The organism is Candidatus Manganitrophus morganii (assembly GCA_021651055.1).
Taxonomy (GTDB): Bacteria; Nitrospirota; Nitrospiria; order SBBL01; family Manganitrophaceae; genus Manganitrophus; species Manganitrophus morganii.
In genome coordinates this window covers 1-115,343 of record JAJHOH010000001.1, presented here as the reverse complement: position 1 = coordinate 115,343, position 115,343 = coordinate 1, and the positions used below count along the sequence as shown (strand labels likewise).

The window sequence follows — 115,343 nt, the reverse complement described above, 5'->3', positions numbered from 1 at the left end:
CTTCCGAGGGCTGCGGCTTGCATTCTCCGCAGCGCTTGCGGTCCTTGGCGGTTGAGAGTGCTGCGTTCGCGATGCTGAACGTAGCGGCACCGGCAATTATTCCGCCTACCGTGGATGCTGCGCCGGCCAGCCTGAGCGCCTCGGACGCGATCTCGATCGAGGCGACTGAAAGCAGCACACCCGCGCCAAGCGACATGACGGCGGCGATGGCCCGGTGCGGAAGGCGCGTTATCAGCCCCAGTACTGCCCCTCCAAGGACGCCGGACGCCGCAGCCAACCCCCAGAAGAAGGCCCACACTCCTCCCATGCTCCCTTCGGACATGGCATGCTCATCGGACGTGTGTGAAGTGAATGGCGAGTGCGCGGTCGACGAGTGCCTCTTCCGGAACGTTGATGATGTGCGCGTTCGTCATGGCAGTGTTCTCCTGTTGATTCAACCGATGTTGCCGTGTGTGATGTGGGAAAGACGGCCACGAACTGCGCACCATCCCCCTTGTTCCAATTAGCGCAATGGTCTGAAGCCCGCGCGCACCTCTTCTGAAAAGAGCTGCGGCTGTTCCCACGCCGCAAAGTGCCCGCCTTTGTCGAGCTTGTTGTAATGGATGAGGTTGGGAAACACGCGCGCTGCCCAACTCCGCGGGACTTGATAGAGCTCGTCTGGAAAGGCGCTCACGGCCACCGGAATTGCAACTCCCATCGGCGCAAAAAAAACCAACTTGTTTTCCCAGTACAGACGCGCCGAAGAGATCGCCGTGTTCGTCAGCCAATAGAGCGTGATGTTGTCGAGGACATCGTCTCGCGTAAGGCCTTCAGGCTGACCGTCAAAAACGCGTGCGATGAGCGCGTAACTACGTGCGTCGTGGTCGAGTATCCAGGCGGCGAGACCGACCGGCGAATCCGCAATCCCGTACAGCGTCTGTGGGCGGTTCTTCATCTCGATGGCATAACCGAGGCCGTTCTTATAAAAAAAGTCCAGCTGGTCGTACGCGTGTCTTTCCTCGGCGGAGAGACCGGACGGCGGCGGGTCGCCGAATTGGAGTGCCCTCGCAACGTCGGCGGGTATGGCGGCGGGCATGTTGGAATGAATGCCGATCAATTCCGGGGGGGCCTGCACCGCCATCTGCTCCGATACGGGATCCCCCCAATCGCCGCCCTGGGCCACAAATCGCGTGTGTCCGAGGCGTTTCATCAGCACGATCCAGGCGCGTGCGATCCGGATGGGATCCCAACCTGGAGTCGTCGGCTTTCCTGAAAATCCGTAACCCGGCAGTGACGGAATCACGATGTCAAAAGCGTCCGATTCACTCCCGCTATGGGCCGTGGGATTCGTCAGCGGATCGATGATCTTCAGCTGCTCGATGACCGAGCCGGGCCATCCGTGCGTGACGATGAGCGGCAAGGCATTTTGATGCTTCGAACGAACGTGGATGAAATGAATCTCCAGCCCATCGATCTCGGTGATGAATTGCGGCAGGGCATTCAGCTTCGCCTCGCACTTGCGCCAATCGTATTCGGTCGCCCAATAGTTCGCGAGCTTGCGCATCGTCGCGAGCTGTACCCCTTGCGAGGCATCGGCGACCGTTTCCCGCTCAGGCCACTTTGTCGCGTTGATGCGCTTGCGCAATTCGGCAAGCTCCGTATCCGGAAAATTCACACGAAACGGGCGAATCGCATCCTTTTCAGCGGCTCGCTCGCTGCTCTGTCGTCTCGGATTGGTTTGGGCCATGGTCTCCTCCTTTTGAGTCGGTTTGGATTTTTAGTGTGTGCGTGCCCAGACTTTGAGTCGGTAGCGCATTGCGCAAAAGGTTCGGCCTTACCCTTCTTTTATTTGAAGGACACATACGCCTCGCATATCGAGCAAGTAGCGACCCCTGATATGCGCGACGCGGATGAGCGCCGCGTCACATCTGTTACAGCGGATGATCGTCCCCATCCCGTGCATGTAGGAGGCGGCCGCACCGATCACATCGTTGGCGCCACAGCCCGCGCAGGTGGCCTGGGCGAGGGTCATTTCAAAGGGGAAGATCTCTTCCAAGTTGCCCGCGGCGGCGTTGCCGTCTAGCTTATTCTCCATCATGTTTTTCTCCTGTCGGTCCAAATCGTTCCGTCTTGATGCGGGCCGGTTCATGTCCAAGCTCCACGAGAATGGCCGCGGCCGTTTCGACGAAGGGGGTCGGGCCGCAGATAAACGTCAGCGGACGCTGCGCCACCGGCCAGGCCACCTCACGCAGCATCTGGAGATCGATCCGGCGGGAATAGCCGGTCCAGCCGGGCGGGTGCGCGCGCGTCAGCGTCTGCGCCACCTCCAGCATCGTGCTGCGCTTCATTAACCGGTCGAGTTCGTCCCGGTAGATCACGTCCTCAAGAGAGCGCGACGAGTAGAGTAACCGGGTCGCAACCGTGCTCTCCGCAGCGGACCGGTGGCGCAACATTGCCATCAGGGGGACGATGCCCGACCCTCCTGCCACCAGCAGGAGAGGGCCGCCCATCTCTGCCTCCCAGACGAAGTAGCCCCCGATCGGGCCGCGCAGCTCCAGTTTGTCGCCGACGCGCAGTTCCTCGGTGAGGTAGGGGGACACCTCGCCGTCATCGAGCCGTTCGACGGTGAGCGTCACCCGTGGCGCCTCCTCGGGTGAAGAGGCGATGGAATAGCTGCGCTGGGCCTGGTAGCCGTCTTCCGCCGTGAGCCGCACGTCGACGTGCTGCCCGGCCCGATGCCCGCTCCAGCCGGGGAGATTCAATGTAATGCTCTTCGTCCGGGCGGTTTCCGGCTGTGTGGCGACCACCTCGCCGAGTTGCCAGATCAGTCGCCCCAGTAGCGTTCTTCTTTCCATGGATCACCGTGATTGTTGTAGCCGAGCGACTCCCAGAAACCGGGCTCATCTTCGTCGATCAGACGCAAGCCGCGCACCCACTTGGCGCTCTTCCAAAAGTAGAGATGGGGAACCAGCAAACGGGCCGGGCCGCCGTGTTCAGGCGCGAGGGGTTCGCCTTCATAGGTATCGACGACCCAAGCCTTCCCTTCCGTCACTTCTTCCAGCGGCAGATTGGTGGTATAGCCCCCATCACAGAAGGCGATCACGTAATTGGCCGCCGTGGCGACCTGCGCGAGCAGGGTCTCCAGGGAGACCCCTTCCCAGCGCGTGTCGAGCTTCGACCACTTGGTCACACAGTGAATGTCCAGGGTGATCGTCTCGCGTGGGAGCGTATGAAATTCATCCCAGGTCCAGCGTTTTGGTTGATCGACCTCCCCGACAATGGAGAAATCCCAGTTCGCGAGAGGCGTCTGCGGGGTCGGCCCTGCCGAAAGGACGGGAAAGTCACGCTCAAGATATTGTCCCGGCGGGAGTCTTTCGCTGAGCTCACTCTTCCGGCGACCGCGAAAACCGCGTGAGAAGAAATTTTCACTCATCTCTTCACCTCCTGTTCTTCCTCGCGTCCACTGTAGCGGGCGGATCGTGAGCAAGCCGATGACCTTGAGAAGCTCGAAGTCCGAACCGGCCGGTTTGCTGCGCGAGCGCGGGGGCGGGAGTTGCCAGAGACACCATTGCTGCGATGAGCACGATGAGGAAGAGCAGGAGCAGGCTAAAGGGACTTGCGGCTGCTGCGGCGGTAAGAGAACGGCGCCGGGTCGGCGCGAACGATACTGCGGCCATAATCATCCCCCTTACGATGAGTTGACGCGAACGAGTAAGTATGTTGATGCCGTAACGCAAATCGAATGCCAATCGTAAGTTATTGGAAATTATTAAGGGCACGAATAATAACGTCGTGAGCCTTCGAGATCGATGATAACGATTCGTCAAAAAAAGTATCAGAGTGTATCGTAAGCAAAGAAAGTCATGAAACAATGTTCTGATAATGCCGGCGGCCCGAACGCTTCTTCTGTGATGGAGCAACATTCCCTCTCCGTTCTCGGGCCAGCGTCGGATGGCGCTTTTCCCGGAACTTGGTCAGGAGGCGGGGGACCTGATGCGCTGCGCCGACCGGGCGATGTATCGGACAAAACAGGCCCGGAGCGGTTATCAAATTTATTAACCGCTGAAGAAATATAGCCGATGTAAGCCTTCCGGACGAATGGTCATCTCATTCCTGAAAAGTTCAAGTAAAACCTGAGGTCGGGATTTAAACGTGGTTTTCCTCCTCCGTCAGGACCCATCCCCATCAACCAACACCCATTTTGAGGGATTGCCCTCCGGCGCCGATTCAATCAACATGAAATAAAAAGGTCAACGATGATGAAAGGGTCCACGGATCAATACCGGGCGCATTGCTACTTGAGGAGGGAATAATGATGATGCTTCCGCTGCAAATGGTCGTACGGAATCTCTCACTTTCAGAAGCAGCCAAGGAGGATATTCGAGAAAAAGCTTCTAAGCTCAGTCGATATTATGATCCAATCGTGAGATGTCGCGTTATTGTAAATGCCCCGCACCGGCATCAGCGGAAGGGGCAATCGTATGATGTTCGGATCGACCTCACCGCGCCCGGCGCGGAGTTGGTTGTGCATCGGTCGTCTGAGGATCTCAACGCGGCGGTCCGAGAGGCCTTTGACGCGGTCCGCCGCCGGTTGGAAGAATTTGCCCGTTGCCGGAGGGGGGAGATCAAGAGACACGCGCCGGCCTCGCTTTAGAAATCATTTTACCGATTACTCTTTAGCGATCCCTGCGGCGACCAAGTCGATCGACGGTTCCCCGGCGTGGCGGACGATCTCGGCCTTGGCAAGATCCCTCAGTCGGACGATCTGCCGCCAGTCCTTTCCCTCGGGGTGGATCGGCTTGCCGATGGTCACCTGGATCGGTCCGCGGCGGGGGATCCAACGGCCGGGCCAAAGAACTTCGCGGGCGCCCCGGATGGCGACGGGGCAGATCGGCCGTCCGGTTTCCGCGGCGACTTTGAACGCCCCCAATCGGAACGGACGGATCCCCCGGAATCGCGAGAAGGTCCCTTCCGGAAAGATCAAAACGGAGTGGTCCTGCCGGAGCGCCTCCTCGATTCGGCGGGTGGTCGTGACGCTTTCGGTAAAGTCGAGCCGATCGACCGTCAAATGGTCCGCCTTTTTAATAAAGGTCCGGATCACCGGCGCCTGCATCAATTCCCGCTTGGCGACAAAGCGAAAACCGGGGGGAAGCGCCGCCATCAAGACGACCGCATCGAGGTAGCCCGAGTGATTGGCGACCAGAACGGACGGGCCGGCCTGCGAGAGATCCGCGCTTCCCTCTACCGTCACGGGACAACCGATCCAGGAGAAGAATCGGCGCGCCCAGGCATGAGAAAGCCGCGCCGGCATCTTCCCCTCCGGGAGAAGGAGCATCGCCGCCCAGACTGGGGGAATGGTCAGAAGCGCGATTAATCCGACATAAACGGTATAGACCAGACGGCCGAACGAGGAGAACGTCTGCTTCAAACGCGCGCCGAGACCGGAGAACCATATCCGGGCGATCTGAAACGCGGGGGGACGGCGCGGCGGACCCATCTCTCCTTTCAGGTAGGCGCTCCGCAATGCGGCGCGGCGGAGTTTGCCGCTGGAGGTCTTCGGGATCGTGTCCGGGGGAACCAGCGAGACAATATCGGGACGGATATCGGTGACGGCGGCCACCTTCTCCATGACCTCGCCGATCAACCGGCGCCGCGCTTCTTCTTTCTCCACCCTTGTCTCCGCAACGACGACCAGCTTTTCCGTTCCGATTTCCGGATCGGTGATGCCGAAGGCGGCCACCCGTCCGCGGCGGATTCCGGGAATCTCTCCGACCGTTTCTTCCACCTCTTGGGGGTAAAGATTGCGGCCCGCCTTGATGATCATGTCTTTGCGGCGGCCGGTCACGAAGAGCTCTCCCTCCGCAAGATAGGCGAAATCACCCGAGTCGCACCAGCCGTCTTGGAAGGTTTTCTCGGTCGCTTCCGGATCACGATAATATTCTCTCATTGTCGACGGTCCGCGAAATTGCAGCGCCCCTTCGGTCCGTTCTCCCACCTCATGACCCGACGCATCGACAATGCGAACCGCATGGCCCGGAAGGGGAGCGCCGCAGGAGACGAATCGAAGCGGAGACGGCTCGGTGGGCGGGGCCGCTACCGCTTTTCGTTCTCGCTCGAAGGTTTCGCGGGTGATCAGATCGATCCGCGGCGGCCGGCCGACGGGGGGGAAGGTCAGCGCGACCGACGACTCGGCCAGCCCGTAAACCGGAAAAAAAGTTTCCTTCCGAAAGCCGTACGGAGCAAACCGCTTCGTAAATCGCTCGAGTGTCTCGGGGCTGACCGGCTCGGCCCCGTTGAAGGCGACCCGCCAGGAGCTCAGATCGAGTCCTTCGATCGCGCGCTCGTCGATCTTGCGGACGCAAAGTTCATAGGCAAAGTTCGGCGCGGCGGAGTGGGTCCCCCGATGATAGTGGATCGCCCAGAGCCATCGCTCCGGGCGGGTCAGAAAGGTCAGCGGCGAGAGGATCGTGATCGGGATGCCGAAGTAGAGGGCGCCGAGCCAGGAGCCGATCAGACCCATGTCGTGATAGAGCGGAAGCCAGCTGACCCCGACATCGCCCGGTCCGATCTGGGCGGCCTGCCCGATGGCGCGGATGTTGGCGAGGACATTCTCATGGGCGAGCAGCACCCCTTTGGGAAGGCCCGTGCTTCCGGAGGTGAATTGAATCAACGCCGGATCTTCCGCCCGGAGATCGACTTTCGGCCGCTCCGAAGAGGCGCGGCGCAACGCTTCAAACGTCGTCACATTGGTTAAATCCGGAACCATCGGCTGGAGAAGACGCCCCAATCCCTCCACCCGGCCGGAGGCGATCAGGAATCGGGCATCGGCTTTCTGCAGGATGGCGATCTGGCGGCGGGCATACTCCTCGATCTGATCCATCCGAACGGGAGGATAAAGCGGAACGGGGATCCCTCCGGCGAAGAGGACGCCGAAGAAGGTGAAGAAGAAGTCGGAGCCGGTCGGGAGCATCAGCGCCACCGTCTCATGGCGGCGGAGCCCTTGCTCCAAAAGTCCCTGCGCCACGGCGCCGGCGGCGTCGACGAGCTGGCCGTAGGTGATCTTCTGCTCGGTCCCGTCTTCCTGCGGAAGGTAGATATGGGGGCGATCGGCCTCTCTCTCCGCCCGGCTCAGAAGGACTTCCGGAAGCGAGGAGGCGGAGGCGGGGGGGGGCGTGGCGGCGCCGATCGTTTGGATTCTTTCCAAGGAGAGGGGGCGGCCGGGGGCCTCGGAACGGAGAACGGCGCCGGCCAGATCGCGCGGGCTTCTCGCATCCGCAACCAGATGCTCCGGAATTCGGACCGAGAACGCTTTTTCGATCCGAAGAATGAGCTCGACCCGCTCCAAGCTTCCCAGACCGAGATCCCGATCGAGGGAGGCGTCTAAAGAAACAGCGTGAGCGGTGTGTTCCATCCCAAGCTCGGCGACAAACTCGCGGAGGATTGAAAGGACTTTTTGTCTGACGGTCTCACTCGGATCGGGAAGGCGCTCAGTGGCCATGTGAATAACTCCATTGCGGAACAAGCTTCAATGGTCGGATAAACTAAAGCTATATAGGGCTTCCTTATAAGGAATAAGGAAAGATCGCTCCTATCATGAGATAATTCTAAAAAAAGGACAATACCTCGAAGGGAGTACGGTCAAGAGAGCGGTTTCACGCCGATTCCTTCTTTTTCCAACCTCCCGCGAAACAAGCAGGATCGATGCGGCCTGCGGCGTATCGCTGTGAACCCGATGAAGGAGACGGATACTTTCCTGCAGAATGTGTTTAAATCATCTCGTCGTTTCATTCCAGAGAGGGGTCGAACCGGAGATTAATTTGACTCGGAGACCGGTTCAATGGCAGAATGGGGACCATGTCGCATCTACAGGATCAAGTCGCCATCATTACCGGGGGAAGCAGCGGAATCGGTTACGCCGTCGCCCAAGCGGCATTGTCCGAAGGAATGCGGGTGACGATTTCCGCCCGGAACAAAAACAAACTTTCCCGCGCCCTGACGGAGTTAAGGAAAGAAGTGAAAGGGGAAGACCGTCTGATCGCCGTCCCGGCCGACGTCTCGGTGGCGGCTCAGGTCGATGAGATGGTCAGGGAGACGATGAATAAATGGGGCCGGGTCGATCTCCTGGTGAACAACGCCGGCGTCGGCCAATGGGGCGCCATCGAAGAGATCAGTGAAGAAGATTGGGATCGGATCCAGGCGATCAATCTGAAGGGGACCTTCCTCTGCACGAAGGCGGTCCTGCCGGTGATGAAGCGGCAACGCTCCGGTTATATCGTCAATATCTCCTCATTGGCCGGGAAGCAGGGGATGGGAGGGGCATCCGCCTACTCCGCGTCCAAATTCGGCGTGATCGGATTTACTGAGAGCCTCTTGGAAGAGGGGGTCGCGCATCAAATCCGGGCGACGGCGATCTGCCCCGGTTTCGTGGCGACGCCGATGGTGGCCGGCGCCTCGGTGCCGCCGGAAGAGATGATCCCGCCGGCCGACATCGGAAAAATCATCATTGATCTCCTCCATCTCGCGCCGGTCACCGTCATCAAAGAGATCGTCGTCCGACGCCGCGGCGCAATCGATTAAATGGCCAACGTCTATCACCTCGATCTTTCCCGGAGCATGTTGAAGGGGGCAACGCTGGCCCTCCTTCCGGGAGATCCGTTTCGCGTCCCCAAAATCGCCGCCCAGATTGAAGAACGGAGCGGGGAGAAAGCGGTGGAGCTGGCCTGGAAGCGGGAGTATCGAAGCTTCTTGGGAACGCTGGCCGGGGAGAAGGTTCTGGTCACCTCCACCGGGATCGGCGGGCCGTCGACCTCTATCGCCGTCGAAGAGCTGGCCAAGCTCGGCGTTCGAATTTTTCTCCGCGTCGGGACCGCCGGCGCGATCCAGCCCGGCATGAACATCGGCGATCTCGTCATCACCACCGCGTCGGTCCGTCTCGACGGCGCCTCCACCCATTATGCCCCGATCGAGTATCCGGCGGTCTCTCACCCGGAGGTTCTCATCGCCCTGATCGATGCGGCGCGGCATCATGAGCGGGAAGGGTTTCGCGCCCATGTCGGGATCACCGCCTCTTCAGATACCTTTTATGCCGGGGAGGAGCGGACCGACGGTTTTTCCCGTTACCTGCTGCGGCGGCTTCGGGGGTTGACCGAGGAGATGAAGCGGCTGCACGTTCTCAACTTCGAAATGGAGTCGGCGACGCTGCTGACGATGTGCGCCGCGCTCGGGCTGAAGGGTGGGGTGATCACCGGCGTGGTCAATCGAAGAAGAAAGAAAGAAGAAAAGATCACGCCGGAGCGGCTGCGGGCGGGCGAGGAGAATGTCATCCGAGTGGCGCTCACCGCCGCCGAACGGCTTTTGGGTTCTTCGAAAGGAGAGTAACGGTCGCCCGGTTCTAAGAAAGGGGGGGTACGTTCATCTCTTCATGATGCTTGATGTACTCAAGCAGTCTCGGATTTTCCCTCCCGATCCGATCAAAGCGGATGTGGATCGCATAGGTGGTTCCATTCTGTAAAGGATTTGTCCAAGCCACCTCTCCCACGATTGATTCGGTTGTTGTCTTTCCTTGATCGGTTCCAAAAATGACCTCGACACGAACGAATTCCCCTTTTTGGAATTTTTCCGGACAAAGGATTCCGATCCCGTGGGAGCAGAGGTCCTGGACCAAAATGTCGCTCGTCGGATGTATCCCGAGCCGGGTGAGGCTCGAAATTGAAATCATTGGGATTCGGAAGCGGCTCTTTCGATTGTACAAAGCGCTTTCGATCGATGGGATTCTGGAGCGATCGAGCTTTTTCTTGCTGTCGATGGCTTGAGCGATTTCGACCATCAATTGTGGAACATTGAACGGTTTGGTGTAATAACTTCTGGCGCCGAGTCGGACCATGTCTGCGGCGCTCCCGTGAATTCCAGCGCCATACCCCGTGATAATCATGACCTCGATATGAGGGTTATATTCTTTGATCGACTTCAATACGGCGACCCCGTCCATCCCCGGCATCCTCAGGTCCAGGGTGACCAGATCGACCTTCCGCTTTCGAATAATTTGCATCGCCCGAAGGCCGCCGTCTGCTTCCTCCACTCTGTAGTGCGCTTTGAGAAGCAACTTCAGCGACTCACGCGGGCCGGTTTCATCATCGACAATTAAAACAGTACTCTTGGAATTCATCGCTGTTCTCCTTTTTTAGTCACTACTTCGAGGTTTGTTGTTGCATCGTTCCCTACCAGAAGGAAGGAGATACTAATAAGATAAGAAGTCTCAGGGTGCAGCAGGGCCGCGCTGTTATGTCGTTCGTGTTATCCCTAGGTGGAAGGGTATCAGAGATTCATCATTCGTCAATAAAGAATACTCGGTATAGGGTCAAATCGATGTGATCCATCCGTCACCTTTGGTAGTGACTGAGTCTGGAATCAATTTCTGGATTGTCATTCCCGCGCAGGCGGGAAAGCGCCTGGAACCGACTTGATGCGCACAGCGCCTCCGATCGCTTCGCGACAGCAATCCAGTGATTTAAAACCTCTGGATGCCCGCTTCCGCGGGCATGACGACTTTGGAATTTCAAAACGAGTCACTACCTCACTTTTATAAGGATTGAGAGTTCCAAAAAGGTTCTGTTATGTTAAGTGAGGTGAATGCAGCGCCGCGATACGGACGCGATACGGAAAGGAGAATGAAATGAAGTTTTTATTTTCAGTGGTATCGGCTTTCATGCTCTTAAATCTTCATCCGCCCTCAATGCACGCTCAGAGCAACCCAATTCAACAGTACGACGGAAACATCATTCTCCCGAGCACCTTTGAAGATCTCATCTGTTTGGGAAATTGGAATGCGGAGTTGGAGCGATGCGAAGGGTCTGCCGTAAGTTCCGGCGCTTTGGCCGCGATTTCGGCCGCGAAATCGGCCGACCGGCTGGAGCAGATCCGTCTGCTTCTGAATTCCATCAACAACAAGCTTTCCGAGAACACGCAAGCGTTGATCGATCTTCGGAAATCGTTTGATCTGCAAGACGCTCCGGCGACGCAGTCGCTGCGCGAAACGATCATCACCCGATTCGATGCGGTCCCAACGAGGATTTTAACCGAGGATTTGGTTAAAGAAGAACTTGATCGGTTAAGGAATGACATCCTCGAGGCGGTGGAGCGGAAAAATCCGGCACCGCCTCGATCTTCCGGTGAGTGAACCGATCGGAGAACAGAAAAGAGGTCGTTTTCTTGCGTGAATTTTACTTCATTCTTCATCCACGAGCTTATACCCTAAAGACGGAACCGTCTCGATGGCATCCGTCAGCATCGGGATCTTCTCTCGCAGCCTTCGGATATGCACATCGACCGTGCGGGTCGTCCCGAAGTAGTCGTACCCCCAGACGGTGTTCAACAGATGGTCACGCGTCAGGACCTTCCCCTTATTTTTCAGCAGATGTTCAAGCAGGGCAAATTCCTTGGCCGTGAGGGTTACCCGCTTCTCCGAGGCTCTCACCTCATGGCGGGGGACATCCATCACCAGATCGCGATAGGCATAACCGGCCGCACTCTCTTTTCGATCCGATCGCCGGAGCAGCGCTTTGACCCGCGCCATGAGCTCTTTGGGGGAGAAGGGCTTGGTGACATAATCGTCGGCCCCGAGCTCCAGCCCGACCACCTTATCACTCTCCTCATCCTTGGCGGTGAGAAAGAGAATCGGAAGGGCGGCGGTCTCCTCCTGGGCCCGCAGCTTTCTGCAGACTTGCAGGCCGTCTTCCCCCGGCATCATGATATCCAGGATCACCAAGGAGAAAGGCTGTTTGGCCAGTGCCTTAAGCGCGTCCGAGCCGTTGGAGACACAAAGCGGCTCGAACCCTTCTTTCCGCAAATGATGCGCGACCAGCTTGCTTAAATCGGCCTCATCATCCACCATCAATATTTTCTGCGACATCGGTTCTCCTTCATTACGGCCATTACGGTGAAATGATTTTTAAACTTTCAAGTAAGCCTTGAACTTTCTGTTCGATCCTGTTTCGTACCTCTCGGAACTGATCGATGGGCCAATATTTCGGATCGGGGATCGCCCAATCCTCGCGGTGTTTTGCCTTCACCATCGGGCACGCGTCTCCGCAGCCCATCGTGACAACCGCGTCGTATTCTATAGCCGGGATCTCACGGAGCGATTTGGAGGTATGCTTCGTCAGGTCGTAACCGACTTCCCACATCGCTTCAACCGTTTTCGGATCGATCTTTCTCGACGGGCGCGATCCGGCGCTATAAACCTCGATCGCTTCTCTTCCATAACGTTGCGCGAATGCTTCGGCCATTTGGCTGCGGCATGCGTTTTCGATGCAGACAAAGAGAATCCGTTTCATCATCCGCCGGTCTCCTCCGGCGGACGGAATTTATAACCGACGCCGCGGACCGTCAAAATGAATTGGGGACGGGAGGGATCGGGCTCCAGATGTTGCCGGATGGAGTGAATATGAACGTCGAGGTTATGCTCTTCGACGAACTGGTTTTCTCCCCACAAGGTCGTGATCAATTCATCCCGCTTGAACACCTTTCCGGGGTTCTGCGCCAGGAATTTTAAAAGTCCGAATTCGGTGCGGGTCAGCCGAATCAATCGCCCGGCCATCCTAATTTCATGACGCTCGGTGTCGATCACAAGCGCGCCGGCGCGGTACGCGCCGCCCGGTTTTTGCTCGGCGGCCATCCGCTTGCGACGGAGGAGCGCCTTGATCCGGGCGATCAGCTCCCGAAGACTCACCGGTTTGGGGAGGTAATCGTCCGCGCCCGACTCCAGACCCAGAATCCGGTTGGCTTCTTCTCCCAGCGCAGTAAGAATAAGAAGGGGAATCGCCTGGGTTTTTAAGTTTTTTCTAAGCAACCGGCAGACCTCCCAGCCGCTTAAGCCGGGGAGCATCAAATCGAGGATAATCAGATCAGGCGGCCGGCGCTGCGCTTCGGAGAGCCCCGTTTCGCCTTCGGCGGCGACCCGGACGTGGTAATGATGCCGGGTCAGCTCTTTTTTGAGGATATCGATCATGTCCGGATGATCCTCGATAATGAGGATCTCTTCAGGCTTTGGAGAAGTGACGCGAAGATGACTTTGCACCATGTAACCGATGTTACCCGAGCGGTGTTTTATGAAGATTACGCCGATGTTAAATTTCTGTTTCTTAACCGGGCATCGAAAGCATCGGGTCCGGGATCACCAGGCTTCTCTCTTGACCCCGGTTTTCGTTCCTCTGAGGACTTGATGAAGCCGGCCTGCGGCGGCGAAAATCTGTTCTCGAACGGAAAGGGGAAGCAGCGGTGTCCAGAGAAGAAGCGCCCCATAGGCGGTCCAGTAAAAGAGGGTGTCAAAGATTAAAGCCGTGAAGGGGGCGATCGAAAGTGTTTGACGGAGGAATACGGCGGGGAGGAAAACGGAAACGGCCAGGAAAAGCGTTCCGGCGAGTTTCCCCCAGGGGAGGAATTCTCCCCAGGAGGTCTCCATCATTTTTCGTATCTTCCAGAGCATCATCCCTTTTCCGAGATACATCACCAAAACGGTGGTGAGGACCGCCCCGGTGAGGCCGGCGATGTGGATGAGGGGGATGATCAGGAGGAGGGTCAGAACGATTTTTGCGGAGGTCGTTAAAAGAATAAATGGGATTCGGGCGTAACATCGGAGCATCCCGTCGGTTAGAAAGACCGCCGGCAGAATTCCCAGGGCGGAAATCTGAAAAAGAGGGATACTTTCCCGATAGGTGTCCGTGAAGAGAAACGCGATCATGTCGGGGGCGATCAAGACGAAGAAAATCCCGACCGGGAAGAAAAAAAGGGCGAGGCGGGCGGTGACATCATGCCACAGGGCGAGCCGTTCTTGATTCGAGCCGTTCTTCAGAAGCGACGACATCCGGACCATCAGAACCTGGGTGGTCGGCGTGTAGATGAAATCGATGATCGGAATCTGCATGATGCCGACTGAGTAGACGGCAAAGGTCGCGACATCGAAGAGGGAAGCGACGGCATACTGGTGAAGATTTTGTTGAAGGACATCGACTACCACGGCGGCGCCGAACGGGAGGGCATAGGCGAGCTGTGTTTTAAGACCCTCCATCCGGATCAACGATATTCGATTTTTACCACGAAGGAGGATTCGGACCGTATAGGCCGCCGTGATCGCCAGCCGCAACGCCGCAAAAGAAAGCAATCCGATGATGACAGCTGAGAGGGAGCGGCCGATCAGAAGAGGGAGAATAATAAAGAGGGCGCGGATCATTTCCGATAGAAAAAGGACCGTTGATCCGGCTGCGATCCGCTCCTGAGCAATCAGCATCGTCTCCAGATGGCATGAGGCGAGCATCAAGACAAGAAAGAAGGCCAACTTGGGAAGATAGGGAACAAGGGAGGGGTTGGAAAACCAGGCGGCGAGCGTTTCTCCCCCCAAGAGAAGGCCGACGCCGGCAAGTACGCCTGCGGCGGTCACAAAAAAAATCGCCTGAAAGATCCAGGACGTTCTGCGGTTTGGATCGTGGGGAATAAAGTAATAAAGGCTCTGAATCATCCCTCCCTGTAAGATCAGATAGAGGGTTGTAAAGATTAAAAAGATCTGCTTGAAAGTTCCATATTCGGCCGGGTCCAACCCGCGCGCCAAAAAGATCGGGATAAAAAAGGTGAGGGTAAAGGAAGCGATCCGTCCGATGATCAGAGTGAGCGCCTGCGAGTGAACCGACTTGGGTTTGACTTCGGATGCGATCTCCATTGAGCCGTTTCTCCTGCCAATTCAGAAAGTGAAGGGAAACCCGATTTTATTGTCACTTCACCAGAGGTCTTTTTTCAGGTTAAGGAGCTCCGGGGAGATGTCGGGCGAGGTGAGCGCTTTCTTTCTTTTCATTTCACTCGGCCTCCGTTTTGCTTTGCCCGACCGGTTCCATCCTTTTAGAAAGGAATCGTTGTAGATGCGAGCCAGGTAAAAGAGAATCATGAAGGTACCTCCTAAATAGAGGGTCCACTCGGCGATGTTTAACTGATTGCGCCATCCGATGAGAGCGGGAATGGTCTGTACGAGAAAATATTGGACGACATAAGTGAATAACGATGTTTTACCGAAGAGGGCGAGCGCCTTTTCGAACCGCCCGAAGTTCTTTTCCATTTCGATCTTCCGAACAAAATAAGCCAGAATCAGAAAGAGAACGCCGATGTAAAACGGAAGCAGAGAGGAGAGTTTTTCAGGGTAGAAGAGCGTTTTCAGCGTGTTTCCGAAGAGGCCCTCCGAGAAGAATTTTCCCGCCGCCCAGAGTCCAACCAGGAATCCGGATAAAAGAATCAACGGGACGATGCTTCTTCGGAGTGTTCTGACGAATTGACCGAGTGTTTCACTGACAATCGACCGGGCGAAGCTGTTTCCGAGGACCGTTCCGATCATAAAGAGGCCGGCCAGAGGAACGATCGGGTAGGTATCTCCCAGAAGAGGGTTGTCGCGAAGAGAGACCCCGAAAGTGAACTCTTTGATAACGAGCAAGATCGGCGAAGTGATCGAGGGGAAGAACGAGAAGAGCTTCCATGAAAGGAGACAGGTTATCCCGATGACAATCCGAGCGGGTCGGTCCAACCGTGGAACCAAGGTTGGGAGAAGCATGAAAAGGACCGCCAGCGCATCGGTGATGTACCAGTAGCGGAGGTAGACCTCGATCAATGAGGTTTCCTGACGGAGCGGATAGGTCGCCAAGGAAATGAGCAGATGGGCAAGGGTCAGAAGCTGGATGCCCCGGATGAAGTATTTCCATCGAATGCGTTGAAAGTGTGAATAAGTCGACTCGAAATAACCGAGCAACATGCCGCTGATCATTGTGAAGCCGGGGGTTCCGAGGTTGGTGACTTTCGTGATCAGAAGGCCCAACCATTTATTCGATTCCGAGTCGTTCAAGAGAATGAGACCGTGACCGACGGTGATCACACACATCAGCAGGCCGCGAGCAACATCAATTGCATCGACACGACGCCTCGGAGCCGAGGTCGGCGCGGGAAGAAGTTCTTGATGGGGCGAGTCGGGGAGCGCTAATACAGTCATCGTACCCATTTATCAGGATGAACGCCGAAAATCTGCGGATCGGGCGAGTGTTTATACAGACCAGAGAATCGTGCGACGGACGTACGATTTTTTCTTGGACGGAGAAAAGTTCGCGCGATTGATCAGGATAATCGGATCGATGATGTCGCCGCAGAGGATACAGCGCCAGATAAAATGTTCCGCGCGTCCGATCTCATCCAGGGCTCGATCTTTTATCATCATCCCGCTACAACGTCTGCAAGGCATTCATCCCATCCTTATTTTTAATTCTTTGTCGGAGCGCCGTTTTTTTTCATCTTCTTTCATCATAAAGGAAGGATATTTCTTCGCGATCAAAGAGATGTTAACGGGTTGTTAAATGTGACGGGGCCGGAGGAGCGAGAGAGAAAGACGGGTTCGTTCTCCCATAAGGCGGAGGGGTTCGTCTCTACTTGTTTTAGCCGACAGCTTTTTGCGGCTCGCGGCGCATCTTTCCCGATCGGTAAACGGTCGGCGTCGACATCAACGCGCGATAGAGGGGACACCAACGATGCAAGCGGGTCGTACAATACTGGTCCAGTTCGAGAGAGCTCGGCTCGAAGATCCATTCCCGCGCGCGGCACTCCGCTTCCCCTTCCGTGCTTTCAGCTTTTCCGAGATAAGGACAATGCATCGTCATTCTCCTTTGTTTTGATCTTCCTCTCCGCTTTGTGGATCGATCATCGCTGTATAGCTGAATCACATCCTACCCTCCGCTTGTTTATGATGAGTTATGTTTCTGTTAAAAGGGTGTTAATTCCACCGTCGGATAGATCAGGGCCTGGATCAAGAATGGTTCCGGGCGCTTTAATGAAGGATTCATCCGCCGAATCCCCTCGGCCTGAAAAAGCGGCGGCCTGGTATACTATATCGAAATATCGGAATGGTTGGAGCTTAGGCGGAAGCGCCGCAACTTAAAACGGAGAAGAAAAATGATTCCGAGAGTGCCCATCAAAAGGGTCATGTGCGAGAAGCTCCTCACCCTCGATCAGACGGAATCGGCCCTGCGGGCCGCAGAAGTGATGACGGAGCACGGGATCGGCTCCGTCCTGGTCTCTCGTGATGGAGAGGTCATGGGGATCGTCACGGAAAGCGATCTGGTACGAAAGGTCCTCGGGCAAGGGATCGATCCGAAAGGGGTCAAACTCGAAACGATCATGAGCTATCCCCCGATCACGATCGACGAAAAGGAGATGCTGGAGCAGGCGTACAAATTGATGGGGGAGAATCAGATCCGCCACCTTGTGGTCACGCGGGGGGGAGCGCCCTGCGGCATCGTTTCCGCCCGCAGCTTCATGGAGTCGATCTATCCGTGACGGCATTCCATTTATCGTACCACCGGTGTTCCTTGCAGCTTTATTGAAAAATTCCTCCGACCTTCGAAAAACCCGCTTTTAAAATATAAAAGGGCTGTCCTAAACAGCCCTTCGGAAAAACATCGGTTCCGTCCTTCGTCATCTTCAGCGCTTGCCGCGTCCGAGATCCTTCATCGTCTTCTCATAGGCGAGCTCGTGATTAAAACCTTCCTTAAGATACTTCCAAAGGAGCGTAATTTTCTCGAGATCCTCCTGAGTAAAGAGCCGCAGTTCTACGTTGCCGATCGGTTTCATTCGGGGAGTGACATAACCCATTTTTTCTAGATAATAGAGCTTGTGACGCGGAATGCCGACCTTTTTCAAAATAATCGCCGTTGTGACTGGAAGCCTCTTCATCTGCACCGCCTAAGAAGGTTTCTATCGGATTTTCTAGGGTAAAAGCAGACTTAAGATTACCAGAACAACGGAAGCTGTCAAGAAACGCATTTATCTTAAGCGTGGTGGAGCGGATAGAAAGTTAAAGGAAAAGTTTATCTCTTTCCGAAAAGACTCGAATCGATCGGGATTGGAGCTCTCCCTAGAGAGGATGAACGGCCGGCCGGAGAAATCGCGCAGGGTAAAATCGGGTATCCTCCCTCCAATGACATCCCTTTCTCTGCGCCCCCGAGGGAGACGCCAGCGGGTCTTGATGACAATCTTCCAGAAGAGTCCCTTCATTTGAGAAAGGATATTCCGCGTGGATCTCCTCATGGCTCATGCTCCATTCCGACCCAAATTTCTTCTCCCCGCACTTCAACCGGGTAGGTCCGCACCTTGTCTTCCGGATTGGCGAGGCAGCTCCCGGTGGCGACGTCCAACGTATTCCCATGCCAGGGACAGAGTAATTTCCCGTCGACCACCTCCCCCTGCACCAGCGGGGCGGCGCGGTGGGCGCAGAAGCGATCGAGGGCGTAGAAGAGCCCGTCGATATTCATCAGGAGGATCTGTCGGTGTCCGACCTTCACCTCCTTTCCCTTCCCCTCCGGGAGATCGGCGGTTTTCCCGATTGGTTGATATTCGATCATGTTGTCTCCTTTTCAATGCGCAAAGGGCTGTCCGATAATGGTTTCCTCGGGAGGAAGCTCCTCCGTGGTTTCGAAAGGAATTTGCAGAGGGTCAAAACGATGCGTGGGCTCTTTCTCCGCCACCTTCCAGCGATGATCAGCCATGGATTCACCCTCCCGTAAGGTCACCTCTCAGTGTGTACGTCATCAAGACCGATAGAGCGGGATGATCTACATCCTCATATTGATGATTTGGATGGAAGATCACAATACCCCCTTTGGGGGGTTGCTCCTTTCTCGGGTTCTGCGTGAGAATGAGACAGAAATTCCGATCATCTCAACGTCGAGAAAAGGCAGCCGATGTCGATGGAAAGCAAACAGCAGACCTTCTCACTATGGTATTTCATCATCGCCAAGACCGCCAGCAAGACGGCTTAAGAGGAAAAGGGTGTTCCTGTCCACCTTTAGGGAGGTGGCATTATCCAAGGAGGATCATATGAAGCTGACTCCGAACACAAAATGGACCGGGTTAAAAAAGTGGTTTTTTAATCTATTCGAGAAGGGAAAATACCCCGCCGTGATGGTACGCGTTGAGGCGTTCTTACGCGAGAACGAAATCCCATACCTAATTCTGAAACATCCGGAAGCATCGAGCGCTTCGGAACTGGCCGAGTCGCTCCATGTTTCCGGAAAACGGGTGGCGAAAGTGGTCATTGTCCGCGCCAAGGGGCGTTACGCGATGGTGGTATTGCCTTCGCATCTGCAGATCAATCTTCAACGTTTGGCGCGTTTGCTGAAGGTAAATCATCTGCGGCTGGCCGCCGAAGGGGAGTTAAAAGCCCTCTTCCCGGACTGCGAGGTCGGGGCGATGCCTCCCTTCGGCAATTTGTACGGGATTCCCGTCTATGTCGACGTCTCGATGCGGCTCGATCCCCTTTTTGTTTTTGCGGTCGGGACGCGCCATGACGCCGTCGAAATCTTCTACCGGGATTTCGAGGAATCGGTCAAGCCGAAGGTTGGAATTTTCGCGGCGGTTCCGATCGAGCGGCTTGCGGTTTGATCGTCTCACAGGAGAAAAGAAAATGAAGCAAAACAAAAGAGGGAAGAACGACGTCTCCCGGATTTTGGTCCCGACCGATTTCTCCGAGTGCTCATCCGATGCGCTTGATTATGCAATGGCCCTGGCCAAGCCGCTTAACGCGGAACTTATTTTGGCCCATGTGATCGAGCCGTTCCCGTATACAGCGGTGAATGCGATCGCTTTCATCAATTATGAGGAGCGCCTGATTCCTGAAGCCCGGTCGCTGCTCGATGAGCTGTCGAAGCGACCTCTCAGAGAAAAGCTTTCGGTGGAAACACATCTGAGCACCGGGATCGCTTCTCGGGAGATCATCAGACTGGCTGAACGTGAAGAGGCCGACCTGATCGTGATGGGAACCCACGGCCGCACCGGAATCGATCATCTCTTTACCGGAAGCGTCGCGGAAAAGGTGGTCCGTCTTTCGCCCTGCCCCGTCCTGACCGTTCACTTCCGGTCGGCGGGCTCCAAACGAAAGACGGCCGTCCCGAAACGAAAAACCGTAACGAAGTCGTAAATGGGACCCTGCGAAAGCAATGGGTTGTCTTGATGGAAAAAAGCGATCGTTTCATCCTGAAATTTTCGAAACGCCGGCTGGCGATGGCGGCCGGGGCGCTCTTTGCCGTTTTTGTATTGTCGGAGGCGCTCCCCCAGGAGCGCGACCCGATCACCGGCCGAGACTATACGGGGGTTTGCGCCAGCTGCCATGGATCGAAGGGGATCAGCACCAATCCGGTGGTTCCCAGTTTGGCGGGTCAAGACCGCTCCTATCTGATCGGGCAGCTTCAGGCCTTGCGGGATAAGCGCCGTAGGCATGCGGCGATGGAAGGAATCATCGCGGAGATGGCCGACGGAGACATCGCGTATATGGCGACTTACTATGAGAAACAGATTCCGATGGCCGGCGAGAAGCAGCTTATTTTTAAAAAGCGGGAGAAAGGGGAGCCCTTTTACAAAAAATGCCGGGAGTGTCATGGCGATCGCGCCGAAGGTCGTGACGGGATTCCTCGCCTGGCCGGTCAGCAAGCGGTTTATCTTGAAAAGACGCTGTTGGCCTATCGGGCAGGAGAGCGGTCTGCTGCCGGAATGAATGAGTCGGTTTTTGCCCTAAGCCCTGAAGAGATCAAAGCGCTCTCACGCTTTCTTTCAACCCTGAGATAAAAGGCCGAACTGATCATCAAAACACCACGTTCGAGGGATTGAGATGAGGAAGGGATCTCTGCAAGATAGAGACAAGGATACAGTTTTAAACCAAGGAGGGAGCCGTGATGACAAGGCGCAATAATCGATGGATCGGCATGGGTTTGATCCTTATTTTTCTCATCGCGGGGTCGGCTTCGGCATTGGTCGAGATTTCCAAGAAGGGGGAGGTGCGGGCCGATCAGGACGACATGAATGCCATCCTGGATACCTTCGATCAGGCGGAGGAGGCACTGCAAGCGAAGAATCTTTCCGTGATTATGTCGGTCTATTCCAACGGCTACCTCAATCGGGGTCTCCGAAAAGAGGAGACCTCTCGAATCTGGCAGGATATCTTCAACCGATATGATCGGCTCTCTTCCCGTCATCTCTTTTCTCGGATCGTCGTAGACCCGAACGGAAAGACGGCGAAAGTGACCTGCACCGGGTCGCTGTTCGGTGTCTCGGTCTTCAAAGGGGGAGCCCGTTCGGAGGCGGTCCAAATCGATACCTGGTTCGAAGCGATCCATCATCTGGCGTTCGAAGAGGGAGAGTGGCGGATTATCGGCCATGACCCTTCCGAAAAAGAACGGGATCTCTTCGGGTCGGCGATTCACCTATTGTTCTGAAAGGAGGGGAAGATGCAGCTTCCGTTAAAAATGACGGTCCGGAACGTCGGTCTTTCGGAAGCAGCCAAAGAGGATATTCGCAAGAAGGCTGCCTTGCTTGATAAAGGTTATGATCGGATCATCCGGTGCCATGTGATTGTTGACACCCCTCATCGTCATCAGAATAAAGGGTTGCTCTATGATGTGCGGATCAACATCACCGTTCCCGACGCGGAATTGGTCATCAAGCGTGAGTCCAATGAGGATCTCTCTGTAGCGATTCGGGATGCTTTCGATGCCGCGCGGCGGCGATTGGAGGATTTCGCCCACCGGCAGAGAGGGGAGGTGAAGAGACATGAAACCCCTCCCCATGGTCGGGTCGTTCAGCTTTTTCACGAAGAAGGGTACGGCTTTCTGGAAACGCCGGATGGCCGGGAGATCTACTTTCACCGAAATAGCGTATTAAACGGCGGCTTCAAGCAGCTGACGATCGGATCGGAGGTCCGCTTTGCCGAGGAGGAAGGAGAGAAGGGACCTCAGGCGAGCACCGTGGTAAGCATATAAAAACTCCTGAAGAGAAGAAACGATGATGTATTTTAGAAATTGTCGGCATGCGGTGGGAGATTTTCTTTCAGGAGTTTTCTCAGGTCACTGATGAAGAGGTAATCGACCTTCTCCGGCAAGGCAGATCCGAATCGGAGAAGACGATATCGATGAGCGAGGTGTTGCCATGACGACAAAAACAAGAGGGAGCGGAATTCGAAGGCCGGGCGGAGAGCGGATTACCCACTGGCTTGGGCTGCAGAAAGAATATTTGCACGATACTTACAAGGCACGCGGCAAACCGGCGTCGCCGACGGTGTGTCCCGAGTGCGGGGCGATCTTCCGCAGGGGCCGGTGGAGCTGGGGGCTGCGTCCCGCCGGTGCTAATGAAGAGAGCTGCCCCGCCTGCCATCGGATCCGGGATCGTTATCCCGCCGGGATCATTCATCTGAGCGGACCGTTTTTCAAGGCTCACAAAGAAGAAATATTAAACCTGGTCCGCCATAAGGAAGCCGAAGCGAAGCGGGAACATCCTCTTTGCCGAATCATCTCGATTGACGAAGAGGAACAAGGGGTGACCGTGACGACGACCGACACCCATCTTCCACGTCGGATCGGCGAGGCGCTCTGGCATGCCTATCACGGGGAGCTCGATCTCCACTATGGGCAGGACCCGAGGTTGATCCAGATGAGTTGGAAGGCGTAGACGAGAGCGGTCCTATTCGTCAGCAGATGCGTGGGAGTTGATTGCCGGCCAACATGTCTACCCTTCGGTCGGTCCCAATCGTGCTTTTCATGACGACGGCGTGGCCGGCATGCTCGGTGACGCGGCCGATGAGGGAGGCATCGATTCCCAAAGGATCGGCGCGCAGAATCGATAATGCGCGCTCGGCATCGCGCGGGGCGACAAAGGCGACGAACCTTCCTTCATTCGCGACATAGAGCGGATCGAGGCCCAATATTTCACACGCCCCCCGGACCGCCTCTTCGGGGGTCTTATCGGGGGGTCAAGTCTGCTCTTGACTCAAGTTACAAACTATAAACCGACAACATATCGGGCTTTGACGCCTGCCTGATATTGAGCCAAGGGCAGACTTGACCCCCGTTGAACTCTTTCGAGATCTCCCGATGTCCACGCTCGGAATGCGGCGTCAACCGGCACAGACTTTTCTTGCCGTATCGTAAAGGCGGATGACCCACCATCCTTCGATTGTTCTTTGCCTCCGAAAAGCGATGAAAGCCAGCTGATTGTGCTGTTTCCTTGTGAATGCCTAACGTCTCGCGATGAGCCGCAGCGATCACTTGGCCGACTGCGCCGACGGCCCCATCGCGGTGTTATCCGGCCCTGCCGATTCCTATTTGGCCTGGCATTCGTCCGTCGCTCATCCGAGCAGACCAAGTTGCTGTAGCATGCCAGCTTGATCCCACTGCTCCCAGCGCTCGATCACGCGATCCCCTGAGACGTGGTCGAGGATCAATCCTTCGATCTGGATGCGCCGCCCCGTCGGCTTGGTGTCGCCGAGGGGTCCGGTATGGGTACCCTCGGCTTTCCAGCGCGTGGCGACCTTGTCGGCGATAATGACCTGATCCTCGATCGTCAACCGAATGTCCGGAAACGCCGCAAGAAGGCCAGCAACCATTTGTTTGAAATCACTCAAGGAGAGATTCGGCGCCGGACTCCCGGCCATGTGAATGACGCAATGTGGTGCGAAGACATTATCGGCAACCGACACATCGCCTCGGTTCAGGCCGTCGATCCACGTTTGTTCGTACTTCGTGAACTGCTTGCTCATGGTGGCTCCTGCGTTGGTTGTCGTCGCTCCTTGTTGGCTCAGCGTGTCGTTGCTTCCGACTCTGTCCGGATGTCCGGCTAACCAGTTATTAGACAGTTATACTACCAGACAATAGCAAAATGCTCATAATCGGTCAAGAAATGAAGTCTCTGTCGGATTTCATTATCCCTTTAAAATGACTAATACGCGATTTTGGATGTTAGTCATCTAGGCTGATATCAATGCTTCCTATCCCTGACGATATTTTGAAAAACAATATGAAACCGTTCTTAAAAACGGGCGATTCCCGTTTCTCGCTACGCCGATTTCCACCTGTGATGAAAATAATCTTTATGCCCTGTATCGATAATACGCCGCGCACGCTCCTTCGGACGAAACCATTGTCGCGCCGAGCGGGTGCTCCGGGGTGCAGCGGCCGCCGAAGGCGGGGCACTCATTCGGCTTCTTCAGTCCTTGGAGAATCAAACCGCTGAGGCATTCCGATGATGTTTCAGCGGTGTAAAATAAATCGATGTAAAATAAATCTGTCCCCTTTCTTTAGTCCCCAAGGGTCGGACCGACGAGCTGGTATCCCGATTGCTTCAGCGAATCAAAACAGCGTTGAAGGTGGCCGGCTTCGAGAATTTCTTTTCGGTTTGGGATCGGTTCCGATGTTTCCATCCTGCTCCATGATGATGGGATTGGTCCGCCGCCGGAAATTGAAGCTCCCCGCCGCAAGCAGCGGGGCATCTTCGACCCGGAAGGAGAAAAATCTATTTGTATGGTTCTCTTTGCGAACGATGTGAGCGGTGGCTTCGCCCATGACAATCTGCACATTCGCGCGTCTAACCCTCGCCCAAGGGGGCGGGGAATGTGCCGATATCCATCAAGCGCGAAGCGCTTCTGCTCACATCGTGAGCGAAGCGAACCATGCGACGCGCGTGCGTGTTTAAGACAGGAAAGGAGGCTTCTCATGAGTCGTCGCGCTTTGTTTTACGCCGAGACGCTAATATCGCTCGATCAGAGCGAGACAATATTGGAGGGCATCGATCTCCGTGAAGATCCCGACCAGCTTGTTGTCGATATCAACGACCGGAAGCGCCCCGATCTTATGTTCAACCATCCGCTTAATGGCGTCGTGGATCGAGGTTTCTTCCCTGACGGAAATCGGATGACGGGACATCAGATCGGAGACGATCTGTTGATCGACATCGCCGAATTCCTTCATCTCTCCTCCGGTGATTTTCCAGTTCTGCCGAATGTCGCGATCCGAAATCATTCCGACCAATCGGTCCCCCTCTACGACGGGGAGATGCCGGATTTCGTGGTCCAACATCAAACCAAGCGCTTTGATCGTCGGCTCTTCCGGTCCGATCGAGATCGGTTTGAGGGTCATCCGATCGTTCATCGTTGGAATTTCATACGGTTTCATATCTCCTCCTCGTCTCTGGGCGAACGGGGATCACCGTTTCGTCGATAGTTGTTTCATTTGTTCCAACGCCGCATCCCGTTCATGATCGTGCGTCATGCAATCTTTTATTTTCATCGATCGTCTTCCCTCTCCATAGGAACCCTCATTCATCTTGAAGCAATCACATGGGAAAGACAACCCCTCGAAAGGGGTGGCTTCAACGCGACATCGCGGCATCAACATAGATAAACACCCCCTTCGGGGGATTGTCTCTTCGATTGAATCATTTCAAAATGATAATCAATCGGATGATCCACTCGCGGGTCATCCAACCTTCCTTTCGGGAAGGGGTGGGGAAAAGGAGAGGGCGGTCTTGAAGGATCAAGAAAGCATACATCATAAAATCATCTCTGCAGCCGTCTATCGTCGTGAGCTCACAAAGCGGGAGATCGACGTCCTAAAATTGGTGGCGCAAGGTTATAAGAACAGAGAAATCTCCAAGCAACTCGGGGTGGCGGTCAAGACGGTGGAGAACCATCGGGTCAACATCATGAACAAGCTCGCTCTTCGAAACACCGTTCAGATGATCCGCTACGCGCTCGAAAAGGGCTTTGTTCCGATTGAGAACAAATAAAGGTGTATCTTGAAACCAAAAAAGGAGAATCAAGATGAGACGATTCATTCAGTTTAGCTCGGTCTGGGTTTTGATTTTTCTGATCGCCACTTCGGCCTTTGGACAGGAGGCCGACCTGATCCGGCAGGCCGGCAATTTCTTCAAGCCGCTTCCGGAGAAACTCTCGGCGCCGGAGAATAACCCGACCACCCCCGAGAAGGTGCTTCTGGGGCAGATGCTTTTTTTCGAGCCGCGCCTCTCGAAGAGCGGCGCGATCAGCTGCAACAGCTGCCATAACCTGATCACCGGCGGAGTCGATAATCTCCCCACCTCTCCCGGACACATGGGCAAGCTGGGGGGAAGAAACTCCCCGACGGTCCTGAACGCCGGGGTGCAGTTCGTCCAATTCTGGGACGGACGCGCCGCCTCGCTGGAAGATCAAGCGAAAGGGCCGATCCTCAATCCAGTGGAGATGGCGATGCCCGATGAAGCGTCGGTCCTGGCGCGACTGCGCTCCATTCCGCAATATGTCGCCCTCTTCAAAAAAGCCTTTCCGGGGGAGAAAGAGCCGCTCACGTACGACAACGTCGCCAAGGCGATCGCCGCCTTCGAGCGGACCCTCTTGACCCCCTCGCGCTTCGACGATTTTTTGAAGGGAAACGCAAAGGCCCTGACCGACGCGGAAAAGAAGGGGCTCCAACTGGTCATCCAGAAGGGGTGTATCGCCTGCCATAACGGGGTTGGCGCCGGAGGAGGCCAGTACCAAAAATTCGGGATTGCCGAGCCCTACGCGACCAGCGACGACCCGGGAAGGTTCAACGTGACGAAGAAGGAGACCGACCGTTTTATCTTCAAAGTTCCTCTCTGGAGAAACGTCACCCGCACCGCCCCTTATTTTCATGACGGCGCGGTCTGGGATCTCCGGGAAGCGGTCCGGACGATGGGAAAGCTTCAGCTGAAGATCAATTTGGCGGAGGAAGAGATCGACCTGATCGTCGCCTTCCTCCACTCCCTGGAGGGAACCGTCCCCGAGGCGGCCTTGAAGCTGCCGGTGCTTCCGACCTCGGCGTCCGCCACTTCGAAACCGGTTCTAAAGTAGAACGGCCCGGTGTGGAGAGGTCTCAGCGGGATCTCTCCACACTCGGCAAGTGAAGTTCTTCAGCAAGAGAGGAGAGGCGATTCCGATCGAGGCGCGGATCACCCGGCGGGTCCTCTCCGCCCGCGGCAGGCGAAGTGAGAGTGAACGGCGACAACATCGAGCCGGGCGAGGGTCTCATCATCGATATCGAGGCGCCCGTCTTTGTCGATGTTTCCTTCGGCCCCTTTCAGGAGGGTGATGCCGCGCCAGGGTGATCCATGTGGTTAACGAAGTTCTTTCTTGAAAATTGTCTCGAGGAATTATTCCTTTTTCTCGCCTGATTCTTAATATTTTTTCTATTTCTTTTCTTTCCTGTCCGGACTTATCGCTTAAGACTTCTTCGAATACAAGAAGGGATTCCACTCCTGAAAGTTAACATCCTTTTAACTTTTCATTGATCATTCTGTTATTGAAAGAGAAGATAATTTCGTTCGGCGACGAAGCTTAATGATCGTTTCCAAGAGACCTTTTTGAACAGAGTCGTAGAGATGAGAGTGAGATCTTCTTTGATATAGAGGCGACAGGGATGGGAAATTGGAATCCACTTTCCCGATAATTCCCTTTGGATCTCATAAAAATCCATTTGATTTGTTCAATTATGGATTTCGTACTGAAGAAATTAAAAATGTTTGTTGCTATCGTAATTAAGAAAATGCTAATACTCCCAATGTGGTAATCATCCTTACATGTGATTACCATCACACTTTAAAATAGTCTCGTGTTTTCACGGTAGTAAGTCGATCGCGTATCAACCTTACTCCAAGATTCAGGTTGTCCGGGTAGGGCTCAAAGTAGGAGGGACATACAAGATGAGAAAGCTGATTATCTCTTTCGCACTGTTGTTGGTAACAGGAGTAGGACCGGCTGTTACAACTGCAGCTGCAGCTGAATTGACGTTTGCCCTCGATCAAATCTTCAACCCCATCCTTATCCCCGATGTCGCCCCCCAGGCAGTGGTCACCTTGACCGATGTTGGAGATGTGGTTCGAGTCGATGTAACCAATATCTCTTCGGGTAATCTCGACTCGCTGTATTTCAACTTTAACGGAGATCCATACGGGAGTGATCCCAGAGATCTACGGTTCAGCAATGTCACCTTAGATGGCGCTGACTTAAATGTAAGCGAATTTAGGACAAGGCTTGCTCGAAACGAGAATCAAAGAAGAGGGAACCTTCTGGCTTCCGGAGGAGGGTTCTATGATGGCGTGTTCGACTTTAGACGAGGATCTTCGCTCGATAGCGGGGAGACGTTGTCTTTTGATCTGGCCATCAACGGAGTGGATCTTTCCATCTCTGACTTTGTGGGTACATCTCTGTCGGACGGGACAGGTCCTACCTTTGTCTTCGCCTCACGGATCTTTGGGCAGGAGGGCGGGTCTGTTTGGGCAGGCGGAATGACCCCGGCTCCAATTCCCGCCTCTTTTCTCCTCTTTGGTTCGAGCTTGATTGGGTTGATCGCAATTTCCCGAATGAATTTGTTCACATAATCATCTTGCTGAGGGCATCCGTCCAACCGGTGCCCTCAGCATCCATGCGTTACCAATCCCGTTGCAAAGAGGCAAGAAAAGGAGTCCTGCATGAAGATTATTCATGTGGTCGGTGCCCGACCGAATTTCATGAAAATTGCTCCAATCTTAGAAGCGATCGAGCGACATAACGAACAGAAAGTTAATCCAAAGTTTGAGTCACTTTTAGTCCATACGGGCCAACATTACGATCAAGCAATGTCGCAATCCTTTTTTGAAGATCTTGGACTTCCTCGTCCGGATCTCAACCTGGAAATCGGGTCGGGGAGCCACGCAGAGCAAACCGGCAAGATTATGATCGCTTTTGAGAAGGTTTTACAAGAAGAGCGTCCCGACATGGTCCTGGTGGTAGGAGATATCAACTCCACCATGGCTTGCACTCTTGCTGCAAAGAAATTGAACATCCCCATCGCCCATGTTGAGGCGGGGCTTCGAAGTGGTGACATGACGATGCCGGAAGAGATCAACCGCAAGGTCACCGATGCCGTCGCCGATCTTCTTTTTACAACCGATCTTGGAGCCAATGCCAATCTCAAGGGGGAAGGCATTCCGGAGCATCAGATTTTTTTTGTTGGTAATGTCATGATCGATACTCTTCTTAAGCATCGTGAGCGCGCGTCCCGGTCTCTGGTTTTGGAGACGCTCGGTTTGAAAGAGGAGCAGCAAGTAAAACCATATGGCGTACTCACCCTCCATCGCCCTTCCAATGTCGATTGCTTCGATACTCTTCACGAAATCCTTCAGGCTGTGAGAACCCTTTCAGATGTTCTTCCGATTATTTTTCCTTGTCACCCTCGCACCGCTGCCCAAATCGAGTCTTTCGGTCTCCAATCCTATGTTGGAACATCTATTAAAGACGGAGACCGAATCGTGCTGGTTCCCCCGTTCGGCTATCTTGACTTCCTTCAACTCCATGCCCATGCAAAGCTTATGTTGACAGACAGCGGCGGAATCCAAGAGGAGGCGACCATCCTCGGTGTTCCCTGTTTGACTCTTCGAGAGAACACGGAACGGCCGATTACGATTTTCCAGGGGACCAACCGCTTGGTGGGAACCCGTCGCGAATCGATCCTGATGGGATTCGAATCGGCGATGGAGGAAAATGGAGACCCGGTCCGAACCCCGGAGAAGTGGGATGGGCGGGCGGCGGAAAGAATTACTGCGGTTTTATCAGAAATTGAAAAAGGGAAAATGGTGGGATTACGTATGACTGAAAAGGGGCAGAATAACGGTAAACCTCACAAAACGTTTGGGTAATACCATCGTGCTGAAGCAGATTCTTGCCTTATCACTTACGTGGATTAGTTTATCACTTATGTAAAGATATTGAGGGAAGGCTTTCGTTCCGGCCGCATCAGCTGAGACGAAAGAATTTTTAGCTTGGAGAATTTTCAGGATGAAGTGCTCGAAATATTTTTGTATGTTCTTCGTATGTTTTTTCATGTTCGTGTTTATTTTAATTTTTCCGGAAGAGTCGTTTTCACTTTTCCCCGACGAAGAGAGAATCATTCTGTATGAGGATTATGAGGCAATATCAGGAAGCGTCGAGCTTTATGGCGCGGTAATCGTTTCAGACCAGGAACGGGGAAGATCTTTACAGTTGACCGCAGAAACGTTTGCCGAGATCAGACCGTCCCAAGCATTGAATGCGAAGGCGGGAACCCTCTCGTTTTGGATGAAGCCGCTTTGGGAACAGGAGAGTGAAAAATCGCATACATTTTTGACCCTTCCATGGGCCGACAGCCAGAAAAGTTATATGGCTGTTTCACACGGATGGTGGGAGCCGCTTGGTTCAAAACGTCTCTACTTTATACTGAGCAACCAAGAATCCATTCATTGTTCTGCCCCCTATGGTTTTGATCTAGAAGCATGGGTCATGATCACTGCCGTTTGGGAAAGTGGCGACCCTGGCTATTGTAAGCTTTATGTCAACGGCGAGAAGATCGCGGAGAACCAAAAAACTTTTTCCGGCGATTATGTGAACGGCGGACCGCTCTATCTCGGTACCGATAAAGGGACGACCAGCCAAAAAGGGCGTGGGGCCGAGTCCCTTTTGGGAAGTCTGATCATCTTTGATCGTCCTTTTTCTTCTCAGGAAGTTTTTCAGTTTTACCAAACACAGGAAAACGATTTGGCGGCGGCTTACGACAGGAAGTGGGAATGGCTCAATGAGGGGCTCGCCGTACCGTTAGTACAGCGAAGAGATCGTCAGGGGCGGCTAATTGAGAATAGGGCCATCTTCGATGAGTCTATGAGTTGGGCTTTCTCGAAGGAGGCCGCCGATAAGATCTTGTCCCGGGTGAAAGCAGCCGGATTTAATATTTACGTCCCGTGTGTCTGGCACGGAAGGGGCACTTACTATCCGTCTCGTATTGCCTCGACGGATCCGAAGGTCGCATCAATGATACCGCTCGGATATGATCCTTTGGCCTACTTGATTCAGAAAGCCCATAGTATGGGCATTGAAGTGCACCCTTGGTTTACTGTTGTAAAAAGAGAGAGCGCCGAATACGCTCAGTTTTTTGATGAAGGTGTTCCGGAGGGCGCTTTTGATATTCATAATATTGAGTTTCGGAAGTTTATCCGTGAATTAATCCTCGATGTGGTTCGTCGTTATGACATCGATGGCCTGAATTTAGATTATATTCGAGCCATGGGTGTTTGTACGTCCGTCGACTGCCAAAACAATTATTATCGGGTGACTGGGTTTCCTTTACTGGAAGATTTAACTCAGAGTTCTGTTGATGAATCCGCCAGGTGGCGCCTTCAAAAGTGGCAGGATCTTGCAGTTACCGATATCGTCAAAAATCTTTCAAAGCAGGCAAGAATTCTAAAGCCCAAACTGATTATCAGCATAGATGGTCAGCCAAAAGCCCCGGGCGGCGAGTTGAGAGCGCTTGAAGGAAGAGATGAATTGGCGTGGGCCAATTACGGCTGGATTGACGTCATTTTTGGTATGGATTACCGCCAACGGATTGATTTCGAGAATGTGGATGCCGTACGAAGTGCGTTAAAGCAACCGGAAAAGATGATTGTGTTGTTTGGTAATTATGACAAAGTGGATGACCAATCGGAGGCAGTTCCGAGGACAGGTGATCTGGTCGCAAAATATGCGGCGTTTGCTCAACGCAGGTGGCCTGGAACCGGAATGGGGCTCTACATCTATAGCAAGCTTACTGATGAACAAGTGAATGCCTTAAGAACGGGACCTTTCTTGGAGAATGCTTTTCCGGTCTGGAAAGCGGCGAATTAAATAATGAGCGGTTCTGCTTGGAGGTATTGAGGATGCACCACACACTGGATGAGTATTTACAAGGGAAAAAACTCTACGGTGATGATTTCTCCCCTGAAGAAATCGAGCAATGGTTTAAGGATGAAGAAGAAGCTTACGCGAACCTAGGCGCGAAGGACCGGCCCCAAAATTACTATGGGGCCCATGCCCTGAACCATGCCCATAGCTTTCGATACTTGCCGCTTCGTCGGTTTCCCTCCGTTTTAAGCCTTGGGGGAGCCACCGGTGAGGAATTGCGCCCGCTTCTCTCTCGCGTGGAGAAAATTACGATTCTCGAACCGTCCCAGGCATTCCCTGTTAAGGCGATTGCGGGTGTGCCCGTTGAATATGTCAAACCCCGATCGAGCGGCATTATGCCATTCCGCGATGAGTCGTTCGATCTGGCCACCTGTTTCGGGTGTCTACACCATGTTCCCAATGTGAGCACAGTGGTCCGCGAGCTCTTTCGGTGTTTGCGACCGTCCGGAATCGCCCTCATTCGTGAACCCATCGTTTCAATGGGAGACTGGAGACGAGAACGGGCGGGTCTCACCAAACGAGAGCGAGGTCTTCCGCTACCGATTTTCCGCGCGATCGTGCGCTCAGCCGGATTTACCATTGTGAAGGAAACGAGGTGCGTTTTTCCGCTCATTTCTCGCCTGCGTTTTATATTCCGAGGTCCGATATACAACTCGGCGGCCGCCGTTTACGCGGACGACATATTGTCCCGTCTGTTCGCATGGAATGACCGTTATCATTGCGTCAATCCATTTCAGAAACTCAAGCCGACGGCCGCGGCCTTCGTGCTGCAGAAACCCGAGAAAGCGGACCCGGTCGAACAACGCTAGAGAGTACCGGAATTCAGTGTAACGATATGGCGTCAGACTTGGAGATTGCAAAGGATGGCTTATATACTGGGCCTGCTCATTCTGGCTCTCCTGCTTAAGGATGCAGCACCCATCGGAGACACCTATGTTCTTCGCGGCCTTTCTGAAGGGCTTGCGTTGATTGTTGGGGCGTATTGGTTCCTAACCCACAGCCGTTTGGAAATCTACAAAAAATATATTTTAATTTTCGGATACCTCATTGCTCTTTCGTTGACGATCCCTTTTTCAAGTCAACCCATTTACGTCGGTTTCCAGGTGATTTCGTTGGCTGCCGTGTTGTTGTTTTTTATCGCTCACTTGGAGGCATCCCCAAATGATGCGGCCAAAAATGAAACCGTGATGAATGTAACGATGACGGCATTTATCATTGTTTGTCTTGTCAGTCTGGTTTTATTGGCATATTCGCCTGGTTTCGCATATGAGGAAACTTTAGAAGGCCGTCGGTTCAAGGGACTCTTCGGCAAACCTGCTAAAATGGCGGCCACTTCCGGTCTTTTATTAGGACTGTGCATTTTTAGCGAACGAAAGGTTTTGCTGCGTGCCGCGGGAATCCTCTCGTCCCTTCCGTGTCTCTATTTGACGGGATCTCGGACTTTCTGGGCTGCTGGAGCGGCAAGTTTATTGATCACCGCAATATTTTATTTAAGACGTAAATTGGAATGGGGCCTTGCGGCTGTCATGATCATCTCTTTTTCCCTTATTGTCACGACGGTGGCGGATATCAACATCTCTTCAAAAGCGCGGTCGCGCATTCTTAGGATTGACTCCCTTGAACGTATGTCCGGACGCACCGTAATATGGGGTCTTGCCTTTGAGAAATTTTGGGATCGTCCCCTTCTGGGATATGGGTTTACACTCGGTTCGGATGCCTTTAAAGAGGGGAAAATTCCTCAGTCTCCTCGTCCAAATTCCCCAACGCTGCTAAACAACGAAACCTTTACGCTGCATAGTGGTTATGTCCAGGCGTTGTTAGATTCCGGTTTTTTGGGAGCGAGCTTATATCTTTCGATTGTGATGTCCGTCTTATGGCGATTGATCAAATATGATACGGGAAGGAAATATGGAGCGGAAATGTATTGCGCCGGTTTTTTGACGATCTCAAATTTTGGGGAGAGCGTTATATTGAGCGCGGCCGTTTTTCATGCGGTATTTTACTGGTATCTTGCAACCTTTGTACTGAGTCTGGACCGGTTTCACGAAAGTGCTCAAGAAACGCTCGCTGCAGAAACGGAAAACACGAAGACGTCAAAGGCCGTTTCTAAGAAAAGGAAATACGAGCTCCTAAAAACGATATAGCGTGGTTCACCTCATCTAATGAATCTGATTTTCAGACGCGAGGATGAGAGGGAGTTAAATTGACCGGCCGGCCCTTTTCACGTCGGAAATTTATTAAATTGACGGCCGCCTTTGCCGCGGGTTCTCTTTTGAAGCCGTGGCTTGCGTTGTCGAGCGGTGTGTCTCTCTTTGAAAGTCGTGCGATCTTTGATGAAGGACTCGCTTGGATTACAAAAGATTCAGCAGAGAAATTGCTAACCCGGATCAAGAAAGCAGGGTTTAATGTTTTCGTTCCATGTGTCTGGCATGGAAGGGGAACGATCTGGCCATCAGATCTCGCACCTTGGGATACCCGCAAAGTTCGTGTTCCCGGCTTTGATCCGCTGGAGAATCTCATTAAGCTGGCAGAGAAGTATGAAATTGAGATTCATCCGTGGTTCACGATTTCTCTCCGGCAAAGAGACTTTTTACCGCAACTCGAATTTTTTGAACAGCGTTTTAAAGAGGGAACCTCTCGACAGGCATTTAATATTCATAGTGAGCGTTTTCGCGAATTCATTTCATCCTTGATTGTCGAAGTCGCAACGAGATATCCCGTTCAAGGAATCAATCTTGATTATGTTCGTTCAGGAGGAATGTGTAAAACGAACTCCTGTATCGAAGATTATAAGAGACACACCGGGAGAAATCTTGTAAAGGATTGGAGTCTCAAAAACCTTCCCGGTGTCGATCTAAGCGCCCTCGCCGCATGGCAAGAGGCCGCCGTTCGAGATATTATTTCGCGTATTTCGGTCGGGGCGCGGAAAACAAGAAAAAATCTCGTGATGAGTGTGGATGCAGTTCCAGGGAGCTCGGACACAAAATTACAAGGGCAGGATAGTATGAAATGGGCTGATGAAGGGTTGGTCGATGTCGTTTACAGCATGGATTACCAGGCCAGCCCGGACTTTGAAAAAATCCGGAACTTGCAATCGAAGATGAAGAGACCCGAAGCGTTGGTCATGTTATGTGGAAATTACGACCGAGATGGTTCTGGAAAAAAAGTCATTCCTAGAGAAGCGCGCAGAGCCGCCGAAATTTTATCGGAAGCCCGGTCGATTAGCCGGGGAAATGGCGTCGGACTCTATCTTTACAACATGCTGAGCGAGGAGCAGATCGATCTATTTCAGAAAACCGTTTTTAAGGCGCCCGCAAAACCTCGATGGTTGCGGGCTGCTCCTCTCCAGTCGTAAGAAAGGTGGATGATTTGGTGCTTCAGAAATATCTCATTGCCAAGGACTGGCTTCATCGTCTGATTGGGAGAAGCTTTCAATGGCGGCTTGCGGTCCTCGCGCAGGGTCTCTGGTCAGCGGCAAGCTTTTTGGTCACAATGTACCTCGTTCGCTCTCTTGCGGTCCATGATTTCGGGATGTTCGCTGTGGGTGTGGCCACTCGATATTTCTTCCTGATGATCCTTTCCGCGCTGGCAATTTCACCCATGCTTGTGATCAGCAGTCGGCGGGTTGTAAATGATCAAAAAGATCCCCTTCTGGCCGCAATTGTCTTTAGTTTTGAGATCATTTTTTTTATATCCGCCTTGATCTCCATCTTTGTTGGCCGCCTCAACGGATGGCCGGCGGTCGAATTCGTCATTTTTATATTCGGTGGTTTAGCGGTTGAGTTGCAAAGAAGGATCAATTTCATTCATCAACGGATTTCTCAGGATTTTGTCGGAGGATTGGTCTCAATTGGTGGAACAATCGGTAGCCTTTTTCTCTTACAGAAATATGGATTCTTCACACTCGCAAACATCTTTCTGGTGTTGGGCTTGGTGAATTTTCTTTGGGCTTGCCAGAGCGGCTGGGGATATTGGCTTCGTCCCTCAGTCCCGTCTGAAATAGCGGGTCTGAACGAAGTGTGGAAAATCGGCCGATGGGGGTTGGGAACGAATCTGGCTGGGTATGCCTACACGCAGATGAGCACCTTCCTGACACTGGGCCTGATCGGCACGGCGGGTGTTGCCGTATTAGAATTGGGACGTCAATTTATATTGCCGATCCAAGTTCTTCTGGTTGGGGCCGCCAATTTATGGCAGACAAAACTTGCAAGAAGTGCCGCCAAGAATTCGCCGGCATATTTTGTTCGAGAGGTCTGGCGGGTGAGTTGGATACAAACCCTTGTCGGCGCGGGGCTTCTGTTGGTGATTCTGTTCTTTCTTCCCTTCCTCATTCCGTGGGTTGTTCCGGGAAAGGAGCAGGCCTACGCGGCGTCTTTACCCGTTGCCTGGATTTTATCCGGCGCCATGATCTGCCAGCTGCTTTGGGCATATCACAGTTTTGGCGTGGTCGCCTTAGGGAAGCCGGAATATGGCTTTTTTACCAAATCGGTGACCTTCCTTCTTTTGATACCGATAGGATATCTCATGACGAAGGAATGGGGCTTGATCGGCGCTTCCTGGAGCCGGTTCTTAGGCGAGTTTCTGGTTTTTGCCCTCTCGGTGGTGATGTTGCGGCGCGCCGCAAGCGATCGTGAAAACGACCCTGAATTGATGGTCGATGGGTTAAAACAGAGACCTTCCATTGCCGATTAATGGGGAAATCAAAAGATCCTGATTTAAGGCAAGGGGAGAGGGGTTGCGAGATCGAGAGATGATAGATCGAATGACAGGGCCGATTCAGAAGGGCGATCCGGAGATATCCATCGTGATGGCGGCTTATAATGCGGCCTCTTTTATTGCCGCCTCCCTCACGGCTGCACTTGCCCAGAATCATCCGAGTTTTGAAGTGATTGTAGTGGATGATGGCTCCAGCGATGCGACGGAGCAGATCTGCGGAAAAATCAATGATCCGCGCCTTCGTTACCTTCGCCGCGACCGGATCGGGTTTCCAAGTGCGTTGAATGAGGGGATCTCTTTGGCAAGGGGGAGGTATATTGCCATCAATGATGCGGATGATTTAAGTCTTCCTCACCGGTTGAGTTATGCCGTCGCTTTTTTTAAGGCGCATCCTGACGTGGCGGTGGTGGCTACGGCATATGCCAAAACATCTAAATTTCATCAGTCTGTTCCAGAGAGTGTTTTCTCGACTGGAGAAGTGGAGAACCCATCACCGGTATGGGTTCCCGCATCGAGGTTGTATCGGGGAAACCCATTCGTTCACTCCACGCTGGTGTTTCCGAAATCGATTTGGGAATCAGCCGGACGATATGACGAGAAGTTGAGTATGTGTGTCGATTATGATTTCGTTCTGCGGGCAGCACGGTTCGGAAGCGTCGTCTTGCTGCCGGGTCGAACGGTCATATGGTATACGAATCCAACCTCCTTTTTTAAGAAGAAGAGTACGCAGGAATACCGGGACACGCTTACAGCCGTTAAGGTGCGGGCACGAAGACTGCTGAATTTGCCCTTTTGGGTCCGGCTCTATGACATGATTCCGATCTATCGGAGATTCTTAAAAATGGCGATGAGGATACAAAGGCAGAGTTGAGGTTCGAGTCAACCGTGCTTTCAATGCGATGAGAGAAAGATGAAACTGGTGGTATTAACGAATATTCTGACCCCGTACCGTATCCCTCTCTTTGAAGCTTTGCAGCACCGCGTGAAGGATTTTACCGTTTTGTTAATGGCACGGCATGAGGAGAATCGTCGGTGGAGGTTGGCGCCGCATTCTTTCAAAATGCAGGTCTTACCGGGGATCCACATTCGGCCGCCCGGGTTCTTAATCTCGGTACATCTCAATTATGGTGTGATCAAGGCCTTGCGCAAATTGGATCCTGATGTCGTTGTGAGTGGAGGTTTTGGGATCGCGAATATTTCAGCATGGATCTACTGCCGTCTCTTCCGGAAGAGATTCATCGGATGGGGAGAGTTGACAATGACTGATTGCGCAACGACCTCGGTCATCCGAAGAGCAATCCGGCAATGCCTGATCCGTTATTCGGACGGCGTCATTGCCTCATCGCGTGTGGCACGAGACGCATTTCTCCATTATGGGGCGCGTGAAGATCGTCTCTTGACCGCAGTCATGCCGATTGAAGTCTCTTATTTTCAAAGGCAGACGGAAGCGTTTAGGCAATCCGAGGAGTGTAAGCGCCTCCGCGGCGAATATTCAGGACCGATTCTTCTGTCGATTGGGCAACTGATCCGCCGGAAGGGATATTTGGAACTTTTTAAGATTTATGAACAGATCGTGAAGCGGAGACCCGACGTTGAATTGCTCATTATAGGGGAAGGACCCGAACGCCCTTTGTATGAAAAGATTGTGCAAGAAAAAGGGTGGGCGAACGTTCATTTTATCGGATATGTGCAGAAAGAAGAGTTGAGTAAGTACTTTGCCGCCGCGGATCTTTTTGTTTTTCACACCCTCTCCGATTCTTTCGGCGCCGTCCTCAGTGAGGCGATGGCGGCGGGGGTTCCCTCCGTGTCATCCGTTCACGCCGCGGCGACGCATGACTTGATTGAGGAGGGCCTCACGGGATTTAAGTTCGACCCAAAGGACATAGAATCATCGGCTGAGGCCATCTTAAAAGCATTGGAGATGAGTGTTGTAGCAAAGAAGGTAATGGTCAAAACAGCCTATGAACGGGTTAAACAATTTGATATTGAAGTCTCTGCAGAGGAAATGATTCGGTTTATAGAAAGAGTATCCGATTCCGGGAGGAGCGGAGCAATGGATCTACGTTCGGATAGAACACTCAATCGAGTAGAAGAGAAAAATGGCTAAAAAAGAGTTGGTCCTGGTGATCGGTCCAACGCCTCCCCCTCATCACGGTGTTGCAGTGGCCATTCAAACGCTTCTCGACTCTAGGGTCAAGGAAGCGTTTGAAATTCGTCATTTGGATCTGGCGGATCGGCGTGGCATCGAATATGTGAACGCGCCGGATCTCCATGATGTCTTCTTATTTATCAAGCAATGGCTTGGTTTCATTCAAATCCTCATTCGCGATCGATGCAAGATTGTTTATGTTCCGATCTCCCAAAAAACGGTCGGGTTCATTCGGGATAGTTTCTTTGTCTGGCCGGCTATTCTCGTGGGAAGTCGGGTCGTAATTCATCTCCATGGCGGAGGACTCAGAACCTGGTACGAAACTCGGGGGCGCGTGTTGAAGTTCTACGTTCGACGTCTCTTCAGCGGAGTGGCTCATGTGATTGTTCTGGGGAACTCTTTTAGAAGCATTTTTGACGGACTCGTTCCTGCCGAGAAAATCTCGGTAATTCCGAATGGGATTCGATGGAACGACAATGACGCGGCATCGATCGGGACCGTTGGGAAGCGCCGCCGATACAGAATTCTACACCTTGGCACATTAAGTCAAGCAAAGGGGACATTGGTATTGCTGGCGGCTGCGGCCATCCTTGTGAAAATCAGACAGGATATCGAGTTTGTATTCGCGGGAGAGTGGTCTCGGCCCCAAGAGAAGGAACAGGCACAGTCTTTTATCACCCAAGAGGGTTTCGCCGACGCGGTTCTCTTCACCGGCTCTGTCGCGGGACAGGCAAAATCGGCATTATTCCGGTCGGCGGACCTATTTGTGTTTGCCGGAGTTCAACAAGAGGGACAGCCGCTTGCTGTAATTGAGGCAATGGCAGCCGGCCTGCCGATTCTCTTTACGGATCGAGGGTGTCTTCGCGAGACGGTCATTGAGGGAGAGAATGGTTTGGAGGTGAGATGCAATGATCCGGAGCATCTCGCCAAGCAAATTTTGTTGTTGTTGGAAAGTCCGGAGAGCTTGAAGAGAATGGGAGTTCGAAGCCGAGCGCGATATGAAGCCCTCTATACCGAAGAGCGATATGCTGAGAAGATCGTCGCGCTTTTTTTAAAAGTAGCAAAAGAGAACACTTAATGGCGTATTCACATTTGTAATCGAGGTGTGCATGAAACAGGTGATTCAAAATTATCGGACCGGCACTTTGAAGGTTGAGGAAGTTCCTGCGCCGACGGTGCGGGAGGGCGGATTGCTTGTGGCGACGCAGGTTTCTTTAATCAGCGCCGGGACGGAACGTTCGACCGTGCAGGTGGCGCAGAAAAGTTTGGCCGGCAAGGCGATGGAGCGGCCCGATCTGGTCCGAAAGGTCCTGAATAAGATCCAAAAAGAAGGGGTCGTCGATACCTTGCGAATGGTCTTCGAGCGGCTCGACACCCCGGCCGCCCTCGGCTACAGCGCCGCGGGCATCGTGCTCGAAGTGGGCAAGCGGGTCGAAGGGTTTTCGGTGGGGGATCGGGTCGCCTGCACCGGTCAAAATTATGCCTCGCATGCCGCGATGATCTCCGTTCCGAAAAACCTTTGCGTGAAGATGCCGGAGGGGATCGATTTCGAAGAAGGGGCCTTTGTCGCGCTCGGGGCCATCGCCCTGCAGGGGGTGAGACAAGCCGAACCTCAACTGGGCGATCGGGTCGCCGTCATCGGACTGGGTCTTCTCGGACAGTTGACCGTTCAGCTGCTGAAGGCGGCCGGCTGCGCGGTCCTTGCCTCTGATTTTGATCCGGCGAAAATCGCCCTTGCAACCGCCCTCGGCGCGGATGTCGCAGCGCCCCCCGACCGGTTGATTGAGGCGGCGGCCGGCTTCACACAGGGCGCTGGGTTGGACGCCATCTTGATCACGGCGAGCACGAAGGAAAACGGCCCGGTCGAGATGGCCGGGGAGATTGCGCGAAAGAAGGGACGGGTCGTGGTGGTCGGCGCGGTGGGGATGGAAATCCCGCGGGAGCCCTATTACAAGAAAGAGCTGGAGCTGCGGCTCTCCACCTCCTATGGCCCGGGCCGGTATGATCCCGAATATGAGGAGAAAGGGCACGACTATCCTTATGGCTATGTCCGATGGACGGAAGGGCGGAACATGGAGGCCTTTCTTGCACTTATCGCGCAGAAGAAGGTCGATGTGAAGCGGCTGATCACCCATCGGTACCCGATCCAAGAGGCGGAGCAGGCTTATCGGTTGATGATGGAAGGGGGCGCCCCTTACTTGGGGATCATGCTCTCTTATCCGGGTCAAGAGAAGGCGAAACCGAATCGCGTCGTGCACCTCCGCAAGGGGAGCCGATCGGGCCGGGTGCAGCTTGGAATTATCGGCGCCGGAAGCCATGTCAAAGACCGGCTTCTACCTGTATTAAGCGGTATCAAGGAAGTCTCTTTGAGAGCCATCTGCACCGCCAGCGGAATCCATGCAAAGGCATTGGCGGAGAAGAGCAGTGCGGTCTATTGCGCGAGCGATTACCGAGAAGTGTTGAAGGATGAAGAGATCAATGCCGTCTTGATCGGAACCCGCCATCGCGACCATGGACAAATGGTGGTCGAATCGCTTCGTGCCGGGAAACATGTCTTTGTCGAGAAGCCGCTCTGTCTTTCGGAAGAAGAGTTGGAGGAAATTACCGCCGTTTACGAAGCCAAGGCGACCGAAGGGATTCAACTGATGGTTGGATTCAACCGACGTTTCTCTCCCCACATGGCTCAAGCCCGCGCCCTGTTCCAAGATCGAAAAAATCCGCTGGTGATGCTCTATCGGGTGAATGCCGGGGCGCTTCCGCCGGACCATTGGGTGCATGATCCGGAGATCGGGGGCGGACGTATTCTGGGGGAAGCCTGTCACTTCATCGATTGCATGCAGGCCCTCTGCGGATCGGTTCCGACGTCGGTGCACGCGCGCCGGATCGATCATCACACCTCCGGCATCACGGAGGATCAGAGCCTCCTCTCCTTTTCTTTCGCCGACGGCTCCATCGGCACGGTGATCTACACGGCCGGCGGCGATACCGCCTTGGCGAAGGAGCGGTTCGAAGCCTTCGGGGAGGGGAAGGCGGTGATCATCAATGATTTTATTAAAACCGAATCTTTCTCCGGCGGAAAAGGAAAGAGCTTTAAGACGAGCAAACAAGACAAAGGATTCCAGACGGAGATGACGCGCTTTGTTGAGGCGATTCAGGGGGGAACCCCGGCAATGTCGTTTGCTGAAATCCAGGCCGTGACAAGGGCCACGCTCCGCGCGGTGGAGAGTGGCCGGACCGGTGCGGTTTACGCGTTGGGAGAGTAGACGGAATGGCCAATCTCAAGTGGATGGTAAAACGGCTTCGCGTCATGGGCCCGACGGAGATCGCACATCGGATCGGAGAGCAGTGGACGTTGAAGATGATGGCGGCCCGTTATCGAATGGGGCGGGGCGGGATCGTTTCGTCGGAGCGGGAGTTTTCCCGTTTCGAATTTTGTAGGGGAACAGCGCCGAAGCTTCCGACGCTCCCCATCAAAATGACCGATCCTGAAGAGATCGATCGTCTCCTCTCCGGAAAAATCAAGATCGGAGACTGGCGCTGGCAGTGGCGCCCCGAAGGGGCCGTCTGGCATGAGGCCCCCGATACGGGGAAGATCTGGCCGAGGCTTTTTTTCGGATCGATTTCATACCGGCCCGGAAATCAATACGGGGATATTCGAATCGCATGGGAGCCTTCCCGGCTCCAGCAGTTGGTCGGATTAGGACTTCTTTCGAAAGAGGCTTCTCCCGAGATCGGCCGGCAGGCGGCCGCCCTTCTTGAAGCGCAATTCCTTTCTTGGATCGAGGCGAATCCGTTTTTGACGGGGATTCATTATATCTCCGCGATGGAGTGCGGCCTTCGCCTCATCGCGGCCTGCCACGCGCTCGATCTGGTTCGCGACCGATTGCGCGATCCTGAATCGGTTTGGTTCGCCCTGATTCGGTTGATCGAGGAACATGCGTCGCTCATCGAGAAGCGGCTTTCGGTCCACTCTTCCGTCGGAAACCATACCCTGTCCGAGGCGGCGGGACTGATCTATGCCGGCGTTCTTTTCCCGGAAATGCGAGGGGCGGATCGATGGCGGGGACTCGGTCTCTCCCTTTTGGAGAAAGAGGCCGATCATCAGATTCTTCCGGATGGGGGCGGGGTGGAGCAGGCCTTTCATTATCTTCGTTTTGGGGTCGATCTCTACCAGTTGGTGGTTGCACTTCTGATCCATCAAGCGCAGCCGATCCCGCCCGCCTTGCGGGAGGCGACGCAACGCGGCCGGCGGTTTCTCGGCGCCGCCGCCGACACGAAGGGACGCGTTCCCTCGATCGGCGACAGCGATGACGGTCATGCGCTCTCACCCTTCCTCCGTTTCGGTTCGGAAGAGGGGATTCGGGAAGGGCTGACCTCTTTTAATGAGGCCGGTTATTCTCAGATTCGAAGCGGCCAAGCCGTTCTTCGTTTTGACCATGGTTCCCTCGGCATGCCGCCGCTCTGCGGGCACGGTCATGCAGATGCCTTGTCGGTGACGCTCCGAATCGGAGAGAACGAATTCTTGATCGATCCGGGGACCTACAGCTATGCCGATCTGAAATGGCGGGCCTATTTCCGAGGGACCGCCGCCCACAATACCGTCGTCGTCGATCGGCAAGATCAAGCCATTCAGGAGGCCCCCTTTATCTGGTCCAATCCGTTTGATGCCAAGGTCGTTCAGCGCGAGGTGTTGGACGAAGGAGGGATACGGCTGTTGGCTTCGCATCCGGGATACGCGCGCTGCGGGGTGACACACTGGCGGGCGGTGTTTTTTGAACCGCCGGGGAGTTGGCTCATCTGGGATTTTCTTGCCGGCGCGGGAAAACATACGCTTGATCTTTATTGGCATCTCGGTGTAGAACCGAATCGAACCGGAGATGTCTTCCTCCTTTCCGATTCGACCCAAATCGTCTCGCTCTCGGCGGAGGGTGGGGCGCTCTCTCTCCATCGGGGGGAAACCGATCCGATCCTCGGATGGAGAGCGCCCGTCTACGGCAGTAAAGAACCGATCACAGCGATCCGCGTCAGGCACGAGGGGACCCTCCCGCATTCGTTCCTAACCCGTATTGCATTGGGACCGGTCCCCACGACCGGCCACTCCCTGAAAGAAGCCCTGGCAGCGTTAAAGGAGTGGATCTCATGAAACCGAGAAGGATCGAAATTCTGGGGGTTCCGACCGACTGTGTCGACATGAGTCAGGCGGTGGCGCGGGTGGAAACGATGATCGAGGGGAGCCGGGGGGAAGCGGTGATCGCGGTCAATCCTGAAAAGGTGATTAAGGCCCAGAACGATCCTTTTTTATTGGATCAATTACGCGGGGCCGGCCTTCTGATTCCGGACGGAATCGGCGTCGTCTTTGCGGCGCGTCTTCTTCGATTGGGCCGGATGAGTCAGGTCCCCGGCTCGGAGTTGATGCCGGCGATTTGTGAGCGGGCGGCCCGGAAGGGGTACCGAATTTTCCTTTTCGGCGGGAGCGCCGAGGTCAACCAACGGGCGGGAGAAGTTCTTCGCACGCGTTACCCAGGTCTGCAGATCGTCGGACAGCAGCATGGCTATTTAAAAGAAGAAGAGATGGGGGAACTGGTTCAACAAATCAATGCCTCCGGGGCGGAAATCCTCTTCGTCGCCCTGGGAAGTCCGAAGCAGGAGCTCTGGATGGCGCGCTACCTTCCGCAACTTTCCATTAAAGTCTGCCAAGGAGTCGGCGGAACGTTTGATGTTCTTTCGGGCCGGGTCAAACGGGCGCCCGCCTTGTTCAGGAAGATGCATCTGGAGTGGTTCTACCGGCTGGCCTCTCAGCCGCGCCGGTTGATTCGACAGACCGCCTTGCCGAAATTTGCTTGGTTGATCTTGAGGGAGAAGATCGTTCGATGAAGTCGATCCGACTTCCATGGAATCCGGAGGGATCACAGCGTCTCTTTTGGTGGGGCGCGGCGCTGCCGGCGCTGTTGCTCGGAATCATTTACAGCAACGGCATCGCCTATATGGTCCATAAGTGGTATGCCGACGAAAATTACGGCCACGGCTTTTTTGTTCCGTTGATCAGTCTCTATCTGATTTGGCAGCAGCGGCATCGTCTCCGGGAAAAAAGGCTTCAAGGGTCGTGGTGGGGGGTTCCCGTTCTCCTCATCGGAGTGGGGCTCTATTTCATCGGGGAGCTGGCCACCATTTACGTGGTGGTTCACCTCTCCCTTTGGGTCGTGCTGATCGGCCTCACCCTCGCCGCCATCGGAGGGGAGGGGATGCGGATCATCACCTTTCCCCTCTTTTATCTTTTGGCGATGATCCCGCTTCCCGATTTTCTCTATCAAGGTCTTTCAGGGTGGCTTCAATTGGTCTCTTCGGCCTTAGGGGTCGGCTGTCTTCAGGTCATCGGGGTGACCGCCTTTCGGGAAGGAAACGTGATCGATCTCGGACCGATCCAGCTTCAGGTGGTGGAGGCGTGCAGCGGGTTGCGTTATCTCTTTCCGTTGGCGGCCCTGGCGCTGATCTGCGCTTACCTTTTCCGTGAAAAGTTATGGAAGCGGGTGCTCCTCTTTCTTTCCAGTTTTCCGATTGCGATTTTCCTGAATGGATTCCGAATCGGAATGACCGGCCTGTTGGTCGACCTTTACGGAACGCAGACGGCGGAAGGATTTTTTCACAGTTTCTCGGGCTGGCTTCTTTTTGTCAGCAGCCTATCGATTCTTTTCGCCGAGATGTGGTTGCTCGCACGGATCGGCGCCGGAAAGCGAAAGGCGTTTCGAGAGTGGTTCGGAACCGGGCTCGATCCGGTCGAGGCGTCGCGCCTTTCCGCGACGGGCTCCCTTCAAACGGCGCTTCGCCCGCCGCCGTCAACGTATCTCTTCTCGGTCGCCTTATTGGTTCCGGTTCTCTTTGTCTCGATGCAGATCAATGCCCGTGAGGAAATCGTCCCTTCGCGCGAATCGTTCACCGAATTCCCGATGCAGGTGGCGGCCTGGAGCGGAAAACCGCTCGTGATGGAGGAAGCCTATCGCGACGCGCTTCGCTTCGATGATTATCTCCTGGCCGACTATCAGTCGCCGGAGCGGGTGCCGATTAATCTCTACGTCGCCTATTACGGCTCGCAGAAGAAGGGGCAGTCGGCCCATTCCCCCCGCACCTGCATCCCGGGAGGGGGATGGGAAATCACCTCGCTTCGGACGATTCGGATCGACGGGGAGGGAGCCGCGATCCCGCCGCTCTGGGCGAATCGGGTTTTGATCCAAAAGGGAGACCAAAAACAGCTCGTCTATTATTGGTTTCAACAGCGGGGGAGAATCTTGACGAACGAATACCTGGTCAAGTTTTATCTTCTCTGGGATGCCGTGACCCTGAATCGAACGGATGGGGCGTTGGTCCGACTGACCGCCGCGATCTCGCCGGGGGAGAGCGAATCAAACGTAGACGATCGTCTGGTCGGTTTTGCGAGAACCGTTCGACCTCACTTAGGCCGGTATATTCCGGATCACATTCAACCGGAAGACGCTTTTTCTCCGTCTCCCATCGTGCGGACAGCAAATGGTGATTAATCTCTTTTTTGTCTTTGTTTCCTCGTTGGTCATTTGTATGGGGCTGATCCCTTTTTTAATTAAAGGAGCGGCCTATTTCAATGTCCTCGACCTGCCGGGAGGAAGGAAGATGCATTCGGCTCCGATCGCCCGAGTCGGAGGAATCGCGTTTGCAGCAGGCGCCCTGGCGTCGATTCTCATTTGGGTGCCGGTCGATCGGATCATCTTTGCTTATTTAGGCGGTGCCGCGATCATTATTTTCTTCGGTGTGATGGATGACCGGATCAATCTTGATTTTAAGCTCAAGCTTTTGGCCCAACTGATCGCGGCGGCATTCGTGATTGGGGTCGGGGAGATCCGTCTGAGCACCCTCCCCTTTTTAGAAGAGATCATCCTGCCGATTTGGCTCGGTTTACCGCTGACGATCCTCCTCTTGGTGGGGGTTACAAATGCAATCAACCTCTCGGATGGATTGGACGGCCTTGCGGGAGGGCTCTCTCTGTTAAGCCTCGGCGGGATGGCCTATCTCGCCTTTCTGTCGGACGATGCCCTTGTCCTTTCGATCTCTTTGTCGGTGATGGGAGGAATTTTGGGATTTTTGCGGTTCAATACCTATCCGGCACGGATTTTCATGGGGGACGGAGGGAGTCAATTTCTTGGTTATTCAGTCGGGGTGGCGGCGATTCTGCTGACCGATCCGGGACGGGGGGGGTATAGCCCGCTGGTGGTGCTGATGATTATCGGATTGCCGATTCTCGATACGATCAGCGTGATGGGGCAGCGGCGGGTAGAGGGCCGCTCCCTTTTCTCGGCCGACCGAAACCACCTCCATCACAAGTTATTGACGATCGGTTTTTTTCACCATGAAGCGGTCACGTTAATCTATGGGTTTCAGGCGGTGATGGTCAGCTTGGCCGTTCTTTTCTACTGGCGCGGGGAGGCGGAGATTGCGATTGCATTGACCCTTTTGACCCTCCTTTTTTTCTCCCTGATCGTTCTGGCCGGACGGGGTCGGCTGAAATTTCGTCGAATCGATCGGGAGGAGCCGTTCGCGGACGCTCCGATTTTGAAAGAACAAGAGAGCCGCCCCTTGAACGACCTTCCGACCCACCTTTTGGGGATCGGTATTTCCCTCTTTTTGATCGTCAGCGTTTTTATTCCAAGGCAAGTGCCGATCGATTTCGGCCTGATGGCGATCGCCCTTTTTGGATTGTTGCTGGTGGGACTTTGGTTTTTTCAGCGATCGGCGCCGCTTTTGGTTCGGCTGGGGCTTTATGTCGGGGGAACCTTCGTCGTTTATTTAAGCGAAGGCGCCCCCCCGTCGGGCAATTGGCCGATCCATACGATTTTAAATCTCTTCTTTGTTTTTGCGGCGGTGCTGGTCTTCGTCAGTATTCAGCTGAACCGGGAGAAACCGTTTCAAACGACCCCGCTCGACTATCTGGTTCTTTTTGTGTCGCTGGTGGCGCCGGCGCTTCCCGGAATGCGAATCGGCGAGGTTCCGATCGGCTTGATGGGGGGGAAATTGATCGTTTTATTTTTTGCTTACGAGCTGTTGTTAAGCCGTCTCTCGGCGCGGCTGACCCAATGGGGTCTGGTGGCCCTTTGGGCGCTTCTGGTGCTGGGGGTTCGGGCCTGGATGGTCTGAACGTGCCATTGAAGATTGAAAATAAAAAAGCGCCTGATCGATCGTCTCAGGAGGAGACTCATGAAGGGCAATAAAATAAGATGGATTTGGGTATTCTCCTTGTTGATTGTCCTGGTCGGCTGCGGCGGACCCGAGGTGAGAAAAGCCAAGTATACAGCGCGGGCGCAGCAGTATATTCAGGAGGAAAATTGGCCGAAGGCGCGGGTGGCCTTACGCAATGTCCTGAAGATCGATCCGAACGACTCCGAGGCGACTTATTTGGTCGCCCTGGTGGAGGAAAAGGAGAAGAATTGGCTCAATGCGTTTCGATATTACCTGAAGGTCGTCGATTTGAATCCGGACCACCGGGCGGCGCTCGTTAAGCTTGGACGGTTTTACATGGAAGGGGGAGCGACCGATCGGGTGGTGGAGATCGCGGAGAGAATTTTGGCAAAACATCCCGGAGACCCTGCGGCGGAGGTTCTTCAGGCCGGTGTACGCATCAAAAAAGGAGAAAAAGCCGAGGCGCTGGCGCAGCTGGAACAGTTGGTTCGTAAATATCCGGGGGAGCCCGACCCGGTCAGCTTTTTGGCCGCCCTCTATATTGATGGAAATCGTTTAGCGGAAGCGGAGAAACTTTTCCGGCAGGCGGTGGAAAAAAATCCGAAAAGCGTTGTCCTGTTGAATAATCTTGGAAATACGCTGGTCCGCTTGGGACGTTCGGAAGAGACGGAGGAGATCCTTCACCGAATTATCGAGATGGAGCCGAAAGTCTTCCAACATCGGCTGAGATTGGCGGCGTTCTACCGCTCCCGGAATGATCTGGATAAAGCGGAGTCCAACTTAAGGGAAGCGGTTCAACTCGACCCGGAGAGTGAAGAGCGGCGGTTGGTTTTGGCGGAGTTCATCACGACCAGTCGAAATCTTCAAGAAGGGGAGAAGGTGTTTCTGGAAGCGAGGAAAGCCTTATCGCGATCGATGAAGATCCGCTTTGCCCTGGGTCGGTTTTACGAAGAAACGGAACAGCCGTCTAAAGCCCGGACGATTTATCAGGAGGTGGTCGATGAAGAGGGAAACCGCCCCGCGGCGTTGGACGCAAAGGTAAAGTTGGCGACGCTCGACTTGGCCGAAGGCAAGAAAGACGCGGCCGAAAAACGCCTGAACGAGGTTCTTAAAGAGAACCCTCGGTCTTCGGAAGCGCTGCTTCTTCGGGGGAAGATGGCGCTGGCGAAGGAAGAGGAAAAAGAGGCGGTGCAGGCATTCCGCAGTGTTCTCAAGGATCAACCGCAGCGCTCGGATATCCAAGCCCTGTTGGGGGAGGCTTATTATCTTGAGGGCGAGTCGACACTGGCGCGCGAGAGTTTGGAGAAGGCGGTTCTGCTGAATCCACAAGAAATCAGCGCTGTCCGGAGATTGGCCCAACTGGATGGGGTCGAAGGTCGCCGTAAGGAGGGACGCCGACGGCTGGAATCGATCGTCGCGAAAACGCCTGACGATCTGGAGTCGCTCCAGCTGTTAATGCACGCTCAGCTGGCCGATCACGATTTTCGTGCGGCCGAATCAACCTTGACGAAGCTCCGGGCGGCAACGGACCATTCATTCATCATTGGAATGGCGGAGGGGGATTTTCACCAGGCGAAGAAGAATTGGGAACCGGCGACCGCTGCATTTGAACGCGCTGCAGCATCCCGGCCCGATTCACTCGATCCCCTCTTAGCTTTGGTTCGGATCGAATTGAGCCGGGGAAATGGGGATCCGGCGTTACGGCGTCTTCAAAAAGTGATCGCGGCGCAACCGGATCATCCTTTTGCTCATGGAATGCTGGGAGAGGTCCTTTTAACGAAAGGCCGGTTCGAAGAAGCGGAAGCGGCTTTCGAGACCGCCAACCGAATCAAGCCCGATTGGGTCGCCCCCTGGCTAAACCGGGCGAGTCTTCAGCGCGCTCAGAAGGATCTTCCCGGAGCGATATCACTTCTAGAGACCGGACAGAAGGCAAATCCGAAATCGACGGAGCTGCGGCTTCTTCTTGCTTCTATTTTGAATGAGACCGGAGAAGTCGATCGGGCGATTCAACTTTATGAATCGGTTTTGAAGGATCAACCGAAATCGGTCGTGGCGGCCAATAACCTGGCGATCCTCTTGGCCGATCACAAAGGGGATCCGAAGAGTCTCGAACGCGCCCTGGCGTTGAGCCGGGATTTTGAAAAGTATGCCTCGAGCAATGAACTGCTCGATACCCTCGGATGGGTCTACACCAAGACGGGACAGTCGAAAGAAGCGGTTCGCTTGCTGCGGCAAGTGGTCGACAGGGCTCCGAATCATCCGCTCTTTCAGTACCATCTCGGGGTCGCTTATTATAAGGTGGGAGAGTCGATGAAGGCGAAAGAGGCATTGACCAGAGCGATTCAATCTGGAAAGCCGTTTCCCGGTTTAGAAGAGGCCAAGTCGATCTTGGCAGAAACGAAGGGGTAGGATGAAAAAACATTCGGTCTGGATGGTTCTTATATTTGTAGGTTTTTTTCGGGTTTTCTCCGTTTCCGCCCAGGAAGGGGTGGCCGGTCCGGGATATCTCATCGGGCCGGAGGATGTGCTCCATATCTCGGTCTGGAGAGACGAAAGCTTGACCCGTCAAGTAGTGGTCCGGCCGGACGGAATGATCTCTTTCCCTTTGGTCGGCGATATTCGAGCGGAAGAGAGAACGGTAGATGAAATAAAAAACGAGCTGATCCGGCGTCTTGCGCCGTTTATGCCGAACGCGACCGTTTCCGTGGCCGTTGAGAAGATCAACAGCTACAAAATCTACGTGCTCGGAAAAGTGAATCGTCCCGGAGAGTATCTGGTGGGGCGTCCGACCGATATCCTTCAGGCGCTCAGCTTGGCGGGGGGATTAACCCCCTATGCCGCGGAAAATAATATCCGACTCGTCCGTCGGGAAAAAGGGGGCCAGAAAAGCGCCATCTTTCGTTATGGCGAGGTTGTGAAAGGGGAGAATTTGGAGCAAAATATCGTCCTGAAACGGGGTGATGTGGTGATTGTGCCGTGACCCGCGCTCCTCGCCGATGGCACGGTAATCGGCCCTTGTCGCAAAGCAGTTCGGATTTCTTTTTACACGGCGGCCGCAGGCTCCTGGCGCTGATCGTTGTGCTCCTTTTACCAGCCCCATTGGAGGCAATGGAATATACGGCTCTTCCGTCTGTGAGCGTCCGAGAGGAGGTCAATGATAATCTCCTGATGACCTCCCAACCGCATGATACGGTTTGGGGGAGCCATCTTATCCCGTCGGTTCGGTTGAGTGCCGCGATGGAGCGGTGGCGTGTGGACGGGACCTTCTGGGCGAACCTCTCCCGATACGTGGGGGAGGAGGGGCTCGATATGAACGAGGCTTTTCTAAAGCTCTCTTCCGAATACCGGACGGAGCGGAATCTTTGGAGATTATTCGGAGAGGGCATCCGGGATGCGGCCTGGAAGAGCGAATTGCTGGAGACTGGGGTGATTCTGGCGATCCAGCGGCGCAACGTCGGGGTCTTCGGCGGAAGCTGGAGCGGCACGCTGACGGAACGGATGACCCTGATGGGAGAGATTGAATATCGCGAGACCCGCTACAGCGATGATCGGGAGGGGGGGCTCTTCGATTATGAAGTCATTCTGGGAACGATCCAGACGATCTATTCCCTTTCGGAGAAAGATCAACTCAGGGCGAGCGTTGAGCTTTTGAACTATCGGGCCACTTCGGTGGGGGTGCAGTCCAAGAATGTGGGGTTTCAGCTTTCATGGGTTCATCCTTTTTCCGAAACGTTCGAGGGGACCTTCTCCGTCGGAGTTCGGGAGTTGTTTAACGAGTTTTCAACCGGGGGGGAAACTCAGAAAGAGAGAGATCTCGGTTGGCTGGCGGGGGGGACGGTTCGGAAAAAATGGGAGCGGACCTCTTTACGGGGAGAGGCGACCCGACAGGTGGATCCAAGCGGGGGAGGCTATTTGATCGAAGTGAATCGCCTCTCCGGCGCAATCGAACAAGCGCTGACACAGACCACTTCCGGCTCGCTGGTGGCCAATTTTTATTTGACCCGACCGCTTCGCGGCGAACTTTCCCCTCCCGACAGCACTTCTTACAACATCGGGCCGAGATGGACATGGAATTGGACAGAGGCGTGGTCGATGTTGATCGGGTACCGATATGCCTGGCTGAAACGGGACGACGGCTCCGAGCCGATTTATTCCAATTCGATCTCGTGGATGCTGACCTATCGTGGGTTGGGGTGGTCGAAATCGCGTTAGTTTTTAATTAAGTCTTATTTTCAGATGGGAGTGAACATGGAACAAAAGACAAAAACCCTCAGAGATTATCTCCATTTTGTACGGCGCCGGAGATGGCAGATGTTGGTCCCGATCATTCTGCTCATGATCGTCGGAGTGAGCATCGCTTATTCACTCTCCCCGGTCTACCGCTCGACGGCGACCATCTTGATTGAAGAACAAGAGGTCCCGACCGATCTGGTCCGATCGACCGTAACCAGCTATGCCGACCAAAGAATCCAGACGATCAAACATCAGGTCATGAGCCGGTCGACGCTTCTGAAGGTGATCGATCAGTACAGCCTTTATCCGCAGCTTCGCGGAAAAGCAACCACAGAGGCATTGCTGAAACGATTTGCCGATGATGTCCGGATCGAGGTGATCAGCGCCGATGTGGTCGATCGGAGAACGGGCCAACAGACCCGCGCCACCATCGCCTTTACGCTCGCCTACGACGGAGAGACCCCGCCGCTTGCGCAAATGGTCGCGAACGAGCTGACGAGCCTCTTTCTTGCCGAAAATCTTCGAACCCGGGAGCGGAGCGCCCAAGAGACGACCGCCTTCCTCCAAAAGGAGGCGGAGAACTTGTCCGGCCGAATCGAAACACTCGAAAAAAAGATCGCGGAGTTTAAACATCAAGCGGGCGGAGCCCTCCCGGAGCTGAACCAAGTCAACATTCAACTCATAAACCAATTTGATCGCGAGCTGCTCAATGCCGATCGGGAGATACGCAGCCTGGAGGATCGAAAGATCTATCTGGAGGGTCAACTTGCGACCCTCAAACCGAACACGCCGATGATCTCCGCCGACGGCGAGCGGATTTTGGATACGGAAGAGCGGCTCAAAGCCCTTCGGGCGCAGTATGTGAGCAGCAGCGCACTCCTCTCTTCAAACCATCCCGATATGATCAAGATGAAGCGGGAGATTGAAGCCCTCGAAAAGTCAGCGGGGGAGTCCTCCGCCGCTGATGTTCTCTTTAAAAAATTAACCGAGGAGCGAACGAATCTGGCCGCGCTGACGGAGCGGTTTGGGGAGAAACATCCCGATGTCCTCCGCGCCCGGAGAATCGTCGCTTCTCTTGAGGACGAAATCCGCCGGACCCGTCCCGAAAAAAAAGTAGAGGTCGCGCCGGAGAATCCCGCGTACATTTTGATCCAAGCGCAGCTTGCCTCGACCCTCAACGATTTAAAGTCGATGCGGTCGACGCAGGCGAGCCTCAAACAACGGGTCACGGAAATCGCCGTACGGTTGGAGAAGACCCCCATGTTGGAGGGGCAATATCTTGATCTCACGCGCGACCGGGACAACTCCGTCCAAAAGTATCATGAGATCCGCTCGAAACTTCTGGAGGCGAGGGTTGCCGAAGGGTTGGAGGCGGACCGGAAAGCGGAGCGCTTCTCCCTGATCGATCCGCCGGCGCTTCCGGAGCGCCCGGAAAAACCGAATCGTCCGGCCATTCTCCTTTTAACGATGGTCTTTGCGATGATCGGCGGCATCGGGTATGGCGCGGCCGTGGAAAGCCTCGATCATGCCGTCTACACGGCCGAGCAGATTTGGGATCTCACCGAGGTTTCCCCCTTGGCTGTGGTGCCCTATATTCAGAACAAAGAGGACACATGGCGGCAAGGCAAGAAAAGGGGTTGGTCGCTTTGGGGCGGGGTCCTCTCAGCGGTTCTGCTCGTGAGCCTTATCCATTTTTTCTGGTTTCCGTTGGATGTGATCTGGTATGCTGCGCTAAGAAAGTTGGGTCTGGAATAAAGGAGAAACGATGGCGGAAGAAGAGTCTTCGATAGATCAAACGCAAGAATTGCAGCGGATCGGAAACGGACATCTGCCGGATCAGCCCTCCCTCCATGTGATGGTCCCGGACAAGATTGTCTACACCCACACCCGATTGGTCACCCTCTCCCCCGCCCGTTTGCGGGAACGGCGGGTGATCGCTGCCTTAGAAGAGGGTCCTCTCACCGAGGCCTACAAGATCTTGCGCACCCAAGTGATGCTTCGGATGCGGGAGAATGGATGGAACCTCTTGGGAATCACGAGCCCCGGACCGGGGGCGGGGAATACGTTGACTGCGGCCAATCTGGCCGTCAGCCTCGCGTTGGAGGTCCGCCAAACGGTTCTCTTGGTCGATGCCAATCTTCGTAACCCGGCGGTACATCAACTCTTTGGAATCGCGGAAAGCCCGGGCCTGGTCGACCATCTTCTAGATCAGAAGCCGGTCGAGGATCTTTTGGTTCATCCCGGCCTTCCGCGACTCGTTCTCCTCCCGGCGGGCAGAGCGGTCAGAAGTCCCAGTGAATTGCTGACTTCTCCCCGGATGCTCTCGCTTATCAGCGAACTTAAACACCGTTATGCATCCCGAATCGTTATTTTCGATCTGCCGCCGCTTCTACCGACCGATGATGTACTGGCCCTTTCCCCCTATATCGACGCAATGCTTTTGGTGATTGAGTCGGGACGCACTCAAACGGAAGAAATTGTACAATCTCTCCGTCTACTGAAAGGGGTGCCGATTCTGGGCACAGTTTTGAACAAAGGGTAAAGATCGATTGGTTTAAATTGTACCCGTTATCTCCAAGTCATTCATGATTCTATGGAAGGTTTTTTCGGGGAACGAGTAGAAAGTTATCGTAAATTTATACATCTTTATCACAGTAAAATAAAAAGGAGTTAGCGGACAACCGCTAACTCCTTTGATAATTTTGGTGGAGCTGAGGGGGATCGAACCCCTGACCCCAAGACTGCCAGCCCGCCCGAGCCGATTTCTGAGCAGGATATTTCGGGACAAGAGGGGATAAAAGAGGAGGAAAATTAAAGAGTTAAATTTTGACTAGAGAAAAGATGATATCGTTTTGTATCCCTCTTTTTCATTGTTTTTGGCCAATGTTTGGCCAATGCTATATAGCGAATGTTATAGATCAATGATCGTACAATAACAACAGATCCTGATTCCCCAGGCTTTGTCGGAAAAGCTACGTGTATACTATAATTCACCTACTACTCAGGAGGGTAGAAGGGATTGAGTTGAAGATTACCGATAAAAATGGATACGGCTCAAAGTCGAAATAAGGATGGATGGTCTGAATAACATCCATTATTTGGTAGGGTTAACCTTTTTACTCTCTAACTCCGACATTCCAAGAGCAATCCCAAGAAGTGCATACGATTTTTCCACCGGATCTTCACGCAGATTAGCAAAAGCGTAGGCTCCCTTACTATCCCCCTTAATTATCTGGAGTTTAGCAATTGTGATCAATGCCTCTCCTTTGGGGTATTCCCCCTGTATCATAGCGATCGTTTTCAAAGCCCCCTGAATATCTCCGGACCTCGATTGAGCCTCTGCGATATCCTGCAAGGCCCAATCTTTATAGATTCCATCGTGAATCTTGCCAGCAGATCGGAGGGCACCTTTTATGTCGCCACTTTCCGCCTGTACCTTGATCACTTTTATCATAGCGATCGATCTTTCGCTCTCTCCTTTTATGCGGGCGATGGTTGTCATCGCATCTTGGATATTCCCAGACAAAGCCTCTTTCTCGCTAATATTGGTTAGGGCACCACCATCTTTTCCCTCGAAGGTAAATGCCGTTTGAAGTGCTCCATCCTTATCACCACTTTCAGCCTGTGTAACCACAATCTTTTTCAGAGCAAATTCCCGGTGTCCCTCCGCCTCTATTGAGCCCGCGGTCTTTAATGCACTTTCCACATCGCCCGCCTTTGCTTGGGCTTCTGCGATTTGCATTAAAATGTCCGCCTTTGCCCACACATTAACAACATGTTCAGCAGCTTTTGCGGCCGTATGCAAACTTTGGAGAGCATCTTCTACTTTTCCTGTCTTCAACTGAAAGTATGCTATTTCTACCAACGCCGATGCTTTAGCATGCCCGGCCTCGATTGAATCAGCAATTTGAATGGCTCCTGCTAAGTCTCCTACGTTTATTTTGCCCCTGACGACTCCCCACAGCGCATATGCTTTATGAAACGGGTTGCTCACATTAGAGATAATCTGTTTGGCATCCTCAACGTCTCCCGCTTCCGTCTTGGGGATGACAATGTCCCATAGGGCATTCGGTTGGCTATCCATAACTTCTGAGACTGTCTTGAGGGCTTCTTCGATTTTTCCTGTTTGTGCCTGGATTGTCCCAATCCCTTTTAACGCCTGTCTATAACCATGGGTGTCGTTTTTGATGGTGGATAAGGTTTTCAGAGCTCTTTCCATCTTTCCAGCTTTTGCTTCTTCAATAGCGATATCAGCTAAAACATTTGCTTTGTTTATTTCTGATCGCATTACATTGGCCGTGTTTTTCGCACCGTCCAGATCCCCTAAAGCGGTTTGTGCTTTAACTACTCTAGAAAGTGCAGTATCTTTATCCCCTCCGATAAAATCAATTGTTCTTAGAGCACCCTTAAGATCTTGGATCGCCACCTGAGCAGTTACAATACGACCCAACAAACTATCCCGGTCTTGGTTCTTTTGAGTTAATGAGGCGATAAGACTACTCTGTACAAGAATCTCCTGGACATCAGGTATTTCAGTCGCCCAACCCTCGACAGGCAAACCCGATTCAACCGCAAGAAAGACAGCGAATAGCAGAGAGAATGATTTCATCATTATTTTATGCTCTTCTGAGTAAATGGATCTTGCGATAAGATTTTTAAGGGGGAAGGATGCGTGGAATTTTTTTCCGGCTCTTCCTCTTGATAGGTCCTTGAGGAATAACCAAAGAGAAGTGCTCTTTCGACTTCCCTGTTTCATTAGGAACAACGAGGTTTAAATGTTAACTTACATATGGTATATAAGATTTCTGGATATAATCTACCATATTAAAAATCTTTTTGCTATTCAATCTTTCAGGAAGGATTATTGATTAATCCTTCTTTAGGATAATTCCATCACTGGCCACTCTCATTCAAACGTTTTAAGAGGGCTTCAGCCCGAGAAATTAAATCTTTCCTCACATCTTCGCGTTGATCACCGCTTAGTTTTGGATACTTCCGGAGCACCTTTGCAAGTTCGACGAAGTTACCTATCCGAGTGCTTGGCTTGGGGCTCCAGGTTTTGCCGGTTAGATATCCGTTTAGGTTTACCCGGTGAGCCACATGGAAGGTTTCACCATCCAATCCAACGTCGTTAGACGGAGCAGGGTACCGTACGCGGAGGAGCATGCTTTCCCAGGTTTTCTCCAAAAGATCTGCAGTGCTTGGATCAATCTCAGCCTCAACCCGTTCGACTCTACGAGATACTTGGCTAAGCGCCCGCCGCATGTCTACCGGGCCAATGGTGTAGGGCTTGCCCTCTCCGGCTTCTTTCATAGAAATCTATTTATTGCACCCCATAGTTGCTCTTTCATTTCAGCTGCCACAACGATCGCATTCGCCTTCGGGTTGTCGCCGCTCCGCACCAGGAATACTGCGCTTTCTTTATCGAAGGATGGCAAGAACAACATCTGGCACTTGCGGAATTTATTTGCACTTAAGAGCAGATCACCGACGGCAGAATGATACGGATTGTCTTCCACAGAACCGAACAGCCCTTCCTCCGGTTCAAGCTCGAGTGTTCCTGTTTCAGCGAGAGCCTCGCCAATAACTGATAATTTTCCAAACCACAGAAGAATGATTATTAAAAATGTCACTGCTTTTTTCATCTGCTGTTACTCAAAGAATCCATAAGCTCACTCGTGAATAGGCCACTTGGCCTGATGGCGAGATTTCCACTACCCCGGAGGGAATACTATTTTACACCTCGTCTTGAGCAACCGTTGCCGGACCATCCTGTTTCGGATAATACTACTTCCATACCTTTTATATCTTCTTCTACGATAAGGGGATGGGCTGGAGAATGGTACGCCAGCGGGTCTTTCTCTGATGGTGGAATCTTACTGCTGCGAGCTTCAAGATTGTAGACGGTTGCTGTATATGCATTTAGCGTGAAAAATCCTTCTTCATCCGCCTCGGTGGTGACCGATCCAAAATTTAAGATGTATCCTTCAGCCTGGGTACTTCGTGGACATAAGAGCATCACTTCCACACCAGCGGCAGGTTTCCCATCGGGCCATAGAACCTGCCCTTTTACTATTTGAGTATTGAATTCTTTTGGTATCTGAAAGTCATAGCGTTCTAATTTCTGAGCCGAACCGATCTCAATGACAGTGGCTTCTTCGGATTTAGGAGTTCCTGGATAAAAGTATTTCATATTCTTCCTAAAATCATCAGCATGAAGGTTAAAATAAAGCAAGTATTTTCCAGGCGGTATTCCCTTTATTTGGAAGTTCCCATCTTCGTCAGAGCGTCCATAGATAAACATAGGTTTGACATCGCTCTGCAGGTCGATGGGAACTAGGTTTAACATTACAGAGGCAGGCCGGAAACGACTATCAAATACTCGACCGGTGAGAATCGTATCGGGCCTGGCAACAAAATTAATGGTTGCGCACCCTCGGTCAGGCACATCGACTTCAGCTTTTGAATTTGTACTCGAATAACTATTGGGCCATAGCGCTTCTACTTCGTACTTGTCAGCCCGCAAATTAGAGATTTCAAAGACGCCTTCTGCGTTTGTAATCCCTCGAATTGACTGTTTTTCCCCATTCTTCAGAATCACAGTCACATCTCTAAATGGCTTATAAATCATCCCTCGATCAGCAGATACTGAAACTGTAAGCCGGCCACCACTGCCCGCCTTAGGAAGGTTTTTTAAAAATTGAAAATCGTCATCCTCCTCCGAAAACATAGAAAGTGGCCTTGTCAGAGTACAGACGCCTGTCGATAAGTGACCGGACTCGCCGTAGGCGTAAACGATATATCTTTGTCCTTTAATTAATCCATACGGGCCACAACTGGAATTTTTGTGGCTCTTCACCGAGATCGTAACTTCAGTTCCTGGGTTCCCCTTAAAAGTCTCCTCGACGATAAATCGGACCTCTCCCGCTTCATACGATGTACTTCCGGTCTCCCTCCCCATGTCTACTTTTTCTGTGCCACCGGCCATCTCTCCGATAAAGATCGCTGATGCGCTTGAAAAAACCTGGCAGGGCGAGTCGAATGCACATGAGCAGGCGTTCACTTTGGCAGATAAGAGCAACAAAACTGCGGCGGTGGAAAAGATGAGTTGTGTTATTTTCATATTTCGTCCTCTTATGTTGGCCGAACGTGAGAAATATTATACCAATATTGTTTTTATATTTCAGCAGTTTATTTGGTGAAAATTTGACGCCCAATTGAGAATTGCCGTTTGTAGTCTGCTCAGGTATACAGGAAGTAAGGATCGAGGACTTCAGGAAGCAGTCCGCTTCGATTGACTTGCATTTCTTGTCCTATTCGTTTTATATAACTATATGTGCTTCTGGAATAACTCCGATATTTATCATAGAGTAATCTTCATGAAATACGTTTGGTACATAATTATTTTATTCCTTTTTTTTCTTCCACTGCCGACTGCCGCCAATGAACAACCACACGAATTGCAACAAAGACCCCATGAAGTCCTTCCTGAACGGGAACAGCGTGGAGAATCCATAGTTCGATCGATTGACCAGAAGGCCGAGTGTGTTCAGTCAGATCTAACTGCATTGAGAGAGCGCGCGATCCAGAACAATGCCGAGGCGCAATACGAATTAGGAAAAATGTATTTGGAAGGATGCGCCGTTGCGAAGGATCAAGCGGAGTCTGCTAGATGGTATAAGCAAGCCGCGGAGCAGGGCTATGCGCCGGCGCAAAATGGTCTGGCAGGTCTGTATGTGCACGGAACGGGTGTCCTACAAAACGACAAAGAAGCGGTCAAGTGGTATCGCACGGCCGCTGAGCAAGGTTTTTTACCAGCGCAGGCCAATCTTGGAACAATGTATATCTTCGGAAAGCCGGAAATACGGAATAAAGAGGAAGGCTTAAAATGGCTGCGCCGTGCCGCAGAACAAGGATCCGCCGCAGCACAGAACAGTATCGGTGTTATGTATTCAAATGGTTTCGGAGTGACCCAAGATAAAGCGAGGGCGCTTGAATGGTTCCGTAAGGCTGCCGAGCAGGGAAATGCTATCGCGCAATCCAACTTGGGAAATTTATATGCAGAAGAAGAATCGGTCCTGAGAGACGATGCGGAAGCCTTTAAGTGGATTCGCAAAGCCGCGGAGCAAGGGGACAAGACCGCAGAGTTTAATTTGGGTCTCTTCTATGAACAGGGCCGCGGGACTGATAAGAATGTGGAAGAAGCCGCTCGATGGTATCGCCGGGGAGCCGAAAAAGGGTTCGCACCAGGCCAGGTGAACCTAGGGGCATTGTATGTAGAGGGGCAAGGTGTTGAAAAGAATGATGCCGAGGCGTTGAGATGGTTTCGTAAAGCTGCCGAACAGGGCTTCGATGACGGCCAATACGAGCTTGGCCTAGCGTACGAGGAAGGCAGAGGGGTCCAACAGGACAAAGCGGAAGCACTGAAGTGGCTTCAGAAGGCCGCCGAGCAGGGGCACTCCGGCGCGCAGTTGCGCCTTAAAAGATTAGAGGCAAGATAAGACTTCCAATTGAAATATCCAATGCGGATAGAGCTCGATGTGCATTCGTTTCAGGAAGTATTCTCGATGGATAAATAATTAGAAGTTTAGTACGTTCCCTCAGTTTTCGTTTGAAAGATGCTCTAAGGCCTCTTTTCGCGCTTCTTCATCTCCTTGGGTCATAAGAAAATCAACAAGAGTGTCCAATGCCTGAAGAGTAAATTTATGGCGATAATCTTTCACCATTCCATCTACAAATCCAGGAATGATGAAGGCACCGGGATCGACAATTGATTCAATAACGTACTCTCTGGGTGTCATTGCATGCGCTCTTCCTTCTCGAACAGCCTTCTGATATTCAGCCGATTTGATCCGGATCTCAGCGTTCGTTTTCATGATGAGCTGGGGGCCGAGTTTTCCGGTTTTGGCGATGGCGATGCCCGGAATTTTATGACACGCAAAACAAATCATTTTCTCGACGATTTCATCGGGCGAATCATCGCTCAGCGCGAGATTGTCTAGCTTTCTTTTTAACCGTTCCGCTTCGGTCGGTGCAGAGGGAATTCTTGAGGGAAGCATCGTGAGTTTTTTGCCGAAATAGTTTTCCCAGTCATCTAATGCCGTCACCTTTGACGTGTCAGTGGGATTATCCATTGCTTGTAGATAGGCTGTCACGGCGACAATTTCAAAGTCTTCCAAAAGAATCGGAATAAAATGGATCGCCGGCATCGGGCTTGCCATATCGTTGGTTCCCTTTATGCCATAGCCTTCAACCACATAACAATCCGGGCAATACTGCGATTCAATAAGGTACTGACCGCCTGTTTCGGCATGGGGCACAATACCGGTGTTTCGCTCACCTTGGGCATAATTTTGTTTTGCTTCCGCGTACCGAGGGTCCTTAATCCGGTCATGGGATCGTTCCTCGATACTGACTTGAAGCAGCTTTTGCGGCTGTGTGCTCAGAGCTATCATGTTCGGACAGCGTTCTGCCTTTTGTTCTACGAAAAAGCTATGACAGAGTGGACATTGACCCCGACCGATCGGAATCGCCTCTCTTTTATCGAATACCCCTTTTAGATTGTCAGTACCAAAGATAACATTCTGTCCAAGGCGTATGAGTTTTTCGATGGGAATCTGCCGGAGATCCGCTTCCGAAGAAGGGGCCTCCTGGACCGGTTGGGAGAGGACATCCGATGCTCCGGATAACCCGATCAGGGATAAGAGACATAAAATGAGGTTAAGGCTTTTTATGAATCGGCCAAGGCCTTTACTTCTCATCATTGCGGCAGCCCTTACTGCTTAGCACATCATTAATAGATGCCTTTCCTTCCAGAAAGCGCTGGTTCTGCTTGAAGGATGCGTCCGCAAAATACCGGACCTGTCGTGAAGGGTCCTCTTCAGAGATCTTCTTTAGGGCGGATTGAACCTTCGTATGATCTATTTGATGAATCAGGAGGCCCAATTTAAGATTATTCGCAGCATTCTTGCGCGTGTCCGAAAATGGATCTTTTAAGGCGTCCAACATCGCATCGACCGCCTCCGGATAACAGCTTAAATTAATTTTCGCCACTACAATCCTGCGCGTTTCAGAAAAATCGTCGTTCAACAATTTTGAATAAATGAGATTCACGTCCTTTACAGGTACAGAGCGTCCCCCTGAATTCCCTGGTTTATAGACATACTGATCCATCAGTGAAATGCTGGCATGTCTTAGAAAGGGATCGGACTCTCCTTCAATGAGTTGATTGATCAGTTCAATCGCGCGTGTATTGTATACGTCAGAGCGCGCAAAAGGGCCGATCATTCTTATTGCCTCCCTACGGACATGGGGATTTGGGTCCTTCGTTGCTTTGACTAAACTTTTATAAATCGGTTCTTCTTTCTCATCGGGAATAATAAAATATCTGAGATAAAGCTCCAATTCTGAAATAAAATGATATCTGACAAGCGGATCATCCCCATGGATCCCCTCAAGTAATGCTGGAATTTTTTCCCGAAATCCTCTCCGATGGGAGTTGTGCACGGCTGTAATTCGCTCAAAGCGGTCCCCTTCCTTTAGCTGGTTAAGGAGAGGGCGGGGATCACCCTTATGGATAGGGGCCGGTGGAAGATGAAAGTCCTTCATCTCGTTTTGATATTCTGCTTTTACCTGTTGAAAGGGCTTCCCTGTGATGAGTTCAATCGCTCCGGGTTGATTTGGGTATCTATTCTCCGGCAACGCCAAGATCGGTTTCACTGCTCTTGGATCTTTGATTGACATTAAGATGGTTTCTATAACATTAAAGTCGATATCACCCAATTGTGTAATGAGCAGGTCCATCGTCATCGGATTATCTCGATGGTGCCAAGAAAGTCCCCTGACCGCTTGAACCCTGATTCCAGGATCACTGTCTTTTAGAGCTTCAGCCAAAACCTGAAAATCGGATTTAAAGTAACGCAACGCCTCTGATCGAACATCCCAAGCCTTGTCGGATAAAGCCTGTCGGAGGACCTCTTCTACTCTGGGATCTTTTGCCCACAGATGAAGCCCTTTAACCGAAATGGCCTGAGTAATGGGGTCGGGATCTTTGATGTAATCTAGAAAATGCCGTTTAGCCTTTTCATCGAGCGGAACCTTCTGCGTTACTTGATAGCTTTGAAGGTTTGATAAGGAAATAAGCATCTCCCTTCGCGCCCACACATCGGTCTCCGGCAACGCTTCCATCAGTGACGTCACGATTTCTTTTGATATTTCAGGAGAAAGCGGAAACACCCATTCCTTATAATCTAACTCAGGCCCCATTTCCGAATGAGCGTCCATATGGCTTGGGTTCAAAGCCCAAGCGCCGGTGTAACGGACGTATGGATCCGGGTCGCGTAGGGCTTGGAGAATGGCTTCAAACATCCGAGAATCCATGCGATTAAATAATTCAAGATAGGCGCGCTGGCGCGCGTAAGCCCGTTGTCTTTGCAAATGCGGTGCACTCGGATTAAAATTTTTACCATCTAAACTCATGCCCTCTTTCCCTTGTACACATGAGAAGAACACGATAGACGTTAGGACCAACAGGGGTATTCGTTTCATTGAATCAATTCCATCAATTGTGTTCTGAACCCAATCGTATTTCGCCTCTGCTCGCATCAGCGCATCGTAAAACCCTCTTGGGCAGACATCGAAGGGGCAACCCATATCAGGATAACCGTCAATCTAACAGCCGTTATCGAGAGGGCCCGTACACCGGAATCTCCTCTGCGTGTTGTAAGATTTTGTGCAGAAATCGCTGGCCCCTTCCGTCGACCTCGCCTACTTCAGCGAGGGGAAAGGTCCTCTCCCCAAGGTCGATTACTTTTCCCCAGCCAGGTTGTTCGTCTTGAACCCTTTGCAAGGCAAGCTCTAATAGATCCATCCCTTTGTCGCGCTCTCTGGCCTTGAGATAGCTTGAGGCAGCCGTAATCTCATCTCCAGACTCCCTTGGCGGATGCGATGAAGCAACCAACTGATTTAGTAAATTTAACCCTTCCTCACGCTCTCCTAATTCGATCCGATGGCGAGCAACGAGTAAGAGGGCGCTCGATCGCTTAGATGGATCGGTGACTTCTTTGGCGGCCTCTTCCATTTTGGATAGTAAAGATTGGGCTTTATCGGTTTTCTTCTGGTCTATCAGAGTCCATATCACAATAGATAAGCAAATAATTCTTTGCGAAGGATCTCGAATTTCGTCCGCGATCGATGCCGCCTTTTCCGGAAAACCCAATTCGACTAAGTTGAATACGATGTTACGGAGGGAATCGAAATCGTTTCGGCTCTTGGAAACGTCCTTTAAAGTTGCACTTTCCGCCCGGGAGAAAATTTCGGTCACCTCGTTTCGGTCTCCGACTTTCGCCCAAATCGCGGCTAATTTCGCCCAGTCCTCTCCGGATACTGCTTGATGCTCCCATTCTTTCAAACGTGATTTTACCTTTACGATTGAATCCTCCGGCCAGGGCAGCGTATCTTGTGTCGAATAAGACCTCAGATGCCGGTACAATGTTGCTATTTTCCCGACTACTCGATCCAGCGAATCAATTGCACGAAGTGCCTTATCGATTTCTCCGGCGGCCATCCAGGCCGCTGCAATTTGGGCGTGGAACCGACTATCCTCTCCAATTCCTTTTTTATCGAGAAGTGCGATCGCGCTCAATAAACGCTCCCGCCCCTGTGCCGTCTGCTTTGCGGCAAGCTGCTTTGTTGCAATCTGAAGCCAGGCGTCGGCCTTCTCCGCCTCATTTCCTTCAATCAGCTCGGCTACTTCCCAAGCACGCTGAAACATTCCCCCCTCCGTATAAACGGAGGCAATATATGCGTACCTTTCAGGTCGATCCGATTGTCTCACAGCTTGTTTTGTTACCTCTATCGCTTTTGAGAGAATCCGCTCTGCGTCCTCCGGACGATGAATTCCGAGATAACCCTGCGCAACATCGATGAGAGCAAAACTCGTCCCGAAAGTACTACCCCGAGTCGGAACCAATTTCTCTGCATCCCTCAAGATTCTAACCGCAATGCTCTCTTCGCCGAAGGCGGCGTATTGAGAAGCAAGGCGAACCAACTCATGGTGACGCTCTAATCCATCTTGATCTGCTTTCTGAAGGTCTGACTCCGCTTTCGCTAAGATCGCTAACGCCTGGCTGCGGTTTCCCGTCTCCCAGAGGACTGCTGCGATTTGGATCATCGCACCGATCTGTCCGACACCCCCATTGAAATCCTGAGTAATCAGAAGCGCCTGTTCGACCTTTCCAAGGCGGGCATAGAGTTCGGCGAGGGTTATATTAGATCCTCCGCTCTGGATAGAGCTCTTTATATTTGCCCGATCAAGAAGGCCGTCAATCGGTCGTGGATTACCGGATTTCCAATATTCCTCTGCCAATTCAATCAGGAGCTGCCGTTGTGAAGAGGGATTTCCCACGACAGCATCGATTGACTGCTCCGCTCGCTTTAAAAAGTGAAGCGCCCGATTTAACTCACCGACCTCTCTTGCAGCTCGAGCCAAATGAAGCCATGTTCGCGCTGTATCATCTGCATCCTTAGAGCGGTCTCCACGGCGAGCTTCAGCCAAAGCTTCATTGAGAAATCTAGATGCCATCGTTTCCTCTCCGCGGGTTGTGGCAATACCGAAGAGCGAAACCCAAAAGTGGATTCGATAGGAGGGAATATCGATTTCCTTGATCATTTTGCGGGCCTCCTCGTATCGTCCCGCATGAGCGAGACTGCCCCCGACTTCAATAGCGGCGTTTATGTTTTTTACTCCTTTCACTTTGGCAAATGCCGCCTCCGCTTTCTCGCTCTCTCCGACATTGGCATACCCTGCTGCAACCTGAGAGAGCAGTGAGGGCGAATCAACCAGTGAAGACGCTTGATCCAGCAACGCCTTCGCCCGATCGGGTTCTTTAAGACGGATATATGCCCACGCGACCCTTGTCAGCGTGGAACCCCATCGTTCACGTTCCCATTGCTCTTTTAGTGGACGGGATGGTGAAATGATGGCCTTCTCAAGTAGATCAAATGCTTCTTTCTTTTTGCCCTGCTCGACAAAATCAAATGCCAGCGCCATCAAAAATCCAGGTCTGTCGACCAAGCTCGTTCTGGTGAGCGCAATCTCTTGGGCCTTATCCATTTGTCCTCGCCTTTTGTAGATCCGGATAATCCGCTTTAGAGCGTATTGGAGGTAGGCTTCATCTGCTTTGCGTTCGATCAATAAAAGGATGGCTTCAATCGGATCAGTCTCCGCGTCGGCTTTTCTTTTTGCGTGGGGGAGAACTTTTTCTTTCAACTCGTCATACGAATAAATTCCGATCCGAAGCTGCCCCTGTATCAACTGAGAGGCGATCTTGGAGGTAGGGTGTTTTGCGAGGAGTTCCTCGATTTTCTCATTGGCTGCCTTGTAAAATCGGTATGCCTCGGAAAAATTCTCCTGTTCGATCTTTTGAGCGGAATTGATAAGAGATGATGCTTCTTGAAAAAGCGTATTCGGAATGGTCTCAGCGCAAAGCAGTCCGGCAAGTAAGAGTACTCCCAAACAACCGGCCAGTGCGCCTGCTCCAATACGCTTCATCGGATTGCTCGATTGGTTAAAGCGGAGTTCTATGTGTTTTACGGGAAGTCAGATATGATTATATCGAAAATTGCGGAGAAACTAAACAGAAAATAGTCATATCGGTATGCGTTTTCCTTGAGAAAGGAATTCCATTTGAAATATCCAATACAGGATGGATCTCGCCCCTCACTTGTTTCAGGAAGAACTTATTCGTCCTGTAAAAATTGGTTTTTATCTCGCGAAGATTGGCCAGAGATATAGAAGCTCTATATTATTTCTCTTCAAATGTCGGAGGAAGTAGTTTGTTTATGATGAAAAGCAATACAGCGGTGGAGATTCCTAGGGAAGCCCACAGGATCAGACGGCCCGGTCCCGTTAGGCGTAAGAAAATCCGAGAGGGGCCGGTCTTCAGAGATTCTTCTTGGTCCAGAGTGGCTGAAGATCTTTCAGCAGAGAGAAGCGCATCGGCAATTAGCGAAATGTCATATTTCGGAGGAGTCGTCTTTGGATTTCCATAATAAAACCAAAGCGATTCATTGATGGATCCTTTGAAGAGTAAACGGGGTGCCTGATAATGGATTTGAAACGTTTCGAGCCGAAGCGGAGAATTATCTCCGTCGTCGACCTCTAAAATAAGCTTTGTAGTTTGTGGTCTCTCTTGGATTGAAATAAAGAGCTGGGCTGATTCCTGCTCGGGTATCCTCCGCCAAAGGCCGCGTCCCAACAGCCGGCGGGAAATCGCTCCTCGTTCGTCCTCCCTTTCTTCATACAATTGTACCGATCTCTCGAAGAGCTGCTCTATCACCGTACAACTCAGAGAAGTCAGCGGGAGGTTAGAATATGGAAGCAATAACTCCCAGCGGTCAATCCGTTTTTTCGGGTCGGAACCAAGATGTATGACAGAAGGGGAAAAACTCCTCAATGGTCCTCTCCGTTCAATGACGTAAGGAACCTGATTTCCTCCCGCAACAATGCGCCAATCCGATCCAGAAGGAGCGGTCTGCGACAAGACATGCAGTCCTGGTTCTAACTCCTGGATTCCATCAGCAGAGGGTCGAAGACGTGCCCGGTATCGATAGGGGGTCAAATCAATCGGGCCCGCTCGATCCGGGAGCATCGGGAGCGGCTCAGGCCGAATAAAGGTGGGGTTCGATTGGATCGGTCCGATGCGGGCCGAAACAGCATCCGTCCGAGTGATCGTCTCTCGCATGCTTGAGAGATCATACCGCGGCGCTCTTGCTTCCAGATGTCCGAAGGCAAGGTGGTAGCTCCCTGCGTTTTGAGCATGGAAGATAAGGTAAACCGGAAGAAGATGTGCCCGAATCTTTTTGATTCGAAGCGGGGGAGCATCTCCATTCGAGATGACTAACGTCAGCTCCCTAGTTTGTACAATTTTACCGACCGATAGCCGCTCGTTAGCGTGAATAATTTTCCCCTCCGGAGCAATCCGATAAAAGGTTCCCTCCGCGAGACGCTCTTCCTGAATTTCACCATTCATATATTTGCTGAGAGTCAGCCGGGCGGGCCGAGTGAAGAGGGCCTCTTCCGTTATTAGCTCGATTTCTGAGAGGGTGACGTTTCGAGAAGGAAGCGCGATCCTTAGATATGTCTCACCAGCCGCATCGATCCGTTCGATCAAATTGAGGTCGATCGGATCCGTGGCGGGAGGCGCCGCGGCAGTTTTCTGGATCCGGACACCGGTGATCGGGATGGGTGGGGTACGATCATCATCAAGGATAATTCGAAGGTAAGGAAATGGTATCGAACCAAAGTCAATTTTTAACTGCGCTGCACCATTTGGCTGACGAAAGACCGGCCTGTTGATTGCAAGGGGCCTCCATTGTTTTTGATCTTTTGATCCCTCCACCGTGACGGCTTTCAGAAATTCAGATGCGGGTGTTTCGAGTACAACCGCTTCGATCGGATCGGTTGATCCGGTGATAACTGCCAAAAGGGTACGATCCTTCTGGACAGTGATTTCCAACTGCTTCGCAGGAGTCGTCTGCTGATTTTCCCGAACAGGATATTCCAAAAGATAGGCCTGCTCCTTGCCGTGTGTGTCAAAGAGACGAAGGTCCCGTAGCGTGGCGTGGGCCTGATCGATGGTCTCATAAGGGAGGGGGTGCCGTATGAGTCCCGGTTTCTCAACATCGATCTCTTGATGAAGAGGCCATGCGGATGGGATTTCAGCCGAGATGGAGGGCTGCGCGGTGAAAAGCAAAAAAAGAGTGATGACAAAATACCTCACGAGCGAGCCTCCGGCTTGTTCTGTTGTTGCAGATAGCGCTGATAGAGGAAAGAGGCGAGGATCAAAACGGCAGCCAACCCCAGAAAAGCCCCCACCCGGTAGAGCTGACCTAAGCGCCAGAGATCATGTAGAAAGAGTTTCCCGATGGTGACCGCGAGGAGTCCCACCCCGCCGAGTCGCGCCCCGCGTTGATTTACCCGAATCCCGATGCTAAGCAAGGTAAGGCCGAAAATGGCCCAGCCGAGCGTATAGGTGAGGTCAAGCGCAAAGCTTCCGGAGAATTGAAAGGTTAGCGTCGACCCCGTGCTGAAGAAATCGGCAATCTCGATGTTCAGTAATAGGAAGGCTAAGATCACCCCCAGTCCAGCGAGTGTGGGTGCAATCGGTTTTCCCATCACCCCTTCATTTGCGGGTCGCCAGAGCCGCGCCGCCAATAATAAACATATCGTTGCGACACCATAGGTATAGAGATACCAATTCAAGATCGGGAGCGCGGCTCGGGGGTGATAATCCAGCACAGCGGGGTTCATCGCCAGCCGTACAAAAACGATGAGAAGCAGTGCGCCTCCCCAGATTTTAAGTCCCTCGTGCGGGATTCTTCGATAAAGCCAAACCAATGCGATCCCCTCCAGCGCCCACCCCAGCGTCAACCACTCTTTCTCAAACTGCAGCGGGAAGATCAAACTGATGAAAAAAAGAGAAATCCCGCCGAAGAGGGCCAGCTGGGTCAGGTAGTGGGGTGATTCTTTTGGAATGTCGCGGCGGATGTCGTACAAGCCTGCAAGATAAATCACGGCATAGAGCGCGGGGAGGAGACCGATCACGGCATCTCCGAAAGAGGAAACAATGGCCTGATAGACCAGATAAAAAGAGCCGGGACCCACGCAGGCCGCAGCCACCCAGGGAAGCAGCAGATCGCGCATTCGCTTTTGGAAGAAAAAGGGGAAAATGGCAAAGAGCGTGAAATAGATCAGATACCAAGGAAGCGGAACCAACGGATGATTGACCGGATCATACCGGCTGAAGTGCCAAGTATATTGCAGCAGAAGTCCGCAGCCCATGGCAACCATGGAGAGCATCTCCGCTCGATAGTACACGACCAAGCCGAAGAGGAGCATCGCGAAGAGAAGTCCCATTCCGAAGAGGGTCCCCGGGCTCTCTAGGGGAAGATGCAAACAGGCCATTATCAGAAGTGAATAAGGGAGAATCGCCGAGAGCGCGGGGAGGTGCGAGAGAGTATTCGCATCCATCGGCCACTCCGGTTTTAGCCCAACCGAGGCAGATACAAAAGACTTCTTCTGCCGACGCATGATGTAGATGCCGAGTAGATAGAAACCGACGGAGAAAAGCACGACGACGAAGAGCAGACCGGAAAGCGCTGTGGTGTCGGTTAACTGCGTTAGCCAGAGCGCTGAGAGGATGAACGTGGCAATGACCACACTAAAGAGGACCCAGAGTACCCCTCCGAGAATCGCGACGACAATTGCAATAAGATCAATGAGGAAAACGATCGGCCAAATCCAGAAGGGAGAAATGATTGCTTTAGAGATGGATATCATGATTGGGATCAGCATCAGTACCGGATAGAGATAACTCCAGATCCAAGGGGAAGTGGACGGCCGGACCTTCTGGAGTGCCACCGGTAGCGCTGCATGAAGGGCTGCGAAAAGAAGATAAAAGAAAAGAGCCCAGGGGAGAAGATCCTGTGTCAGAAAACCGGCTGTCCAGACCGAAAGGAAGAGGAAACTGATTGCACCTGCCGCCAACTGCACCTTGCGGAAATCATCCCTATAGAGTGCTAAACCGGCGATTCCCGCGTCAAGCAGGAAAAGGAAAGTAAAAAGTAGCCACGGACGAGCGGCAAGCGCCGGATAGCCCATAAAGTAGCCGGTATAGAGCATTGAGATCAGTGGCAGTATGGCCGCTGGCTTAAAGATCCATTGATCCTCCGCGTCGCGTCGCCTAGCCACCAGATCGATTCCAATGAAGAAGAATGAAAAGAAGAGAAGAATCGCCATCGCGATCTCGACCTTGGAAGGGTCAAAGAACCGCTCTACCCAGCCTATCTGCATCAGGACCGTTCCGACTGCACCCATTGCGACAAGGAACCCCCAACGTTTTCGAATCGCCACGGCGGTAAGTCCCATGTCAAGAAGCGCAACGTAGGCAAAGAGCCCGAACGGACGATCCTCTCCTGTGGAGAGGAGGGGAGGGGTCAGGAAGCCGCCCACCATACCGAGGATCGCGACATACCGGGTATCGAGCCGAACTGCGAGTAGAAAGGCAAGAACCGTCACCAGGCTCATGAAGGGAAAAGCGAGTGATGCTTCGATGAAGTGATACAGGGCATGGGCCGCAAAGATGTCGGCATAGAGAATGCCGATGCCGGCAGCCGCGAGCGTGTGGACGGTGATTGCATACCCTTTCGTCCTCATCCAAAAGGCGCCGACGATTGTCCCGGTCCCCAGCGTCAAGCCGAGCAGGATTCGGACTCAGGGACTGAGGAGCCCATGATCGATCGAATATTTCACAAAGAAAACCGTTCCCAGGAAAAGAGCGAATCCCCCGATCCAGGAGAAGAGGTTCACCCCTGTAAACCTTTCCCAATCGATCGATGCCATCGCGGGGATCTTACTTTCGGGAGCGGCGGCCCGGGACGGCGCTGGCGAAGGGATCGGCGGTCGCACGGGAGGCGGCGAAGTGGAGTCGGTTCGTGGTTCCATTCTCTCTGAATATGGGGAAGAGGGCGTGACAGGAAATTGGGGCGGTGGAGTCGGCTTCTCTTGGGCGGGAGCGGGAATGGGGGAGACGGCATCTTCAGGCGTCTTCTGCTGCAGCCGCTGAATCGATCGCCACAGCTTCTGAATTTCATCTTCCAACGAGGAGATTTTCTGCGAGTCGATGATTTGACGGATAATCAGTACGACGATCCCAACAACCGTTAAGAACATTAACATGGGATCACCTCACTGTTTATTGCATTCATCTTTATTCCTTTGCCGATACAAATCATAATTGTTCCTGGACCTGAGCGTTGTTGACGAATTATTATTCCGCTTGTTGCCGGCCAGGACTTGTTCTAGTATAATCCCTTTGCGGAGTTATGTCTTAGAGATTTTCTCTTTAACACATGTCAGATCCTAAAAAACGCGTCTTTATTATTGCGATAATCATGGTATGATCGGTGGAGTGAGTGTCGGCTTCCACCGATCGTTGATTCAAATCAAGCTAGGAAGTTCATGGCAAGAAGCGAAACAAAGGGCAAAAAAGAGCGGCGCATCATGATCGCCATTGTCCTTCTTGGCCTGATTCTATCCGGTATTGATCCATATGATCGGCCGACCTGGTGGATGGAGGTGTTTCCGGTCCTCATTGGCCTCCCCATTCTAATTCTCACCTACGACCGGTTTCCGCTAACCCCTCTTGCCTACCGATTGATCACCATCCATGCGCTGATTCTGATGTTAGGGGGACATTACACCTACGCACGTGTCCCACTTGGCTTCTGGATACAGGATCTCTTCGATTTTGCGCGGAACCATTACGATCGCATCGGGCACTTCGCACAAGGGTTTGTTCCGGCGATCATTGCACGGGAAGTTCTTCTTCGGAACTCCCCCCTCTACCCCGGAAAAATGCTCTTCTTTCTTGTCGCCTGCGTCTGTCTTGCGATCAGCGCCTCTTATGAGTTCATCGAATGGTGGGCGGCGATCGCCGGCGGAGAAGCGGCCGATGCTTTTTTGGGTACTCAGGGGGATGTCTGGGATACCCAATGGGATATGTTCCTTGCCCTGATCGGCTCGCTGACCGCCCAACTGACCCTTGGCCGCCTTCATGACAAGCAGCTGGGACAGATGAAAGAATAAAATCTGGTCGCTGCCCATCATGCAAATCCCGGAATGCGGCGAGTCACATGAAACTCCAAGCCTTTGACGATCAAATTTCTCCATCTGGACTCGGTCTCAAGCGGCTTGAAAAGCATCCGTCTGGCCACGTCATAGGGGAAGTACTCTTTTGAGATTGCCGTCATCGCCTTCCCGAGAGTGTCCGAGGAGAGAGGCTCAAAGGGGGTAGTCTTCTTCCAGCCGACATGAATGTGGCGGAAGGTGATATCGATATCCTCTTCGGCAACAATCGTGTTTCTTTTCAACATCGTTTTAGAAAGCCTCCAGAGACCGTTTCGCTCCGTCATATTGAAGCGTTTAAAGTACTGGAGGAAATGCTTGTAATGTTTTACCTCGTCCCGATACATCTTCATGAGGAGATCTTTGAGGATCGGCTCGGGGCAATAAGCACTCGCCGCCCTGTAGTACATCGCGGCTTCCGTTTCGGTCATGCATCGTGCCAGCATTTCTAACGCCTTCGTCGGTCGAAGCAACTCCAACTGGCAGAATCTCGAGTATTCCTCATAGAAAGAAGCATACGCGGCCTCCCAGTCATAGTCCGGCCAGACCGACTGGACGTAATACTTCATTGCTCGGCCATGATTCATCTCCTCAGGATCCCAGATCATATGAAGCCATGAGCGGACCTCTTCATCGTCTCGGTAGAAAGTAATCAGGTTTTGAGTAATGAAGCCGACCGTGCTTTCCAAAAAGGAGGAGCCTACGACGCTGTAGAACAGAATATTATTGTCTAAGACCTTCTCTTTTTGAATGTTATGATATTCAATTCCTTCCGCCTGCCAATCCGTTTTTCGAAAATTCATCGCAGTCTCCTTTGTGATTGGTTACCATCAATGATGGATATCCACGTTTTGTATTAGCACTTGGAACTCGACCACGAAGGGTGTGATTGCAACAGCGAGGCCTTTTCTGATTCCATATCAGGATGTGAAAAACAGAAAGCAGTGAAAATATCGGATAACGCTGAGGAATAGAGACGATCGAATGGTGTGTGGAAAGCTTGAAAGAGTGTTGTATTGAGGTACGGTGTATCGGATGCGGTTACAGACATGGCGATCGGGTGCGAAGTTTAGGTGGCAGCCTATCTTCACGGTGCGAAGCAAGGTTCGCAACAAAGCCTCTGTTTAATTTATGGCAAGAGCTTTGGATCTGTTTTATGATAGGGAAAAAAGAGGAGCGTCACATGACTGCGAAAGGCACGCCGATTGCTTATATGCTTTGATAGCATGAACAGAGACCGGATACCTGGCTTGAAGTTGGATTGATCCTGTAACGGAGTGTAAGATGAAACGATGGGGAATATTTCTGCTGTTGCTTTTATCTTTACCGTCCGTTCGCGCCGAAGCGCGCGAAACATCCGGCAAGCGGACTTGCTTCGGGTTGATTTGGTGCACTGAAGAGAAGGACGGCTCGGTTTCGCGTGATGCCCTATATCTGTACTCTTCAGAGCAAAGAGAGGGGTTCTCCCGCCTTTCGGTCCGTCCCTTCTACTCTCATGAGATCGATCTGAAAGCGGATTATGTTCGACGGAGTATTCTATGGCCGCTGGGGACCTATGAAAAGAAGGGGAATGATATTTGGTTTCATGTTTTCCCGCTCTACTGGCATGAGGAGCACCCGCGCGAGCGGTTCACACTCTTTTTCCCTCTCTACTTCAATTATCTCAAAGATGAGAATAGCTATTTTCATCTCTTCCCGCTCTATGGCCATCATGCGCGGGGAGAGTCATACGATCGCTACTTTGTTCTGGGGCCGCTCTTTATCTATACCCAAGACCTTGAGCGGGAGCGACGGCAGTGGGATTTTCTTTTTCCCCTGGTCAGCCACCGGAGCGATCGGGAAGGGAGCGCCACCCGAGTCCTCCCCCTCTATTTTTCAGAGTATGATCATACGTCGGGGCAGGCTTATCGATATCTGCTTCCGATCTATGGCGCATGGGAGAGTCCGGCCTTTTCTCACAGCTTTTTATTCCCGCTTTACGGTTCCGAGGAGGATAAAAAGGCCTCGGAGCGCCGGCTCTCCTTGTTGGGTCTGCCGCCGATCCGAGCGCTTCGGCCGCTGCCGACATTAGCCCTCTATGAGCATGTCTCGGCTTCCGATCGGACAACCGATCGCTTTTTCCCGATCTATCGGTATGCCCGATGGTTTAATGAAGATCGAACCGAGATCGATGCCCTTTTCCTTTATCGGCATCAATCCTCTCCAGGAGGTGTTCTTGACCGGCTCTTCCCCCTCTATCGATACGAGCAGTCACAGCAGAACACCCATCTTTCTCTTGTCGGTTATCAAGAACTCTCCCTCTTCTGGTATCAGAGGACTCCACAAGAAGTAAAGAGTCACCTCTTCCCTTTGTATAACAAGGAGAGTGACTCAAGATCAGACGCAAATCAATTGGGACTCATCGGCTATGGTCCGCTGTCCCTCTATCGGCATGAGCGGACCGCCTTGGGGATGACGGACCGTCTCTTTCCCCTCTACTCGTACAAAGAGCAGAAAGAGGGGATCGACTTCTCCTTGTTGGGAGTGGGTCCGCTGGCGTTCTACCGGCACCAACAACGAGCGGATGGCACCCGAGACCGCTTCTTCCCCCTTTATGACTACGAATCGGTTGGAGCGCAACGCGCGCTTTCCCTTTTGGGAGTATCTGAACTCGCACTCTACCGGCAGGAGATCACCCCCAGTCAAGTCCGACATCGTCTCTTTCCGCTCTATGCTTATCATCGCGATCTCTTAAAAGACAAGACCGAAATCGATGGCCTCTTACTCTATCGGCATCAGACGAGCCCCTCGGCGACATCGGATCGGCTTTTCCCACTCTACGGATATCGTAGATCGGGAAAAAGCGTCCGCTTCTCTCTTTTGGGATTCCCTCCGACCGGCAATGACTGGACCCTCTCCCTTTATGAACACGCGGAGTCTCCCTCTCTAATCGAAGATCGCCTTTTCCCGCTCTATCGCTATCGACATCATCTTGTGAACGGGGAGCGGCAATGGGATGCCCTCTTTGTCTATCAGCATCGGCAGAGCGAAACATTTACAAAGGATGCCCTCCTGCCGTTTCATTCTTATGAGCACGATATCCTTCGGCAGGAAAGAAGGATGGGATTGTTAGGCGTCCCCCCCTTGATGCTCTTTGAGAGCCGAAGCACACCTGCCGAGAGCACAGGTCATCTCTTTCCGCTCTATGGATATCGTAAACGTCCTGAGGAGAGGCGGATCACGCTCTTAGGACTTCCTCCTATCGGGGATACCTCCCTCTCTCTGTATGAGCATCGCACGTCGGAGGGGGAGGTAGTCGATCGGTTCTTTCCCCTCTACCGCTATGCTCACAACCTTAAACGCGATGAGATCGACTTCAACCTGCTTCTTTTCTATCAACATCATGAGACCCCGCAGCGGACCGACGATTTTCTCTTTCCGCTGGGGAACCTGACCCGAGAGGGAACAAAGACAGATCTTTCTGTTATCGGGTATGGCCCCCTTTCGCTGTTTCGATATATCAATGACGGCACTGCGCTGACGCATCGGTTTTTCCCTCTCTACTACTCTCGCAGCCGGCTGGAAGGGGAGGAGACCTTTCTCAATGCGCTGCTTATCTATACGCATCGTGCCACTCCGAAAGCGCTCTATGATGGTCTCTTCCCTCTCTACAGCTATGAACGAGTAGCGGGGAAATCCGCCCTCTCCATCGTTGGCTTTTCGGAACTCTCTCTGTATCGACATACTGGATCAAAAGAGAAGACAACCGACCGCCTTTTCCCACTCTATGGTTATGAACAGGAGAAGGGAAATGGGGGCTGGTCGTTTGGGATGATCGGTGTCCCTCCACTCTCCCTTTATGCCCACAAATCGAGTCCAGCTTCGGTGGAGGATCGCTTCTTTCCCCTCTATGACTATGAGCGGCGGGAAGACCGGTTTGCCGTCTCTTTCGTCGGATTAAGAGATCTCTCTTTGTACCGTCATGAGCAAACGGCATCGCTGACGCGCGATCGGCTCTTTCCCCTTTATGATTATCGGAGCGATGCCGTGGCCGGAAGCCGATCTTTTGGCCTGCTCGGAGTCTCCTCGCTAACCCTTTACTCCCATCGATCCACCGCAAGAGAGGTCGATGACCGGCTCTTCCCGCTCTATGGTTATCGTGAAGATCGGACCGATGGCGCATGGCGGCTCTCAGCCCTCGGACTGCCTCCCATCGGCAGCGGCCCCGCACTGGCACTGTATGAGCACTCCGACTCAGAGAAGGAGCTCACCGATCGCTTCCTTCCCTTCTATCTATACCAACATGATCTTGAGAAGAAAGAGCGTCGCTTCACGACCCTTCTTTCCAGATACCGCTCCAATCCGGACGGGAGATGGCAGCGCGTTTTCCCATTCTACAGTGATGAACGTGATCACAAGACCGGGGTGCGCCGGGTCGGTGTGATCGGAGTGGCACCTTTCTCACTCTATCAACGGGTGCAGACGAATGAGGAGCTCTCGGATCGCTTCTTTCCTCTATATCGCTACAGCTACAATCGAATTAGAGATGAAGGGGAACTCTCGTTGCTCTGGCCGCTCGTTACCTACAAAAACCGCGAGGGACATACAACGGAGGCCAGCGTGCTTTGGTGGCTGGTCAATTATGAGCGATCGGACGAGGAGACCCAAGAGTGGCATCTCCTCGGCGGCTCCGCTATGGCGGTGGTCAGTAGGTCGGTTTCCCCCGAGCGCTCCACCTTTGAATTCAATCCGATTCTCCCGCTCTATTCTTATGAAAAGGAGAGGGGAAAGGGTGTGGAGTGGACCTTCCTCGGAGGCTTGGTCGGTGTGGAGCGCTCGGATGAAGGAGCACGAAAAATGCGATGGCTTTGGTTCTTCGGCGGTGCAGACGACACCCGGACAAAAGAGGAAGGAGATCTGACGCTATGAACCATTCGGAGGTCAGGAAGAAAATCCTCATGATTCTGCTGGCATTGCTTCTATCCATGAGCTTAACTCCTGCGGCCGCCGCTTCAATGCCCGATCGGGGCGAAACAGTGATTCTGCTTCATGGCATTCTCGGCCATCCGGTGATGATGAAGAAGATTGAATGGACGCTGGAGCGCGCCGGATACACCGTGATGAATATCGACTATCCCAGTCGTGAAAAAATGATCGAAGAGGCGGCGGCTGATCTGGCCGAACAGGTTCGGAAGCTGGATTCTTCGTCGAAGGTTCATTTTGTGGGGTTTAGCTTGGGAAGCATCATCATCCGCTACTATCTCTCCCATGATCCACCCGAGAATGCCGGCCGCTTTGTGATGATCGCCCCGCCGAACCACGGATCGGAGCTCGCCGACGTGCTTTATCCTTACTCATGGTTTCGCTGGCTCTACGGCAGTAAGGCAATGACCCAGCTCCTTGCAAGCAATCGCCCGTTTTATGCTGAAATCGGCATCCCGTCGGTCCCATTCGGCATTATTGCCGGTGGGCTCTGCGATGGAAAAGGGCTTAGCCGGGATCTTCCCGGAGACGACGACGGATCGGTCTCGCTACAAAGCGCCCGGTTGGAGGGAGCTGCCGATTTCTTTGTGATCCGACGTCAGCACACCGCCCTTCTTCTGGAGCAAGAGACGGCGGACCAAGTCGTGGCATTTCTCTCCTCGGGACAATTCGATCATCGTGGTGAGATCCCGTGTGAGGCAGATCAGGAAAATAAGAATGAACCCTAAAGATCCATAGAAGAAAGAGGAGCATTCGATGGAAGGATTATCGACATCCACACGCATGTTTTCTCGTTGGATCCAGCCCGGACCGGATGCACCCTCTCAAAGGTCTCAGAGCGTCGTCTCGTCGGCCGCTATCTTCGCTGGAAAAACGGGATTCGGGCAACAGATCCGGCCGAGCAAGCGGAGGCCGTTTTACAGACGCAGTGGCTTGCGATGATCGAGCAGACGAAACATGTCGATCAGCTCGTCATCCTGGCCCATGATGCGGTCTTCGACCGAAATGGCGAGCGGCTGGAAGATCAGACCCATTTTTACATCCCGAATAATTATGTTTTGGCATTGGCCCGGGAGCACCCGCGGCTTCTGCCGGCCGCGTCGATCCACCCTTACCGAAAAGACGCGCTGGAGGAGCTCGACCGGGTGGTCGAGGAAGGAGCGGTTTTAATTAAATGGCTTCCGAACACGCAAGGTTTTGATCCGATGGATCGGAAGAACATCCCCTTCTTCAAAAAGCTCCTGGAGCATCAAATCCCGCTCCTCTGTCATACGGGACCGGAATTTGCCCTCAAGCCGCTCGATCAATCGTTGGGTCATCCCTCGCGCCTCCTGCTTGCTCTCGAAGAGGGGGTCACCGTCATTGCCGCCCATGGGGGAGGATGGGGCTGGCTTCCGGGGTTCGGATTAAGCGCTTCGTTGAGATGCTCTTAAAGTACCCGCATTTCTACACCGACACCTCCGCGCTGACGCTTCCGCCGCGGAGCCGCTATCTGCTCACGTTTCTGGATCGTCCCGAGCTGCACGCCAAGCTTCTTCACGGAAGCGACTATCCGCTTCCGGTCTCTCCCTGGCCTTTTGTCCACCGGCTGGCGATAAAAGAGGCGCGACGGATCGCAGCGATCCCCAGCCCGATCGATCGGGATCTGCTGATCAAGCGGGCTCTCGGTTTTCCGGAGTCAGTCTTCGAGCGGGCCGCCGGTCTTATTCTTCTAAAGAAGAGGGGTGAACATCTTGCCAAAGAGGGGGCTTTCCATTAGACTAAAGCGCGTGCCAAGGGCGGATAATTTACTCATAGCAGGCGGGACGGAGCGTACAAGGTGACGAGTTCCTTTTTGCTGCAATTTTCCCTGATTGCGGGGACAGGGTGTCTTGCGCTGGCGTTGTTGGTCTTCCAGCAGAACCCGGCCGGGTCGGTCCATCGAAAATTCTCCCAACTCTCCCTGGCGCTCGCCCTCTGGAATATCGGCTACTATCTTCGGGAGGTGACCCAATCGCCGTCGTGGGACTTCGTCCTCTTTCTGGGAACCTTCTCGATTCCCGGCGCGGCGTTCGATTTCGGCAGCGCCTATCTGAAGAGCGAGCGGCAGAGTTGGGTCCGAAAAACCCGATTTGCGATCTATCTGATCGGCTTTCTCTTTTATCTGACTGTTTTCACCCCGTTCTTTGATTGGCCGGCCTGGAATATGGCCGCTCTCGCCTTTATCCTTCCGACGCTGGCTTTCTCGCTTTGGCGGCTGAAGCGCCGGATGGACGCCATTCATCATCCGATCCAGAAGCGGCAGCTGCAGGTGCTCTTCTACGGCGGCTGCATTGCAGCGCTCTTCAGCCCGACCGATTTTCTCTTCTCGCTGGGAGTTCCGATTCCGCGGCTTGGAAGTGTCGCCACCGTAGTCTATCTCTACTTCGTCGCGACCGGGATTCTCCGATATCATCTGCTGGATCTACAGGAGGTGATGCAGCGGGAGCAGATGGCGGTGATCGGCGAGATGTCGGCGGGACTTGCGCACGAGGTCAGAAACCCGCTCGCCACCATTAAAGGGGCGATTCAGTACCTTGATCCGAAGAAGTTCTCCGGAGAAGAGCGGGAGTTTTTGGAAATCGTGTTAGAGGAAACGCATCGTCTCAACGACGTGGTCGCGCGCTTTCTCGATTATGCCCGCCCCTTAAAGAAAGATCTCTCCATCGAACCAATCGATCAGCTGGTTGGGAAGACAGTGGCGCTGATTCAGCGCGGGACTCCCTCGGATTGTGTCGTGGATTTTAAGGCCAACGTTTCCTCCGTCGCGATCGAAATCGATCGGGGTCAGATCGAGCAGGTCTTGATCAATCTGCTGACGAATGCGGTCGAGGCGATGCCCGAAGGGGGATTGGTCGAGATCACCGGCCGCTTGCAGGAGGAGCGATTCATCCTCTCGGTGAGAGATACCGGAAAGGGAATCTCTCCGGAGATGCAGGCCAAGCTCTTTCATCCCTTTTCGACTTCCAAAGAAAAAGGGGTGGGGTTGGGCCTTGCGATCTGCAGGCGAATTATCGAAGGGCATGGGGGAGCGATTCGTGTCGCCTCTCCAGGTGAGGGGGGGACTGAGTTTATCCTCGATCTTCCCCTCCGGCAGGGTCGAAAGGAGATATAGGGATGTCGGCGAGAATCCTCATCGTAGATGATGAGCGGAATCTTCGACGGGTGCTGGCGGCGCATCTGAAGCGCGAGGGATGGGAGGTGGGGGAGGCCGTCGACGGCGCCGAAGCCCTCGAACGTCTGGCCCAGGGTGCCTGGAGCCTCGTCATCACTGATCTCAAGATGCCGAACCTCGACGGCTTGGGCCTGCTGGAGCAAACGGCGGCCCGCCATCCCGATCTCCCCGTCGTCTTAATCACCGCCCACGGCACGATTGAGACCGCTGTCACGGCGATGAAGCGCGGAGCATTCGATTATATTACCAAGCCGTTCGACCAGGAGGAGCTGCTCGCGGTGGTCCGAAAGGCGCTCGCCACCGGGGAGCGCCAGGGGCGGGAACTGCGGCGGCCGGGACCGATCGGGACGGCGTCTGAGATCATCGGCGCTTCCCCCGCCATTCAGGCAATGTTGAAGATGATCGATCGGGTGGCGGACAGCCCCTCCTCCGTATTAATCCAAGGGGAGACCGGCACCGGCAAAGAATTAATCGCGAGGGCGCTTCATCAGAAAAGCCAGCGTGCTTCAAAGCCATTTATCGCTGTCAACTGCGGAGCGATCCCCGAGAACCTGATGGAGAGTGAATTCTTCGGCTATGAGAAGGGGGCTTTCACCGGCGCCGCCTCCAGTAAACCCGGGCGGTTTGAGCTTGCCGACGGCGGCACCCTCTTTCTCGATGAAATCGGGGAGCTGCCGAAGCCGATGCAGGTGAAGTTACTGCGGGTGCTGCAGGAGCAGACGCTCGAGCGGGTCGGGGGGGTGAAAACGATCCGGGTTGATGTCCGTCTCCTCTCTGCGACACATCAAGATCTGAAGCTGAAGATCAAGGAGGGGAGCTTTCGCGAGGACCTCTACTACCGGCTCAATACAGTGACCCTCAAGCTCCCCGCGCTGAGAGAGCGGAAGGAAGATCTGCCACTCCTGACGGATCACTTGCTTCGAAAGTACAGCGAACGGCTTCGTCGTCCACTCCGTGGGATGAGCCCCGAAGCACAGGCCGCCCTGAGCATCTATGACTATCCAGGAAATATTCGCGAGTTGGAGAACGTCATCGAGCGTGGCGTGCTTCTCTCGCAAGGCCCGCTGCTTCGCTTGGAAGACCTTCCAGAGGAACTACACTGTACTCCCTCGCTGACAGCGACAGAGGAGTCGTCCTCGCCCGATCGGATCAAGGAGCGGATGAAATCGATCAAAGGGCAAATGGAGCGAGAGATGATCGTGGCCGCGCTGCACGAGACCGGGGGAAACGTTACGCTGGCGGCCAAGCAACTGGGCTTAAGCCGAAAGGGGCTGCAACTGAAGATGAAGGCCTATCAGATCAGAAGAGAGGAATGAGAGGATAAACCGCAAGAAGCACAAGAGGATAGACGGCCTTAAATAAACGCCTTCCTGGGACACTTCCAAAAAATCTCTTCAGACACCATGAGCCCCATCCTTCACCCCTGGTATTCACCGCGAACCAAACTCCTCGTTCGAATCCTTCCACTGCGAATCCGGTTTCGCACCCGTGCATTTTTATTTATTTAATAGGTTTAATTATTTTTCCCAAGTAACTGATTTTACGAGTCTAGTGTTCTCCGTATTCTCGCCATTATTTCCCCACATAACCGGCCCCCCAATTGCAATCCCATCGGATAGACTTATTAAACACTCTGCAAGGAGATAATCCCATGGGGAAATACCAAGCGCTATTAAGACGGCCCGGATTCCAGCCTTTTCTCTGGACCCAATTCTTGGGGGCATTCAACGATAATATTTATAAGATCGTGGTGTCGATGCTGGCGGTGCGTGTCGCGACCACCTCCGGAAGCGGCTATCTTCCCCTGGTGGGGGCGATCTTCATTCTGCCTTTTCTTTTCTTCTCGGGGTATGCGGGACATCTGGCCGATGCCGTCAACAAGCGAAAGGTGCTGATCGCCACCAAGCTCTTCGAGGTCTTCTCTATGTTGGTGGCGACGGCGGCGTTCTGGTCAGGCCGAATCGAGTGGATGCTGGGTGGTCTTTTCCTTGCGGCCCTGCAGGCGACCTTCTTCAGTCCCGCCAAATATGGAATCGTTCCGGAGATGCTCCCGGACAAGGAGCTCTCGCGCGCCAATGGCCTGCTGGAGATGAGCACTTTTCTTGCGATCATCCTTGGAACTTCGATCGGGAGCATTCTCTTCTCAGCTTGGAAGGAAAATCTGCTCTGGATGGGTTTGGTGTTGGTTGTCATTGCGGTGGCTGGGGCGCTCACCAGCTTTCAGATCGGGCGTGTTCCTGATCCCGAGTCTAAGAAACCGATTCAGATCAATCCATGGGGAGAGGTCGGGCAGGGGATTCGGCGGCTTTATCGGGATAAGAATCTCTGGCTGACCGTGATCGGGATCTCTTATTTCTGGTTTCTGGGAGCGCTGCTGCAGATGGATCTCCTTCTGATCGGAAAAGAGGTGATGCAACTGAATGATTTCTGGATCGGAATTTTGGGGACCTTTCTTGCGATCGGCATTGGAATCGGAAGCCTGGCCGCCGGGCGGCTCTCGGGAGATAAGGTGGAGTTGGGACTCGTTCCGCTCGGTTCGATCGGGATGGGACTTTTCTCCATTCTTCTTTCGCAGGCGGGGGCCTCTTACCTGGGCGCTGCCTCGGCGCTCGTGGGGCTGGGCCTCTCCGGCGGTCTCTTCGTGGTCCCTCTGAATGCATTCCTGCAGCAGAAGGGAGGAGCAGAAGAGAAGGGCCAGTTAATCGCGACAAATAATTTCCTCAATACGATTGGCGTGCTGTTTGCTTCCGCCGCGTTGTGGCTTTTGAGCGATAAGCTTGCGATTTCTCCTGATTGGATTGTTTTCTTCTTCGGGCTTTTCACTTTGGCGGCGACGGTTTACCTTCTTAAAATATTGCCGGATTTTCTCATTCGCTTCATCCTCTGGATGTTGACCCATACGATCTATCGCATCCGGATCAAGGGACAGGATCATGTCCCGTTCCGAGGGCCGGCGCTGCTGGTCTGTAATCACGTCTCCTTTGCAGACGGTCTTCTCGTCGGCGCCTGTGTGCAACGGTTTATCCGATTTCTGGTCTTTAAGGGATTCTTTGACATCAAGCCGATCGGATGGCTCTTACGAACGATGCGCGCCATCCCGATCGCGGGAGGAAATCGCAAAGAGGTCGTCGCGTCGATCGAGCGGGCGCGGGAGGAGTTGCGCCAGGGCCATGTGGTCTGCATCTTCGCCGAGGGGGCGATCAGCCGGACCGGCAACATGCTCCCCTTCAAGAAAGGATTTGAGAAGATCGTCAAGGATCTCGACGTGCCGATTGTCCCGGTCCATCTCGATGGGTTGTGGGGGAGTGTTTTTAGCTTCGAGAAGGGGCATTTTTTCTGGAAGCGGCCGAGGAGAATTCCTTATCCGGTGACCGTCTCGTTTGGGGAGCCCCTGCCGTCGACTGCAAGCGCTCACGAAGTGCGACATGCGGTGATGTCACTCGGGAGTGATGCGGTACAGCTGCGGCGTGAAAAAGAAGAGCTGCTTCATTTGAAATTCATGGCGTCTGCGAAGTCGGCTTGGCGGCAATTCTGTATGGCCGATTCTACTGGAAAGGAGCTGACCTATGGCAAGGCGCTGATCGGCAGCCTGCTCCTCTCAAAGAAAATCCGCCGGCAGTGTACGGATCAGAAGATGGTCGGGGTGATGCTTCCCTCCTCGGTTGGAGGGGCCCTCGCAAACATTGCTGTCCTGATGGCGGGGAAAGTGCCGGTGAACTTGAACTTTACGGCGGGAAGGGATGCAATCGATGCGGCGATTCGTCAGTGCGAAATCAAAACGATTCTTTCCTCCGACACCTTTCTGACCAAAGCGAAGATAGAGCGGCGATCCGAGATCGTGTCCCTCGAAGCGATCTCGAAAACCATCTCAGCGGCCGAGAAGGTCTCTGTTGCTTTGATCACTTTCCTCCTCCCGGCATGGGTGCTCCGGAGGCTCTTCTGCCCCGAGAAGAGTGAGCCGGATCAGATGGCGACGGTGATCTTCTCCAGCGGCAGCACCGGGCAGCCGAAGGGGGTGATGCTCTCGCACCACAACATTCTCTCGAACATCGAGAGCATTTCGCAGGTGTTCTGGATCACGGAGAAGGACCGGGTGATGGGGGTGCTTCCGTTCTTTCACTCGTTTGGCTTCACCGGTACCCTTTGGTTTCCGCTGATCGCGCGATTCGGCGCCGTCTACCATCCGAATCCAATGGATGCAAAGGTGATCGGGGAGATGGTCTCGAAGCATCAGGCGACGATTCTGATCAGTACGCCCACTTTTTATGGTGGGTACATTCGCCGCTGTTCGAAAGAGGAGTTTGCATCGCTTCGGTATGCGATTGTGGGGGCGGAGAAGCTCCGGGCTGAAGTCGCGGAGGCCTTCCGCGAAAAGTACGACCTCGATCTGCTGGAAGGATATGGATGTACCGAGCTCTCTCCGGTGGTTTCGGTCAATATTCCCGATGTGACGCACGGACGGGAGTATCAGAAAGGTTTCTGCTCGGGAACGGTGGGTCACCCGGTCCCGGGGGTGACCGTGAAAATCGTCGATCTCAACACCGGCGAAACACTCCCGGCCGGTCAAGAGGGACTGCTTCTGGTGAAGGGTCCGAATTTAATGCTCGGCTACCTCCATCAGCAGCAGAAGAGCGCCGATGTGATCCGGGACGGGTGGTATCACACTGGCGACATCGCGTGTATCGATGAAGAGGGCTTTATCCGAATCACCGACCGGCTCTCGCGCTTCAGCAAGATCGGAGGCGAGATGGTGCCGCATATTAAGATCGAAGAGGCGGTGAACGCGATTCTCCAAAATGGAAATGGGGCGGTGACCGCCATCCCGGATGACCAGAAAGGGGAGCGTCTTATCGTTTTCTATACCGATTCCTCCGCTTGTCCCGAGACCCTCTGGAGCCGCCTCAATGAATCGGGTCTGCCGAAACTTTGGATTCCGAAGCGAGAGAATTTCTATTCTATTGAGGCCCTCCCGATCCTTGGCACAGGGAAGCTCGATCTGAGAACGCTAAAGGCAATGGCTCTGGCGAGGGCGACATGCGCCGGCATCACCCAATAACGGCGCGCTTCACGAGAAAAAAAGATGAAGATTTTAAGAGATCAGCTATACTGTGGGAGCTGATATTTAAATAGAATATGTCCTTCCGGGTGGAGACTCATGATGGTTAGGTCTTATTCGAGAACGTCCCTGGGCACCAATAATGAAGATCGGACGGTTTGATCGTTTCGCAGCACGAAGCGGTTCCCGAAGGATCTTTTGGCTCTCTACGGGAGTCCTCTTATCTCTGCTCTTTATCTATCCGGAGGGTGAGCGGATTCCTTCCCAACCGGTCTTACCCACTCCTTTCCAATGGGGTCGGTCCACTCTGTTTCACACCTTAGAAAAAGAATTTGAACAGACGCGATCGGCTTCCCAAGGAATGACAGCAGAAGAGATTGAAACGTTCAAAAGAGAAGGGTTGGAAATCCTCAACCGGGTGAGAGCGAGCGGATCGGAAGTGCCGTTTGATGAGCTGACCCGGTTGGAGGCGATTCAATTTCGGCTCGCTGCTCGCGCGGCTGCGCATGAATCTTTTTTACCGGGCGCTCAGGAATATATCAATCAAATCCGGATTCAGCTGCTGAATAGCGCTCGATCTTGGCCCATCGGCCGGCGCGATGTGCACGAGGCAATCTATCGCGTTATTTATGGAGGGCGGGCCGCTATTGAGGAAGCGCTTATCCAAAATCGCGCCACAGCGCTTCCATCCATTCTGACACTGGAGCAATTTTCCTCCAATGTCCCTGGGACCGTTGTGGAAGGAATCGAAGTGCACAGTGGAGATATCCTCCTCTCACGGGGGGGAGCGCCAACGTCCGCCTTAATCGCCCGTGGGAACGATTTTCCGGGATTCTTCTCACACGCAGCCCTCCTGTATGTCGATCCGAAAACAAAAGAGCCGATTGTCATTGAGGCTTTAATCGAGCAGGGAGTGGTCCTCTCCTCACTCAAAGACTATCTTCAGGATAAGAAATTCCGCATCCTTTTGCTTCGTCTTCGGCCGGACGGTCCAATCATGGCTAATAACCCTCAGGCACCGCATCAAGCAGCGACTGCGATGATTGGATTCGCCCGGCAGAACCGGCTTTCATACGATTTTGCTATGGACTGGCAAGAGCGTAGCGGCTTTTTCTGCTCCGAGGTTCCATTCCATGCATATCGGGAAATGGGGATTGATCTCTGGGGATTTAAATCCTCGATGTCTTCACCCGGTTTAGTCAATTGGCTCTCCGGCATGGGGGTTCGACATTTTACGACCCTGGTCCCCTCGGACTTAGAATACGATCCTCGTCTTGCCCCCGTCGCCGAATGGCGCAACCCTGACTCTCTAAGACAGGATCGGTTGGACAATGTCACGATGGACGTTCTTCTAGAAGGAGCTGATCAAGGTGAGCGACTTCGAGCCCCGCTCTACCAGCGACCGATCGCCCGAATGATAAAAGGATGGTCGGTTCTGCAAAGCACCTTCGGTTTCAGACCCGCTATTCCGGAGGGAATGACGGCAGAGTCGGCCCTGCGGGTTCACTATCTCTCCAACGAGCTTCATCCGAAAGTACGCGGTGAAATTGAGATCGAGGCGCGCCGATTCCGAGAGGCAGCCGGTCATGAGGCCCCCTATTGGAAAATGATCGAATTGGGGCGCAAAGTAATAGAACGGCGTCGGTTGGCTGCATCCACAACATGAGAATGATACCCGTTTTATTCAATAGGAGGAAACAATGAAGCGACCTGTGGGATTCATCTTATTCTTCTTCGCATCATCGTTATGGGGCTGTGTCTCCACGAAGCCGATTCCGAATCTGATCTACCCAAGACCGATCTACCCCATCAGTCGTTATCCGATGGCATCGGAATCCGCCGGAGTGAAGGCCGCTATCTATCCGTTTGCTCCTGGCCGAGACGTCTATACAGATCCGGCAAAACCGGCAGAGAGAGACGGAGGACTCTCATTGAATGTACTCGACGCGGGGGTCATGCCGGTCCGCTTGATCCTCCTCAATGAGGGCGAGGAAGAGATCCTGTTTGATCCCGATCAGATTCGCGGCATGGTGGGGGAGGTAGCGTACCGCACTTATTCACCCCAAGAGGCCGTCGACCTCGTAACCCAGTCTAAAGAATTCAAAGAAGCCATTGAAGGAAGCCAGGTTGGACCGGTGCTTAAATCGATACTCGGGGGGGAAATCTTTGTTGAAGCCTTTAGCGGCGGGGTCAGCGGCGTTGCCTCCGGGGGAATTACCGGCGGGGCCAGTGGGGTTGCGAAGGGGGCGGCAGGGGTTGGGGTAGGTCGGGCGCGTCAGTATGAGAGAGGATTGATTCAACTCCTCACTCGCGAGTACACCGGCCAGCAGATTAAGCGGCAAACCTTAGCGCCAGGCTTTTTTGCCGACGGATTGATTTTCCTGCCAAGCCAGGTAGGTATTACGGAGATTGCGATTCCGACTTACAACCCGAGCACGAAGAAATCAATTCTCCTGAGGGTGGGAATGGAGTAGTTTGTTTATTAACCGCATCCGGCGTCGACATCTACAAAATCGAAAAACTGCTGGGTCATAAGGATATCCGAATGACCCAGCGGTATGCACACCACTACCCGGAGAGCCTTCGGGACGGGGTGGGAGTTTTGGATCGCCCAAAAATTATCACAAATTTATCACATTCAAAGAAAAAGGAGTTAGCCGGTGTGCGCTAACTCCTTGAAAGTTTTGGTGGAGCTGAGGGGGATCGAACCCCTGACCCCAAGACTGCCAGCCTTGTGCTCTCCCAGCTGAGCTACAGCCCCATATGATCCAAAATTGTGTTGAGGATGATATCATCCGGAGTAGGGGATGTCAAGGTTTTGTCTTGACATTAAAAATCATAAAACCTATGATGGGATTGCTTATAAGGCCGCCCGGCCTTTTTTTAATGACTTGAATCAGGACGAATCAATTATGAATTTAGTCGTAATCGGATCTCAGTGGGGAGATGAGGGAAAAGGGAAGATCGTCGATCTTCTTTCGGAGTCGGCGGACTATGTCATCCGTTATCAAGGAGGACACAATGCCGGCCATACCGTCGTCAGCGGGGAAATGGTCATTGTCCTTCATCTGATCCCGACCGGACTGCTTCATGCGGGAAAAATCGGCGTGATCGGAAACGGCGTCGTCGTCGATCCGGGCGCCTTGCTGGAAGAAATCGATGCCCTTTCCACCCGCGGGATCTCCGTTTCGGGGCGTCTCTTCATCAGCGAAGCGGCCCACCTCATTATGCCCTACCATAAGGCGATCGACAAGGAAAGCGAGAAGGTCAAGGGAACACGCAAGATCGGCACGACCGGAAGAGGGATCGGTCCCGCCTATGCCGATAAAATGGCGCGGATCGGAATCCGTGTCGTCGATCTGCTCGATCCGGGTCTCTTCAGAGAGAAGCTGGCGACCAATCTCGTCGAAATGAATTACTTCCTTGAGCAACTCTATAAGGTGAAAGGGTTTGATCTGGAGAAGGTCTATCAAGAGTATATGGAGTATGCCGACCGGATCAGACCGTATATCACCGACACGACCTTATTGATCGATGAAGCGATCGGCCAGGGCCGGCGGCTCCTCTTCGAAGGGGCGCAGGGAACCCACTTGGACGTTGATTTGGGAACTTATCCTTATGTGACCTCCTCCAACGCGACCGCCGGAGGGGCCTGTACGGGGACCGGTGTGGGACCGACCAAGATCAACGAAGTATTGGGGGTGGCGAAGGCCTATACCACACGGGTCGGGAGCGGGCCGTTTCCCTCGGAGCTGAATAATGAGATGGGTGAAATGCTCCGGTCGAAGGGGAAGGAATTCGGCGCGACCACCGGACGCCCGCGCCGGTGCGGATGGTTCGACGTGGTCCTGCTTCGATACGCCGTCCGGGTGAATGGATTGACTTCGCTTGCCATCACCAAGCTCGATGTGCTGGACGGATTTCCGGAAATCCAGGTCTGTGTCGGCTACGAGTTCGAAGGGAAGGTCTACCGGGAAATGCCGACGGCCTTAAAGACCTTGGAAAAGTGCACGCCGATTTATGAACATTTTTCCGGCTGGAGCGAGCCGACCACCGGAATCACGTCGTACGATCGGCTGCCGAAGAATGCCAAAACTTATCTCGAAGCAATTTCGGAAAAGGTCGGCTGCCGGGTCGATCTCGTTTCGACCAGCTCCAAGCGGGGAGAGACGATCGTCCTGCGGAATCCCTTTCAATAAATCGGGACCGTTTTTTTCAAATCAGATAAAAACGTTTCATCCCGCCTGAAATGAATTGCGTCTCTTCTGCGAAAGATTTCCCGGTGGTCGTATTTTTCTCCCCTCAGCAAGCCCGTTTCAAAGGGTGATCTCCTTTTTTCCCGTCTGTAAGCCTCCTTAAATCCTTTCTCAGCGTCGATTGAAAGAGATTTTTACTTTGGAACGATCTTTGCTTTATAGTTTCCGCAAGATGATCAGAGCAAGGATGAAAAGATGATTCAACCGGCATTCAGCACCCATTCTTTTCGAAACTATTCCATTTTGGAAGCGGTGGATCAAATCGCCGCGGCAGGCTATTCCGGCATCGAGATCATGTGCGATCGCCCGCATGCCTATCCAACCGAGCTCTCCCGGAGCACGCTTCGAAAGCTTCAGTCGATGTTGGCCCGCTCCGGGTTGAAGGTCGCGAATTTGAATACAAAGATTATTTCATCGATGGGAGAATGGGGTTATCCCTCTTGGATCGAGCGCGAAATGGCGGCGCGGGAAGTCCGGATTCTCCACACGATCGAATGTATCAAGCTGGCCGAGGCGCTGGAAGCGGAGAGCATCTCGATTCCGGCGGGGGGACCGTTGAACGTCAAAACGCGTGAAGAGGACCTCGACCTTTTCATGGAGGGTTTGAAACGCATTCTCCCCCATGCAGAGGATGCAGGGGTAAAGATCCTCATCGATGCGGAGCCGAATTTCCTCTTCTCCACCTCTCGGGAAATATGCGAGTGGATCGAACGGATGAATTCTTCCTTGCTGCAAATTTATTTTGATATCGATCATTTCTCTTGCATCGGAGAAGATCCCCTCCAGGCGCTCCGCAACATCGGCCCCTACGTGGGGCACATCCATCTTGAGCATATCGGGCCGATCGATCTTCCCGCCGAACCCGCTTCGGGGAAAACATGGCCTTCTCTTTCGAAAATGCTCCTCGCGTCGGAAGAGATCGGATATCAAGGATATCTGTCACTGGCGCTTTATTCATCCGACAAAAAACCGTCCGAACTCGCCGCGCTGGCCTTGGCGCAGTTGAGAGCGGAAACTCATTTGACACGTCCCAATCATCCGGTGAGTCCAGCCCCTTCGACCGAACGGTCTAATGGGATGGCTGTTGGGGCGGCCCTCATTCACCTCCCCCCTACCTCGTCGCAATAACGAATTTGGGCTGCCCCAACCTTTTTAGAGAGAGGGTCGATTCGGAACTTTAGAATCGGCCCTCTCAGCGGGCGTTCATTTCTTTTCTTTAAAAACCGTCTCATAAAGAACGTGGGCGATCTTCCGGTATCCTTCCGGGGTAAGGTGGAGACCGTCTTGGGAATATTCCTCCAGGAGGCGTCCGGCGGAATCGGCCGTCGGCGTGAAGAGATCGGCAAAGGGGATCGTTCTCTCTTTTGCCGTTTCCTGAATTCGACGGTTCAGCGCAAGGCGGGGAGGGATGAACTCATCCGCGCCGAGGAGAGAGGGGACGGCGCAGGCAATCGGGATGATGCCGGCCTTCTGAGCCGATTGATACATCCGGGCCAGGTTGGCGACGATCTGATCGATCGATATTCCCCATCCGAGATCGTTGGTTCCGCCGAGAATGATGACATGGTCCGGGGCGTTCCTGATCACCTGTCGATCGAAACGCCGGAGCATATCGTCGGTGGTTTCCCCGCTGACGCCGGCGACGTAAATCTCCGTTTTTGGATCGAGCATCGGCTGGAGGAACTCGGCGTACGGGGTCGCTTCAAACGGGGAGAGGTATCCGACGGTAAGGCTGTCTCCGAAGGCAATGATTTTCATCGGGCGAAACACGTTGCTTATCTTTTCAGTTTTTTCCGAATCAGCTCCGCCCCTTTTCGCCCCGAAAGGAGCATCGAACCGAAGGCGGGTCCCATGCGGGGGGTGCCGTAGACGGCGGCGACGGAGAGGCCGACGACAAAAAGATTGGGGTAGACTTCGCCCGTTTTTTCCATGACCATTTCTTCGGAGCGATCGACCCACATCGCCCCGTTGCCGGGAATATTCGTGTAGAGATTCCGCCGGGCGAGGAGCTGCAGGGTCACGGCATCGTGTCCGGTGGCATCGACGACGATCTTCGACTCGAGCGCGATCGGATCGACATGGGCCGCGTCGTGCCCCATCGCTTCGAGCGGGTACCAGTTGACGACGAGTCCTTCTAATCGATTTTTTTCCCCCCGCAAGACCAGGTCGACCACCTTCGTCATGTTCATCACCTTGACGCCGGCATCATACGCGGACGCGATCAGCTTGGCGGTGGCATGGGGCGGGTCGACGATGTACATCTCCTTGGAGATTTTTTTAACCGGCACGCCGATCTTTTCCAAAATCTCCTGGGCCGGATGGGCGATGGTCGCCTTATTCATCAAATAACCGCCGTTCCAGAAGCCGCCGCCGAGATGGTTCAGCTGTTCGACAATGACCACTTTATATCCGGAAGAGGCGAGATCGCGTCCGCAGACCAGGCCGGACGGCCCGGCGCCGACGATGAGGACATCCGACTCGATCATCTGATCGAATTCTTTGTAATATTCCCGCGCGATGGTTCGCGTGATGTCGGCTTCTCGCAGCGGTTGAATCTCTCTCTCTTTCATAGCGACTTCCTTCTGTTATTCCGTTATTCGTTAAACGTTAATCTGAAAGAAAGGAGCCGTTCTTGGTCTCGGTTTTTCACGGTTAACGAATCACGAATCACGGTTAACGTTATTTGTAAATCTCCAGACCGTTCTTCTTGAATTCTTCCGCCTTCTCGATCATCCCGACCTCCAGAGCGGCCTGTTCATCCAACGCTTTCTTCTTGGCGTAGTCACGGACATCTTCGGTGATCCGCATCGAACAGAAGTGGGGGCCGCACATCGAGCAGAAGTGAGCGACCTTCGCCCCCTCGGCCGGCAGCGTCTCGTCGTGGAAAGACTTGGCGGTTTCCGGATCAAGCGAGAGGTTGAATTGGTCTTCCCATCGGAATTCGAACCGGGCTTTGGAGAGAGCGTTGTCGCGGGCCTGCGCCCCCGGATGTCCCTTGGCCAGATCGGCCGCATGCGCGGCGATCTTATAGGTGATGACGCCGGTCTTCACATCGTCTTTCGTCGGCAAGCCGAGATGTTCTTTCGGCGTGACATAACAGAGCATGGCGCAGCCGAACCAGCCGATCATCGCGGCCCCGATTCCGGAAGTGATGTGGTCGTAGCCGGGGGCGATGTCGGTCGTCAGCGGGCCGAGGGTGTAGAAGGGGGCTTCATGACACTCCTTCAATTGCTTTTCCATGTTCACCTGGACCATATGCATCGGAACATGTCCGGGACCTTCGATCATCGTCTGAACGTCATGCTCCCAGGCGACCTTCGTCAGCGCCCCGAGGGTTTCCAGTTCGGCGAATTGGGCGGCGTCATTGGCGTCGGCGATGGCGCCGGGGCGAAGCCCATCTCCGAGGCTAAATGAGACGTCATACGCTTTCATGATTTCGCAGATCTCTTCGAAGTGGGTGTAGAGGAAATTTTCCTGATGATGCGCCAGGCACCATTTCGCCAAAATCGATCCGCCGCGGGAAACGATTCCGGCGACGCGTTTCTCCGTCAACGGAACATACCGGAGGAGAACCCCGGCGTGAATCGTGAAGTAATCGACCCCCTGCTCGGCCTGCTCGATCAAAGTATCGCGGTAAATTCCCCAGCTTAGTTCTTCGATCTTGCCGTTGACCTTCTCCAGCGCCTGATAAATCGGAACGGTCCCGATCGGAACCGGGGAGTTGCGGAGGATCCACTCGCGGGTCTCGTGAATGTTCTTCCCGGTCGAGAGGTCCATGACGGTGTCGGAGCCCCAGCGGGTCGCCCAGATCATCTTCTCGACCTCTTCCTCGATCGAGGAGGCGACCGCCGAGTTGCCGATGTTGGCGTTGATCTTCACCAGGAAGTTCCGCCCGATGATCATCGGCTCCAGCTCGGGATGGTTGATGTTGCAGGGGATGATCGCCCTTCCGCGAGCGACTTCATCCCGAACAAATTCGGGGGTGATCACGGCCGGGATGTCGGCGCCCCAGGCGTTGCCGGGATGTTGTATCGCGATTTTCGGATTTGCGCGGGCCGCTTCCAACGTCTGATTTTCCCGGATGGCGATATATTCCATCTCCGGGGTAATGATTCCTTTTCGGGCATAGTGCATCTGGGAGACATTTTTCCCGGGCTTGGCGCGGAGCGGCTTCCGAATGTGCTCAAAGCGGATGGCATCGAGCGACGGATCAGCGGCTCTTTTGCGACCGTATTCCGAGGAGATGGCGGGAAGTTCTTCAACATCGGTCCGGTCACAGATCCAATGGATCCGAAGCGGGGCGAGCCCTTTCCGGATATCGATCGTCGCGTTCGGGTCGGTGTAGGGACCGGAGGGGTCGTAGACGACAAGGGGCGGGTTCTCTTCGACCGCTTCCCCCTTCATGTTGCGGGTCGGATTTTGTAGAATCTCTCGCATCGCCACGCGCACCCCCGGTTGGGTTCCCTGGATGTAGATCTTTTTGGAGGAGGGGAGCGGTGTGGTTGTGAGAGGGCTCGAATGGGTCCCTTTTTCGGTCAAGATCGCGTTGGCTTCACTGGCATTCGCTGGCGAGTTCTTCATTGTCATCGTGTCCTCTCTACGGTGAAGGTTATCATCTGCCCGAAACAAAAAAAGCCGCCACCCAAATGGGTGCGGCCCCGCCATGATATCGATTGAATTCCCTTCGCTGGCATTACCCAGATCAGGTTCAAAGGGTTGTCCCGACGTTGTCGAGACTCTCAGCCGTGGCGGCACCCCTGGATTTGTTTCGGATTATGGCATAGGCCGCTCGGTGGAGTCAATTTATTTTATCCAGGATCTTCCGTTAATCCCCGTAGATCAATCTGGATGGCTGGGTAATCGTTTACATACCGCTTGGCGTGAATTGGCGGAAAAATGAGACTTTTCACCCTCTCATTTTTTTATACTCTCTAAAATCAACCAGTTAGAAAGCGACCGTTCATTCCGGCGACAGGCATGCTTTATGCTCATTACCTCCGGCAACGGGGAGGTAAGAACCATGGCCAGCCAATGTAAACCATTGAATACAAAATCGAGGTCGCTGACAAGAGGGAAGATCCTGGTGATTGATGATCATGAGTCGACACTCGATTTTATCGGTGAAGCATTGACCTGTATGGGATATACCCCCCTCTTGGCGGAGGGAGGGGACGAAGGCTTGGCCCTCTGCCGCGAGAAAGATATCCAGGCTGTTTTGGTCGATTACATCATGCCACACATGTCGGGTCTGGAAGTGGCGGAAAGAATCAAGGCTTCTTCCCATCAGCTCCCCGTCATTTTAACGAGTGCCTCTTATATCGATGCAACCAATGACATCGAGGCGAAAAGGGTCGACTATTTCTTGAATAAACCTTTTCGATTGTCCGAGCTTGAATCGGTCATTGAGGCGGCCATTTCCCGGAAAGGGGCGCGGATTTAACCATCCGTTCCCTCAATTTCTTGAAGTCTTTACGAATCTCCTCCCCCAAAACCGGAACCCTAAATACGGCCGCAGGATGATACGTTGGAAAGAGTTGGTATTTCCTGCCGTTGTGGTCGATCGGATAAACATTTCCATGAATTTTTGTGAGAGATTCCTTTAAGAAGAGACCGGTTGCGACGGCGCCCAACGTACAGATCCATTCAGGGTGAACCAGCTCAAGTTGGCGGTCAAGAAAAGGGCGGCAGGCCAGCAGTTCATCGGTTTTCGGTTTTCGATTTTGCGGAGGCCGGCATTTGACGGCGTTGGTGATAAAAATTTTCTCCCGGTCGAGTCCGGCTTCGGTCAGCGCTTTGTCGAGAAACATCCCCGCCCTTCCGACAAAGGGCCGCCCCGTTTTATCTTCTTCCGCGCCGGGGGCTTCTCCGATCATAAAGAGGCGCGCATCGATCGGGCCTTCTCCCGGAACCGCATTTGTCCGGTAAGGGCAAAGGGGACAGTGCTCGGTCGTTCGAATCTCCCGGTTGAGTTGCTCCAGCGCTTTTCGACGCTCTTTGATATCCATATGATCCATCGTAAGAAAATGAGGCCGACCGAGTCAATGTGGCCGTCTCGCGGAAGCCGAAAAGGGGAATTTATATTGACAGTAGAACCTTATTCGGAAATAATATCAATGCAGTTTATGATTCATACTATTTATGATCATCCAAATGGACTTATTGATTGGTAAGAAGGAAATAGATGGACGCAAAGGAGCTTCAATCACAAATTGCCGAACTCATCGAACTTGTCTCCGGTCCCTCGGAAAATGAAGATCTGATCCGGGAGATCATTATCACCGCCCTCACCCTCTCAAAAAACCATGCCACACGGGGGGATCTTAAAATTATCCATGCCGCTTTAAAAGAGATGCGGTATGCCTTCAAGCTGTATGCCCCATATAAAGACAGGCGAAAGATCAGCGTTTTCGGGTCGGCCCGGACCCGCTCGACCGAGCCGATCTATGCATACGCCGAGGAGTTTGCCCGGAAGATCGCGGCGGCCGGATTCATGGTGATTACCGGGGCCGGGGAGGGGATCATGCGGGCGGTTCAGGGAGGGGCGGGCCGGGGCAACAGCTTCGGGTTGAACATCCTCCTCCCCTTCGAACAGGCCGCCAATGAATTCATCGAAAACGACCCCAAGCTGATGACCTTCAAATATTTCTTCACGCGGAAGCTCTTCTTCATCAAAGAAGCGAGCGCCATCGCCCTTTTTCCGGGAGGGTTCGGGACGCATGACGAGGGATTCGAAGCACTCACCCTTTTGCAGACCGGAAAGACCAATCCGCTGCCGGTGGTCTTCATCGATTCCCCCGGCGGAACCTATTGGAAGGCATGGCGCGCCTATGTAGAAGACGAGCTTCTCTCGCGGGGGCTCATCTCGGCGGAGGATCTCAATCTATTTAAAGTGACCGATAATGTCGATCATGCCGTGGAAGAGGTGGTGAAGTTTTACAAAAACTATCATTCCCTCCGATTCGTTCGCGACCAACTGGTGATTCGGCTCAATCATCCGGTCGATCGGAAAATGCTCGATCAGCTCAACGCCTCTTTTTCCGATATTCTCGTCGGCGGAAAATTCGAAGAGACCAAAGCGCTGGCCGATGAGGCGAACGAACCGAAGTTCCTTCCGCTTCCCCGTATCGTGTTTCATTTCAATCGAAGAGATTTCGGCCGCCTGCGCGAGATGATTAACATCATCAATCAGTATTGAACACGCAGGCGCGTCGCATTCCTCGCAGCGTTGCTGCGAAGGTTAGACGCGCGAATACAAATAGAGATCTTCTCATATCGGGTCGAAGATTCCCCGCAGCTTGCTGCGGGGGGGCTTCAATCAGGCAGTATTGAATCAGGCGCGACCATCTATTCTTCTCAGGAGGAGTTTCAAATGAAATCGGTTCGCGTGTTCGCCCCCGCCTCCGTCGGAAATATCGGGCCGGGATTTGATGTCCTGGGAATGGCCCTCGCCGGAATGGGGGATACGGTGGCGGCGACCCGCCGGCCCGAGCCGGGCGTCTCCATCACCGAGATCACCGGAGATCGGGGCCGGTTGTCATACAAGGCCGAGGAAAACACCGCGGGGATCTCCGCCCAAGCGGTTTTGGATCATCTCGTCTCCCGGGAGGGGGTCAGTCTGACCCTCCATAAAGGGGTTCCCGGAACCGGCCTTGGAAGCAGCGCGGCCAGCGCCGTTGCGGCGGCTTATGCCGTCAATCTCCTCTTCGGAGAGAAATTATCGAAGGCGGAGCTGGTTCCCTTGGCGGCGGTGGCGGAGTCTCACGTAAGCCGCGGTTTCTTCCTCGATAATATCGGCCCCTCGATGATGGGAGGGGTGACCTGGAATAACCCCTTCACGAAGGAGGTGGTTTCGCTGGGACGGATTGAAAAAGCGATCATCGTCGTCGCCATCCCCGATTTTCCGCTTCTGACGAAGGAATCCCGGCGCGTTCTCCCGGGAATGATTCCGATGGAGCACTTCATCTCGAACATGGCCTACGCCTCGATGATTGCATGGGCGGTCGCCAAGAAAGACGCCGCGCGTTTCGGCCGGTCGATTCAGGATCGCGTCGCCGAGGCGGCCCGGGCGCCCCTCATCAAAGGGTTCGAAGATGTGAAGAAGGGGGCCCTTTCGGCCGGAGCGCTCGGCTGCTCGATCTCCGGCGCCGGGGCCTCGATCTTTGCGGTCACCGATGATCCGAAGCGGGCCGAGAAGATCGGAAGGGCGATGGAAAAAGCGTTCCAGGGTCACCAGGTTGTTTCAGAAATTCGGATCACCCAGATGGATCGTCTGGGTGCACGGATGATCAAGTAAACTATTTTACTACTCAGAATAGGAGCGCGCGATGGAGCTGGGGACCACCCTCACCCGATTTCTGATCGAACAGCAACGAAAACATTATCCGAAAGCGACGGGAGATTTCACCGGCCTTCTGGTGGAAATCGCCACCGCGGCCAAGATCATCTCGCGGGAGGTGAACCAGGCCGGACTGATCGACCTCCTCGGTTACAAGGGGAGAGAGAATGTTCACGGCGAGCGGGTCCAGAAGCTGGACGACTTCGCCAATGAAACCTTCATCAAGATGCTCTGCCACACCGGCCATCTCATCGGCATCGCTTCCGAAGAGCTGGATGGGATCTACCAGGTTCCGGACACCTATCCCAAGGGGAAATATGTTCTCCTGGTCGATCCGCTCGACGGCTCATCGAATATCGACGTCAACATCAGCATCGGCTCGATCTTCTCCATCCATCGGAGAAAAAGCACCGGCCCGGAAGCGACGATGGAAGACTTTCTCCAGCCGGGACGCGATCAGATCGGCGCGGGCTACATCATCTACGGCTCCTCGACGATGATGGTCTACAGCACCGGTTTCGGCGTTCACGGATTTACCCTCGATCCGAGCATCGGAGAGTTTCTTCTCTCCCATGAAAACCTCCGGATTCCGCCGAAAGGAAATATCTTCAGCATCAACGAAGGAAACGCCAACCTCTGGAGCGACGGGATCAAGCGGTATATCGAAGGGATGAAAAAATCGGGCGCGACCGCGCGGTATGTCGGCTCCCTCGTGGCCGATTTTCACCGAAACCTTCTCAAGGGAGGAATTTTTCTCTATCCCGGCGACAGCAAAAACCCGCAAGGAAAACTTCGACTGCTCTATGAGGCGGCCCCGCTTGCTTTTATCATGGAACAGGCCCAAGGAAAAGCGACGACCGGGAGTCATCCGATCCTCGATATCAAACCTGAAAAGCTTCATCAAAAGGTCCCCCTGATCATCGGAAGCGTGGAAGATGTCAAGCAGGCCGAAGCTTCCCTCCGAGGACAATAAGATCTTAAAACAGGGGCCGGGTGTCGGGGGCCAGGGGTCGGATAAAAGATTCTGAATTCGTTTCTCCGGTCCCCGGCCCCAGGCCCCTGTCCTTTTCCTGATAATCCGGTTGACACCCTTCCAATCGCTGTGTTAAAGATAGCGTCTGCTTAATCATCATCCATTTGAACACGCACGCGCGTCGCATTCCTCGCAGCTTGCTGCGAAGGTTAGACGCGCGAATACAAATAGAGTCTTTCCATCCTTTCGGGTGGAAGATTCCCCGCAGCAAGCTGCGGGGAGCTTCAATAGAGGAGAAAATTCATGGCGAAAGAAATTGAGGTGGGTGACGACGCCCCCGATTTTATTTTGAAAGACCAAGATCAAAAAGAAGTGAAGCTCAGCGATTTTCGCGACAAGAAAAATGTCGTCCTCGCGTTTTATCCGTTGGACTGGAGCCCCGTCTGCACCAATGAGAATAAATGTTTTACGAACGATCTTCCCAAGTTTCAGGACACCGATACGGAAGTCTTCGGGATCAGCATCGACTCCACCTGGTCGCACAAGGCGTGGGCCGACGCGCTCGGTCTGAAGCATCGGCTCCTCTCCGATATGAAGCGCGATGCGGTGAAGAATTACGGGCTTTTCCTCGAAGACGCCAACATCGGAAAGCGGGCGACGGTCATCGTCGATAAAAAGGGGAAAGTCCGCTACAAGAAGGTCCAGGAGATCTTAACGGCCAGAGACAATAACGACATCTTGAAGGCCCTCGAAACCGTGAAGAACGGATAAGCGGTTAAACTCCCGGCCGGAAGGGGACCCCTTCCGGCCATTTTTATATGGAAGAAGAGAAATGAGTGATTCAATTGAGATCCCGAGGGTCGATGACCAAAACTATCCCTCCTACCTATCCGTTCCCGCCGCGGTGGTTGTTTTTGGAATCGCTTCCTGCGTTCCGTGCAATGAGTTTGATCCGATTCTCAAACAAGCGGCGGAGAAATATGGGGGGTCCGTAAAGTTCGGAAAAGCGCAGATGCATGTTCCCGGGGCCTGTCGCGAAATTAAAAAACAATACTCCTTCGAGACCTTTCCGACCTCTCATTTCTACAAGAACGGTGTTTTGGTCCATACGGCCGACGAAAAATTAGAGTATGATGAACTGATCCGCCGCATTGATCAGTACCTTCTCGTTTAGGTGAGATCATTTTCTGGAGTCGATGTCGATAGACAATCCGCAAAAACAATTGAAGAAAGTGCTCGTGATCGGAGCGGGCGCCGTCGGCGGTTATTTCGGCGCCCTCCTTTGCAGATCGGGAGTCGATGTCACTTTTCTGGTCCGTCCGAAGAGCGACCGGGCGATCGCGGGGGGCGGACTTCAGATCAAGAGTGTCAACGGCGACTTTACGGTTCATCCACCGCTGATTCAAAGCGTCTCTCAAATCGACTCGGTCGATCTGATCATCCTCGCGGTCAAAGCATATGACCTTCCGTCTCTCCTAAAGGAAATTGCCCCGCTGGTGGAGAGGGGAGCAACCCTTCTCACCCTTCAGAACGGCGTCGACTCCGAAGAAAGAATTCTTTCCTACTTCAAAAGAGATTGCCTGGTCGCCGGTGTCGCCTATATCACCTCGCGGTTGGCGGCGCCCGGTCTGATCGAGCATTATCGAAGAGGAATCATCTCCCTCGGAGAACTTTCGGGAGAGAAGAGCGATCGCGCCGCGCAAATTCATCAGCTTCTTTCAAATGCCGGGATCACCTCTTACCTGACCGGCCAGATCATGAAAGCCAAATGGGAAAAACTCTGCTGGAACGCGACGTTTAATCCTCTTTCCGTCATCCTCGATCATCCCATTTCGTTGATTCTCGATTCGGGACCGCTGCTCGAAATCGTCCGGCAGGGAATCATCGAGATCATCGCGGTCGCGGCGGCCGAAGGGATCGCGTTGAAGACGAATATCATTGAAGAGACGATCACGACCTCCGGCCAGTTCCGCGAGTATCACACCTCGATGTACGAGGATTTCAAAAACGGGAAGCCGACGGAGATCGAGCATCTCAACGGCGATCTGATCCGGCGGGGAGAGAAAAAGGGAATTCCGGTTCCGACGCACCGCGCGCTCTATGGACTGGTGAAGGGCCTTGAAATGAAGCGAGCGGGAAGGAAGCCCGAGTGAGTCACGCACACTCTGGAGAATGGGAGGACCATGCCGGCTAAAATCAAAGGGGTTTTCTTCGACGCGGGAGACACCTTATTCGAAGTCAAAGGGAGTGTCGGCGCTCAATATAGCCGATTTGCAAAGAAGTATGGAATTGAGGTCGATCCGGCGTTTTTGAATCAACGATTCAAGGAGATGTTTAAGCAAAGTCCGCCGTTGACCTTCCCGGGCGTCAGCGGCCCGGAGCTCGAAAGACAAGAGAAGGAGTGGTGGCGCCGTCTGGTTCGCGCCGTCTTCGACGACATCCGCTTTCCGAAATTTGATGCGCTCTTCGAAGAGCTCTATCTTTTTTTTGTCGGCCCAGAGGGGTGGTCCCTCTTTCCTGAAACCAAAGCGCTCCTCGAACGTCTCCATCGGGAAGGGTACCATCTCGGAATTATTTCCAATTTTGATTCACGGATTCATGAGGTCTGCAGATCGCTCGGCATCGGCCAATATTTCCAGACGATCACGATCTCGAGCCGGGAAGGGGTGGCCAAGCCTTCTCCGGAAATCTTCAGGAAGGCCTTGGAGAAAGCGGCCCTTTCACCTGAAGAATCGGTTTATGTGGGAGACAGCCCGCATCACGATATTGAAGGGGCCCGGGAGATTGGAATGCATGTCTTCTTGCTCGATCGTTCGGGACGCTACACGAAGGAGCGCTCCGTCCCGCGCCTCTCTTCCCTGAGCGATCTTTTAGACGCTCTGGAAAAAAACGCCTCTCCACCGGGCTGAGATGAAGAGGCGTTCCAGATAAAGCCGACCCGGTTCAGACTATTTCTTTACCGAAATCATGGTGGCGTGACCTTTTTCGGTCGTTTCCGCCTCGACCTTCGCCCCTTGCTTCACTTCGCCCGACATTTTGGTGCTCTTGTCGGTGTGAACCATATGCTCTTTGCCTTTTTCATCTTTAATCGTGACCATGTCTCCTTCGACCTTTGTGATCTCGCCGGAGATTTTGTGATCTCCGCCGGCAAAGCCGACTGTGGCGAAGCTGAAGGCAACCATTGCAACAACAAAGAACATGATCAATTTTTTCATTCTATTCCTCCTGTTTGGGTGTTTTTTATAACGGGTGGAAATTTTGCAATGCCTGTGCCGTCTTCTTTAAGATGATATAATATATTTTATTTTTAAAATCAGTAAGATACAATTAGGATGTCGATCACATTCAAAAACAGGATAACCGTATTAACCGAATTCGTATAATCACTACACCATTTCGGTTATTTGATCTGCAGCGGGGAGGATTTGATGCGCCTTAAAGATAAAGTCGCCGTGGTGACGGGGGGCGGGACCGGGATCGGCGCCGCGGTCAGCGAGGCTTTCTTGAAAGAAGGGGCCCGGGTGGTGATCGGCTCCCGCCGGCCGGACCATTATAAAACCTTTGCGGAAGGGCTCCGGGCAAAAGGGTGGCCGATTGTCGGATGGGAAGTCGACGTGACCGACAAACAGTCGGTCGATCGATTTGTGACGAAGACGGTCGAGGCGTTCGGGCCGATCACGATCTTGGTGAACAATGCGGGGACGTCCGGGCAGAATCCGATCGATCAAGAAGGAGACGATCGGTGGATGCGCATCTTGGAGACCAATTTAACCGGCGTCTATTACGTCACGAAGCGGGTCCTTCCGGAGATGAAGGATCAAGCCCACGGCCGGATCATCAACCTCTCCTCCGTCCTGGGAAAGTTCGGTGTGGCCGGTTATACCGCCTACTGCGCCACGAAACATGGAATCGTCGGGTTTACCCGCGCGCTGGCGCTCGAAGTGGTCTCCCGCGGCATCACGGTCAACGCCCTCTGTCCGGGATGGGTTGAAACGGAGATGGCACGGCTTGGATTAAGAGAGTGGTCCGAGGCGGCCGGACTCTCGGATAAGGAGGTCCGCCGTCAGGCGGTGGCGGCGATTCCGATGAAGCGGTTCACCGAAGGGACCGAAGTCGCCGAATTGGCCGTCTATCTCGCTTCAGACGCCTCCCAGGCGATGACCGGTCAGGCGCTGAATATTTGCGGCGGCGCGACCATGTCGTAAGCGTAGGGGGCGCGGGCCGGGGAGATCAAAAAGAATGGAGAAGCAGATGCCGGAAGAGGGGAAGACGGTCGCCGAGTCGGCGACCGAGATGGTTCAGATCGTCCTGCCGAATGACACCAACATGCTCGGAAACCTCCTCGGCGGGACGCTGATGCATTGGATCGACATCGTCGGGGCGATCGCCGCCAACCGGCACAGCCGGAAGCCGATTGTGACCGCCGCGATGGAAGGGCTCGAGTTTCTTGTTCCGGTGAAGCTCGGGTTTCTGGTCATCTTAAAGGCCCGCATGAACTATGCGGGGAAAAGCTCCATGGAGGTCGGCGTCGAGGTCTACTCCGAGAACGGCCTGACCGGGGAGCGGGTCCACACCAGCAGCGCGATTCTGACCTACGTCGCGATCGATTTCAACGGCAAGCCGGTTCCGGTTCCAAAACTGGTCTTAACGACCGACGAGGAGCGCCGACGTTTTCAGGAGGCGCTCGAGCGCAAGCAGAGAAGACTCGAAAGACTGGGAAGAGATCGCGCTTGAAAGAAGAGGCCGAACTCCTGTAAAATCAAGCAGAATTAATACAGACCGTAAATGGTTTCACATCTTTCGTAGGGGCGATCTTTGTGATCGCCCAAATCTGGGGCGAATACAAGATTCGCCCCTAAGTTTAAGGGAAAAAAATAGAATGGCAAATTCAATAGAACGGCCGGAACAGTTTTTTCTGCAGAAGTACGGTCTCTCGACCTCTTCGCTCGAATCGGCGATCGGCCGGGTGTTGGGAAAGCGGATCGACTACGCCGATCTCTACTTCGAATATCTAACGAGCGAATCGATCAGCCTCGAAGAAAGAATCGTTAAAAAGGTTTCCAAGAACATTTCCCAGGGGGTCGGCGTTCGGGCGATCGCCCAGGAGAAAACCGGCTACGCCTATTCGGACGACATCAACACCGATCAACTTTTGGTCGCGGCAAAAACCGCCCGGTACATCGCCGAAGAGGGAGGATCAAGGGACGCCGTTCCGGTCCAGGTGACCCCCCCCTCACGCAACCTCTATCCGGTGACGACCCCGCCGATCGAAATTCCGGTCGAGGAGAAGATCAAACTCCTGGAAGAGATCGATCGGATCGCCCGCCAATATGATCCGCGGATCAAAAAGGTGATGGCCTCCTTTAGCAGCGAATATAAAATCATTTTGATCGTCAACTCGCAAGGGGTGGTCACCGGCGATGTCCTCCCGTTGATGCGGCTCAACGTCAGCTGCATCGCGGAGGAGCAAGGAAACCGCCAGGTCGGCAGCTTCGGCGGCGGCGGCCGGAGCGAATTCGGCTACTTCTTGGAGGAGCGGCGCTTCGAAGAATACACCAAAGAGGCGGCGCGGCAAGCGATCTTGAATTTGAGCGCCATCGATGCCCCGGCGGGGGTCATGGAAGTCGTCTTGGGGCCCGGCTGGCCCGGCATTCTTCTTCATGAAGCGATCGGACACGGCTTGGAGGCCGACTTCAACCGCAAAGGGACCTCGGCCTTCAGCGGGAAGATCGGCCAGCGGGTCGCTTCCGAGCTCTGCACCGTGGTCGATGACGGCACGCTTCCGTGGCGGCGCGGCTCGCTCAACGTCGATGACGAGGGAACCCCGACCGGCCGGACCGTTTTGATCGAAAAGGGGATCTTGAAAGGTTATCTTCAAGACCGTTTGAACGCGACGCTGATGAAGATGCCGCTGACCGGCAACGGCCGCCGGGAGAGCTACGCGCACAGCCCGATGCCCCGGATGACCAACACCTATATGCTGGCGGGAGAGTCGAATCCGGAAGAGATCCTCCGATCGGTCCGGAAAGGACTGTACGCCGTCTCATTCGGCGGAGGGCAGGTCGATATCACCAGCGGAAAGTTCGTCTTCTCGGCCAGCGAGGCCTATCTGATCGAGAACGGGAAAATCGGCGCGCCGGTCAAGGGAGCGACGTTGATCGGAAACGGCCCCGACGTGCTGACCAAGGTGACGATGGTCGGAAGCGACATGTCGCTCGACTCGGGGGTCGGCACTTGCGGAAAAGACGGCCAGAGTGTTCCGGTCGGGGTCGGCTTGCCGACAATTAAAATATCGGAAATGACCGTAGGGGGAACGAAGGGTTAAACTTCGGAGAAAAAATGCAATTCGACCTGAATCGAGCCAAAGAGTTACTTAAGAGAGCGGAAAAACGGGGAGCCACCGGAGGGGATCTCATCGTCGTGGAGGGGGATTCTTTCTCGGCGCAGGTCCGCCTCAAAGAGGTGGAAAAGATCAGCAATGCCCGCGGAAAAAGCCTCGGGCTGCGGCTCTTTTTCGGGAACCGGTCGGCGATCACCTCCACCTCCGATCTGAGCCCCGCCTCGCTCGACCGCCTTCTCGACGACACCTGCACCCTGGCTCAGATCGCCGCGGAGGACACGTTCGCCGGTCTTCCCGCGCCGGAGCTTTTGGCCAAGAGCTTTCCCGAGCTCGATCTGGTCGATACCGAGGTGGAGAAAATTCCCATCGAAGAGAAAATCGACCTCGCCCGCCGGGCCGAGCAGGCGGCGTTGGAACAGGACCCCCGGCTGACGAATTCGGAAGGGGCCGACTTCGGTCACTATCATACCTTCGTCCTCTATGCCGCGAGCAACGGGTTTCAGGGTCATTATGAAACGACCGGCGCTTCCATCTCGGCAATGCCGATCGCCGTTCAGGACGGTCAAATGCAGCGCGATTATTGGTATTCCTCCCGGCGCAAACTGAAAGACCTCGAGTCGCCGGAATCGATCGGCCGAACGGCGGCGATCCGGACGTTGCGGCGGTTGGGGGCCCGAAAAGTCACGACACAGCAGGTCCCGGTCGTCTTCGATCCGCAGCTGGCCGCCTCCCTCTTAGGACACCTCTCCTCGGCGGTGTCGGGTTATTCGATCTACAAAGGGGCGTCGTTTCTGATCGATCAGGTGGGGAATCCGATCGCGTCGAGCGGGGTGACGGTTTACGACGATCCGACCCTTCGCTCCGGTCTCGGCTCCCGTCCTTTCGACGGCGAAGGCCTTCCCTCGTATCGAAAGACCGTCGTCGAAAACGGCGTTCTGAAAACATATCTGCTCGACACCTACTCCGGCAAGAAGCTCGGCCTTCCCTCCACCGGAAACGCCGTGCGCGGGATCGGCGACCCCCCGTCGGTCGGATCGTCCAACTTCCACATGAAGCCGGGGCAATATACGCCGGAGGAGATCATCCGGTCGGTGAAGTCGGGCCTCTATGTCACGGAGTTGATCGGCTTCGGAGTCAATTCGGTGACCGGCGACTATTCCCGCGGCGCGGTGGGACTCTGGATTGAAAACGGAGAGCTGGCCTATCCGGTCGAAGAGATCACCATCGCCGGAAACCTGAAAGAGATGTTTCAGCAGATCGAGATGGTCGGAAACGATCTCGACCCCTGGCGAAAGACCGCCGCCCCAACCCTTAAAATCTCACGCATGACCGTCGCCGGGAATTAAATTCTGCCATAAATTCCCTCCCCCAAAACCCCAGAGCAAAGAGCCTGCGCGTCATGGGCGTACTGTGCCCCTGATGATCCTGCGTTCCTTCTGTCAGACGTATTATCGACGCTTCAGGTCAGCATGTTTGAAGCTCAATCCATCAGCGATCTTCCGTGGTTGAGCGAGTTCTGACCGTGGGGGGAGCAGGGGGGGACTTGCCCCCTCCGCTGCCCTGGGAATCCGAAGGGTGTGGGGCAAGGCGCACCTGGTGTGAAGATCGGAAACCAACCGTCTTCTCCCAGCGCCGGCTCCACATCAGATAAACAGGGTGGGCACGCACCCCCCGCGGTGGGGTTTGGGGCAACGCCCCAAAAGAGTGATCAGCGGTCGCCGGACGGAGAGGAGAAGTGGTCCACGCGGCTGACCGAGACATCCGAGACGAACATCACCCCGGTATGGCGGTCGAAGAGCGGCTGTAAGCCGGCGAGAATCGGCTTCACCTTGTCGGGCGGAACGACCGTCATCAACATTACCAGACTGTCCATCTCATTGAACATCGGATGGGCCGAGTGAATCCCATGCGTCCCTTTTCCCGAAATGTTGTGGATGATCGTGTAGCCGGTCGCCTTGACGCTGTCGAGAAGATCGGTCGCGAACTTCACATGCTCGCCCTGAATGATGATTCGAATCTCCTTCATCGGGTGAAGGGTAAGGCTGTTCATACGTTCTGCTCCTTCGCTAAAAACATTTCGTCCTGCGGAATCGCCCGCGCCTCCCTCAAGGGAACCCACTCCCGGCTTGGAAGATAGCGATAGAAAATTTTATCCCCCGGGTCGAGCGCGATCAAGTGGACCCATTCGTTGTGGTAATATTCCTGAAGCACTTTATGACGGCGGATGATCGCTCCGATCCGCTCCCGCGGCGCTTCGATCACGCTCAGCAGCCGCATCGGCTCATGATACGGCCGCTCCCCCTTCATCACCGTCTGCGCGGGGAGCCCCACGCGCAAATCGCTCTGCGGCCCCGACATCACCCCGAACCGGCCGACGACGTTGTGGTAAATCTTGCTCCCGCTCCCGTAGACCTCGTTGTCGACCGTCGAAAAATAGTACTCCATGTTGATCCACTGGCCGACCACCTGGGGGCCGGTCATCAGAATCTCCAGCAGCCGGCCGGTCGGATCTTCCTGAGGATCATACGATTGTAAGAAAACCCGCCCTTCCAAATCAACCCGCCGGGTCATCCGCCGGCCGCCGATGACGAAGGCGGCGTTCCCCGACAGCCCCCACTCCGGCCGGACCTGGCTCCAGTCGCCGCTGCGCCGCCGCACCTCCCGCGCCGCTTGAGCGGGGGTCGGGGCCGATTCGATCTCCGGGAACCGCGCGCAGCGCTCCCGGCTGGTCTGAAGGCCGGCCTCCTCCAGATCGTCCATCAGCCGGTGCAGATCCATCCGGTGGGTCTGGGGAAGGTCCTCCAGATCGATGAGGGTCACCGCGTCGGTGGTGGTGTTGTGCTCACCGGCGATGAAATAGGTATCGGGCGGGATCACGATGCCGTTCTTCGCCAGCGCCTCCCGGACGAGCGGCTTATTCGCCATCGCCGCCAGCACCCGCGCATTCGGCTTGCCGGAGTTTCCGCCGCAGGCGCCGCAGTCGAGCGCCGCCTCGAAAGGATTGTTTTCCGACACGCTCCCATGTCCGCAGAAAAGAACCAACCGGGCGAAGTTTTTGGTCAATCCCATCATCCGGAGCGCCGTCTCCACGGTGAAGAGCTGCTCCTGAAGGGTGAAGCCGGTCCGGGTGATCTTCTCCATCCGGGCGAACGACCAGCGACGGTTGATCTGGTAGCGGGCGCGGAGATCTTCGACAAAGGCGGCCTCCTCCTCGGGGGAGAGGGCGTTGGAAGGGGCGTTGGAACGGGTCGATCCTTTGACAAGCGGCGCCGGATCGATGTCGTCCATCGCCCGCCGGCGCAAGAACTCCAGCCGCTCCAGAGAAAGGTTCAGGTTCCGGTCGGCGAACTCCTGCTGCAGCGCGCGCCGGATGATCGACCGCTGCTCGGAGGCGAGCATCTCCTCGACCTCTTTTCGGGAGAGCTTGTCGATCGTGAGCGAGGTGGCGACGGGGGGGGCGAAGAGCCGGCGGAACCAGGCGGTCAGATTCCGATACCCGTTGGTGAAAACCGTCTTGCCGATCAGCGGAAGCGCGTAGAACCAGCCGACCGACTCGACCATCACGTACGGGGTGATCACATTCTCCTTCAGAGAATACAACAGCTCATGCCCCATGTGCAGCAGCTGCGTCCCCGAGAGATGCCGGGAGAGGAGCCGGCCCTGATAGGGGCGGGGGAGCTCCCGCACCAGGTTCTTCGCCTTCATGATCACCGGATACTGATCGGTCTCGTGATGATCGCCGAGCCCTTGATAGCGGATGAAGACGGTGAAGAATCCGGCGAAGCCGAACGTCTCGTAATCGCCGACCGCCTCCAAATGCCGCCGGAACGGCTCGGAGCGAACGTCGATGCAAAAAACCGCTTGCGCTTGGGGGCGGATTAATATAGGGGTTTGCGTCACCCCCTCATGCAGCTTAGCCGCATGAGCCTCCCCCTCAACGCTCGCGTTTGCTCGCTGGGGATTCATCATAGGGGCTCGCGTCGCCCCCTCCAGCAATGAAGCTGCTGGAGCCTCCCCCTCATGCGCGCTTTGCGCGCTGAGATTGGACTTCAGTTTTTCGATCAACTGTTCCTGGTAGCCCGTTTCGAGCGCTTTCAGCCAGACCGGAACTTGCTCCGATTCCGGAAAGGCATCGACCCAGTCGAGAAGGGTCTTCAGATCCTCCGGCGGGGTTTCCAGGAAAAGGGCCGGATCGATCGCGAGCGCTTCGGCGAGGGCGCGCAGCCGCAAGGCGGCGGCGCGCCGGACCGCCTCCTCCCGCCGCGGCCCGGTCTGCGCCGCATAATGCTCGGCGAGTTTTTCCCAGGCGTCTTTTTGTCCGACCGAGGAGTCGCTCCGCTCGCGGAGCCGATCGACCTGCGCGGCGTAATCGGCCGGCAGCCGCCCGGCGAGCCGCGCGCGCCGCAGATAATATTCCAGCGGGTGGCGTTGCAGGTAGGCCGAGATGGCGTCGACGTTTCCGGCGATTCCAAGATGTTCCTGGCACGCTTTCTCGACCAGTTCCCGCACATACCAGATCCGGACGGCGAGGTACTGGATCAGATCGGCGGGGTAGGCCTGCTGCCAATCGTACTCGCTCTGATCGGAGCGCCATTTGATGAAGCCGGTCCAGCCGGGAAGGGCCGCCAGGTGGAGGGAGAGATATTCCTGCCACGTATCATGGGGAATGTCGAGGGTGATGAGGCTTTCGAAGAGCGCCGCTTCCGGCTCGTCCGGAAGGGCGGCGATCTTCCGGCGGCTGAGGGGGATGCCGCAGGGGGACCATTCGAGCGCGGCGAGCGATTTCCAGGCGAGATAAAATCCTTTTTCCCGTTCCGGCATCGGCCAGGGGGCCTGCCCCTCGTCCAAAAAGGCGCCGCACCATTTGATCATCTCGCCGTTGATCTGCTCGGTGATGTTGGTTCCGAGGACCTGGTCGCACCAGGCCGACGGCGTCACCCGCCGGACCAGCGCCCCCCGCGCCGCCTCGGCGTCGGCCCGCATCTGTTTCCGAAGGTCGAGCGGTTTCAACGCGGGGCCGAGGCGGCCCGCCAACGCCTCCAGAAAGGTCCGATCGGGAGCGGCGTCGAGCGCGGCTTGGATGACCGCCTCGTCCGGGTCGAGGGGGCCGCCGAGCCCCGCGAGCATGCAGGCGCGAAGGACGGCGAGGCGGGTAACCCGCTCTCCTCCCGCCGTCACATATTTATCGCACGCCAGCGGCCGGAGGGGGGCGTCGATCTGTTCCGGGAGAATTCTCCCGGAGCGGAGATATTCCCGGTAAATCGCGCCGGAGAGATACCCTTTCGCCCCGAGGATCCGCTCCCCCTGCTTCACCGCCTCCTCGAAAGGGAGATACTCCAGGCCGTGCAACGGGTTGCGGGTAATAAAGTTCCGCATCGGCCAGTAGTTGGCGATGATCTCGCCGGCCAGCCGGACCACCCCTCTGAGCCGCAGCCGCTCGGTTTCGCTGTATGGGATTCGGGTTATTTGCATAAGTTTAGTTTATTATAGGGGCTTGCGTCGCCCCCTCATCCAGCCAAGCTGGATGAGCCTCCCCCTCAACGCTCGCGTTTGCTCGCTGGGGATTAATTATAGGGGCTCGCGTCGCCCCCTCCGTCGGCGAAGCCGCCGGAGCCTCCCCCTCACGCGCGCTTTGCGCGCTGGGTGAAGGAAGTCCCGTCGTCGCCGAGTCTGTTTGGAAAAATGCGTTTGGGGCGATGCCGATGACCAGGAGGATCAAGAGCGCGATCGCCAGGGGGGCGGCTTCGCCGGCGCGCAGGTCGGTGTATTGGATGTCGGTGCGGGGGGGGCCGAAGAGGAGCCGCTGCATCAAATTGACAAAGAGCCACGACGCCCCCAGCCAGGCCAGCACGATCACGGCGAGATCCCACGAGACCGGGAGCGACCGGTTCGTCAGCATTTCCATCAGTCCCGAAAAGAGGCCGAAGGGGGGAAGACCCATCGCGGCGGTCACCAGGAGGGCGAGCAAGAGGGCGAAGCGGGGCATCGGCTTTGCGAGCCCGCCGATCCGGTCGAGATCCAAATCGCCGTAGCGCGCCCGCACCCTCCGCCAGGCGAAGAGGAGCCCCCCCGTGATCAGCGCCGCGGCGCCGGCGTAGAGCGCCCCCCGCGGCGCGCCGCTTGCCGCGCCGGCGAGATACCACCAAAGAATCGAGAAGAGGGCGACCCCGCCGTAGGCGAGCAGCCGCTCCACCCGGAACTGGGCGACCGCCTTGACCATTCCGTAGAACGCGCCGAAGAGGGCGAGCAGGCTGATCGCCCCACGGATCTCCGCCGGAATCTGCGGAAGCAACCCGCTGATCGCGTAGAATCCCGACAAGGGGAGAAGCAGGGCGAGCAGCGCGGGGAAAACCCCCGGCAGCCGGGTCAGCGCCGCCACATAGAGCCCGTGCAGCGGAAAGAGCGGAAGAAAGAGAACGGCGATCATAAAGATCGCGAGATTTCCGGGGGAGAGATCGTTCACCTGTGCGGCGGCGGGGAGGAGCCGGCCGAAGGCGACGGCGAACGCGATCAGCCCGACGGCGATTTTAAACGGCATGCTCTGGTCGAGCCGGCGGGTCCATCGCTCGAGTCTTCGTCCGAGCCGGGCGTAAAACGCTTCCAGATAAAGCCGGTTCATGAAGAGAACGTAGAGATGGGCCATCAGCGACTCGGTCCGCTCCGGCATCCGGATCGAGAAGCCGTGGGTTCTCGCATAACTCACCACCCAGCCGGAGATAATCAGCAGCGCCGTCACCGCGATCAAAAAGTCGAAGAGCCATCCGTTCAACGCGGCCGCCTGGAAATAGCCGGCGGCCTCTCCCGGCGCGGGATAGAGAAAGTGGGTCAGGCCCTCCGCCGCGAAGAGATAGGTCAACATCACCAAGAGCAGCGTGAAGAGCATGAGCGCCGCCACCTTCCAGGACGACACCGCCTGCAAGCGGTAGAGGGTCAGGATCGCCTGGGAGGAGGTGACCCAGATGAAGAAGAGAAAGATCACCACCCCTTGCGAATCGAGCAGGGGGATTCGAAGCGCGCCGTGCGCCGTGAGGACGAGGATCAACGGGAGGATGAGAGTCATGAGGAATCCGGCCCCCCAGGTGAGGCGGGAGAAATCCTTCTTCTCCAGGGCGAGCTCCACCTGATCGTGCTTGTCGTGCAGCGGCGGGTGTCTCGGCTCCCGGCGGGCCGCATGGATGATATGGCCGCTGTCGAGGAAAACGGTCGCCTTGAAGAGACCGTGCGCGATAAGGTGGAAGATGGCGAGGGCGAAGCCCCCCAGCCCGCACTCCATGATCATGTAGCCCATCTGCCCGATCGTGGAGTGGGCCAATGTCTTTTTGATGTCGTTCTGTGTCAGCATCATCGTCGCCCCGACGAGCGTGGTCACCGCGCCGATCACCAAGGCGAAATGGAGCGTGACGGGGCTGAGGCCGTAGAGCGGGGCGAGCCGGTTCATGAGGAAGCCGCCGGCATTGATGATCCCGGCGTGCAGCAGGGCGGTCACCGGCGTCGGGGCGTAGAGGTTTCCCGCAAGCCAGGTGTGCATCGGGAACTGGACCGACTTGCTCATGGCGCCGATGAAGATCAGCAGGGTGATGACCGTCGGCGCGCCGATCGAAAATCCGCCGAGTGAAAAGCTCTCTTGCATCTGGGCCGCTTTGATGAAGAGCTGCGGGAATTCGAGTGTGCCGTAGGTCCGATAGGCGAGGACGACCCCGGCTAAAAAGGCGACGTCTCCGATCCGGAGGATGGTATAGGTCTTCCCGGCCGCTTGCACCGACGCGGGATGGGAATAGTTGTGGACGAGGAGGTAGAGCATCCAGCTGATGAGCTGCCAGAAGACGAAGAGCATCAGAAGGTTGCGGCTGGCGACCATGCAGAGGAGGATCACGGTCATCAGGTTGAGGAGGCCGTGGAAGCGGGCGCGGCCGGTCTCCTGCTCCATGTAGCGGATGGCGAAGCGGAAGATCAGGAAGCCGATGGTGCTGACCAGTGTCAGCATGACGGCGGCGAGGCGATCGATATAGAGACCGAATTGGAAGAGGCCGCCGTCGGCGGGGGAAAGGGGAACGTGGATCGGCTCCGTGCTCGCGCCGACCTGGTAGAGGACCAGTAGCGAAATCCCGAGCGACGCCACCTGCGCGGCGGTGCCGATCCGATAGACCTTCCGGCCGATCTGCCTTTCGAAGAGGCCGATCGCCACGGCCGCGGTGAGCGGCCCCAGAAGGATCAGCAATGGGTAGTACGCAACCGTCATCTTCCTCCACAGTTGATTTTCTACAGTCGGGCTGAAGAAAGCAATCAGCGATCAGCCGTCAGCTTGAGGCTTTAAATTTCTTTAAGCTGAAAGCTGAGCGCCGACTGCTGACAACTTGTTTCCTTACTATATAACAAAAAAGCCGACCCAGCCCTTCATTTTTGAGTCGGCTTATAGCCTGACCGATCCTGATTTCAGAATCCTTCGGGCTATCTCCCGCGTATGGAAATTAAAAACCAGGTTGGTGCTCCAAGTCAAGGAAAATTAATGGGGAAGGGGAGTGTTGGGGTGTTGTTTGGTGAGGCCAAGGGATCTTTGATTGATTAAACGCGGTAGAAACCCTTTCTAATGTATCGGTACCGAGGTTTATTCTCTCCTCCTTTTTTTCTTCTTTCCTTTCCCATTACTTGGTGGTTGGCGAAACCCGGGACGTAGAGGTTTAGAAAGCAGTTGCTTTCTGTGGTTAGCAAGTAAAGTATATTTGGGGTGATCACTACCGAGCTTCTTTAGGAATCCGTCGATTAGCTGGTAAGCATCATAACGCCGGTTGAGTTTAGAAAGGGTTGATGCCAGATCATCAATAATACAAGCCGTCTTAGGATGTTGTGGGCCGAGTAGCTCATTATATAGGTTCATAGCTTTTTCAAGATATTCCAACTGCCGTTTGTGATCGCCCAAATCTCCATAAGCATTTCCTATATTGTTAAAATACGTCGCCGTATTTGGAAGTTGCTCTCCAAATAAATCTCTGCTAAGCGCTAAAGCTTTCTCAAAATATTCCAGCTGCCGTTTGTGATCGCCTAAAGCTCCATAAGCATTTCCTATATTGTTAAGATACGTCGCCGTCTTTGGATGTCGCTCTCCAAATAAATCTCTGCTAAGCGCTAAAGCTTTCTCAGAATATTCCAACTGCCGTTTGTGATCGCCCAAATCTCCATAAGCATTTCCAGTATTATTAAGATACGTCGCCGTATTTGGATGTCGCTCTCCAAATAAATCTCTGCTAATCGCTAAAGCTTTCTCAGAATATTCCAGTTGCCGTTTGTGATCGCCCAAATCTCCATAAGCTCTTCCAGTATTATTAAGATACGTCGCCGTATCGGGATGTCGCTCTCCAAATAAATCTCTGCTAAGCGCTAAAGCTTTCTCAGAATATTCCAGCTGCCGCTTGTGATCGCCTAAAGCTCCATAAGCATTTCCTATATTGTTAAGATACGTCGCCGTCTTTGGATGTCGCTCTCCAAATAAATCTCTGCTAAGCGCTAAAGCTTTCTCAGAATATTCCAACTGCCGTTTGTGATCGCCCAAATCTCCATAAGCATTTCCAGTATTATTAAGATACGTCGCCGTATTTGGATGTCGCTCTCCAAATAAATCTCTGCTAAGCGCTAAAGCTTTCTCAGAATATTCCAACTGCCGTTTGTGATCGCCCAAATCTCCATAAGCATTTCC

General features: G+C 54.0%; 100 protein-coding genes, 1 tRNA gene and 1 riboswitch (1 of these 102 running past the window's edge). Of the genes, 61 read left to right on the top strand and 40 right to left on the bottom strand.

The genetic code is table 11. From position 1 onward, the window contains the following. The 5 genes from MCM46_00505 to MCM46_00485 all read right to left on the bottom strand — a co-directional run. On the bottom strand, positions 1–322 hold the 5' portion of the coding sequence (locus MCM46_00505; protein MCG3110276.1) for a hypothetical protein. It extends 443 nt beyond the left edge of the window; the window shows 322 of its 765 coding nt (coding positions 1–322); the start codon lies at positions 320–322; its stop codon lies beyond the left edge, outside the window. Between the two features lie 180 nt (positions 323–502). Continuing rightward, positions 503–1,726 (bottom strand): epoxide hydrolase, encoded by a 1,224-nt coding sequence (locus MCM46_00500; GenBank protein ID MCG3110275.1) that lies wholly within the window; start codon positions 1,724–1,726, stop codon positions 503–505. Between the two features lie 87 nt (positions 1,727–1,813). Then, positions 1,814–2,074 (bottom strand): DUF6510 family protein, encoded by a 261-nt coding sequence (locus MCM46_00495; GenBank protein ID MCG3110274.1) that lies wholly within the window; start codon positions 2,072–2,074, stop codon positions 1,814–1,816. Further along, a complete protein-coding gene (locus MCM46_00490) occupies positions 2,064–2,834 on the bottom strand; it encodes a ferredoxin reductase (GenBank protein MCG3110273.1) in 771 nt (256 codons plus the stop codon). Before MCM46_00490 ends, MCM46_00495 begins: the two co-directional genes overlap by 11 nt. Beyond that, positions 2,804–3,412, bottom strand: a complete 609-nt coding sequence (locus MCM46_00485) for a sulfite oxidase-like oxidoreductase (GenBank protein MCG3110272.1) — start codon at positions 3,410–3,412, stop codon at positions 2,804–2,806. Before MCM46_00485 ends, MCM46_00490 begins: the two co-directional genes overlap by 31 nt. Before the next feature lie 58 nt (positions 3,413–3,470). On the opposite strand from MCM46_00485, the gene MCM46_00480 reads away from it, so the two are divergent. The 3 genes from MCM46_00480 (at position 3,471) to MCM46_00470 (ending at position 4,633) form a co-directional block, all read left to right on the top strand. Next, a complete protein-coding gene (locus MCM46_00480) occupies positions 3,471–3,734 on the top strand; it encodes a hypothetical protein (GenBank protein MCG3110271.1) in 264 nt (87 codons plus the stop codon). A 196-nt stretch (positions 3,735–3,930) separates the two neighbouring features. After that, a complete protein-coding gene (locus MCM46_00475) occupies positions 3,931–4,038 on the top strand; it encodes a GGDEF domain-containing protein (protein MCG3110270.1) in 108 nt (35 codons plus the stop codon). 253 nt (positions 4,039–4,291) lie between these two features. Further along, positions 4,292–4,633: an HPF/RaiA family ribosome-associated protein gene (locus MCM46_00470; GenBank protein ID MCG3110269.1), complete on the top strand. Its 342-nt coding sequence runs from the start codon at positions 4,292–4,294 to the stop codon at positions 4,631–4,633. A gap of 15 nt (positions 4,634–4,648) precedes the next feature. Here MCM46_00470 and MCM46_00465 read toward each other — a convergent pair whose 3' ends face one another. Continuing rightward, a complete protein-coding gene (locus MCM46_00465; GenBank protein MCG3110268.1) occupies positions 4,649–7,477 on the bottom strand; it encodes an AMP-binding protein in 2,829 nt (942 codons plus the stop codon). 356 nt (positions 7,478–7,833) lie between these two features. Here MCM46_00465 and MCM46_00460 point away from each other — a divergent pair, with 356 nt between their 5' ends. Together MCM46_00460 and udp are read left to right on the top strand one after the other, a co-directional pair. Further along, the gene (locus MCM46_00460; protein ID MCG3110267.1) at positions 7,834–8,556 is read left to right on the top strand and encodes an SDR family NAD(P)-dependent oxidoreductase; all 723 of its coding nucleotides are present in this window, start codon (positions 7,834–7,836) and stop codon (positions 8,554–8,556) included. Beyond that, on the top strand, positions 8,557–9,357 hold the full coding sequence (gene udp, locus MCM46_00455) for a uridine phosphorylase (protein ID MCG3110266.1): 801 nt from the start codon (positions 8,557–8,559) through the stop codon (positions 9,355–9,357). A gap of 13 nt (positions 9,358–9,370) precedes the next feature. On the opposite strand, the gene MCM46_00450 is transcribed toward udp, so the two are convergent. Further along, positions 9,371–10,144, bottom strand: a complete 774-nt coding sequence (locus tag MCM46_00450; GenBank protein MCG3110265.1) for a response regulator — start codon at positions 10,142–10,144, stop codon at positions 9,371–9,373. Positions 10,145–10,651: 507 nt separating this feature from the next. On the opposite strand from MCM46_00450, the gene MCM46_00445 reads away from it, so the two are divergent. Next, entirely contained in the window at positions 10,652–11,155 is a 504-nt protein-coding gene (locus MCM46_00445; protein ID MCG3110264.1) for a hypothetical protein, read from the top strand. A 48-nt stretch (positions 11,156–11,203) separates the two neighbouring features. Here the strand turns inward: MCM46_00445 and MCM46_00440 are convergent, their stop codons facing one another. The 7 genes from MCM46_00440 to MCM46_00410 all read right to left on the bottom strand — a co-directional run bounded on the left by MCM46_00440 (position 11,204) and on the right by MCM46_00410 (position 16,649). Then, positions 11,204–11,887 carry a response regulator transcription factor gene (locus tag MCM46_00440; GenBank protein MCG3110263.1) on the bottom strand — a complete coding sequence of 228 codons (684 nt, stop codon included), beginning with the start codon at positions 11,885–11,887 and terminating at the stop codon, positions 11,204–11,206. Positions 11,888–11,909: 22 nt separating this feature from the next. Beyond that, complete coding sequence (locus MCM46_00435; GenBank protein MCG3110262.1) at positions 11,910–12,314, bottom strand: arsenate reductase ArsC; 405 nt, start codon at positions 12,312–12,314, stop codon at positions 11,910–11,912. After that, complete coding sequence (locus MCM46_00430; GenBank protein ID MCG3110261.1) at positions 12,311–12,985, bottom strand: response regulator transcription factor; 675 nt, start codon at positions 12,983–12,985, stop codon at positions 12,311–12,313. Before MCM46_00430 ends, MCM46_00435 begins: the two co-directional genes overlap by 4 nt. Positions 12,986–13,150: 165 nt before the next feature. Next, entirely contained in the window at positions 13,151–14,689 is a 1,539-nt protein-coding gene (locus tag MCM46_00425) for an oligosaccharide flippase family protein (protein MCG3110260.1), read from the bottom strand. 57 nt (positions 14,690–14,746) lie between these two features. After that, entirely contained in the window at positions 14,747–15,997 is a 1,251-nt protein-coding gene (locus MCM46_00420; protein MCG3110259.1) for a DUF1624 domain-containing protein, read from the bottom strand. 51 nt (positions 15,998–16,048) lie between these two features. Beyond that, positions 16,049–16,216 carry a hypothetical protein gene (locus tag MCM46_00415; GenBank protein MCG3110258.1) on the bottom strand — a complete coding sequence of 56 codons (168 nt, stop codon included), beginning with the start codon at positions 16,214–16,216 and terminating at the stop codon, positions 16,049–16,051. Between the two features lie 217 nt (positions 16,217–16,433). Continuing rightward, positions 16,434–16,649 carry a hypothetical protein gene (locus tag MCM46_00410; protein ID MCG3110257.1) on the bottom strand — a complete coding sequence of 72 codons (216 nt, stop codon included), beginning with the start codon at positions 16,647–16,649 and terminating at the stop codon, positions 16,434–16,436. 298 nt (positions 16,650–16,947) lie between these two features. On the opposite strand from MCM46_00410, the gene MCM46_00405 reads away from it, so the two are divergent. Further along, on the top strand, positions 16,948–17,331 hold the full coding sequence (locus MCM46_00405) for a CBS domain-containing protein (protein ID MCG3110256.1): 384 nt from the start codon (positions 16,948–16,950) through the stop codon (positions 17,329–17,331). Between the two features lie 144 nt (positions 17,332–17,475). Here MCM46_00405 and MCM46_00400 read toward each other — a convergent pair whose 3' ends face one another. Continuing rightward, on the bottom strand, positions 17,476–17,727 hold the full coding sequence (locus tag MCM46_00400; protein MCG3110255.1) for a hypothetical protein: 252 nt from the start codon (positions 17,725–17,727) through the stop codon (positions 17,476–17,478). 350 nt (positions 17,728–18,077) lie between these two features. Continuing rightward, positions 18,078–18,395, bottom strand: coding sequence for a Rieske (2Fe-2S) protein (locus MCM46_00395; GenBank protein ID MCG3110254.1), 318 nt, complete (start codon positions 18,393–18,395; stop codon positions 18,078–18,080). A gap of 475 nt (positions 18,396–18,870) precedes the next feature. Here MCM46_00395 and MCM46_00390 point away from each other — a divergent pair, with 475 nt between their 5' ends. The 6 genes from MCM46_00390 to MCM46_00365 all read left to right on the top strand — a co-directional run bounded on the left by MCM46_00390 (position 18,871) and on the right by MCM46_00365 (position 22,488). Beyond that, a complete protein-coding gene (locus MCM46_00390) occupies positions 18,871–19,434 on the top strand; it encodes a YbaK/EbsC family protein (protein MCG3110253.1) in 564 nt (187 codons plus the stop codon). Between the two features lie 22 nt (positions 19,435–19,456). Continuing rightward, on the top strand, positions 19,457–19,969 hold the full coding sequence (locus tag MCM46_00385) for a universal stress protein (GenBank protein ID MCG3110252.1): 513 nt from the start codon (positions 19,457–19,459) through the stop codon (positions 19,967–19,969). Positions 19,970–20,001: 32 nt separating this feature from the next. Then, on the top strand, positions 20,002–20,613 hold the full coding sequence (locus MCM46_00380; protein ID MCG3110251.1) for a cytochrome c4: 612 nt from the start codon (positions 20,002–20,004) through the stop codon (positions 20,611–20,613). Positions 20,614–20,720: 107 nt separating this feature from the next. After that, positions 20,721–21,260: a hypothetical protein gene (locus tag MCM46_00375; GenBank protein ID MCG3110250.1), complete on the top strand. Its 540-nt coding sequence runs from the start codon at positions 20,721–20,723 to the stop codon at positions 21,258–21,260. Positions 21,261–21,272: 12 nt separating this feature from the next. Then, positions 21,273–21,803, top strand: a complete 531-nt coding sequence (locus tag MCM46_00370) for a cold shock domain-containing protein (GenBank protein ID MCG3110249.1) — start codon at positions 21,273–21,275, stop codon at positions 21,801–21,803. 166 nt (positions 21,804–21,969) lie between these two features. After that, positions 21,970–22,488 carry an ATPase gene (locus MCM46_00365; protein MCG3110248.1) on the top strand — a complete coding sequence of 173 codons (519 nt, stop codon included), beginning with the start codon at positions 21,970–21,972 and terminating at the stop codon, positions 22,486–22,488. A gap of 19 nt (positions 22,489–22,507) precedes the next feature. Here the strand turns inward: MCM46_00365 and MCM46_00360 are convergent, their stop codons facing one another. From MCM46_00360 to MCM46_00345, 4 genes are all read right to left on the bottom strand, one after another. Then, positions 22,508–22,741 carry an AIR synthase-related protein gene (locus MCM46_00360; GenBank protein MCG3110247.1) on the bottom strand — a complete coding sequence of 78 codons (234 nt, stop codon included), beginning with the start codon at positions 22,739–22,741 and terminating at the stop codon, positions 22,508–22,510. A 423-nt stretch (positions 22,742–23,164) separates the two neighbouring features. After that, on the bottom strand, positions 23,165–23,575 hold the full coding sequence (locus MCM46_00355; GenBank protein MCG3110246.1) for an ester cyclase: 411 nt from the start codon (positions 23,573–23,575) through the stop codon (positions 23,165–23,167). Between the two features lie 330 nt (positions 23,576–23,905). Further along, positions 23,906–24,040 (bottom strand): hydrogenase formation protein HypD, encoded by a 135-nt coding sequence (locus MCM46_00350; protein ID MCG3110245.1) that lies wholly within the window; start codon positions 24,038–24,040, stop codon positions 23,906–23,908. 520 nt (positions 24,041–24,560) lie between these two features. After that, entirely contained in the window at positions 24,561–24,986 is a 426-nt protein-coding gene (locus MCM46_00345; protein MCG3110244.1) for a CBS domain-containing protein, read from the bottom strand. Positions 24,987–25,338: 352 nt separating this feature from the next. On the opposite strand from MCM46_00345, the gene MCM46_00340 reads away from it, so the two are divergent. The 22 genes from MCM46_00340 to MCM46_00235 all read left to right on the top strand — a co-directional run bounded on the left by MCM46_00340 (position 25,339) and on the right by MCM46_00235 (position 54,393). Continuing rightward, complete coding sequence (locus MCM46_00340; protein ID MCG3110243.1) at positions 25,339–25,599, top strand: LuxR C-terminal-related transcriptional regulator; 261 nt, start codon at positions 25,339–25,341, stop codon at positions 25,597–25,599. Positions 25,600–25,633: 34 nt separating this feature from the next. Beyond that, the gene (locus tag MCM46_00335; GenBank protein MCG3110242.1) at positions 25,634–26,677 is read left to right on the top strand and encodes a cytochrome-c peroxidase; all 1,044 of its coding nucleotides are present in this window, start codon (positions 25,634–25,636) and stop codon (positions 26,675–26,677) included. Between the two features lie 848 nt (positions 26,678–27,525). After that, positions 27,526–28,203: a hypothetical protein gene (locus tag MCM46_00330; protein ID MCG3110241.1), complete on the top strand. Its 678-nt coding sequence runs from the start codon at positions 27,526–27,528 to the stop codon at positions 28,201–28,203. Positions 28,204–28,293: 90 nt separating this feature from the next. After that, the gene (gene wecB, locus MCM46_00325; protein ID MCG3110240.1) at positions 28,294–29,499 is read left to right on the top strand and encodes a UDP-N-acetylglucosamine 2-epimerase (non-hydrolyzing); all 1,206 of its coding nucleotides are present in this window, start codon (positions 28,294–28,296) and stop codon (positions 29,497–29,499) included. Positions 29,500–29,638: 139 nt separating this feature from the next. Then, positions 29,639–31,495: a family 10 glycosylhydrolase gene (locus MCM46_00320; protein ID MCG3110239.1), complete on the top strand. Its 1,857-nt coding sequence runs from the start codon at positions 29,639–29,641 to the stop codon at positions 31,493–31,495. A gap of 32 nt (positions 31,496–31,527) precedes the next feature. After that, positions 31,528–32,361: a class I SAM-dependent methyltransferase gene (locus tag MCM46_00315; GenBank protein MCG3110238.1), complete on the top strand. Its 834-nt coding sequence runs from the start codon at positions 31,528–31,530 to the stop codon at positions 32,359–32,361. Positions 32,362–32,415: 54 nt separating this feature from the next. Then, on the top strand, positions 32,416–33,696 hold the full coding sequence (locus tag MCM46_00310; protein MCG3110237.1) for an O-antigen ligase family protein: 1,281 nt from the start codon (positions 32,416–32,418) through the stop codon (positions 33,694–33,696). Between the two features lie 59 nt (positions 33,697–33,755). Beyond that, positions 33,756–34,907, top strand: coding sequence for a family 10 glycosylhydrolase (locus tag MCM46_00305; protein ID MCG3110236.1), 1,152 nt, complete (start codon positions 33,756–33,758; stop codon positions 34,905–34,907). 17 nt (positions 34,908–34,924) lie between these two features. Then, positions 34,925–36,244 (top strand): hypothetical protein, encoded by a 1,320-nt coding sequence (locus MCM46_00300; GenBank protein MCG3110235.1) that lies wholly within the window; start codon positions 34,925–34,927, stop codon positions 36,242–36,244. Between the two features lie 70 nt (positions 36,245–36,314). Next, positions 36,315–37,139, top strand: coding sequence for a glycosyltransferase (locus tag MCM46_00295; GenBank protein ID MCG3110234.1), 825 nt, complete (start codon positions 36,315–36,317; stop codon positions 37,137–37,139). 39 nt (positions 37,140–37,178) lie between these two features. Continuing rightward, entirely contained in the window at positions 37,179–38,375 is a 1,197-nt protein-coding gene (locus MCM46_00290; protein ID MCG3110233.1) for a glycosyltransferase family 4 protein, read from the top strand. Beyond that, a complete protein-coding gene (locus tag MCM46_00285) occupies positions 38,368–39,495 on the top strand; it encodes a glycosyltransferase family 4 protein (GenBank protein ID MCG3110232.1) in 1,128 nt (375 codons plus the stop codon). The genes MCM46_00290 and MCM46_00285 overlap by 8 nt, the downstream gene beginning before the upstream one ends. A gap of 31 nt (positions 39,496–39,526) precedes the next feature. After that, on the top strand, positions 39,527–41,680 hold the full coding sequence (locus tag MCM46_00280; protein ID MCG3110231.1) for a bi-domain-containing oxidoreductase: 2,154 nt from the start codon (positions 39,527–39,529) through the stop codon (positions 41,678–41,680). Between the two features lie 5 nt (positions 41,681–41,685). Then, positions 41,686–43,560, top strand: coding sequence for a heparinase II/III family protein (locus MCM46_00275; protein ID MCG3110230.1), 1,875 nt, complete (start codon positions 41,686–41,688; stop codon positions 43,558–43,560). Next, a complete protein-coding gene (locus MCM46_00270) occupies positions 43,557–44,291 on the top strand; it encodes a WecB/TagA/CpsF family glycosyltransferase (protein MCG3110229.1) in 735 nt (244 codons plus the stop codon). The genes MCM46_00275 and MCM46_00270 overlap by 4 nt, the downstream gene beginning before the upstream one ends. Continuing rightward, positions 44,288–45,949: a VPLPA-CTERM-specific exosortase XrtD gene (gene xrtD, locus MCM46_00265; protein ID MCG3110228.1), complete on the top strand. Its 1,662-nt coding sequence runs from the start codon at positions 44,288–44,290 to the stop codon at positions 45,947–45,949. Before MCM46_00270 ends, xrtD begins: the two co-directional genes overlap by 4 nt. Continuing rightward, entirely contained in the window at positions 45,939–47,576 is a 1,638-nt protein-coding gene (locus MCM46_00260) for an undecaprenyl/decaprenyl-phosphate alpha-N-acetylglucosaminyl 1-phosphate transferase (protein ID MCG3110227.1), read from the top strand. Before xrtD ends, MCM46_00260 begins: the two co-directional genes overlap by 11 nt. A gap of 60 nt (positions 47,577–47,636) precedes the next feature. Beyond that, positions 47,637–50,027, top strand: a complete 2,391-nt coding sequence (locus MCM46_00255) for a tetratricopeptide repeat protein (protein ID MCG3110226.1) — start codon at positions 47,637–47,639, stop codon at positions 50,025–50,027. A gap of 1 nt (position 50,028) precedes the next feature. Beyond that, positions 50,029–50,598, top strand: a complete 570-nt coding sequence (locus tag MCM46_00250) for a polysaccharide biosynthesis/export family protein (protein ID MCG3110225.1) — start codon at positions 50,029–50,031, stop codon at positions 50,596–50,598. 128 nt (positions 50,599–50,726) lie between these two features. Next, complete coding sequence (locus MCM46_00245) at positions 50,727–51,830, top strand: hypothetical protein (protein ID MCG3110224.1); 1,104 nt, start codon at positions 50,727–50,729, stop codon at positions 51,828–51,830. Positions 51,831–51,866: 36 nt separating this feature from the next. Further along, a complete protein-coding gene (locus MCM46_00240; GenBank protein ID MCG3110223.1) occupies positions 51,867–53,606 on the top strand; it encodes a Wzz/FepE/Etk N-terminal domain-containing protein in 1,740 nt (579 codons plus the stop codon). Between the two features lie 10 nt (positions 53,607–53,616). Next, positions 53,617–54,393 carry a CpsD/CapB family tyrosine-protein kinase gene (locus MCM46_00235; GenBank protein MCG3110222.1) on the top strand — a complete coding sequence of 259 codons (777 nt, stop codon included), beginning with the start codon at positions 53,617–53,619 and terminating at the stop codon, positions 54,391–54,393. 552 nt (positions 54,394–54,945) lie between these two features. Here MCM46_00235 and MCM46_00230 read toward each other — a convergent pair. From MCM46_00230 to MCM46_00220, 3 genes are all read right to left on the bottom strand, one after another. Then, the gene (locus MCM46_00230) at positions 54,946–56,463 is read right to left on the bottom strand and encodes a hypothetical protein (GenBank protein ID MCG3110221.1); all 1,518 of its coding nucleotides are present in this window, start codon (positions 56,461–56,463) and stop codon (positions 54,946–54,948) included. A gap of 697 nt (positions 56,464–57,160) precedes the next feature. Further along, positions 57,161–57,496 carry a hypothetical protein gene (locus MCM46_00225; protein ID MCG3110220.1) on the bottom strand — a complete coding sequence of 112 codons (336 nt, stop codon included), beginning with the start codon at positions 57,494–57,496 and terminating at the stop codon, positions 57,161–57,163. Between the two features lie 86 nt (positions 57,497–57,582). Continuing rightward, entirely contained in the window at positions 57,583–58,974 is a 1,392-nt protein-coding gene (locus MCM46_00220; GenBank protein MCG3110219.1) for a hypothetical protein, read from the bottom strand. Between the two features lie 256 nt (positions 58,975–59,230). On the opposite strand from MCM46_00220, the gene MCM46_00215 reads away from it, so the two are divergent. Then, a complete protein-coding gene (locus MCM46_00215) occupies positions 59,231–60,352 on the top strand; it encodes a sel1 repeat family protein (protein ID MCG3110218.1) in 1,122 nt (373 codons plus the stop codon). A 99-nt stretch (positions 60,353–60,451) separates the two neighbouring features. Here MCM46_00215 and MCM46_00210 read toward each other — a convergent pair whose 3' ends face one another. The 6 genes from MCM46_00210 to MCM46_00185 all read right to left on the bottom strand — a co-directional run bounded on the left by MCM46_00210 (position 60,452) and on the right by MCM46_00185 (position 71,589). Next, positions 60,452–61,615, bottom strand: a complete 1,164-nt coding sequence (locus MCM46_00210; protein MCG3110217.1) for a hypothetical protein — start codon at positions 61,613–61,615, stop codon at positions 60,452–60,454. Further along, the gene (locus MCM46_00205; GenBank protein ID MCG3110216.1) at positions 61,602–63,455 is read right to left on the bottom strand and encodes a HEAT repeat domain-containing protein; all 1,854 of its coding nucleotides are present in this window, start codon (positions 63,453–63,455) and stop codon (positions 61,602–61,604) included. The genes MCM46_00210 and MCM46_00205 overlap by 14 nt, the downstream gene beginning before the upstream one ends. Positions 63,456–63,531: 76 nt before the next feature. Then, positions 63,532–66,402, bottom strand: coding sequence for a hypothetical protein (locus MCM46_00200; protein ID MCG3110215.1), 2,871 nt, complete (start codon positions 66,400–66,402; stop codon positions 63,532–63,534). 253 nt (positions 66,403–66,655) lie between these two features. Beyond that, positions 66,656–68,632 carry a DUF3999 domain-containing protein gene (locus MCM46_00195; GenBank protein MCG3110214.1) on the bottom strand — a complete coding sequence of 659 codons (1,977 nt, stop codon included), beginning with the start codon at positions 68,630–68,632 and terminating at the stop codon, positions 66,656–66,658. After that, on the bottom strand, positions 68,629–71,067 hold the full coding sequence (locus tag MCM46_00190) for a DUF2339 domain-containing protein (protein MCG3110213.1): 2,439 nt from the start codon (positions 71,065–71,067) through the stop codon (positions 68,629–68,631). Before MCM46_00190 ends, MCM46_00195 begins: the two co-directional genes overlap by 4 nt. Before the next feature lie 57 nt (positions 71,068–71,124). Further along, a complete protein-coding gene (locus MCM46_00185; protein MCG3110212.1) occupies positions 71,125–71,589 on the bottom strand; it encodes a hypothetical protein in 465 nt (154 codons plus the stop codon). 282 nt (positions 71,590–71,871) lie between these two features. On the opposite strand from MCM46_00185, the gene MCM46_00180 reads away from it, so the two are divergent. Continuing rightward, positions 71,872–72,498: a DUF2238 domain-containing protein gene (locus tag MCM46_00180; GenBank protein ID MCG3110211.1), complete on the top strand. Its 627-nt coding sequence runs from the start codon at positions 71,872–71,874 to the stop codon at positions 72,496–72,498. Between the two features lie 17 nt (positions 72,499–72,515). Here the strand turns inward: MCM46_00180 and MCM46_00175 are convergent, their stop codons facing one another. Continuing rightward, positions 72,516–73,340: a ferritin-like domain-containing protein gene (locus tag MCM46_00175; GenBank protein ID MCG3110210.1), complete on the bottom strand. Its 825-nt coding sequence runs from the start codon at positions 73,338–73,340 to the stop codon at positions 72,516–72,518. A 481-nt stretch (positions 73,341–73,821) separates the two neighbouring features. Between MCM46_00175 and MCM46_00170 the strand changes: the two genes are divergently transcribed. The 10 genes from MCM46_00170 to MCM46_00125 all read left to right on the top strand — a co-directional run bounded on the left by MCM46_00170 (position 73,822) and on the right by MCM46_00125 (position 88,419). Beyond that, positions 73,822–77,445, top strand: coding sequence for a hypothetical protein (locus MCM46_00170; protein ID MCG3110209.1), 3,624 nt, complete (start codon positions 73,822–73,824; stop codon positions 77,443–77,445). Then, positions 77,442–78,227: a hypothetical protein gene (locus MCM46_00165; GenBank protein MCG3110208.1), complete on the top strand. Its 786-nt coding sequence runs from the start codon at positions 77,442–77,444 to the stop codon at positions 78,225–78,227. Before MCM46_00170 ends, MCM46_00165 begins: the two co-directional genes overlap by 4 nt. A 66-nt stretch (positions 78,228–78,293) precedes the next feature. After that, on the top strand, positions 78,294–78,932 hold the full coding sequence (locus MCM46_00160; GenBank protein ID MCG3110207.1) for an amidohydrolase family protein: 639 nt from the start codon (positions 78,294–78,296) through the stop codon (positions 78,930–78,932). After that, the gene (locus MCM46_00155) at positions 78,923–79,258 is read left to right on the top strand and encodes a hypothetical protein (protein MCG3110206.1); all 336 of its coding nucleotides are present in this window, start codon (positions 78,923–78,925) and stop codon (positions 79,256–79,258) included. Before MCM46_00160 ends, MCM46_00155 begins: the two co-directional genes overlap by 10 nt. Before the next feature lie 60 nt (positions 79,259–79,318). Beyond that, positions 79,319–80,632, top strand: coding sequence for an ATP-binding protein (locus tag MCM46_00150; protein ID MCG3110205.1), 1,314 nt, complete (start codon positions 79,319–79,321; stop codon positions 80,630–80,632). A gap of 2 nt (positions 80,633–80,634) precedes the next feature. Then, positions 80,635–82,008: a sigma-54 dependent transcriptional regulator gene (locus MCM46_00145; protein ID MCG3110204.1), complete on the top strand. Its 1,374-nt coding sequence runs from the start codon at positions 80,635–80,637 to the stop codon at positions 82,006–82,008. A gap of 335 nt (positions 82,009–82,343) precedes the next feature. After that, on the top strand, positions 82,344–85,748 hold the full coding sequence (locus MCM46_00140) for an MFS transporter (GenBank protein MCG3110203.1): 3,405 nt from the start codon (positions 82,344–82,346) through the stop codon (positions 85,746–85,748). A gap of 361 nt (positions 85,749–86,109) precedes the next feature. Beyond that, positions 86,110–87,414, top strand: a complete 1,305-nt coding sequence (locus tag MCM46_00135; protein ID MCG3110202.1) for a hypothetical protein — start codon at positions 86,110–86,112, stop codon at positions 87,412–87,414. A 34-nt stretch (positions 87,415–87,448) separates the two neighbouring features. Then, entirely contained in the window at positions 87,449–88,222 is a 774-nt protein-coding gene (locus MCM46_00130) for a hypothetical protein (GenBank protein ID MCG3110201.1), read from the top strand. A 50-nt stretch (positions 88,223–88,272) separates the two neighbouring features. Beyond that, the gene (locus MCM46_00125) at positions 88,273–88,419 is read left to right on the top strand and encodes a hypothetical protein (GenBank protein MCG3110200.1); all 147 of its coding nucleotides are present in this window, start codon (positions 88,273–88,275) and stop codon (positions 88,417–88,419) included. A 14-nt stretch (positions 88,420–88,433) separates the two neighbouring features. Here MCM46_00125 and MCM46_00120 read toward each other — a convergent pair. Continuing rightward, a tRNA-Ala gene (locus MCM46_00120) sits at positions 88,434–88,509 on the bottom strand. Between the two features lie 151 nt (positions 88,510–88,660). Here MCM46_00120 and MCM46_00115 point away from each other — a divergent pair. Then, the gene (locus tag MCM46_00115; protein MCG3110199.1) at positions 88,661–89,947 is read left to right on the top strand and encodes an adenylosuccinate synthase; all 1,287 of its coding nucleotides are present in this window, start codon (positions 88,661–88,663) and stop codon (positions 89,945–89,947) included. A gap of 252 nt (positions 89,948–90,199) precedes the next feature. After that, the gene (locus MCM46_00110; GenBank protein ID MCG3110198.1) at positions 90,200–91,132 is read left to right on the top strand and encodes a sugar phosphate isomerase/epimerase; all 933 of its coding nucleotides are present in this window, start codon (positions 90,200–90,202) and stop codon (positions 91,130–91,132) included. Between the two features lie 75 nt (positions 91,133–91,207). Here MCM46_00110 and MCM46_00105 read toward each other — a convergent pair whose 3' ends face one another. The 3 genes from MCM46_00105 to thiC all read right to left on the bottom strand — a co-directional run bounded on the left by MCM46_00105 (position 91,208) and on the right by thiC (position 94,543). Then, positions 91,208–91,774 (bottom strand): SGNH/GDSL hydrolase family protein, encoded by a 567-nt coding sequence (locus tag MCM46_00105; protein ID MCG3110197.1) that lies wholly within the window; start codon positions 91,772–91,774, stop codon positions 91,208–91,210. A gap of 5 nt (positions 91,775–91,779) precedes the next feature. Beyond that, positions 91,780–92,574, bottom strand: coding sequence for a sulfide-dependent adenosine diphosphate thiazole synthase (locus tag MCM46_00100; protein ID MCG3110196.1), 795 nt, complete (start codon positions 92,572–92,574; stop codon positions 91,780–91,782). Positions 92,575–92,683: 109 nt separating this feature from the next. After that, the gene (gene thiC / locus MCM46_00095) at positions 92,684–94,543 is read right to left on the bottom strand and encodes a phosphomethylpyrimidine synthase ThiC (GenBank protein MCG3110195.1); all 1,860 of its coding nucleotides are present in this window, start codon (positions 94,541–94,543) and stop codon (positions 92,684–92,686) included. Positions 94,544–94,668: 125 nt separating this feature from the next. Then, positions 94,669–94,773: riboswitch (TPP riboswitch) on the bottom strand. A 251-nt stretch (positions 94,774–95,024) separates the two neighbouring features. Here thiC and MCM46_00090 point away from each other — a divergent pair. Further along, entirely contained in the window at positions 95,025–95,444 is a 420-nt protein-coding gene (locus MCM46_00090; protein ID MCG3110194.1) for a response regulator, read from the top strand. Here the strand turns inward: MCM46_00090 and MCM46_00085 are convergent. Beyond that, complete coding sequence (locus tag MCM46_00085) at positions 95,404–96,009, bottom strand: uracil-DNA glycosylase (GenBank protein MCG3110193.1); 606 nt, start codon at positions 96,007–96,009, stop codon at positions 95,404–95,406. The two genes, MCM46_00090 and MCM46_00085, sit on opposite strands and share 41 nt — an antisense overlap. 176 nt (positions 96,010–96,185) lie before the next feature. Here MCM46_00085 and MCM46_00080 point away from each other — a divergent pair, with 176 nt between their 5' ends. The 7 genes from MCM46_00080 (at position 96,186) to MCM46_00050 (ending at position 102,221) form a co-directional block, all read left to right on the top strand. Then, positions 96,186–97,199 (top strand): TIGR00730 family Rossman fold protein, encoded by a 1,014-nt coding sequence (locus MCM46_00080; protein ID MCG3110192.1) that lies wholly within the window; start codon positions 96,186–96,188, stop codon positions 97,197–97,199. Between the two features lie 174 nt (positions 97,200–97,373). Further along, on the top strand, positions 97,374–98,297 hold the full coding sequence (locus MCM46_00075; protein ID MCG3110191.1) for a homoserine kinase: 924 nt from the start codon (positions 97,374–97,376) through the stop codon (positions 98,295–98,297). Between the two features lie 31 nt (positions 98,298–98,328). Then, positions 98,329–99,312 carry a class 1 fructose-bisphosphatase gene (fbp, locus tag MCM46_00070; protein ID MCG3110190.1) on the top strand — a complete coding sequence of 328 codons (984 nt, stop codon included), beginning with the start codon at positions 98,329–98,331 and terminating at the stop codon, positions 99,310–99,312. 303 nt (positions 99,313–99,615) lie between these two features. Beyond that, positions 99,616–100,083 carry a peroxiredoxin gene (locus MCM46_00065; protein ID MCG3110189.1) on the top strand — a complete coding sequence of 156 codons (468 nt, stop codon included), beginning with the start codon at positions 99,616–99,618 and terminating at the stop codon, positions 100,081–100,083. A gap of 61 nt (positions 100,084–100,144) precedes the next feature. Further along, a complete protein-coding gene (locus MCM46_00060) occupies positions 100,145–100,486 on the top strand; it encodes a thioredoxin family protein (protein ID MCG3110188.1) in 342 nt (113 codons plus the stop codon). Positions 100,487–100,508: 22 nt separating this feature from the next. Beyond that, entirely contained in the window at positions 100,509–101,465 is a 957-nt protein-coding gene (locus tag MCM46_00055; protein MCG3110187.1) for a ketopantoate reductase family protein, read from the top strand. 30 nt (positions 101,466–101,495) lie between these two features. Next, on the top strand, positions 101,496–102,221 hold the full coding sequence (locus MCM46_00050; GenBank protein ID MCG3110186.1) for an HAD-IA family hydrolase: 726 nt from the start codon (positions 101,496–101,498) through the stop codon (positions 102,219–102,221). 39 nt (positions 102,222–102,260) lie between these two features. On the opposite strand, the gene MCM46_00045 is transcribed toward MCM46_00050, so the two are convergent. Beyond that, on the bottom strand, positions 102,261–102,527 hold the full coding sequence (locus MCM46_00045; protein MCG3110185.1) for a hypothetical protein: 267 nt from the start codon (positions 102,525–102,527) through the stop codon (positions 102,261–102,263). A gap of 213 nt (positions 102,528–102,740) precedes the next feature. On the opposite strand from MCM46_00045, the gene MCM46_00040 reads away from it, so the two are divergent. The 4 genes from MCM46_00040 (at position 102,741) to MCM46_00025 (ending at position 106,998) form a co-directional block, all read left to right on the top strand. Then, positions 102,741–103,517, top strand: coding sequence for an SDR family oxidoreductase (locus MCM46_00040; GenBank protein MCG3110184.1), 777 nt, complete (start codon positions 102,741–102,743; stop codon positions 103,515–103,517). Between the two features lie 34 nt (positions 103,518–103,551). Further along, positions 103,552–104,046, top strand: coding sequence for an acyl-CoA thioesterase (locus MCM46_00035; GenBank protein ID MCG3110183.1), 495 nt, complete (start codon positions 103,552–103,554; stop codon positions 104,044–104,046). A gap of 145 nt (positions 104,047–104,191) precedes the next feature. Continuing rightward, positions 104,192–105,637 carry a metalloprotease TldD gene (gene tldD, locus MCM46_00030; GenBank protein MCG3110182.1) on the top strand — a complete coding sequence of 482 codons (1,446 nt, stop codon included), beginning with the start codon at positions 104,192–104,194 and terminating at the stop codon, positions 105,635–105,637. A gap of 14 nt (positions 105,638–105,651) precedes the next feature. Next, the gene (locus MCM46_00025; GenBank protein MCG3110181.1) at positions 105,652–106,998 is read left to right on the top strand and encodes a TldD/PmbA family protein; all 1,347 of its coding nucleotides are present in this window, start codon (positions 105,652–105,654) and stop codon (positions 106,996–106,998) included. 362 nt (positions 106,999–107,360) lie between these two features. Here the strand turns inward: MCM46_00025 and MCM46_00020 are convergent, their stop codons facing one another. From MCM46_00020 to MCM46_00005, 4 genes are all read right to left on the bottom strand, one after another. Then, a complete protein-coding gene (locus MCM46_00020) occupies positions 107,361–107,702 on the bottom strand; it encodes a P-II family nitrogen regulator (protein ID MCG3110180.1) in 342 nt (113 codons plus the stop codon). After that, positions 107,699–111,124 (bottom strand): DUF2309 domain-containing protein, encoded by a 3,426-nt coding sequence (locus MCM46_00015; protein MCG3110179.1) that lies wholly within the window; start codon positions 111,122–111,124, stop codon positions 107,699–107,701. Before MCM46_00015 ends, MCM46_00020 begins: the two co-directional genes overlap by 4 nt. 4 nt (positions 111,125–111,128) lie before the next feature. Continuing rightward, positions 111,129–113,891, bottom strand: coding sequence for a hypothetical protein (locus tag MCM46_00010; protein ID MCG3110178.1), 2,763 nt, complete (start codon positions 113,889–113,891; stop codon positions 111,129–111,131). Positions 113,892–114,257: 366 nt separating this feature from the next. Then, the coding region (locus tag MCM46_00005; protein ID MCG3110177.1) for a tetratricopeptide repeat protein at positions 114,258–115,343 on the bottom strand (1,086 nt) is incomplete at its 5' end.

Bases quoted from the DNA above. Each gene is read 5' to 3' on its own strand.
- MCM46_00500 (MCG3110275.1), bottom strand. From the start codon at position 1,726: ATGGCCCAAACCAATCCGAGACGACAGAGCAGCGAGCGAGCCGCTGAA.
- MCM46_00495 (MCG3110274.1), bottom strand. From the start codon at position 2,074: ATGGAGAATAAGCTAGACGGCAACGCCGCCGCGGGCAACTTGGAAGAG.
- MCM46_00490 (MCG3110273.1), bottom strand. From the start codon at position 2,834: ATGGAAAGAAGAACGCTACTGGGGCGACTGATCTGGCAACTCGGCGAG.
- MCM46_00485 (MCG3110272.1), bottom strand. From the start codon at position 3,412: ATGAGTGAAAATTTCTTCTCACGCGGTTTTCGCGGTCGCCGGAAGAGT.
- MCM46_00480 (MCG3110271.1), top strand. From the start codon at position 3,471: ATGACCTTGAGAAGCTCGAAGTCCGAACCGGCCGGTTTGCTGCGCGAG.
- MCM46_00475 (MCG3110270.1), top strand. From the start codon at position 3,931: ATGGCGCTTTTCCCGGAACTTGGTCAGGAGGCGGGGGACCTGATGCGC.
- MCM46_00470 (MCG3110269.1), top strand. From the start codon at position 4,292: ATGATGATGCTTCCGCTGCAAATGGTCGTACGGAATCTCTCACTTTCA.
- MCM46_00465 (MCG3110268.1), bottom strand. From the start codon at position 7,477: ATGGCCACTGAGCGCCTTCCCGATCCGAGTGAGACCGTCAGACAAAAA.
- MCM46_00460 (MCG3110267.1), top strand. From the start codon at position 7,834: ATGTCGCATCTACAGGATCAAGTCGCCATCATTACCGGGGGAAGCAGC.
- udp (MCG3110266.1), top strand. From the start codon at position 8,557: ATGGCCAACGTCTATCACCTCGATCTTTCCCGGAGCATGTTGAAGGGG.
- MCM46_00450 (MCG3110265.1), bottom strand. From the start codon at position 10,144: ATGAATTCCAAGAGTACTGTTTTAATTGTCGATGATGAAACCGGCCCG.
- MCM46_00445 (MCG3110264.1), top strand. From the start codon at position 10,652: ATGAAGTTTTTATTTTCAGTGGTATCGGCTTTCATGCTCTTAAATCTT.
- MCM46_00440 (MCG3110263.1), bottom strand. From the start codon at position 11,887: ATGTCGCAGAAAATATTGATGGTGGATGATGAGGCCGATTTAAGCAAG.
- MCM46_00435 (MCG3110262.1), bottom strand. From the start codon at position 12,314: ATGATGAAACGGATTCTCTTTGTCTGCATCGAAAACGCATGCCGCAGC.
- MCM46_00430 (MCG3110261.1), bottom strand. From the start codon at position 12,985: ATGATCGATATCCTCAAAAAAGAGCTGACCCGGCATCATTACCACGTC.
- MCM46_00425 (MCG3110260.1), bottom strand. From the start codon at position 14,689: ATGGAGATCGCATCCGAAGTCAAACCCAAGTCGGTTCACTCGCAGGCG.
- MCM46_00420 (MCG3110259.1), bottom strand. From the start codon at position 15,997: ATGACTGTATTAGCGCTCCCCGACTCGCCCCATCAAGAACTTCTTCCC.
- MCM46_00415 (MCG3110258.1), bottom strand. From the start codon at position 16,216: ATGATAAAAGATCGAGCCCTGGATGAGATCGGACGCGCGGAACATTTT.
- MCM46_00410 (MCG3110257.1), bottom strand. From the start codon at position 16,649: ATGCATTGTCCTTATCTCGGAAAAGCTGAAAGCACGGAAGGGGAAGCG.
- MCM46_00405 (MCG3110256.1), top strand. From the start codon at position 16,948: ATGATTCCGAGAGTGCCCATCAAAAGGGTCATGTGCGAGAAGCTCCTC.
- MCM46_00400 (MCG3110255.1), bottom strand. From the start codon at position 17,727: ATGAAGAGGCTTCCAGTCACAACGGCGATTATTTTGAAAAAGGTCGGC.
- MCM46_00395 (MCG3110254.1), bottom strand. From the start codon at position 18,395: ATGATCGAATATCAACCAATCGGGAAAACCGCCGATCTCCCGGAGGGG.
- MCM46_00390 (MCG3110253.1), top strand. From the start codon at position 18,871: ATGAAGCTGACTCCGAACACAAAATGGACCGGGTTAAAAAAGTGGTTT.
- MCM46_00385 (MCG3110252.1), top strand. From the start codon at position 19,457: ATGAAGCAAAACAAAAGAGGGAAGAACGACGTCTCCCGGATTTTGGTC.
- MCM46_00380 (MCG3110251.1), top strand. From the start codon at position 20,002: ATGGAAAAAAGCGATCGTTTCATCCTGAAATTTTCGAAACGCCGGCTG.
- MCM46_00375 (MCG3110250.1), top strand. From the start codon at position 20,721: ATGACAAGGCGCAATAATCGATGGATCGGCATGGGTTTGATCCTTATT.
- MCM46_00370 (MCG3110249.1), top strand. From the start codon at position 21,273: ATGCAGCTTCCGTTAAAAATGACGGTCCGGAACGTCGGTCTTTCGGAA.
- MCM46_00365 (MCG3110248.1), top strand. From the start codon at position 21,970: ATGACGACAAAAACAAGAGGGAGCGGAATTCGAAGGCCGGGCGGAGAG.
- MCM46_00355 (MCG3110246.1), bottom strand. From the start codon at position 23,575: ATGAGCAAGCAGTTCACGAAGTACGAACAAACGTGGATCGACGGCCTG.
- MCM46_00345 (MCG3110244.1), bottom strand. From the start codon at position 24,986: ATGAAACCGTATGAAATTCCAACGATGAACGATCGGATGACCCTCAAA.
- MCM46_00335 (MCG3110242.1), top strand. From the start codon at position 25,634: ATGAGACGATTCATTCAGTTTAGCTCGGTCTGGGTTTTGATTTTTCTG.
- MCM46_00330 (MCG3110241.1), top strand. From the start codon at position 27,526: ATGAGAAAGCTGATTATCTCTTTCGCACTGTTGTTGGTAACAGGAGTA.
- wecB (MCG3110240.1), top strand. From the start codon at position 28,294: ATGAAGATTATTCATGTGGTCGGTGCCCGACCGAATTTCATGAAAATT.
- MCM46_00320 (MCG3110239.1), top strand. From the start codon at position 29,639: ATGAAGTGCTCGAAATATTTTTGTATGTTCTTCGTATGTTTTTTCATG.
- MCM46_00315 (MCG3110238.1), top strand. From the start codon at position 31,528: ATGCACCACACACTGGATGAGTATTTACAAGGGAAAAAACTCTACGGT.
- MCM46_00310 (MCG3110237.1), top strand. From the start codon at position 32,416: ATGGCTTATATACTGGGCCTGCTCATTCTGGCTCTCCTGCTTAAGGAT.
- MCM46_00295 (MCG3110234.1), top strand. From the start codon at position 36,315: ATGACAGGGCCGATTCAGAAGGGCGATCCGGAGATATCCATCGTGATG.
- MCM46_00290 (MCG3110233.1), top strand. From the start codon at position 37,179: ATGAAACTGGTGGTATTAACGAATATTCTGACCCCGTACCGTATCCCT.
- MCM46_00285 (MCG3110232.1), top strand. From the start codon at position 38,368: ATGGCTAAAAAAGAGTTGGTCCTGGTGATCGGTCCAACGCCTCCCCCT.
- MCM46_00280 (MCG3110231.1), top strand. From the start codon at position 39,527: ATGAAACAGGTGATTCAAAATTATCGGACCGGCACTTTGAAGGTTGAG.
- MCM46_00275 (MCG3110230.1), top strand. From the start codon at position 41,686: ATGGCCAATCTCAAGTGGATGGTAAAACGGCTTCGCGTCATGGGCCCG.
- MCM46_00270 (MCG3110229.1), top strand. From the start codon at position 43,557: ATGAAACCGAGAAGGATCGAAATTCTGGGGGTTCCGACCGACTGTGTC.
- xrtD (MCG3110228.1), top strand. From the start codon at position 44,288: ATGAAGTCGATCCGACTTCCATGGAATCCGGAGGGATCACAGCGTCTC.
- MCM46_00260 (MCG3110227.1), top strand. From the start codon at position 45,939: ATGGTGATTAATCTCTTTTTTGTCTTTGTTTCCTCGTTGGTCATTTGT.
- MCM46_00255 (MCG3110226.1), top strand. From the start codon at position 47,637: ATGAAGGGCAATAAAATAAGATGGATTTGGGTATTCTCCTTGTTGATT.
- MCM46_00250 (MCG3110225.1), top strand. From the start codon at position 50,029: ATGAAAAAACATTCGGTCTGGATGGTTCTTATATTTGTAGGTTTTTTT.
- MCM46_00245 (MCG3110224.1), top strand. From the start codon at position 50,727: ATGGAATATACGGCTCTTCCGTCTGTGAGCGTCCGAGAGGAGGTCAAT.
- MCM46_00240 (MCG3110223.1), top strand. From the start codon at position 51,867: ATGGAACAAAAGACAAAAACCCTCAGAGATTATCTCCATTTTGTACGG.
- MCM46_00235 (MCG3110222.1), top strand. From the start codon at position 53,617: ATGGCGGAAGAAGAGTCTTCGATAGATCAAACGCAAGAATTGCAGCGG.
- MCM46_00230 (MCG3110221.1), bottom strand. From the start codon at position 56,463: ATGATGAAATCATTCTCTCTGCTATTCGCTGTCTTTCTTGCGGTTGAA.
- MCM46_00225 (MCG3110220.1), bottom strand. From the start codon at position 57,496: ATGAAAAAAGCAGTGACATTTTTAATAATCATTCTTCTGTGGTTTGGA.
- MCM46_00220 (MCG3110219.1), bottom strand. From the start codon at position 58,974: ATGAAAATAACACAACTCATCTTTTCCACCGCCGCAGTTTTGTTGCTC.
- MCM46_00215 (MCG3110218.1), top strand. From the start codon at position 59,231: ATGAAATACGTTTGGTACATAATTATTTTATTCCTTTTTTTTCTTCCA.
- MCM46_00210 (MCG3110217.1), bottom strand. From the start codon at position 61,615: ATGATGAGAAGTAAAGGCCTTGGCCGATTCATAAAAAGCCTTAACCTC.
- MCM46_00205 (MCG3110216.1), bottom strand. From the start codon at position 63,455: ATGCGAGCAGAGGCGAAATACGATTGGGTTCAGAACACAATTGATGGA.
- MCM46_00200 (MCG3110215.1), bottom strand. From the start codon at position 66,402: ATGAAGCGTATTGGAGCAGGCGCACTGGCCGGTTGTTTGGGAGTACTC.
- MCM46_00190 (MCG3110213.1), bottom strand. From the start codon at position 71,067: ATGAGGACGAAAGGGTATGCAATCACCGTCCACACGCTCGCGGCTGCC.
- MCM46_00185 (MCG3110212.1), bottom strand. From the start codon at position 71,589: ATGTTAATGTTCTTAACGGTTGTTGGGATCGTCGTACTGATTATCCGT.
- MCM46_00180 (MCG3110211.1), top strand. From the start codon at position 71,872: ATGGCAAGAAGCGAAACAAAGGGCAAAAAAGAGCGGCGCATCATGATC.
- MCM46_00175 (MCG3110210.1), bottom strand. From the start codon at position 73,340: ATGAATTTTCGAAAAACGGATTGGCAGGCGGAAGGAATTGAATATCAT.
- MCM46_00170 (MCG3110209.1), top strand. From the start codon at position 73,822: ATGAAACGATGGGGAATATTTCTGCTGTTGCTTTTATCTTTACCGTCC.
- MCM46_00165 (MCG3110208.1), top strand. From the start codon at position 77,442: ATGAACCATTCGGAGGTCAGGAAGAAAATCCTCATGATTCTGCTGGCA.
- MCM46_00155 (MCG3110206.1), top strand. From the start codon at position 78,923: ATGCTCTTAAAGTACCCGCATTTCTACACCGACACCTCCGCGCTGACG.
- MCM46_00145 (MCG3110204.1), top strand. From the start codon at position 80,635: ATGTCGGCGAGAATCCTCATCGTAGATGATGAGCGGAATCTTCGACGG.
- MCM46_00140 (MCG3110203.1), top strand. From the start codon at position 82,344: ATGGGGAAATACCAAGCGCTATTAAGACGGCCCGGATTCCAGCCTTTT.
- MCM46_00135 (MCG3110202.1), top strand. From the start codon at position 86,110: ATGACAGCAGAAGAGATTGAAACGTTCAAAAGAGAAGGGTTGGAAATC.
- MCM46_00130 (MCG3110201.1), top strand. From the start codon at position 87,449: ATGAAGCGACCTGTGGGATTCATCTTATTCTTCTTCGCATCATCGTTA.
- MCM46_00115 (MCG3110199.1), top strand. From the start codon at position 88,661: ATGAATTTAGTCGTAATCGGATCTCAGTGGGGAGATGAGGGAAAAGGG.
- MCM46_00110 (MCG3110198.1), top strand. From the start codon at position 90,200: ATGATTCAACCGGCATTCAGCACCCATTCTTTTCGAAACTATTCCATT.
- MCM46_00100 (MCG3110196.1), bottom strand. From the start codon at position 92,574: ATGAAAGAGAGAGAGATTCAACCGCTGCGAGAAGCCGACATCACGCGA.
- MCM46_00090 (MCG3110194.1), top strand. From the start codon at position 95,025: ATGGCCAGCCAATGTAAACCATTGAATACAAAATCGAGGTCGCTGACA.
- MCM46_00085 (MCG3110193.1), bottom strand. From the start codon at position 96,009: ATGGATATCAAAGAGCGTCGAAAAGCGCTGGAGCAACTCAACCGGGAG.
- MCM46_00080 (MCG3110192.1), top strand. From the start codon at position 96,186: ATGGACGCAAAGGAGCTTCAATCACAAATTGCCGAACTCATCGAACTT.
- MCM46_00075 (MCG3110191.1), top strand. From the start codon at position 97,374: ATGAAATCGGTTCGCGTGTTCGCCCCCGCCTCCGTCGGAAATATCGGG.
- fbp (MCG3110190.1), top strand. From the start codon at position 98,329: ATGGAGCTGGGGACCACCCTCACCCGATTTCTGATCGAACAGCAACGA.
- MCM46_00065 (MCG3110189.1), top strand. From the start codon at position 99,616: ATGGCGAAAGAAATTGAGGTGGGTGACGACGCCCCCGATTTTATTTTG.
- MCM46_00060 (MCG3110188.1), top strand. From the start codon at position 100,145: ATGAGTGATTCAATTGAGATCCCGAGGGTCGATGACCAAAACTATCCC.
- MCM46_00055 (MCG3110187.1), top strand. From the start codon at position 100,509: ATGTCGATAGACAATCCGCAAAAACAATTGAAGAAAGTGCTCGTGATC.
- MCM46_00050 (MCG3110186.1), top strand. From the start codon at position 101,496: ATGCCGGCTAAAATCAAAGGGGTTTTCTTCGACGCGGGAGACACCTTA.
- MCM46_00045 (MCG3110185.1), bottom strand. From the start codon at position 102,527: ATGAAAAAATTGATCATGTTCTTTGTTGTTGCAATGGTTGCCTTCAGC.
- MCM46_00040 (MCG3110184.1), top strand. From the start codon at position 102,741: ATGCGCCTTAAAGATAAAGTCGCCGTGGTGACGGGGGGCGGGACCGGG.
- MCM46_00035 (MCG3110183.1), top strand. From the start codon at position 103,552: ATGGAGAAGCAGATGCCGGAAGAGGGGAAGACGGTCGCCGAGTCGGCG.
- tldD (MCG3110182.1), top strand. From the start codon at position 104,192: ATGGCAAATTCAATAGAACGGCCGGAACAGTTTTTTCTGCAGAAGTAC.
- MCM46_00025 (MCG3110181.1), top strand. From the start codon at position 105,652: ATGCAATTCGACCTGAATCGAGCCAAAGAGTTACTTAAGAGAGCGGAA.
- MCM46_00020 (MCG3110180.1), bottom strand. From the start codon at position 107,702: ATGAACAGCCTTACCCTTCACCCGATGAAGGAGATTCGAATCATCATT.
- MCM46_00015 (MCG3110179.1), bottom strand. From the start codon at position 111,124: ATGCAAATAACCCGAATCCCATACAGCGAAACCGAGCGGCTGCGGCTC.
- MCM46_00010 (MCG3110178.1), bottom strand. From the start codon at position 113,891: ATGACGGTTGCGTACTACCCATTGCTGATCCTTCTGGGGCCGCTCACC.